The organism is Cytobacillus sp. T106 (assembly GCF_040492155.1).
Lineage (GTDB): Bacteria > Bacillota > Bacilli > Bacillales > Cytobacillaceae > Bacillus_AB > Bacillus_AB infantis.
The window spans coordinates 115,344-204,591 of sequence record NZ_JBEUMK010000008.1 but is presented as its reverse complement, the minus strand read 5'-3'; the positions used below and the strand labels follow the sequence as shown (position 1 = coordinate 204,591).

90 protein-coding genes, 2 tRNA genes and 1 pseudogene (1 of these 93 running past the window's edge) are annotated in these 89,248 nt (G+C 46.1%); 22 read left to right on the top strand and 71 right to left on the bottom strand.

What is annotated here, in order from left to right:
• Positions 1–661: 661 nt before the first annotated feature.
• From ABU165_RS15865 to ABU165_RS15845, 5 genes are all read right to left on the bottom strand, one after another.
• Positions 662–1,537, bottom strand: coding sequence for a carbohydrate ABC transporter permease (locus ABU165_RS15865; RefSeq protein WP_009794212.1), 876 nt, complete (start codon positions 1,535–1,537; stop codon positions 662–664).
• A complete protein-coding gene (locus ABU165_RS15860) occupies positions 1,534–2,514 on the bottom strand; it encodes a carbohydrate ABC transporter permease (RefSeq protein ID WP_022543631.1) in 981 nt (326 codons plus the stop codon). The genes ABU165_RS15865 and ABU165_RS15860 overlap by 4 nt, the downstream gene beginning before the upstream one ends.
• A gap of 74 nt (positions 2,515–2,588) precedes the next feature.
• The gene (locus tag ABU165_RS15855) at positions 2,589–3,881 is read right to left on the bottom strand and encodes an ABC transporter substrate-binding protein (RefSeq protein WP_009794210.1); all 1,293 of its coding nucleotides are present in this window, start codon (positions 3,879–3,881) and stop codon (positions 2,589–2,591) included.
• Positions 3,882–4,226: 345 nt separating this feature from the next.
• A complete protein-coding gene (locus ABU165_RS15850; protein ID WP_318060260.1) occupies positions 4,227–4,847 on the bottom strand; it encodes a hypothetical protein in 621 nt (206 codons plus the stop codon).
• Complete coding sequence (locus ABU165_RS15845; RefSeq protein WP_009794208.1) at positions 4,831–5,358, bottom strand: RNA polymerase sigma factor; 528 nt, start codon at positions 5,356–5,358, stop codon at positions 4,831–4,833. Before ABU165_RS15845 ends, ABU165_RS15850 begins: the two co-directional genes overlap by 17 nt.
• Before the next feature lie 667 nt (positions 5,359–6,025).
• On the opposite strand from ABU165_RS15845, the gene ABU165_RS15840 reads away from it, so the two are divergent.
• Positions 6,026–10,354 (top strand): S8 family serine peptidase, encoded by a 4,329-nt coding sequence (locus tag ABU165_RS15840; protein WP_318060258.1) that lies wholly within the window; start codon positions 6,026–6,028, stop codon positions 10,352–10,354.
• 59 nt (positions 10,355–10,413) lie between these two features.
• Here ABU165_RS15840 and ABU165_RS15835 read toward each other — a convergent pair whose 3' ends face one another.
• Positions 10,414–10,782, bottom strand: a complete 369-nt coding sequence (locus ABU165_RS15835; RefSeq protein WP_009794205.1) for a hypothetical protein — start codon at positions 10,780–10,782, stop codon at positions 10,414–10,416.
• Between the two features lie 121 nt (positions 10,783–10,903).
• Here ABU165_RS15835 and ABU165_RS15830 point away from each other — a divergent pair, with 121 nt between their 5' ends.
• Together ABU165_RS15830 and ABU165_RS15825 are read left to right on the top strand one after the other, a co-directional pair.
• Positions 10,904–11,551 (top strand): cobalamin B12-binding domain-containing protein, encoded by a 648-nt coding sequence (locus ABU165_RS15830; protein ID WP_009794204.1) that lies wholly within the window; start codon positions 10,904–10,906, stop codon positions 11,549–11,551.
• Between the two features lie 60 nt (positions 11,552–11,611).
• On the top strand, positions 11,612–12,217 hold the full coding sequence (locus ABU165_RS15825) for a hypothetical protein (protein ID WP_009794203.1): 606 nt from the start codon (positions 11,612–11,614) through the stop codon (positions 12,215–12,217).
• 10 nt (positions 12,218–12,227) lie between these two features.
• On the opposite strand, the gene ABU165_RS15820 is transcribed toward ABU165_RS15825, so the two are convergent.
• From ABU165_RS15820 to ABU165_RS15790, 7 genes and pseudogenes are all read right to left on the bottom strand, one after another.
• Entirely contained in the window at positions 12,228–15,719 is a 3,492-nt protein-coding gene (locus tag ABU165_RS15820) for a CheR family methyltransferase (RefSeq protein WP_318060257.1), read from the bottom strand.
• Positions 15,720–16,098: 379 nt separating this feature from the next.
• A complete protein-coding gene (locus tag ABU165_RS15815) occupies positions 16,099–16,299 on the bottom strand; it encodes a hypothetical protein (RefSeq protein WP_035402699.1) in 201 nt (66 codons plus the stop codon).
• Positions 16,300–16,437: 138 nt separating this feature from the next.
• A pseudogene (locus tag ABU165_RS15810) lies at positions 16,438–16,521 on the bottom strand (YjcZ family sporulation protein); the annotation flags it as partial.
• Between the two features lie 88 nt (positions 16,522–16,609).
• Positions 16,610–16,723, bottom strand: coding sequence for a YjcZ family sporulation protein (locus ABU165_RS15805; RefSeq protein WP_009794198.1), 114 nt, complete (start codon positions 16,721–16,723; stop codon positions 16,610–16,612).
• A gap of 219 nt (positions 16,724–16,942) precedes the next feature.
• Entirely contained in the window at positions 16,943–18,490 is a 1,548-nt protein-coding gene (locus ABU165_RS15800; protein ID WP_318060256.1) for a flotillin lipid rafts scaffold protein FloT, read from the bottom strand.
• 15 nt (positions 18,491–18,505) lie between these two features.
• Positions 18,506–19,030 carry an NfeD family membrane protein gene (locus ABU165_RS15795; RefSeq protein WP_101550811.1) on the bottom strand — a complete coding sequence of 175 codons (525 nt, stop codon included), beginning with the start codon at positions 19,028–19,030 and terminating at the stop codon, positions 18,506–18,508.
• 232 nt (positions 19,031–19,262) lie between these two features.
• A complete protein-coding gene (locus ABU165_RS15790; protein ID WP_022543629.1) occupies positions 19,263–19,634 on the bottom strand; it encodes a hypothetical protein in 372 nt (123 codons plus the stop codon).
• A 316-nt stretch (positions 19,635–19,950) separates the two neighbouring features.
• On the opposite strand from ABU165_RS15790, the gene ABU165_RS15785 reads away from it, so the two are divergent.
• Positions 19,951–20,244, top strand: a complete 294-nt coding sequence (locus tag ABU165_RS15785; RefSeq protein WP_009794193.1) for a hypothetical protein — start codon at positions 19,951–19,953, stop codon at positions 20,242–20,244.
• Positions 20,245–20,333: 89 nt separating this feature from the next.
• Positions 20,334–21,152 (top strand): glycerophosphodiester phosphodiesterase, encoded by an 819-nt coding sequence (locus ABU165_RS15780; protein WP_009794192.1) that lies wholly within the window; start codon positions 20,334–20,336, stop codon positions 21,150–21,152.
• A 42-nt stretch (positions 21,153–21,194) separates the two neighbouring features.
• Here the strand turns inward: ABU165_RS15780 and ABU165_RS15775 are convergent, their stop codons facing one another.
• The 8 genes from ABU165_RS15775 to ABU165_RS15740 form a co-directional block, all read right to left on the bottom strand.
• Positions 21,195–21,929 carry a protein-glutamine gamma-glutamyltransferase gene (locus ABU165_RS15775; RefSeq protein WP_318060255.1) on the bottom strand — a complete coding sequence of 245 codons (735 nt, stop codon included), beginning with the start codon at positions 21,927–21,929 and terminating at the stop codon, positions 21,195–21,197.
• Positions 21,930–22,056: 127 nt separating this feature from the next.
• Complete coding sequence (gene cphA, locus ABU165_RS15770) at positions 22,057–24,681, bottom strand: cyanophycin synthetase (protein WP_094768196.1); 2,625 nt, start codon at positions 24,679–24,681, stop codon at positions 22,057–22,059.
• Positions 24,678–25,598, bottom strand: coding sequence for a cyanophycinase (locus ABU165_RS15765; protein WP_009794188.1), 921 nt, complete (start codon positions 25,596–25,598; stop codon positions 24,678–24,680). Before ABU165_RS15765 ends, cphA begins: the two co-directional genes overlap by 4 nt.
• Positions 25,599–25,689: 91 nt before the next feature.
• Positions 25,690–26,688 carry a DUF3231 family protein gene (locus ABU165_RS15760; protein ID WP_009794187.1) on the bottom strand — a complete coding sequence of 333 codons (999 nt, stop codon included), beginning with the start codon at positions 26,686–26,688 and terminating at the stop codon, positions 25,690–25,692.
• A gap of 110 nt (positions 26,689–26,798) precedes the next feature.
• The gene (locus tag ABU165_RS15755) at positions 26,799–26,957 is read right to left on the bottom strand and encodes a hypothetical protein (protein ID WP_009794186.1); all 159 of its coding nucleotides are present in this window, start codon (positions 26,955–26,957) and stop codon (positions 26,799–26,801) included.
• Between the two features lie 189 nt (positions 26,958–27,146).
• On the bottom strand, positions 27,147–28,232 hold the full coding sequence (locus ABU165_RS15750) for a Ger(x)C family spore germination protein (RefSeq protein ID WP_009794185.1): 1,086 nt from the start codon (positions 28,230–28,232) through the stop codon (positions 27,147–27,149).
• Positions 28,229–29,329 (bottom strand): SLC5/6 family protein, encoded by a 1,101-nt coding sequence (locus ABU165_RS15745; protein ID WP_022543628.1) that lies wholly within the window; start codon positions 29,327–29,329, stop codon positions 28,229–28,231. Before ABU165_RS15745 ends, ABU165_RS15750 begins: the two co-directional genes overlap by 4 nt.
• Positions 29,330–29,345: 16 nt before the next feature.
• The gene (locus ABU165_RS15740; RefSeq protein WP_318060254.1) at positions 29,346–30,692 is read right to left on the bottom strand and encodes a spore germination protein; all 1,347 of its coding nucleotides are present in this window, start codon (positions 30,690–30,692) and stop codon (positions 29,346–29,348) included.
• Between the two features lie 143 nt (positions 30,693–30,835).
• On the opposite strand from ABU165_RS15740, the gene ABU165_RS15735 reads away from it, so the two are divergent.
• The 4 genes from ABU165_RS15735 to ABU165_RS15720 all read left to right on the top strand — a co-directional run bounded on the left by ABU165_RS15735 (position 30,836) and on the right by ABU165_RS15720 (position 31,929).
• Positions 30,836–30,909: transfer RNA gene (locus ABU165_RS15735), tRNA-Arg, on the top strand.
• Positions 30,910–31,110: 201 nt separating this feature from the next.
• Positions 31,111–31,230 carry a hypothetical protein gene (locus tag ABU165_RS15730; protein WP_022543627.1) on the top strand — a complete coding sequence of 40 codons (120 nt, stop codon included), beginning with the start codon at positions 31,111–31,113 and terminating at the stop codon, positions 31,228–31,230.
• A 23-nt stretch (positions 31,231–31,253) separates the two neighbouring features.
• Positions 31,254–31,514 (top strand): hypothetical protein, encoded by a 261-nt coding sequence (locus ABU165_RS15725; RefSeq protein ID WP_009794180.1) that lies wholly within the window; start codon positions 31,254–31,256, stop codon positions 31,512–31,514.
• Positions 31,507–31,929, top strand: a complete 423-nt coding sequence (locus ABU165_RS15720; protein ID WP_009794179.1) for a pyridoxamine 5'-phosphate oxidase family protein — start codon at positions 31,507–31,509, stop codon at positions 31,927–31,929. Before ABU165_RS15725 ends, ABU165_RS15720 begins: the two co-directional genes overlap by 8 nt.
• A gap of 46 nt (positions 31,930–31,975) precedes the next feature.
• On the opposite strand, the gene ABU165_RS15715 is transcribed toward ABU165_RS15720, so the two are convergent.
• From ABU165_RS15715 to ABU165_RS15645, 15 genes are all read right to left on the bottom strand, one after another.
• Positions 31,976–32,551 carry an HAD-IA family hydrolase gene (locus tag ABU165_RS15715; RefSeq protein ID WP_009794178.1) on the bottom strand — a complete coding sequence of 192 codons (576 nt, stop codon included), beginning with the start codon at positions 32,549–32,551 and terminating at the stop codon, positions 31,976–31,978.
• Positions 32,551–34,572, bottom strand: coding sequence for a putative bifunctional diguanylate cyclase/phosphodiesterase (locus ABU165_RS15710; protein WP_224950070.1), 2,022 nt, complete (start codon positions 34,570–34,572; stop codon positions 32,551–32,553). Before ABU165_RS15710 ends, ABU165_RS15715 begins: the two co-directional genes overlap by 1 nt.
• Before the next feature lie 158 nt (positions 34,573–34,730).
• Entirely contained in the window at positions 34,731–35,072 is a 342-nt protein-coding gene (locus ABU165_RS15705) for an Mpo1-like protein (protein ID WP_224950068.1), read from the bottom strand.
• A gap of 4 nt (positions 35,073–35,076) precedes the next feature.
• Positions 35,077–35,892, bottom strand: coding sequence for a serine hydrolase (locus ABU165_RS15700; RefSeq protein ID WP_129611868.1), 816 nt, complete (start codon positions 35,890–35,892; stop codon positions 35,077–35,079).
• A complete protein-coding gene (locus tag ABU165_RS15695) occupies positions 35,889–36,896 on the bottom strand; it encodes an ABC transporter ATP-binding protein (RefSeq protein WP_318060267.1) in 1,008 nt (335 codons plus the stop codon). Before ABU165_RS15695 ends, ABU165_RS15700 begins: the two co-directional genes overlap by 4 nt.
• A gap of 2 nt (positions 36,897–36,898) precedes the next feature.
• Positions 36,899–37,828: a C40 family peptidase gene (locus ABU165_RS15690; RefSeq protein ID WP_318060253.1), complete on the bottom strand. Its 930-nt coding sequence runs from the start codon at positions 37,826–37,828 to the stop codon at positions 36,899–36,901.
• On the bottom strand, positions 37,812–38,921 hold the full coding sequence (locus tag ABU165_RS15685) for a mandelate racemase/muconate lactonizing enzyme family protein (RefSeq protein ID WP_009794172.1): 1,110 nt from the start codon (positions 38,919–38,921) through the stop codon (positions 37,812–37,814). The genes ABU165_RS15690 and ABU165_RS15685 overlap by 17 nt, the downstream gene beginning before the upstream one ends.
• 12 nt (positions 38,922–38,933) lie before the next feature.
• Positions 38,934–39,854, bottom strand: coding sequence for a S66 peptidase family protein (locus tag ABU165_RS15680; RefSeq protein ID WP_009794171.1), 921 nt, complete (start codon positions 39,852–39,854; stop codon positions 38,934–38,936).
• Positions 39,855–39,930: 76 nt separating this feature from the next.
• Positions 39,931–41,562, bottom strand: coding sequence for a peptide ABC transporter substrate-binding protein (locus tag ABU165_RS15675; protein WP_318060252.1), 1,632 nt, complete (start codon positions 41,560–41,562; stop codon positions 39,931–39,933).
• 103 nt (positions 41,563–41,665) lie between these two features.
• Positions 41,666–42,664 carry an ABC transporter ATP-binding protein gene (locus ABU165_RS15670; RefSeq protein ID WP_035402756.1) on the bottom strand — a complete coding sequence of 333 codons (999 nt, stop codon included), beginning with the start codon at positions 42,662–42,664 and terminating at the stop codon, positions 41,666–41,668.
• A 7-nt stretch (positions 42,665–42,671) separates the two neighbouring features.
• Positions 42,672–43,625 carry an ABC transporter permease gene (locus ABU165_RS15665; protein ID WP_318060251.1) on the bottom strand — a complete coding sequence of 318 codons (954 nt, stop codon included), beginning with the start codon at positions 43,623–43,625 and terminating at the stop codon, positions 42,672–42,674.
• Complete coding sequence (locus ABU165_RS15660) at positions 43,625–44,557, bottom strand: ABC transporter permease (RefSeq protein ID WP_022543623.1); 933 nt, start codon at positions 44,555–44,557, stop codon at positions 43,625–43,627. Before ABU165_RS15660 ends, ABU165_RS15665 begins: the two co-directional genes overlap by 1 nt.
• A 12-nt stretch (positions 44,558–44,569) precedes the next feature.
• Positions 44,570–45,394 carry a M55 family metallopeptidase gene (locus ABU165_RS15655; RefSeq protein ID WP_009794166.1) on the bottom strand — a complete coding sequence of 275 codons (825 nt, stop codon included), beginning with the start codon at positions 45,392–45,394 and terminating at the stop codon, positions 44,570–44,572.
• Positions 45,395–45,558: 164 nt separating this feature from the next.
• The gene (locus ABU165_RS15650) at positions 45,559–45,888 is read right to left on the bottom strand and encodes a DUF3870 domain-containing protein (protein WP_022543622.1); all 330 of its coding nucleotides are present in this window, start codon (positions 45,886–45,888) and stop codon (positions 45,559–45,561) included.
• A gap of 191 nt (positions 45,889–46,079) precedes the next feature.
• A complete protein-coding gene (locus ABU165_RS15645) occupies positions 46,080–46,670 on the bottom strand; it encodes a molybdopterin-dependent oxidoreductase (RefSeq protein ID WP_022543621.1) in 591 nt (196 codons plus the stop codon).
• A 247-nt stretch (positions 46,671–46,917) separates the two neighbouring features.
• Between ABU165_RS15645 and ABU165_RS15640 the strand changes: the two genes are divergently transcribed.
• Positions 46,918–47,937: an LLM class flavin-dependent oxidoreductase gene (locus ABU165_RS15640; RefSeq protein WP_009794162.1), complete on the top strand. Its 1,020-nt coding sequence runs from the start codon at positions 46,918–46,920 to the stop codon at positions 47,935–47,937.
• Between the two features lie 103 nt (positions 47,938–48,040).
• Here ABU165_RS15640 and ABU165_RS15635 read toward each other — a convergent pair.
• From ABU165_RS15635 to ABU165_RS15625, 3 genes are all read right to left on the bottom strand, one after another.
• Positions 48,041–48,112: transfer RNA gene (locus ABU165_RS15635), tRNA-Val, on the bottom strand.
• 182 nt (positions 48,113–48,294) lie between these two features.
• Positions 48,295–48,996 carry a hypothetical protein gene (locus tag ABU165_RS15630; RefSeq protein WP_009794161.1) on the bottom strand — a complete coding sequence of 234 codons (702 nt, stop codon included), beginning with the start codon at positions 48,994–48,996 and terminating at the stop codon, positions 48,295–48,297.
• Positions 48,996–49,823, bottom strand: coding sequence for an ATP-binding cassette domain-containing protein (locus ABU165_RS15625; protein WP_009794160.1), 828 nt, complete (start codon positions 49,821–49,823; stop codon positions 48,996–48,998). The genes ABU165_RS15630 and ABU165_RS15625 overlap by 1 nt, the downstream gene beginning before the upstream one ends.
• A 172-nt stretch (positions 49,824–49,995) precedes the next feature.
• Here ABU165_RS15625 and ABU165_RS15620 point away from each other — a divergent pair, with 172 nt between their 5' ends.
• Positions 49,996–50,220, top strand: coding sequence for a hypothetical protein (locus tag ABU165_RS15620; RefSeq protein WP_009794159.1), 225 nt, complete (start codon positions 49,996–49,998; stop codon positions 50,218–50,220).
• A 171-nt stretch (positions 50,221–50,391) separates the two neighbouring features.
• Here the strand turns inward: ABU165_RS15620 and ABU165_RS15615 are convergent, their stop codons facing one another.
• From ABU165_RS15615 to ABU165_RS15605, 3 genes are all read right to left on the bottom strand, one after another.
• Positions 50,392–52,353, bottom strand: a complete 1,962-nt coding sequence (locus ABU165_RS15615) for a TRAP transporter permease (RefSeq protein ID WP_318060250.1) — start codon at positions 52,351–52,353, stop codon at positions 50,392–50,394.
• Positions 52,343–52,873, bottom strand: a complete 531-nt coding sequence (locus ABU165_RS15610; RefSeq protein WP_035402693.1) for a DUF1850 domain-containing protein — start codon at positions 52,871–52,873, stop codon at positions 52,343–52,345. The genes ABU165_RS15615 and ABU165_RS15610 overlap by 11 nt, the downstream gene beginning before the upstream one ends.
• Before the next feature lie 173 nt (positions 52,874–53,046).
• Positions 53,047–54,045 (bottom strand): TAXI family TRAP transporter solute-binding subunit, encoded by a 999-nt coding sequence (locus tag ABU165_RS15605; RefSeq protein ID WP_009794156.1) that lies wholly within the window; start codon positions 54,043–54,045, stop codon positions 53,047–53,049.
• A 314-nt stretch (positions 54,046–54,359) separates the two neighbouring features.
• Between ABU165_RS15605 and ABU165_RS15600 the strand changes: the two genes are divergently transcribed.
• The 4 genes from ABU165_RS15600 (at position 54,360) to ABU165_RS15585 (ending at position 57,078) form a co-directional block, all read left to right on the top strand.
• On the top strand, positions 54,360–55,082 hold the full coding sequence (locus tag ABU165_RS15600) for an alpha/beta hydrolase (RefSeq protein ID WP_094768213.1): 723 nt from the start codon (positions 54,360–54,362) through the stop codon (positions 55,080–55,082).
• A 253-nt stretch (positions 55,083–55,335) separates the two neighbouring features.
• Positions 55,336–55,854, top strand: coding sequence for a YjcG family protein (locus tag ABU165_RS15595; RefSeq protein WP_022543619.1), 519 nt, complete (start codon positions 55,336–55,338; stop codon positions 55,852–55,854).
• A 3-nt stretch (positions 55,855–55,857) separates the two neighbouring features.
• Entirely contained in the window at positions 55,858–56,283 is a 426-nt protein-coding gene (locus ABU165_RS15590) for a GNAT family N-acetyltransferase (RefSeq protein WP_009794153.1), read from the top strand.
• A 120-nt stretch (positions 56,284–56,403) separates the two neighbouring features.
• Positions 56,404–57,078 carry a DUF421 domain-containing protein gene (locus ABU165_RS15585; RefSeq protein ID WP_009794152.1) on the top strand — a complete coding sequence of 225 codons (675 nt, stop codon included), beginning with the start codon at positions 56,404–56,406 and terminating at the stop codon, positions 57,076–57,078.
• Between the two features lie 22 nt (positions 57,079–57,100).
• Here ABU165_RS15585 and ABU165_RS15580 read toward each other — a convergent pair whose 3' ends face one another.
• Entirely contained in the window at positions 57,101–57,382 is a 282-nt protein-coding gene (locus ABU165_RS15580) for a hypothetical protein (protein WP_022543618.1), read from the bottom strand.
• A gap of 248 nt (positions 57,383–57,630) precedes the next feature.
• On the opposite strand from ABU165_RS15580, the gene ABU165_RS15575 reads away from it, so the two are divergent.
• Positions 57,631–59,916, top strand: a complete 2,286-nt coding sequence (locus ABU165_RS15575; protein WP_318060249.1) for a UvrD-helicase domain-containing protein — start codon at positions 57,631–57,633, stop codon at positions 59,914–59,916.
• 55 nt (positions 59,917–59,971) lie between these two features.
• On the opposite strand, the gene spoVIF is transcribed toward ABU165_RS15575, so the two are convergent.
• From spoVIF to ABU165_RS15475, 20 genes are all read right to left on the bottom strand, one after another.
• Positions 59,972–60,226 carry a sporulation-specific transcription regulator SpoVIF gene (gene spoVIF, locus ABU165_RS15570; protein WP_009794149.1) on the bottom strand — a complete coding sequence of 85 codons (255 nt, stop codon included), beginning with the start codon at positions 60,224–60,226 and terminating at the stop codon, positions 59,972–59,974.
• Between the two features lie 105 nt (positions 60,227–60,331).
• The gene (locus tag ABU165_RS15565) at positions 60,332–61,303 is read right to left on the bottom strand and encodes a quinone oxidoreductase family protein (protein ID WP_318060248.1); all 972 of its coding nucleotides are present in this window, start codon (positions 61,301–61,303) and stop codon (positions 60,332–60,334) included.
• Between the two features lie 11 nt (positions 61,304–61,314).
• Positions 61,315–62,094: an enoyl-CoA hydratase/isomerase family protein gene (locus tag ABU165_RS15560; protein ID WP_318060247.1), complete on the bottom strand. Its 780-nt coding sequence runs from the start codon at positions 62,092–62,094 to the stop codon at positions 61,315–61,317.
• A gap of 103 nt (positions 62,095–62,197) precedes the next feature.
• Positions 62,198–63,946, bottom strand: coding sequence for an acyl-CoA dehydrogenase family protein (locus ABU165_RS15555; protein ID WP_318060266.1), 1,749 nt, complete (start codon positions 63,944–63,946; stop codon positions 62,198–62,200).
• 53 nt (positions 63,947–63,999) lie between these two features.
• Positions 64,000–64,743, bottom strand: a complete 744-nt coding sequence (locus ABU165_RS15550) for a 2-phosphosulfolactate phosphatase (protein ID WP_253616565.1) — start codon at positions 64,741–64,743, stop codon at positions 64,000–64,002.
• A 35-nt stretch (positions 64,744–64,778) separates the two neighbouring features.
• A complete protein-coding gene (locus ABU165_RS15545) occupies positions 64,779–65,846 on the bottom strand; it encodes a phosphotransferase family protein (protein WP_318060246.1) in 1,068 nt (355 codons plus the stop codon).
• Positions 65,847–65,863: 17 nt separating this feature from the next.
• Positions 65,864–66,280: an acyl-CoA thioesterase gene (locus ABU165_RS15540; protein ID WP_009794143.1), complete on the bottom strand. Its 417-nt coding sequence runs from the start codon at positions 66,278–66,280 to the stop codon at positions 65,864–65,866.
• Between the two features lie 13 nt (positions 66,281–66,293).
• A complete protein-coding gene (locus ABU165_RS15535) occupies positions 66,294–67,073 on the bottom strand; it encodes an enoyl-CoA hydratase (RefSeq protein WP_094768225.1) in 780 nt (259 codons plus the stop codon).
• Positions 67,073–67,960 carry a 3-hydroxyacyl-CoA dehydrogenase family protein gene (locus ABU165_RS15530; RefSeq protein WP_318060245.1) on the bottom strand — a complete coding sequence of 296 codons (888 nt, stop codon included), beginning with the start codon at positions 67,958–67,960 and terminating at the stop codon, positions 67,073–67,075. The genes ABU165_RS15535 and ABU165_RS15530 overlap by 1 nt, the downstream gene beginning before the upstream one ends.
• A gap of 70 nt (positions 67,961–68,030) precedes the next feature.
• The gene (locus tag ABU165_RS15525) at positions 68,031–68,594 is read right to left on the bottom strand and encodes a TetR/AcrR family transcriptional regulator (RefSeq protein ID WP_009794140.1); all 564 of its coding nucleotides are present in this window, start codon (positions 68,592–68,594) and stop codon (positions 68,031–68,033) included.
• Between the two features lie 122 nt (positions 68,595–68,716).
• Positions 68,717–70,333, bottom strand: coding sequence for a long-chain-fatty-acid--CoA ligase (locus ABU165_RS15520; RefSeq protein ID WP_318060244.1), 1,617 nt, complete (start codon positions 70,331–70,333; stop codon positions 68,717–68,719).
• A 101-nt stretch (positions 70,334–70,434) separates the two neighbouring features.
• Positions 70,435–71,208: an SDR family oxidoreductase gene (locus tag ABU165_RS15515; protein ID WP_009794138.1), complete on the bottom strand. Its 774-nt coding sequence runs from the start codon at positions 71,206–71,208 to the stop codon at positions 70,435–70,437.
• 18 nt (positions 71,209–71,226) lie between these two features.
• Positions 71,227–72,435 carry an acyl-CoA dehydrogenase family protein gene (locus ABU165_RS15510; RefSeq protein ID WP_318060243.1) on the bottom strand — a complete coding sequence of 403 codons (1,209 nt, stop codon included), beginning with the start codon at positions 72,433–72,435 and terminating at the stop codon, positions 71,227–71,229.
• Between the two features lie 150 nt (positions 72,436–72,585).
• Complete coding sequence (locus ABU165_RS15505; protein WP_009794135.1) at positions 72,586–72,717, bottom strand: YjcZ family sporulation protein; 132 nt, start codon at positions 72,715–72,717, stop codon at positions 72,586–72,588.
• 83 nt (positions 72,718–72,800) lie between these two features.
• Positions 72,801–73,508 (bottom strand): DUF421 domain-containing protein, encoded by a 708-nt coding sequence (locus ABU165_RS15500; RefSeq protein WP_318060242.1) that lies wholly within the window; start codon positions 73,506–73,508, stop codon positions 72,801–72,803.
• Between the two features lie 70 nt (positions 73,509–73,578).
• Positions 73,579–73,935, bottom strand: a complete 357-nt coding sequence (gene spoVAE, locus ABU165_RS15495; RefSeq protein ID WP_022543615.1) for a stage V sporulation protein AE — start codon at positions 73,933–73,935, stop codon at positions 73,579–73,581.
• 34 nt (positions 73,936–73,969) lie between these two features.
• The gene (gene spoVAD / locus ABU165_RS15490) at positions 73,970–74,986 is read right to left on the bottom strand and encodes a stage V sporulation protein AD (RefSeq protein ID WP_009794132.1); all 1,017 of its coding nucleotides are present in this window, start codon (positions 74,984–74,986) and stop codon (positions 73,970–73,972) included.
• Entirely contained in the window at positions 74,987–75,457 is a 471-nt protein-coding gene (gene spoVAC, locus ABU165_RS15485) for a stage V sporulation protein AC (protein WP_035402683.1), read from the bottom strand. It abuts the gene before it with no gap.
• Between the two features lie 12 nt (positions 75,458–75,469).
• Positions 75,470–75,955, bottom strand: coding sequence for a YhcN/YlaJ family sporulation lipoprotein (locus ABU165_RS15480; protein WP_022543614.1), 486 nt, complete (start codon positions 75,953–75,955; stop codon positions 75,470–75,472).
• Positions 75,956–76,348: 393 nt separating this feature from the next.
• Positions 76,349–76,684, bottom strand: a complete 336-nt coding sequence (locus ABU165_RS15475) for a DUF1360 domain-containing protein (RefSeq protein ID WP_022543613.1) — start codon at positions 76,682–76,684, stop codon at positions 76,349–76,351.
• 172 nt (positions 76,685–76,856) lie between these two features.
• Here ABU165_RS15475 and ABU165_RS15470 point away from each other — a divergent pair, with 172 nt between their 5' ends.
• Positions 76,857–77,354 carry a CotY/CotZ family spore coat protein gene (locus ABU165_RS15470; RefSeq protein ID WP_101550852.1) on the top strand — a complete coding sequence of 166 codons (498 nt, stop codon included), beginning with the start codon at positions 76,857–76,859 and terminating at the stop codon, positions 77,352–77,354.
• Between the two features lie 398 nt (positions 77,355–77,752).
• Here the strand turns inward: ABU165_RS15470 and ABU165_RS15465 are convergent, their stop codons facing one another.
• From ABU165_RS15465 to mgtE, 4 genes are all read right to left on the bottom strand, one after another.
• Positions 77,753–78,301, bottom strand: a complete 549-nt coding sequence (locus ABU165_RS15465; RefSeq protein ID WP_318060241.1) for a spore coat CotO family protein — start codon at positions 78,299–78,301, stop codon at positions 77,753–77,755.
• Between the two features lie 289 nt (positions 78,302–78,590).
• Entirely contained in the window at positions 78,591–79,364 is a 774-nt protein-coding gene (gene fabI / locus ABU165_RS15460) for an enoyl-ACP reductase FabI (RefSeq protein WP_009794124.1), read from the bottom strand.
• A gap of 136 nt (positions 79,365–79,500) precedes the next feature.
• Positions 79,501–81,360: a monovalent cation:proton antiporter family protein gene (locus ABU165_RS15455; RefSeq protein WP_148950154.1), complete on the bottom strand. Its 1,860-nt coding sequence runs from the start codon at positions 81,358–81,360 to the stop codon at positions 79,501–79,503.
• 18 nt (positions 81,361–81,378) lie between these two features.
• Positions 81,379–82,752, bottom strand: a complete 1,374-nt coding sequence (gene mgtE, locus ABU165_RS15450; RefSeq protein WP_009794122.1) for a magnesium transporter — start codon at positions 82,750–82,752, stop codon at positions 81,379–81,381.
• A 156-nt stretch (positions 82,753–82,908) separates the two neighbouring features.
• Here mgtE and prpE point away from each other — a divergent pair, with 156 nt between their 5' ends.
• Positions 82,909–83,646 (top strand): bis(5'-nucleosyl)-tetraphosphatase PrpE, encoded by a 738-nt coding sequence (gene prpE, locus ABU165_RS15445; protein WP_009794121.1) that lies wholly within the window; start codon positions 82,909–82,911, stop codon positions 83,644–83,646.
• Positions 83,647–83,693: 47 nt separating this feature from the next.
• Here the strand turns inward: prpE and ABU165_RS15440 are convergent, their stop codons facing one another.
• The 4 genes from ABU165_RS15440 to ABU165_RS15425 all read right to left on the bottom strand — a co-directional run bounded on the left by ABU165_RS15440 (position 83,694) and on the right by ABU165_RS15425 (position 86,557).
• A complete protein-coding gene (locus ABU165_RS15440; protein ID WP_318060240.1) occupies positions 83,694–84,581 on the bottom strand; it encodes an RluA family pseudouridine synthase in 888 nt (295 codons plus the stop codon).
• Between the two features lie 18 nt (positions 84,582–84,599).
• A complete protein-coding gene (locus tag ABU165_RS15435; protein ID WP_009794119.1) occupies positions 84,600–85,397 on the bottom strand; it encodes an NAD kinase in 798 nt (265 codons plus the stop codon).
• 72 nt (positions 85,398–85,469) lie between these two features.
• Positions 85,470–86,108, bottom strand: a complete 639-nt coding sequence (yjbM, locus tag ABU165_RS15430) for a GTP diphosphokinase (protein WP_009794118.1) — start codon at positions 86,106–86,108, stop codon at positions 85,470–85,472.
• Positions 86,109–86,194: 86 nt separating this feature from the next.
• On the bottom strand, positions 86,195–86,557 hold the full coding sequence (locus tag ABU165_RS15425) for a UPF0738 family protein (protein ID WP_022543612.1): 363 nt from the start codon (positions 86,555–86,557) through the stop codon (positions 86,195–86,197).
• A gap of 122 nt (positions 86,558–86,679) precedes the next feature.
• Between ABU165_RS15425 and ABU165_RS15420 the strand changes: the two genes are divergently transcribed.
• The 4 genes from ABU165_RS15420 to ABU165_RS15405 form a co-directional block, all read left to right on the top strand.
• Positions 86,680–87,276 (top strand): CYTH domain-containing protein, encoded by a 597-nt coding sequence (locus ABU165_RS15420; RefSeq protein WP_148950151.1) that lies wholly within the window; start codon positions 86,680–86,682, stop codon positions 87,274–87,276.
• A gap of 40 nt (positions 87,277–87,316) precedes the next feature.
• Positions 87,317–87,937 (top strand): lytic transglycosylase domain-containing protein, encoded by a 621-nt coding sequence (locus ABU165_RS15415; RefSeq protein WP_094768236.1) that lies wholly within the window; start codon positions 87,317–87,319, stop codon positions 87,935–87,937.
• Positions 87,938–88,211: 274 nt separating this feature from the next.
• On the top strand, positions 88,212–88,619 hold the full coding sequence (locus ABU165_RS15410; RefSeq protein ID WP_009794113.1) for a globin domain-containing protein: 408 nt from the start codon (positions 88,212–88,214) through the stop codon (positions 88,617–88,619).
• Positions 88,616–89,248, top strand: the 5' portion of a protein-coding gene (locus ABU165_RS15405) for a ClpXP adapter SpxH family protein (protein WP_009794112.1). It continues 246 nt past the right edge of the window; the window shows 633 of its 879 coding nt (coding positions 1–633); it begins with the start codon at positions 88,616–88,618; the stop codon falls past the right edge of the window. Before ABU165_RS15410 ends, ABU165_RS15405 begins: the two co-directional genes overlap by 4 nt.

The following is an 89,248-nucleotide window of genomic DNA, read 5'->3' as shown; positions in this document are numbered from 1 at the left end:
AAGCATTGCCTCTCAAATGGTTCCTTCAAGCATAGGCCTCCAAGCGAAGTGAAAACGGAGTGCGGAAGAAAAATAGTACGCCACTACCAGGCATAAAAGTGTCTACTTTATTGACAGAACTCCAAAAACTACCTGTTTTCACGTCCTTCAAGTCAAATAAGAGGAATTTATCCCTCTATTAAAGCTATTTTTAGTACTATATGCAAAATAAGGGGAATTTGTCCCTCTATAATTTTCAAATAGCATGGAACCTAGTTTCACTGTTTAAGCATGCAAAAGTATAACGGGAAATCCTCGGTTTTTCTACTATTCAGCGTTTGGTGCATAAATTAAATTAGAATAACATATTAAATAGAAAAAGCTTGGGATATCCCAAGCTTTTTCGGTTTGTTAATTCCCCTGTTATTTACGTTACGAAAACGTATCTTATTAGGCCTGTGATTTAAGATTTGTTCCACATTATCTGAACTGCTAATATCCACGGCATGGCTTCTTTCTTTTTGAGCATCTATTCGGCTATTTTACAGCCTGAGACATAGGATGCTGGTCATCCAGACCTTTCCACCGAACGTGGCGTTATTAGTCTGAGGACCTTTTGGGGGCAAACCGTTTCTGCTTTTCTATTTGTAGAGCTCATCCAGCTATAGAGCCTCTGCTTTTCTTACCCCTTACTCCCCGATGCTATATTTGAGCCTTCGATGAAGTGTTTTTGGAAGAAAAAGAACAGCAGGACGACCGGCAGAAGAACGGTTACTGACATGGCCATCAGGTAGTGCCACTGGGTGGATACTGTTCCTTTGAATGTCTGCAGTCCAATCTGCAGAGTATACAGGCTTTCATCATTTATATACAGCAGCGGGCCCAGCAGGTCATTCCATGCTCCATTAAAGGAGAACAGCGCGACTGTAATAAGTGCGGGTTTGGTAAGCGGGAGCATGATATTCCACCAGATCTGCAGATGGCTCGCACCGTCAAGAACCGCCGCTTCAATCAATTCATTCGGGATGCCCATCATGAACTGCCTTAACAGGAAGATGAAAAATGCACTTCCCAGGAAGGCAGGAACGATCAAGGGAAGATAAGTGTTGATCCATCCCAGCTTAGAAAACAGGATGTATTGCGGAACCATAGTGACAAAACCCGGTATCAGCATGGTAGATAATACGATGACGAAAAGAGCATTTCTGCCTTTGAAACGAATTTTTGCGAATGCATAGGCAACGAGAGAATTAACAAGCACGCTCCCAATCATGCCGGCAAGGGCAATAAATAAGGTGTTAAACGCCCATCTTGTAAATGGCGCTGTCTGCCATGCCTCCAGATAATTCGAGAAATGGAATTCGGTCGGAATGAAGGTTGGCGGGTATTGGGCGATTTCCTGCGGTGATTTCAGGGAAGTTGAAATCATCCACCACAGCGGCGATAGTATCAGTATGCTTCCAGCCAGAAGCAGGAAAGCAACAAAGAGATGCTTTGTCCGCTGCCTGAATTTTTTTGTCTCATAGAACCTCGGTGCTTCAGCAGCTGCCTGCTTCATTTGTTGTCTCCTCCTTCATAGTGAACCCATTTTTTTCCGAGTGTCAGATTGATGACTGTCAGTACCATGACAATCAGGAACAGCAGCCAAGCCATCGCTGAGGCGTAGCCCATATCAAAAATTTCAAACGCATTGTTCCACATATGAAGGTTGTAGAACAGCAGGGAATTCCCCGGACCTCCGTCTCCGTTCTCGGTCATCACATACGCTTCCTGGAAAATTTGAAAAGATCCAATAGTGCTTGTAATGACATCAAAGAAGATGATCGGTGAAATCATCGGCAGAGTGATATGGAAAAATTTCTGGAATGAACTTGCCCCATCCAGGTCTGCTGCTTCATACATCTGGGCCGAAACTCCCTGCAGGCTGGCAAGATACAGGAGCATGCCTCCGCCGACGCTCCACATCTTCATTAGCAGCAGGGCAGGCTTTGTCCATTCAGGATCAAACAGCCATGCCGGGCCTTCTATGTCAAACCAGGCAAGGAAAGTGTTGACAAGGCCTGTCGAAGGACTTAATAGCTGCATCCATAAAAAATAGACAGCGACACCAGAAAGAATGGCAGGCAGATAATAGACTGTCCTGAAAAATTTCATCCCTTTTACTCTCTGATTCAGCAGCACAGCCAGAAGGATAGCGCCAGCCGTGGTCAATGGTACGGAAAATAATACATAATAGATTGTATTCCAGAGCGATGTTTTGAAAAGATCATCAATCGTAAACATCCTTTTAAAATTATCCAGCCCGATGAAGTTCATTCTTGACGTTATATTATAATCTGTAAAACTTGCAAATAATGAAAATAAGAGCGGTCCGAGAGTCAGTCCCAGAAAGCCGATGATCCAGGGACTAATGAATAAATAGCCAAATAAATTATCTTTCGCTTTTCGCGAAAGCCGCTTCGGCTCAGACTTAGCCTTCTCTTTGCCCATGCTGTTCGCTTCGTTTTGAGCAATTGTAGAGTCATACGATTTCATACCCCTTCACCCTTTCCCAGAAATGATTGCATTCGAAGAAGAGAAGGAGATCCCTTCTCTTCTTCCAGAATGTATTATCTTTTTAGTTTTTCAACGTCTTTTTCCGCTTTCTCCAGTGCCTCTTCAGGCGACTGCTTCCCAAGCAGGGCATTGTCGATCTGTGGATTTACCCTGCTCAAATAATCAGGATATTCAACCGGGATTGGGAAAAGCTGAGTATCTTCAAGATTTTTTATGGTCGCTTCATAGACCTCTTTATCTTTTCCTTCAAGCTCTTCTGCTGCAGCGTCTGCACCTTCAATGCTGGCAACATTGTCAAAGTTCTCCATAGCCCAGTATTTCTGAGCTTCAGGTCCGGTCAGATACTTAATGAAGTCCATTGCTTCTTCCGGATTGCTGGAGCCTTTTGGCACCTCGGCAACAAAACCGCCTCCATCACTCCAGTTTTCAGCTCCTTCTTCATAAGCCGGGATTGGAGCTACTCCAAAATCCATATCCTGCCCATAGTCCCTGATCTGAGTATAAAAAGTTCCTACATCCACCCACATGGCCACTTTTCCGGCAATGAAAGGATTGGACTGTTCACTTCCAAATTCGGCCTTCAGCGCCTGAACATTTGACTCGCCAAGGCGGTCCTGCCATTTGAGAACCCATTCCAGTGCTTCTACTTTCTTAGGCGTATTGATTTTCAGCTCACCATTGTCGATGAAGTTCTTTCCTCCATCAGCACTGATCATCCAGCTGCCTGCCCCAATGCTTCCCCAAAGCGGATAGAATCCGACCCTGTCATAGGTTTTGCCGTTTTTCACATCAAGCTTTTCGGCATATTCTTCAAGCTCTGCCCATGTAGAAGGCGGCTTATTTGGATCAAGGCCAGCTTCTTTGAACGCTGTTTTGTTATAGAATAGAAGTCTGGTATCAGTATTGAATGGAACTGCATAAGGCTTGTCTTCATAAAGGACTGTGTCCCAAAGATGAGGATAAAACTGATCCTTGAAGCCTTCATCCATATATTTGCTTAAATCTTCAACCTGTTTGGCTTCCGCCCGCTGCCCGACTGTATTGATATCATTGATGATGACATCTGCCGGGTTCCCGGCAGCTACTGAAGCAAGGTTCTTTGTCCAAATATCTCCCCAAGGCAAATATGTATGCTTAACAAAAACCTTATCCTGTGACCCATTGTAATCGTCTATGATTTTTTCAATGATTGGCCTTCTTGTTTCTGATCCCCAGAATGTCCAGAAATCAATGACTACTTTTCCATCCTTCGTTTTTTCCGCCTGGGCAGACTCTCCGCCTGAGCATCCGGCCAGAACGCCAAGAAGCAGAAAGACAGAAATTAATAAGGCTATCCCCTTTTTCATATGTATCCCCCTAATATTTGTCTAATTTTTTTCTCCCTAAATAACACCCAGCTGCCTTTGCGCAAAGGATCCATAACGGTGCTGAACTCCGAGAAGGAATTTACTGTAAAACTACCCGCTTCTTCTGCTTCTAAACCTGCTTGTCAAAAAAATATCGAAAATTGTCTAAATATTTTTTTCTAAATTTGGATTCACGTACCAGTCCTGCTATTTTGCAGTATGAATATTCTGCATGCACAAACAAAAAAGGCGCATGGGCATTTCCCTCCCATGTGCCTTTTCCTATTGTTATTTAAAGCCTCTTTCTGCCGGCCTCTTCAATTCCCCATCTGTACTGCTTTTTCATCATCCGGCTTTCTTCCAGCTGAACCCTTCCTTTTTCAGGGTTTTGAAAATGCTTCTGGATAACTTTTCAGGCGCCTTAAAGAATTCTTTACTGCTCTCCTCCCGGAAGTAAATGATCTCATTGACATTCCAAAGTTTCAGCTGAAGCGTGTCGCCTCCTTTAAACCTTATAAGAGCGTCATATGAAGGCTTTTCTGCCGGAGTATAATTGGTTGGGGCCGATTCATGCAGCATGGACCTGATCATTGCTTTCATGAAAGGGTTTTCGGCATAGCTGGATTCATTAAGCTCTATATTGACGCCGTTGGTAATGTAGCTGTATTCTGAATCTGTTTCTGCTGTAATGACATCCGCTATCGGCAGCTCCTTCAGTTCAGCGAAAGTGCTGTCCTGATCCGGAATGCTGAATTGGGAGTAAAAATAGACAGCCGCAACAAAAAACGCTGCTGCAGTCAAAAGAGGTCCCTTCACCCAAGGGAACTGCCTGACCTGTTTTTTCCCAAGCCTCCCGGGTTCTGCAGCTTCCATAATCTTTTTGAAGGAACGGTCCTTTTGCATTTTGGAACGGGGAATATCATCAAGCTTTTCAAATGATATCGTATCTTCAAATAACTCCTTCAAGGGTATCCCCCCTTTTTTCCATCTCTTTTTTCAGGGCAGCCATTGCCCTGGATGTGGTTATTTTCACTTTGTTCTCATTCCATCCCAGGACCTGTGCTGTTTCCTTGATTGAAAACTCCTTGATTTTCCGGAGGATAAGGACTTCCTGGTAGCTCAGCTTCAGTGCATGGATGGCAGCATAGAGCCTGGCTGTTTTTTCCCCTTTTACCATAATTTCAACTGGTGTGTCATGACCTGAATCAAATTGATATTTTTCAATGGAAAAGAACTTGAAGCGGTTCCTCTTCCGGATATAATCAATGGCTACATTTCTTGAAATCCTCACAAGCCAGGTGAAGATATGGGACTCGCCATTGAATTGGTGGAAATGCTTATAAGCTTTTATAAACGTATCCTGAGTCAGATCTTCTGCTATTTCTTTATTGTTTACATACATGAAGATATATCCGTAGATTTTGTCGCTGTATTCGTAATAGATGTTCTCAAACGTCTCTGCAGAAACTTTATTCATTGTAGGCGCCCCCTCTTGCACATAGTTAGACGATTGACAGCAGAAAAGGAAACAGCTTCCATTCATATTTTTTATTTTTTATTTTTTATTGGAGGACAGGCCTTACCTGCATCTTTCCTCCTGCCCTGGACAGGAAAAGTAAAGACAAAGCATCATTTTCAAACTTTTTTATAAAATGATGCAATATGTCTGCAACTTTTTCAGATTCTGTATGGTTACGTAAAATGTCTCCAAGGCTGCAGGCAGCTTTTCTTATTTTTTCTACAATTTCTTCTATATTCCTCCCTTCCTCTTTTAAAATCCCGCAATCTATTTAGCTGGAGCTTCTTTCAATTTTTCTTGGCAAACCTGACTTATATAATCTTATTCTCTTATTTTTTCAGCATCAGCCTCTCTTTTTAGCAACATATGGATATAATTCCCTGCTTTTATACAGCAGAATGGATTGAAAAAGGCCTATGAATCGTCCATGCTCGTTTTAACTGCTGGGATGATTGAATGATTTCATGGAGAAGAGTACTTTTTCCATCATATTTCGACAACTTGATTCTTTTATTTCCGATACAGTAAGTGTCACAGCAGGAAATGCCATAACTGGAAAATTTATAGAAAGGAGGGCTGTAAGCTGCTGTAATGAAAAATGAATAGAAAAGAGGAGGAATAGTTCATGAAGAACAAGAAGCATTTTCGCTGGCTTTATCTCTTGCTCACGGCACTTTTGATCATTCCGCTGCTTAGTCCTTATCAAGCACAGGCGGATGCCGGCAAGTCTCCGCATGTTTCGATGAAGAAAGCTTCCCCCGGGTCTTCAAAAAACAAAATCTCGGGCAGGCTCCTTGATCAATTTGATGGAAAAGACAAGGTCACCTTCCTTATAAAAATGAAAGAGCAGGCGGACACAAAAAAAGCCGCTCAAGAAGCAGCTAAAAAAGCTTCAGCTGATAAAGCAACTTCCTCCAAGGCAAAATTCATGAAAAGATCTGCAGTAGTTTCCTCTTTAAGAGCCGTCGCAGCCGAAACACAGGCCGGAGTACTCAAATATATTGAGCAGCAGGAAAAAGCCGGCAAAGCGAAAGATAGCAAATCCTTCTATATTGTGAACAGCATTGCCGTCACAGCCACTAAAGATGTCATGGAAAAGCTTGCAAGCTTTCCAGAAGTAGACAAAATCCTTCCTAATGAGACCAGACAGCTTCATAAGCCTGTAAAAGAAGCCTCTAAGCCTTCCATCCAGATGGAACAAACAGCAGACAATAAAACCAGCTCCATTGAATGGAACATAGACAGGGTCGGTGCCCCAGCCGCCTGGGACATGGGCATAGACGGGTCCGGGACTGTTGTCGCCTCAATTGATACAGGCGTCCAGTGGAACCATCCCGCGCTCAAGGAAAAATACCGCGGCTATGATCCTTCAAACCCTGATCAGCCTTCACATACTTACAACTGGTTTGATGCAGTAGGAGGACAATCCTCCCCATATGACGACGATGGCCATGGCACTCACGTTACCGGCACCATGGTCGGTTCTGATCCTGGCGGTGCAAACCAGATTGGAGTTGCACCAGGAGCCAAATTTATTTCTGTAAAAGCTTTCAGTCCAAGCGGGGGCTCAGATGTCGACCTTCTGGAGGCTGGGGAATGGATCCTTGCTCCTAAAGATGCCAATGGCACTCCACACCCTGAACAGGCTCCGGATGTTGTAAATAACAGCTGGGGCGGCGGACCCGGACTTGATGAATGGTACCGTCCGATGGTCCAGTCATGGCGCGCAGCCGAAATCTTCCCGGAATTTTCAGCAGGAAATACAACTCTGACCAATCCAGGCGGACCTGGTTCAGTCGCCTCTCCAGGCAATTATCCAGAGTCTTATACTACCGGGGCAACAGACATCAATAACCGGCTGGGCTCTTTCTCTCTTCAAGGGCCTTCGCCATATGAAGAAATAAAGCCTGACATTGCAGCACCAGGGGTAAATATCCGTTCGTCAGTTCCGGGTTCAGGTTATGAAGGAGGCTGGAACGGAACTTCCATGGCTGGCCCTCACGTAGCTGCGGCTGCAGCTTTGCTGAGGCAGGCAGATTCAAGCCTGACAGTAGATGAAATTGAAGAAATCCTGTCAGCAACTGCTGTACCGCTTACAGACTCCACATTCCCGAATGTACCGAATAACGGCTATGGCCATGGACTTGTCAATGTGTTCGATGCCGTCTCTTCCGTCGTTTCCGGCCTGGGCAAATTAAAGGGCCAGGTTTCCAAAGAAGGAGATGACGAAGAAGCGCCATCCATTTCACATGACGCACAGACTGAAACATATGCCGGTATGGACCTTGCTGTTCAGGCTGATGTTTCAGATAATATAAGTGTTACAAATGCCGTGCTTGAATATGTGAAGCCTGACGGAAGTACGGCAGCAGTTAGAGCCGAAAGAGTATCCGGCAGCTATACTGATGGAACCTATGAGGCTGTCATCCCTGGGGAGGATATCCAGGAACCCTCTCTTTCCTATCAGTGGAAAGCCGTAGACTTCGGCGGAAACAGCGCCGAGTCTGCTACATTTGAAGTTAATGTCATCCCGGGGATCAGCACGGGATACAGCCAGGATTTTGAGTCCCAGCCTGCAGGCTGGACTTCATATGGAACAAATGACAGCTGGGAATGGGGAGCGCCGGCATCCGGCCCGGGAAATGCCGCATCAGGTGAGAAAGTCTATGCGACCGCTCTTGGAGGAAATTATGCCAACTCAGCTAATATGACGCTTCTCATGCCGCCCGTTGACCTGGGCGAAGGCAATGCCTATCTGCAATTCAAACAATGGCACGAGCTGGAGAACCGCTATGATTATGGCCATGTTTTTGTGTCAACAGATATGGAGAATTGGACCCAAAAGCTGAGGGTGAACGGCAATACAGCCGGATGGATTGACGGCGAAGTCGATCTGAGCGAATATGCCGGCCAGCGCATCTATATTGCCTTCAATGTTACAACTGACAGCTCAGTCCAAAAACAAGGCTGGTATTTGGACGATGTGTCCCTGTCAGATACACCTAACGCACCATCCAAGAAAGCCCAGCTTGGAAAAACCGGTCCAGCCGGGCCATCCGGGCCGGCAGTGTCTGCTAAAAAGCAAATCGACCCTGCCAAAATTGTTCCTGAAAAAGAGCAAGGGAAAAAAGAGCAGGAAAATGGTTCTGCCCCATCCCCTGCATTACTTCCTGTAAATGCGGAAGTCACCGTATTGGAGACAGGGCGTTCAGTCTTTACAAATCCGCAGGATGGCTCCTATGAAATGACCCACGCATCCGGCACTTATACGGTGCAGGCAGAGGCTTACGGGTTCCGGTCAGAATCACAAAGCGTCAATATCCCTGAAGACGGAGAGGCATCAGCAAACTTTGTACTGGAAGAAATTCCGGAAGGAACTGTTACAGGTTCGGTTACTAACGAATTGACCGGCGAGCCTGTACCGGGAGCCATGGTTATGCTTATGGAAGATGCAGCTGTTGAACCAGTCTACGCGGATGAGAATGGACAATATACGCTAACAGCCTATGAAGGGACATACACCTTAAAGGTTGTTGCTCCATCCTACTATAGCGAAGAAGCCGAAATAACAATCGAAGGCAGTTCAAGTGCCGAACAAAATATCCAGCTGAAGCCATTCATTGGCTATCCTGGTGAGATCGGCTATGACGACGGATCAGCAGAAAATGCAAGAGCATTTTATGATGCCGGTAACGGCTGGGCTGTGAAAATGTCACTTGAAAATGGCCAGAACAGCGCAATGGTCACCGGCGGAATATTCCGCTTCTGGGACACAGAATGGCCGGTGCCAGGAGGAACGGAATTCCAGGTTGCAGTCTTTGACGCAAGCGGTCCTGACGGTGCCCCGGGGAAAAAACTTGCCGGGCCATTTGAAGCATCTGCCTTAAGAAACGGCGAATGGACCCGTGTTGATTTAAGAGACAAAGGCATCATGGTCAATGGCGATTTTTACATGGTCTATATCCAATCAGCTCCAAATCCAAATACCCCGGGCCTTGCTACTGATGAAGACGGTCCAAATGCAGGGAGGAGCTGGCAGCTGGTCGGCGGTGCCTGGTCACCAGTTCCGGCAGAAGAAGGCAACTATATGATACGGGCTGCAGTGGACTACGAAGTGAATGCCCCAGTTATCACATCGCCTGCCGACGGGACCATCACAAAGCAAAAACAGACAGTGATTGAAGGAAATTCTGCCCCATCCACAGCGGTCCACCTGTACATTAACGGTGAAAAGGCTGCGGAAACAACAGCAGACGACTCCGGGAAATTTACTGTAGAAGCGGAATTGAACGAGGGAGAAAATATCCTGACTGCCAAAGCCGCCACTGACAGCGGGACAACTGACTCTTCCGCCCCTGTAAAAGTCATTGTGGATACGGAAAAACCGGAACTGACAATTACTTCCCCTGCTGACGGCTTAAAAACAAATAAGGAAACAGTTACTGTCGAAGGTACTGTTGCAGATGCGAACCTTGATTGGGTAAAAGTCAATGGAAAAAAAGCTTCAGTCCAGGACGGAGCCTATTCATTAAGGATCCTTTTAAACGAAGGTGAAAATATCATCACTGTCACTGCTCAGGACAAGGCAAAAAACAAGATAAACAAAAAAGTGACAGTGTTTGCTAAATACACCGCGCCTGTCATTGAGAACCTGCTGCCGGAAGAAAATAAAGATCTGAAATCCGGCGAAAGCGTCAAAATTGAATTTGACAGTGAACCAGGCCTGAAAGCTGTATTCTCCATCAGAATGCCGCTGACAAATACCGGCGGACAGCTGACAAATGCTCTGGAGCTTCCGATGATGGAAACGTCGGAGGGCCATTATGTGGGCTACTATACAGCAACGAAGAACGTCAAAGCCCCTGGCGCAGAAATTGAAGTCAAGGTGACGGACGATTATGGAAATGAAACAAGAGAGACAGCTGGAGGCAAGCTGAACATCAACGCTAAATAATCAGGCACAGAAGAAGCCCGCCGGGAAACCGGCGGGCTTTCTTGTTGTTCATTTTGCCTCTAGGCCTGGCTTCCCCCTGCTTCCAAAGCTTCAAGGACCTTTATGCCTTCTTCAAGAGCTTGAATGTAAAAGTTTTTCTCCTTAGCATCTGTCTCATTCATCTCTTCAATCAGCCATTTAAAATTCAGTACCAGATAAAAAGAATCGAGTCCCCTGGAAGTGAGTATATCCTGGAGCCACTTGCTGTAATCAGTGAAAATTTGGATGCTTTCCAGCTTATAGGCAGTTTCCAAATATTGAAAGTGATAATTTATATCTTCTTCTGTCCTCCTCTTTCCTGATTCCCCGAACTTCTCAAGGGATGGAAACTCTTCATAGAAGCGCTCAAAAAGCTTTTTGACGATTCTATCTTTATCATGTTTTTCCATCTTGGGCCCTCCTCTATAATTTTGCCATGAACGCGATTTCTATTCTCTTATATAGTATACTATTAATAAGAGATTGTTTTTGGGACATCGGTCACAATTATTTTATCAGGAGTTGATATCATTGTATTCAGCAGCAGCCAAGGAGCTTGCCAGTTACCTGTTGAAAGGCGATATTTACGGAAGCTGGGCCATTATCCAGGAATATGATTATAAAGACTATCAATCCTGCTATATATTTGAAAGTTTGCTGAGCGAGAGTATGCATTATATTGGAGAGCTATGGCAAAAGGACCTCATTACTGTGGCGGATGAACATCTTGCGACTGGAATATGTGATTACATTCTAACCAAGTACTCTTTTGAAAAAGGCCAGAAAGCAGCACAGGGAAGAAAAGCCCTCCTCTTTTGTCCGGAGGGCGAACAGCATTATCTCGGACTAAAGATGACAGCTTCCATATTCAAAGAAAATGGCTGGGAGGTAAAAAATCTAGGTGCCAGCCTGCCATTGGAATATGCCTTGAACAGTGCGGAAAAATGGAAGCCGGATGTTATCGGCATCTCATTGTCACTGACCCACCATCTTCCTTTATTGAAGAAATATATAGAAGAGCTTGAACAGCTGTCGTTCCGTCCAAAGATTCTGGTAGGCAGCAGACTGATCAACCGCTATGATTTTACACCCTTCTGCAGCAAAGAAACCGTTCTAATTAAGAAATTGGAAGATCTGGAGCCCTGGATTTTAAGCCAATCTAAAGAGATTGCTATATAATACAGTTATCAGCCTGCAGGTCCTGCAGGCTGTCATTTTACCAAAAAGGAGGCATTATACATGAAAACGGATTTAAACTTGCTGCCTATCCCTTTTTTCATATTGGATATTGACTTGAAAATTGTGTTCGCTTCTGAAGCAGCCGAGGACAGATTTCCCTATTGCATCAGCTTTATCCAGCTTGCTGACCAGGACAGCCTTGAAAAAGTATTCAGCATGCCTGAGAAAAAAAGCGGAGAAATGATTGAAATTAATCTGCGCACCTCTGGAAATGCAGTTGAACTTTTTAATATCTATTATTCACGCATCCCTGAAAAGAAGCTTATCTATGTATGCTGTGCCCCCATTTCTTCAAATCTTTTGGAGGTTCAGCATCATCTGGCCATGCTCCGAAACAGGCTTTCATCCCTGCAGCCGGCAGAATTGAAGCCGCGAGGCCTGCATAATCCCCTCCTTTTTGAAGTAAGCAGCAATGCGCATGAAAAACTAATGGCAATCGAACATAAAAAGAAGCTGAAAAGCATAAGCCATTCAGCTTCTGAATCAATCGATCTGATAAACATTCTTCAGCCCCTTGCCATTGAACATGGAAAAGCGGAGTATTTGGAGCGGATCCAGAAAAATCTATTGAATATGATGTCAGCGGCAGACTCTTTAATAGACTGAGAGCCTGCCTTTATTGAATGCAGGGAATACGGATTTCTGCTGTCGTCCCTTTCCCTTCAATACTTGCATAATTGAGAGTGCCTTTGTGGTTCTCAATGATCCTGAAGCTGACCATGACTCCCAGGCCTGTCCCTTTTTCTTTTGTAGTGTAAAACGGCTCTCCCATTTTATTAAGCTGCTTCTCGGGTATCCCTTTTCCCTGATCGGATATTTTGACGAGCAGATTTTTTCCTTCCATCCCCGTCTCAATCAGGATTGTCCCTCCGTTTTCCATTGCTTCAATCGCGTTTTTCACCATATTGATGAAAACTTGCTTCAGCTCTTTTTCATTTCCCCTGATCTTTGGCAGTGCATCCTGATGGACTGCTGTGATGCTTATATTCTGCATAATGGCCTGTGTATCAAGAAGGACACAAACATCCTGGATGACTTTGGAAACATTGACCAGGTCATAAACAGCTGCTTTAGGCTTTGCAAGGACAAGGAACTCGTCAATGATGGCTTCCAGCCTGCCGAATTCAGACATCATGACTTCAGTGTATTCCTTGTTATAGCTGCCAGTCTGCATCATCAGCTGCAGAAATCCTTTCAGGGAAGTCAGCGGATTGCGGATCTCATGGACAATTCCTGCAGCAAGCTGCCCTACTGCAGACAGCATTTCTGATTTCTGCAGCATAGCCTCGGATGCCTTATGGACTGTAATATCTTCTATGATGCCAAGATAGCTGCTGACATCTCCGGACTGGTCCTCGATTGGCAAAAAGCAGACGTTCTCCCACCTGGCGATTCCGCCATCAAGCGGATAGGACATGCTGCCTTTCCACACTTCCTTCGCAATGATGGCATTTTCAATTTCTTCAAAATCAGCTGTATCCATTTGATCTCTGTAAAGGTCTTTAATATTCCTTCCCACAAAGCTGTCAGGCTTTCCCTCATGCTCGGCAAATTCTCTATTATGGTATTCAATATTGCCAGATTTATCAATGATCAAGATCCTGGATGGACTCTGATCAAGGGCATTGGAGGTCAGTTTGAGCTTCTGGTTGAATCGTTTTATTTCGGTAATATCATTGAAGGTAAAGACAACCCCGTCCATCACATTCTCACTTGTACGATACGGAAATGCCTGCATCAGATACCATTTATGATCCTTGGACATGAGCTCTTTCTCAATTTTACTAAATGATTTGACGACTCTTTCAGCATCCTCCACAAGTGATGCCTGTTCGAAATTATGCGAGATGTGGAAAAACGGCCTGCCGACATCCATATCAATGACATTGATGACCTTTTTGGCTTCCGGTGTAAAAAGGCGGATATTCAGTTCAGCATCCAGAAATACCGCTGCTATATTTGTGCTGATGAGCAGATTATCCATATCATCGGCAAGGGCGGTCACTTCTTTGATCTTTTGTTCATACTCATTGTTTACATTCACAAGCTCTTCATTGATCGAATGCATCTCTTCATTGGCGCTCTGCATTTCTTCATTGGCTGCAATAAGCTCTTCATTTGCAGACTGTAGTTCTTCATTGGATGTCTCAAGCTCCTCAATGGTTGTCTGGAGTGTCTGCTGAGTATAGTACAGCTCCTGCTCCAGGTCTGCTATCCTCTCGGCCACCGTGCTGTGCGGATCGAAGTAAAGTGGCATCGTTTTCTTTTCCTTCGTATTCTGGTCTTCATCAAAAAGGATGATGACCAGCGATTCGTTGGCTGCAAATTTCTTTACGATCAGATCAAAATACCGGTTCTCGCCATCTACGTCAAAATGGACGTTTTTATATCGTACCTCACTCCGCTCACCATCTAACTTCTTCAGGGCAGTCCCAATCATGACAGACAGGTGGACAGGGACCATTTTGTAAATGCTTTTGCTCGCGGATTCATTCAGGAAATTCAGATACTTATTCGCCCGGCGGGACGTGAATATTACCTCATTGACTTCATTCAGGACGATGCACGGAAGCACATAATTATCCATAAGGGTTTGATGGATAGCCGCCCTCCTGCGTGCAGAGAGTGAATCTGCCGCAATGCTCCTATTTTCAACTTGATCTGCCGAAACCGGCATTTTCGAAACTCTCCCTTCTGACTGCACCACCCAGTTCTCAGAAATCGCATTTTTATAGATATTCCATTTGCTGTTGACAGGACGGAAGAAATGGGACATTTTCCCGGTTGTTTCGCTGTGGCCGAGAACAAGTGTGCCCTTTTCTGTTAAAGCAAAATTAAAGAGCGACAGCAGTTTTCGCTGCAGGTCCGGCTGAAAGTAAATCATGACGTTCCTGCAGCTGATTAAATCCATGTTGACAAAAGGAGAGTCTTTTATCAAATTATGTGGAGCAAAGACGACATGGCTGCGGATGCGCTTGATGATTTCCCAGCTGTCTCCTTTTTTCACAAAATAATTCTTCAGCAGTTCCTTTGGTATGCCTTCTGTCTGATGGCCGGGATAAATCCCCCGTCTGGCAAACTCTATTGCATCTTTATTTATATCTGTTGCAAAGACCCTAATGTTAAGGTCTAAGCCCATCCTGTGCACATAGCGGTCGAACAGAATTGCGTAGGAGTATGCTTCCTGACCTGTGGAACAGCCGGCAATCCAGATTCTGAGCTCTTCCTTTGCAGCCGCCTTCCGGTGGACGGCTTCCGGTACGATCACATCCTCAATGATCTTGAAAGCTTCCTCATCCCTGAAAAAGTGGGTAACGCCGATCAGCAGGTCTTTTTGAAGATGTTCAACCTCTCCGCTGTTTGCCTGCAGAAAATCCAGATATTGTTCAACGCTTTGATGCTTGGATTCAAGCTGCAGGATCCGCCGTTCAATTCTTCTTATAATGCTGTTTTTCTTATAGCATGCGAAGTCCAATCCAGTTTTCTTTTTTATCAGGCCAAAAATTTCTTCTAAGGTTTCCTGGCTGTAGCGGGGCAGGACACTTTCATTGAAGGAACTAAGAATAGAGGGCATGTTGGAAGGGGCCTCAATATAATCTGCATAGCCTGAAAGAATTGCACTTTCCGGCATATCATTGAATTTAGCTGACTGTCCATCCTGGACTATAACCGTTCCGCCATTATCTTTAATCGCTTTAACTCCAGCCGTTCCATCATTTCCTTTTCCTGAAAAGATTATGGAAACCGCCTTGTCCTTTTTGCTCGCAGCGAGGGATATCAGAAAGGCATCTATCGGAAAATGCAGCTGTTTGTCTTTTTCGTATCCGCTCACCTTGAATGTACCGTCTTCAATGGACGTATAGGAATCCGGGGGATTCAGATAGATGGTGTCAGGCTGGATCTGCATCCCTTCCTTGATTCGCAATATTTTCATTTTGGTCTTCTTTGCCAAAAGTTCCGGCATAAAGCTTTTATATTTGGAGGATAAATGCTGAACAACTATATACGCCATACCGGAATCGGCAGGTACTTTCGAAAAGAACTGTTCAATGGCATCCAGTCCCCCGGCAGACGCGCCAATTCCTACAATATAAAATTCTTTTCCCAAAGATTTTTTTCCGGCAGTGTTAATTGATTGTTTCATAGACATATATTTTTATTGATTCCTCCTGATTAATGCCGAAATGAGCCGGCCTCCACTGTGGCCGAACGCTGGATATTCAATAACGATGACAGGACTTCAAGGGAAAAAATGGATAATAGCAGAGTCCGTCAAAGCCTCTGAAACAGATAGGGGAATACGGGCATTGATTCCACTTATAGGAAATTCGTTTATACTCCGATTATAGAGGTTCTTTAACAGCCAATCAAGATTTGTCATTAAATCATTTGCATGTGGCATTTCCGCCAAGTTCCCTCCATTTCTGGCCCGGAAGGATTTCTTCTCTGTACATAGAAAAAAGCCTTCTCAAATGAAGGCTCCCCGCTCAATCTATCCGTTTATGCTTATTCAGCAGCTCTTTGAACATATTCAGTACAACGATCCTATCCTCTTTATCAAAAGAAGCAATCCACTTTGATACAATGCCGTTTTCCTTTGGGTTAAGCTCCCGCTGAAGCCCGCTTTCCAGAAGGCCGTGAATCTCATCGAGCGTGTATGCCCTGTCCTCAGTCTGATGCTCCATCATTCTCTCCTCCATTTACTGTTTTTGTTTACATTCCCTTTAGGCAGGGGGATAAAACACTTAAATGTATGTGGAGGGACTTGTACAGAACCCGGTATACAAAAGGAGAGACAGGATGCCCTGTCCCCCCCTTTCACTTTATTACCATTTAAAGCAGGCTGCACCAACGATGATCAGAAGGATGAATAGTACAACAATCAGCGCAAACCCGCCGCCGTAGCCGCCGCCTCCGTAGCCGCAGCCGCCATAGCCGCCGTATCCGTATCCGTATGCCATTGGAAGATCTCCTCCTTTTATTCTTTGTCAGTACCGTTTAGTAGCCGTAGCCGCCTCCGCCATAACCCCAAGAAGCACCGATGATAATCAATAAAATGAACAATACTACCAGCAGGGCAAAACCTCCGCCGTATCCGCATCCGTCTGACATTTGTAAAACCTCCTTTAGTTGATTCAATATATCCTATTCAGCAATGAGCTATTGTGCGAATAGACTAACGCACAATTTTTAGGTCATTTCCTCAGAGGCAAACAAACAGGGAGGCAGAAACAGCCAAATAAAAAAACTGGCGGCATTAGTCACCAAAGCCGGCAATTGAAAAAAATTAAAATGAAAGGCGCAGGAATCGCTCTTCCTGCGCCTGAAACCTTATGGTGTGCTGATGGTCCCTTTTTCCCCTTCTTTCTTCTGGGCCGCCTCCTTCAGCTCATATGTGAGTTCATCCAGGCTCTGGCGTACATTATGCTTGCCTGAGAGGTTTTCGAGCAGTTCTTTCACATCGATGCCTGAAGAAGCTTTCAGCGTTTCCTGCATGGTGCTCATTAGATTTGTTGCATAGCCAGCAACCCTGTTGGCCCCGCTGCTTTTGCCATCGCCGCCTGTATCGACGACCGTGATTTTATCAATATTGGATAACGGGCTCGCAACCTGTTTGGCATATTCAGGAAGCATTTTGAGGACCATATCGAGAACTGCAGCCTCTCCGAATTGCTCAAACGCCTCAGCAATTTTCCGCTTGGCCTCTCCTTCTGCAAGTCCTTTCAGGCGGATAATTTCGGCTTCAGATTCCCCTTGGGCCCTTAAGGCATCCGCCTTGGCAAGGCCGTCAACCCTGACCCGCTCGGCTTCTGCCTTTGCTTGCGATTCAATGCGGTACTGATTGGCATCAGCTGCTGTAATCTGTTTACGCTTCTCTGCTTCTGCAGCCTGCTCCACAGCATAACGGTCTGCATCTGCCTTCTTTTTAACCTCGGAATCGTATTGCTTTTCACGCCTCAGGATTTCTTTTTCCTCCAGCTCGATCTGTTTCTGCCTTTCAATGATCCTGATCTGCATTTCATGCTCAGTAACTTCCTGTTTGGCCCTGGCTGTTTCCAGATCATAAGCCTGGTCGGCACGTGCCTTGGCGATATCCTGATCCCTGCGGTAATCTGCCATTTTCATCTTATTTTCCTTTTCGGCCTCAGCTATCTCGGTTGCCCTCTCCAGCTCTGCCTTTTTGGCGTCTTTATCAGCTTCTGCCTTTTTGATCCTCGTTTCTTTATCGGCTTCGGCTGTTGCAATATCCGCATCCCTTTTGACCTGAGCAATTCTTGGCTTGCCCAAAGAATCCAGATAGCCGTTTTTGTCCCTTACATCTTTGATCGTCAACGAAACGATCACAAGGCCCATCTTAGCCAGATCCTGGGAGGCTACTCTTTGGACCTCCTGGGAGAATTTATCTCTGTTTTTGTAAATTTCTTCGACAGTCATTGAACCAAGGATGGAACGCAGGTGTCCTTCGAGCACTTCCTTTGCCTCGTTCTCCCTGTCTTCCTTTGATTTTCCAAGGAACTGTTCTGCTGCAGTGGCGATCTCGCTGATGGAGCCGCCTATTTTAATGATGGCAGTGCCATCGGCCATCACTGGAACACCTTGTTCGGTGTATACCTCTGGCGTTGATACCTCAAGCTTGCTTGAAAGCAGGCTCAATGGCTCTGCCTGCTGAAATACCGGAAGGACGAAGGTCCCTCCTCCCCTGATGATCTTAATTTTATTGCCGGACTCATCCACGTGGACCCGCTTGTTTCCAAGATAGCTGCCTGTCACGATCAGAGCCTCGTCAGGTCCTGCCGTCTTATACTTAGTAACAAATACACCGAGCAGAGCAATTAAAAGAAAAGCTGCAACACCAACTACCACCCAAATCATTTCCATTCTGTTCCCTCCTGTTTATAATCCTTCATGCCTGACAACCTGAAGGACATTTTCATTAACTTCTATAATGAGTACTTCCTGGCCTTCTTCAATTGGCCCTCCTTTAAAACTCTGGGCTGACTTGGCAATCCTCCCGCTGACACTTTCAATCAGCACTTCACCGAAACCGTCATCAGGTATCGGGATAATGACCTTCCCAACCCTGCCTCTTAAGGATTCATCTGTATAGACAAGTGATTCTTCCGCTTGGGATAAAGGGATCAGCACAAAAAGATATAAAACGGCATCCAAAACAAAAGCGATTGGCGCCGAGATGGCTATGATAAAGATGCTGTCCATCCCGGTTGTATATTCCATCAGGAAGCCGGCTGCCGAAAAAATCGTCATAAAAGCAAAAATCAGTATGGGGTCCAGGAAAGGGCTGATATCACCGGCTCCCTCCAAAACATCTCCGAACAAAATATATAAAACTATTATTCCGCCTGAAAAACACAAAATGTACAAGTATAGAGTCTGGATCGGCAACCCGAAGATCTCCATATCAATATCAAACCTCCCTCCCGCTTCTCGCACACAACATACAACGGCCTAAAAACTTAGCACAATTATAGATGATTTGCTTTTCCTCCCCCTCTGACTATCCAACTGGAAGCTTCTGTATTATTTACGAATGGGCATGGCAAAAGTTTCAATTTTCTCAAAATTACCCATAAAAAAAAGCATGGTTTCCCATGCTATCATGCAGCAAGCTCATAAGCTCCGTTGCCTTTAGTTAGCTGGCAGGACTATGCTGGCTGGTTTCTTTTATATTTTCAAATGAAAATTGATATATAACATTTTCTTCAACAGGAATTTCCAGCCATCTTCTGACCCCATATTTCGTCATCATTTCTTTGTATGATGGCCTGCAGTTTTCCAGGAGTGCCACTTTCAATGTTTCAAATCCATCTGAGTGCAGGACAGCCTCTTCAATCTGTCTTCTGATTTCAGCAGCAGTGGGTTCATCTGATTTTTTCAGCGGCAGTGTAACGACCAGAACATCATTCAGAACTTTTTCTTCCAGCGTCAGCTTAGAAGCAGAAAGCTTCTTGAAATACCTGCTCAGTTTCCATATATTAATTCCATCTACGGTTTCCCAAATCATAATTCTTCCTCCGGCTAATCTGATTGGATCCATTTAAAAATTATGTAATCCTGCTCCGTACCTACCATATCATACTATCAGCTAAAACAGAAATAGACTAATCTACCAAAATTGATTCCATTCCCTATAGCTGTGCCTGGTTCAAACTGAGGCAGAGTAGTCAATCCGGCCTAAGATCCCACATCAGGCGGCCGCCTGGCAGACAGCCTCTTTTTGTCATCGGCCCTGCCGCTGCTGCATACGCTAGTAAAGGCTTTACTTAGAATCAATTTACTCGCTTGGCAAGCATTATATTTTAGCGGAGGTTGCAGATACCATGAGATCAGACCGATATACCGGCAGGCGGACAATCAGATGGAAGATTCCTTTCCTCATCCTGTTGACGGCTGCAGCAGTTCTTCTGATTTTCTACTATTCTACCAGTCTTATTAAGATAGAATCACCGAAAAAAGATCTGGGTCAAAAGGTAGTCATTGAACTGCCTGCAGGCAAGAATATTTACACTTATGAAAAACTGCTGATCAAAGAAAATGGAAAGCTTTACTATAAAGGTGAACGAAACGAAATAGATTTGACTGGCGGCAGGATCATATATGAAGATTGGGATTAAGTTTTCATTTGCCGAAACAGGAGCAGTTCATTATGATAGATTGTCAGGGTAAAAGAAAACAGGAGGTTACAATTCCCCAGTAAAAGGAGATGAAAAGCTTGGGCAGCTACCGGAATGGATTAACACTGCTTTTAGCCAGGCTGAAAGTCCATCGAAAAGTACAGGAGGCGCATGGCAGCCTGCCAGCAAAGCTCAAAATCGGACACCGTGGAGCGGCAGGATCCAGGCCGGAAAATACCTTCTCATCATTTGACTATGCGCTTCAAATGGGAGCAGATTTTCTTGAATTTGATGTCCAGCGGACCAAGGACGGTAGACTTGCGGTTATTCATGATTCGACTGTCGACCGGACAACAGACGGCAAGGGAAAAGTTTCTTCCCTGACATGGAAAGAGCTGAGAAGCCTGGATGCGGGCAGCTGGCATTCAACGGAATATGCGGGGGAAATCATCCCGTCATTCACTGAAATGCTGGACAAATATGCCGGTAAAGCCGGGCTCCTGATTGAACTGAAGAAGCCGGCCCTTTACCCGGGTATAGAAGAACAGATTGCAGAAGAGCTAAAGAGCCGGGAGCTGGACAAGGGCCCTGGATCCCGCATTATCATCCAATCTTTTGACAGGAGCTCAATGAAAAAGATTCGTAGCCTGCTCCCTTCCATCCCGGTCGGGATTCTCCTGAATTACAAAACGAAAAGGATGACCGCAAGGGAGCTTGAACAGATTGCAAAGTATGCCTGCTATATAAATCCAAAGCATACTATCGCAAGCAGACAGCTTCTGGACCGGATACATCAAAAAGGGATGAAGGCCATTATCTGGACCATCAGAACAGAAAAAGAAGCAGGAAAAGCATTGAAGCTTCCTGCTGACGGCATCGTAACAGATTTTATCGAGCTCCTTGATTGACTGAAGTGCACTCGATGCCTGATTTTAAGGCAAACTCCCTGCCTAAAACCCCTGGATCCTTTTAGCAAATTGAAATAAATAACGGAAATTGATCCTGCTATGCTGGGAGATAAGGAATGCTGATCTGGTGGCATTTGGTTTCCTGAGTGTATTGAGGGCAGCAACCATTTCCTGCTCTGACTTGATGCCAATTCCATGCCCAAAATAAGCATCATTGCCCAGATAGACCGCATTCTCCCCCGTCCAGACCGGATGCCGGAAATCGGGATTATAAAAATAGACAATGTCGCCTGGAATAAAGTTTGATCCTATTTTTGTAACAATGCCCAGATCTCTGTCATAATTCCAATCCCATACGAGCAGATTTTGGAACAGCTGATTGAAGTAGCGGACAGAAATAGACTCAAGCACTGCCTTGTATAAGATAAGCACGATGGCCGTTGAACATTCAATAGCATATTTGCTGCCATTGGAAAAAACATCGTTGACCGCTTCAGAAGGGCGGACGTCCGGCCTTAAGGCATATCCCGCCCTTGTTTTTATCCAATATGCCGGATTGAAGAATGAGTCTTGAAAGGCGGCAAATACAGCGCCGCTTTCACTCAGCTTCCTCGAGTAGTACAGGATCTTTTCCCTCGTTTCCAGCTCAAACAATAGCTCACCGGCATTTGAATAATAAAATGTCTCCGGGCTTCTATCTAAAGCTTGCCATATAGCCCTTTGGGTTTCTGGCAGCATATCGGCGGACAGGCCTGGAAATACGGGCAGCTGTATCATAGAAAACTCCTTTCCAAGTACGGCTTCCCTATACCTTATGGCAGAGTGCTCTTTAAAATGCCCTGAGTTTTGGCCTCTTTCCGCAGAAAAGCCTGCCATCTTTAAGATGGCAGGCCACTCTGTCCTGTCAATCCCCCTGCAGGGCTTGTTCATGTTTCTTAAGATCTTCAATAAAAGAGGACGCCACCTCAAAGTCTTCATATAAAAACAGGAGTGTATCTCCCTCCTGGGACAATGACCAGGCTTTCTGGTAAGCTTCCAGTTCATCAGGGTGTACGAACACTGACTGGCTGTCAATAACCGTGGAAGCAGCTGCTTTCAAAAGAGAGGCAGTTTCAAGGGGCAGTCTTCCTCTCAGGTCTTTATCTTCCTTTATGATGATTAAATCTGAATATCCCGCTGAAATTTCTGCCATCCTGGCAATATCGGAATCCGACCGGTCTCCCGGGGCTGAAAGGATGGTAATCAGCCTTTTGTTTTTTGTATCTGCGGCCGTACCAAAAACAGCAGACAGCCCTGCAGCATTATGGGCATAATCAATGATGATTTCCCGCCCTTGAACAAGGAAAGCATTGAACCTTCCACGGGAATTCCTGGAGTCAGGTGTAAACGATAAAGCCTTTTCCTTGAGTGTTTCAAGACTTACTCCTTGCGCAGCCGCCGCAGCCAGTGCCTGAAGCAGATTGGCTATATTGTGCTTCGCCCTGCCATTGATTGTAACAGGTACATCAGCAGCAGGCAGGAATTCCGCTTTGATGCCTGCTTCCGCGTATACAATCTGTCCCATGCTGTCCAGATACCAAAGAGGCTCGCCCTTCTCCAGAGCCCTTTGGGAACCCTCGCTCTCTTCATTCAGTGATGTATAAATGACTTTCCCTTTCGTGTAAGACGCCATTTTTAAAGTCTCCGGATCATCGGCATTCAAGATGCAATAGCCCCCTTCAATGACTACTTCCGGTATAAGCCTCTTTAATTTTACCAGCTGGGCGAAATCCTCAATCCCATCAAGTCCGAGGTGATCTTCAGAAACATTGGTGACAATGCCTATATCACAATGGCGGAAGGCAAGCCCTTCTCTAAGGATTCCTCCCCTGGCAGACTCAAGCACCGCTATATCGACTTTAGGATGGCTTAATATCTTCCTTGCCGAAATCGGCCCTGAGCAGTCCCCTGTATCGATGCACTGTTCACCGACATAGACGCCATCTGAGCTGGTAAGGCCGACAGTCGTACCTTCCTTTTCGATGAAATGCTTGACGAGCCTTGAGGTTGTGGTTTTCCCGTTCGTTCCTGTTACAGCGATTACCGGGATCGCTGCTTCTTCCCTGCTGGAAAACAAATAGTCAACAATGTCAGCACCGGCGTTTCTGCTCTTTCCTTTTCCAGGGTAAAGATGCATCCGGATCCCAGGGGCAGCATTGACCTCCAGTACACAGGTATCACGCGGATCCAATGGCTTTGCGATATCCTGTGAAATGATATCGACTCCGGCGACATCAAGGCCAATCGAAGCTGCAGCCGCTTCAGCCATTTTCCTGACGGATGGATGTACTTCATCGGTAACATCGATCGCCTGTCCTCCGGTGGAAAGGTTTGCATTTCCTGCTACCGGCAGAACCCTTCCTTTTTCAAGTACATAGCTCTTATTCAAATCCATTTTTTCAAGGAAGCAGTCCAGCGCCTCAGCCATTGGAATTTTGGTCATAGGCTTTTCATGGCCGTTTCCTCTCAGCGGATTTTCATTCTCTTTATCGATCAGCTGCTGAATCGTATCTTTGCCGTTTCCGATGATAAAAGGAGGCACTCTTAAACTTGCAGCCCGCAATTGGTTGTCAACTACAAAGAGGCGGTAGTCGCTTCCTTCATAATGCCTTTCAACAATATACGGCTTGTCTTCCTCATTGAGGCATTTCTGCACAGCATTCAGCTCATCCCAGCTGCTGATGCCTGTTGCCACACCCTGCCCCTGCCTTCCATGAAGGGGCTTGATTACAAGCGGGAAGCCGACCCTCACTGCAGCTTCAGTTATCCCTTCCAATGTTTCGGCCACTTCCCCTTCTGGTACAGGAATGCCGGTTCCACGAAGCATTTCCTTGGTCATTTCCTTATCACAGGAGGCCTCGACAGCCAAATAAGAGGTCTGGCTCGTAATGGTTGCCTGTACATATTTTTGTTTAGAGCCTGTCCCAAGCCTTAGGAAGCTGTTTTTCCCCACACGTTCAACAGGAATTTTACGTGCTGCAGCGGCCAGATAAATCGACTCTGTGCTCGGGCCAAGCTTATTCTTGTAAAATAAGTCGGCGATCTTCTCAACATAGTGTTTTACCGAAAAGCCTTCCTCGCCCCTGAGGATTTTTTCAGCAATCTCTTTTGCTGACTGAAAGGCGTACAAACCTGATTCCGGCTCTTTGTATTCAAAGGCAATAAAATAGATGCCCTTTTTCCCGCTTGTGATTGTTTTTCCATACTTCACTTCGATGCCTGCCAGGGACTGAAGCTCAAGGGCTATATGCTCCAGTACATGGCCCATCCATGTCCCCTCGCGGAGGCGCTCTGCAAAAGCGCCTTTGTATCCCCTTGAGCAGGTATGCTCCCCGAGTGACGGAATGGCCTCCAGCAGAATGTCAGCGAAAAAGGGAAGCTTATTGGTGGGCTGGAACTCCAGCTCTTCCAGATCGATTTCCACCCACATCATCGGTTTATAGCTGAAATAATTAGGACCCTGCAAATATCGTATGCGCTTTACGTTCATCTTTGTCCCTCTTCCCCATTAAGAAGTAATTTTCTATTGCCCAAATCAAATCTGTATCCGCCGGTCAAAGTGTGCAGCTTAAAATCAGACAGCGTCAGTTCCTCGCTTCCGTTGCTTGAAACAGCGGAATTGACGAACTCCCCTTCCTTTCCATCAAAGACGAACACCTGATGCTCGCCGAAGACTTCAAACTGTCCATTTCTGACGAGGATGGCCGTATTTTCATCAATGCCTATCCCCATCAAATCTGTGTTTTCCGCAATGGCTCCCAAAAGCCTGCCAAACCGGGCCCTTTGGGAGAAGTGCTGATCGATGACCAGGTTTTGGAGAAAACCGAAGCCTTCTCCCAATTCTACCTGCAGGACATCATCTGCCGCTTTTGTCTGGGACGACACGATCATAACTTTCCCCATAATGGAGGCGCCTGCACTCGTCCCGGCAATGGGCATCCCCTTTTTCCAGCTGTTATGTAATGCTTCGTATACCTTTGAACCAAGAATCAGTTCTGCCAGCCTGCCCTGGTCGCCGCCAGTGATAAAAACAGCTGCAAGGCTCTCTATCCTCCGGGCAATTTCCTCCGAATCCGCGTCAGCCCGTGAAGAGATGTCAAGGCAGATCACTTCACCAGCTCCAAGCCTGTTCAGAACCTCTATATATTCACGGCTCACTTCATCAGGGATCCGGGATGCAGTAGGCAGGACCCCGATCGGGCCTGTCCTTGCAGCCGAAATCTCCACAAATTTCTTCAGAATCTCAACTTCATTGCACTTCTCTTCGTTGCCTCCAATGATCAATAAATCCCCAGTCTGCATTCTTTCACCTTTTCCCGTCATGTTTTTGAAGTGATAATGATTTTTAAGACCCTTCTTTGACCCCTGCCTGAACCTCACCCTTCCAGTTTTTTCATTAAATCCCAAGCTTCTATACCCCTGTACGAACCTATATGAAACCGTATCCATTAAAATTTTACAAAATAAAAAAACAGCCCTTTGCAGGGGCCGTTTTCATTCAGATCAATGTATTGCGGTCTTCCATCTGCGGCGGCTCCTCCATCCATCCATTCTTGGCCATGATTCTTCCTCCATCATGTCCATATGTATAGATATCCTTGGCCAGGGCTGCCATTTTCAAAGGCAGGTCATTTCGGAGACTAAAGGCAGTTCCTATCGCATTGCTTCCAAGTCCGAAGCTGCACAAAAGGCTGGTGCAATACAGCATGAGCTTATCAGTGAAAGGGCCTTCAGTCGAAGAGGTCGGATACCCTGCCGAAGTGGATGGGACCTGTATATCGCTATCTGTCAGCTTCTGCCCAAATTCAACAATGATTTTCTGGGAGAGGTCTTTTCCTTTATTGAAGTACTCCCTCACTTCCTGCTTCTTTGCAGTCTGTGCAAATCCAGTGATCATTTGCATCCCGGTCACATTGCTCTCAATGGCATGATATAGATGCGCGACTTCAACTGTGTTCAGGGATCTTTTGTTGCCAAAAAGGTCGTTTCCCTTCATATACCCAGTTCCCTCGGCCATTTCGACATCCTTGGGCATTGTAACGGAAGGCGGACGCGGCAGCAGACCCTTCTTGAGCAGGAACTGCGTAAAGTGCTGATAAAATTCCTGTGTAATCTGTGAAAGGTTTCTGTATAAGGTGATGATATCCTCTCTGTACGCCATGCTGAGATGGAGCGTATGCAGCCCCATGCTGATTTCCTTCATCAGCCTCAAAAAATGAATATCAAAATAAGGCTGATACAGAACCGGGGCATCGGGATTGACATCCTGAGAGGTAAAACCTTTAGGGACGACTGCACCATCTTCTTCAAAAAAACGCTCAATCCTTTCTTTATAAGGGGTTACCTGAACCAATAAAGACTGCAGCAGTTCCTTTCCTTCCGGATCCCCGGCATTTTTAATAAAATACGGCAGCATATGAATTATCATTGACTTTTGCTGATATGTCATCCATAAAGTACCTAATTCAGAAGATGAGATTGCCGGCTTGTTTCCCATGAGACCACTCCTTTTATATTGCCTGCATAATAGAATATCGTCTCCAAAAGTCTTTCATGGGATTCACCTTCAAAAAATAAAAGCTGCCTCCGCGGGGCAGCCTGTTTGCCTTATTCAGATTCTTCCTCAGTGCCTTCTTCGGTTTCTGTATCTGCATCTTCATTCTGCTCTGTGTCTGTATCAGTATCTTCATCTTCTGTACCGCTGCATCCTGTAACTGCCATTGATAGTGATAGAGCAGCAAACAGCATCAAAAACCATTTTTTCATCTTTTATTCCTCCTCTTTTTTAATGAACCGGTTACAAGCTTATCTTACAAAATTAAAAAAGAAATAAAATAGGATTTGCAGGTTTTTTACCTCTCTTAACCATTTCTTATCCTCGCCTTATAAAATTTACCAAATTTTTAAGAAAAGACTCCTGCCATAGCCCCTTTACTTGCGCCCGAACATGCCAAACTATTCAATGATCCCCGTACCCATGATTTTCGAATCTGCTTTTACTTTAATGTCGATATCAGGATAAATTTCATTCCATCTTTCCCACTCATCCTTCTCAACATGGCTGGCTCTGTAAGCAAGCCCAAACCCCATAGGATCTAGAGACTTCTCCTGAAACTTTTTCAGCAAGTCTTTCACTATCCGTTCAATCTCCTTCTCAAGAAGCTGATTATAAACCTCAAGCTCCTTCTCCGATAGATCGCTTCTTGACTCTTCGATCGTACCTTTAACTGAAATGCCTACTTCCACGGCAGCTTCATTTCCAGATTCAGCAATCTTTATATCAGATTTATAATTGTCGATGGAAACCACGAAAAATTTATCCTTCTCTTTAACAGTAATCTGCTGTTTTTCAAATTCGTGCTTGAGGGCATTAAAAGTTTTTGTCTCGTTCTTTGAAAGCCTTAGTACACGTTTATGATTCATAAATATATCAGCCTGGTTGATTTCAAGGAGGCCGTTTTTCACTTTGACCACCGGGAGCACCGGGCTGATCCCCTTGCTCTTGCTTTCCCTGTAAAACTGGAACAAATACTTGGAAATGGTATAAGGAGACTCAGAACCCTGCAGATCAAAGGAGAGAAAAAGTGTATTGGATGCCAGCCTTTCAGAAGGGGGCTTAATTTTCATCACCTCTTCAGCAGTCGGCTTGCCAATCGCTATCCAGGCTATTTTCTGAATGTCCCTTCTTCTGTAGAACCAATCCATTTCCCTTTTGATGCTGGCATCTGTCAATTGGTCACCAAGCAGGATCACCTTCAGATGCCCAAAGTCAAGTTCCTTATCGACTCTTGATTTGATGATTCTTATCGCCTCTGATATCGTTTCAGAAGTTTCTGTTACAACCACAAAGCGGCTGTCATCCGACCTTGTGTCTGCCGTGGGGATGGCAAGCTTCAATGATACTTTGATCAGATCCCCTCCTTCCTCGGACTTATCTATTCCCATTGTCACAACAAAAAACCGATTATCTATATCCTTGAATCCGCAGCCTCCAACAAACACTAAGAGAACGAAAACAGCCGGCAGCAGCCATTTCTTCATTTGTTTTTCCTCCTGGAGAGCAATATAAACAGGACAACCATAATGTACTCGCTCGGCATGCGGATGTTCATCCACCATATTGTAAAGACAGACATATTCTCTTCATTGACAAGAAAAACGCCAATAAAAAACAATGCAGCAAACAGCATCAGCGGAAAATTTGTTGAAAGTGCACCCAGTTTAGTTTTATTCTTATGCATTTTAAGCAGGAAGACACTTTTAACCAGTGCCTGGGCTACATGCCAGTGAACCACAACATTCATCAGCGAGATTCCTATGTAGATCAGGATGAAAATGTAGAATGCCCTTTCAACAAAGGCTAGCTCCATTCTGACTGCATCAGCACTCGACAGCCAGGGATATTCCAGATCGCCCACTCCTTCAAACCCAAAAGTGCCAATTGGAACGAAGTACGTGGTTGCTAGCACTGCTGCTCCTGCAGGCAGGGTCAGCAGAAAGAAGCGCGGCTTTACCTTCCCCTTCATGACTACATTGAAGATGACTAAATTTGCGTATCCGGAAAAGACATATGTTGCAGCAGATACTGACTTCCAGGTCGGCATTTGCCACAGGTGTGTCGCTCCCTCTTTAATGTCCAGCCAGCTCAGCGATCCGCTGAGATAAATTTTAACAAGAAGCAGCACAGCAAGCGGCCCGTTCAGAATGAGGATGATTTCCAGGAGGTACAGCACCTTTTCTGGCTTAGAAGAAGCCGCCCATACAACAAATAGCAGAAAGAAAAGCGCTATCTGCCATTTCTCCATGTCAGGATTGATAAATCTTTCTGTAATGTCCGTAAAAGCGTAAAGTGTGATCAGGCCAGATGCCAGCCAAATGACGGCCAGATATAGGATAAGCGGCTTCCCTGCCCAGCCGGGGATGAAAGAGTTCTTTAGAATCTGCGGCAGACTTTTTCCTTCAAATCTGCCCATTGCCCTTGAAAAGAAATAAGCTCCGATCACGCCAAGAGGCAAAGCAACCGCCATGGACATCACCGCTCCGCCAGTACGTTCCTCAATCAGCATCTTTGGAACAAAAACGATGATATTGGCAAGCATATTTAACAAAATCAGATAATAAAAATAACGGCTAGTCATTCGGACCTCCTCGCTTCTACTGTTTGCTGCCTTCGCCAAAAAACATTTTCAGATACGGCTTTCCGAAGCTGTCCAATCGTACGAGGAATAGAAGCAGGCCCATCAGGCCAATCACCAGGCCAATCATGCCGGTCATGGCAGCCAAAAGAAGGATGACATATTTCATGACCCTCATCGAGAAGCTCATTTCATTGATTGGAATCACAAAATTGGAAATGGCCACAGCTGAGACGATGATAATCATGATGTTGGACACCAGCCCTGCCTCCGTTGCAGCCTGTCCCAGAATCAATCCTCCAACCGTCGTTGCTGTCGAGCCGATCGATTTAGGGAGCCTGATGGATGCTTCTGTCAGCAGCTCCATCATAATCAGCATGAACAGCACCTCCAGATAGGAGGGATAAGGGACTGATGACCGGCTCCCCGCAATTCCCAGTGCAAGCTGGACCTGGAAGACTTCAGGGTTATAAGAAGTAATGGCCACGTAAAGTCCAGGGAGCAGCAGACTTATAAACAGGCCCAGATACCGCAGGGTGATCAGAAATCTAGAAACCCAATAAGGCTGATACAGGTCTTCCATAGAGCTCATAAAGTCGAAAAAAACGGCCGGCAGAATCAGGCCGAAAGGAGATCCTTCAATAAGGATGACTATCTTTCCCTGTGCAAGATTAAGGGCTATGCGATCAGTCCTCTCAGTGATCATGAACACAGGAAAGAGCGTTTTTTCCCGCGGCGTCAGCATTCTATGGATTTCCCCTGCTGACTGGACGATTTTCTGTGAAGCTTTGATGCTTTCTATTTTATCTTTTACCCCCTGCAGGATGTCTGCCTCAATCTTTTCCTTGTCATAGAGAAGCAGAAGGCCCAGCCCGGAAACAGAACCTATTTCATTTTCTTCCACCGTCAGGCTTGTCTTATGATAGCGGTGGCGGATGATATTTAGATTTGTACCCAGGTCTTCGCTCAATGCAGTCTGTGGTCCCTGGATGGTTGTTTCGACTGTTGCATCCTTGACTCCCTGGCTTATATATTTCTTTAGCTGCAGAACATAAAAAGTTTCCCTGAATAAGAGGATCGCCGAGCCCCTCATCAAACCCTTCAGAGCCTGCCCTCTGTCCTCAAGCTCACTGATACCGGACAGTGAACAAATATATTTTTTATATCCTGTTTCATCCTGCAGCTGGAAAAAAGGCTTTACAAGCTGCTCCTGGATTTTGTCAGTATCGCATATACTTTTTATATAAAATAAATAGACAGAAAAACTCGCCCCTTTTAGCTCCTGAACGGCTGTATCTGATGCATGGCCAGCCTTCTCCTTTAAAAAACGGAGGAGCTCTTCCCTTTTATTGCCGCCCTTGAACATCTCTTCACCAACCTACTTAAGAAATATCCACTATTGTCCCACTGCAAGGAAAATTCATGCAGAAAAAGCCTTTCAAAAAAAACAGGATTTTTTTTCGATCATTATTGACCAACAGAGAAAAAGGTTATATAATAAATAACGTTGTCCCAGTAGCTCAGCAGGATAGAGCAACAGTTTCCTAAACTGTAGGTCGGGAGTTCGAATCTCTTCTGGGACGTATATAGTGAAAATGCCCGCTGCATATGCAGCGGGCATTTTTTATTGCTACTGAAAAAAAATCAGCCTGTTCGTTCTGAGGAAATATATCATTTTGCACCCCTCCCCCTTCCGTCAGCTGCACATTGAAATTCTCCTCCCGGTTTTTCACTTCTGAAAAAGGGTAATGTACTATTACACAATCATCAAGGAGGTTATATTCATGGCTGAAACAAATAAACACCAGGACAATGACTCAATTGAACAGGAAAAGAAGAAAGAACACAACAAAGATATCGAACCGCAAAGAGAAGGCTCCAAAACAGAAAAGAACCAAAAATAATCTCGTATAAGAGGTGATTTCGCATGGCAGGCGAAAAAGACGGAAAATACGAACAGCAGGATATGGACAACCCTGAACAATTTAAAACCGACAAAGAAAGCATCTACGATAAATTCAAGGAAGAGCAGAATGTTGATACCATTCCTCTTGAGGACTTAAAGCAGGAGCAGCACGAGGAGAAGATGGGGAGGAACACGAAAGATAATTCCTCCAGTGAAGAAAAGTATAATGCAGACTTCGAAACGATTGATAAAGATAAAATAGGAGGGGATTCTTATGACTAATAATGATGTGAAAGAAAAAGTGCTTAAAATCTTGGAAGATAATAAAATAGGAACGCTTGCGACTGTAAAAAGCAATAAGCCGCATACACGCTATATGACATTTTTCAATGATGAGCTGAAGCTTTATACTGCAACAAGCAAAGAGACCGATAAAACGGAAGAAATTGAAGAAAATCCGAATGTGCATATACTTATCGGATATGATGGCGAAGGGCTGGGAGATGCTTATCTCGAGATCGAAGGAAGGGCCTCTGTAAATGCTTCTGAAGAGCTCAAGGAAAAGGTCTGGAATGATCATTTAAAGCCATGGTTCGACGGTCCGAATGACCCGAATTATATCGTCCTTGAAATACAGCCGACAGACGTCAGGGTAATGAACAGCAAAGACAGCTCTTTTGAAGCTCTAGAATTATAATCTAATGAAATAGAAAGCAGGCAGCTATGCTGCCTGCTTTCTGTTTTCATTTAAATGCTTCCCATCCAATAACAGTCTCAAAATCTTCATAACGCGGCAAATAATAATCCGCGCCAGGTGTAGTATTCTGGAAAAGGCAGGTCCTGATGCCCAGCTCCTTCGCCGGAAGAATATCGAGTTCCCTGTCACCGATGGCAAGATCAATGCTGTTTTTGCCATGCAGATATTCATAAGAAGCTTTATGCGGCTTCCTGGGATATCCATCATCTCCGGCGACAAGATCGGCAAATAAAGAGGACATATTGTGATGCTCCAGGATGGCCAGCACATCCTCCCTCTCTTTATGTGTCATGATGACATTGCACCCGGCCCTTTTCAGCACATCCTTCACTCCTGGAAATGGCTGAAGATCCTGCGGCTTCAGACTTCTTGCCATCTTTCTTATATAGGAAATCTGCTCTTCCTTCAGGTTGTAATGGGTAAAGGCATGGGTAAAAGAAATCTTTAATTGAGACAGGATCTCTTCATGTTCTGCCTCTTCTCCCAGCACATCCTTCAGAATCCGTGTATAAGCGGGATATGTATCAAAAAGTGTACCGTCAAAGTCCCATAGAATATTCATTACTGCTCCTTTCCGGCTATTGCTTTGCTGCCGGCATTGATTGTATTCATAATCTGCTCAATCGGCTTTGGCCTGGAGAAGTAGAAGCCCTGCGCCTCATCACATCCGATTTCCATCAGGAATGACAGCTGCTCCGGGGTTTCAACGCCCTCGGCAGTGATTTGCATGCCAAGATGCTTGCCCATCGATACAATGGAAGCGACCAAAGCTTTATTATGTTCATCACTTTCCATCTGCTGAATAAAGGTTTTGTCTATTTTAAGCCGCTGGATCTGCAGCTCCTGGAGGTTGCTCAGCGAATTATATCCTGTCCCGAAATCATCGACGCTCAGCATCAGCCCAAGGTCAAGCAGCTGCATAAAAGCATCCCCTGCCGAATAGGCATCATTCATGGCCACCCTTTCTGTTATTTCAAGCTCAAGAAACTTCGGATCCAGGCCGGTTTCGTTTAAGATGCCCGAGACAGTTTCCACAATATCTTTTTGCAGGAGCTGCTTGATCGAGAAATTCACAGAAATGATATATTGCCTGCCATATTTTTCGTTAATAGCGGAAATTTCTCTGCACGCCTGCCGCAGGACCCAGCTCCCTATCTCGGATATGGAGCCTGATTCCTCAGCTATCGGGATAAATTCAGCCGGGGGAATAAAGCCGATTGAAGGATGCTTCCATCTCAGAAGCGCTTCAAATCCATTCACTGATTGATCGGATACTCTGATCTTCGGCTGAAAGTGTACCTCCAATTCATCCCGCACCAGTGCATGCTTTAAATCTTCTTTTAACGTCATCTTGCGGATGATGCTCTCATCCAGCTCAAGCGTAAAGATAAAATATGTATTTCTCCCTTTATCTTTGGAATTGTACATAGCTATATCCGCCTTTTTCATGATGTCATTAACATCTTTCCCATGCGTTGGATATAAGGCTATCCCGATGCTTGTTGTAATCACGATCTCGTGTTCAAGAATCTGGACAGGCTCTACAACCTTTTCAATCAGATCTGCTGAAAAATCATCCAGCTGCAGATTTTCCTTAACTGGCTTCAAAATGATGAACTCATCACCGCCAAGCCTGCCCACAATATCCTCGCTGCCACAATTCTCTTTCAGCCTGGATGCAATTTTTTTGAGCAGATCATCACCGATATTATGGCCGAGAAGATCATTGACATGCTTGAAATGATCCAGATCGATAAAAACAACCGCAAACTGGATATCCTCTGCCATCCACTCCTCAATCGACTGCATGACCTTTCTCCTGTTCGGAAGCCCCGTCAATGTATCGTGGTAGGCAAGGTGATTAAGGTGTTTATTGCTTTCAACCAATTCCTGTTCTTTCCGGTTATACTGCTTCTCCCCGTAAACTGTCGTCACACCGAGGAGCAGCAGGATGGAGAGCACTTCTGTAAAAAATAAGCTGTTATCCCCGCTGCTGTTCAAACTCCTGATAATCTCAATGGTGCTCCCTACAAATGTATAAGCTAGCAGCAGCGCCCCAAAGGAGAGAAACCAGAAAGGCACTTTTTGCTTATTGAATACTTTATCAATATAAATCTGCTGCACAAACCGGAAGCATAGGAACAATGAAATAATGAAGAATAAGCTGGCAATGAGAATATGCTCAGTGCTGACAACTAATGAAGGATTTATTTTTCTGACAAAATAAACATCTATGCCAATTGTCAATCCAACAAAGAAAACACACAGCACCAGATTCTTGAGCGACATTTCCCGGTCATCTTTAACTCCAGCAAATTGAAAAAGAACCATATAAACAGCGAACTGGCACAGAAAAATCGCCAGGCTATTCAGTGTGAATGCATCTGCAGGTTCGATAAATCCGTAAATGCTTAATAAGGTCATCAGTTGCAGCCATACATAAAAGGAGCTGGATAGCGGAAGAAGCAATGTTTGGGAGTACTTTTGTTTTTGATAGATATATCTGCTTCCCAGGAAAACGGAAGAAAAAAAGATAAAAGCCAGCAGCACCATGGCGGCCGCAGAAATAATGTAGCTATTCACAATGATGTCCACCTGTCCTAGTCTATTATTATCAGGAAAAAATTACTATATACCTATGATTATATTACTATCCCTCCCCTTATAGTGTCAAAAACCAGTATGCGGAGTACTGAGAATGAAAGAAGCATCCCAGCGGCTGAGGATGCTTTTCTGACAGTCTATTTTTCTGCTGAATATTGTTCAGGCAGATTGTCGATTTCCCTTGAAAGACGTCCAGTTAAAATATAGAAATACATTTGGAAGTCAGCCCGAAGCGACCAGAGTGGATGTCCAAAAGTTGCCGGCTTATTTCCTTCAATAAAGAAATGGGAGAACCAGGAAAACCCATAAGCAATGACCGGCGCCAGAATGATAAACCAGACATTTAAATAAATGATGGCAAGAGCAATACAGATATATACAAAAGTAGTGCCGATGAAATGCCATGTCCTAGTGGATTTTTTGCTGTGCTGCGAAAGGTAAAAAGGCCAGAACTCATTATAATTCTTAAACTCTTTCATAAATTCACCTCATTTCTGTTTCCGGAAGGCAAAGAAACTCAGATAACCGGCTCCCAATCAGCCTGATTGCATGGTTTCCTTCTTCCGGGCTTGAGAGACCTTCGATCAGGACGGCAGCATATAAAACATCCCGGCCTGAAGCAAAGATGGCGCAATCATGCTCTATTCCAGGAAGCTCCCCGGTTTTATTGGCAATCTTCAGCTCCTTGCATGCAAGGGCCGGCAGCTTTTCTCTGAATTGCTGCGCTTCCATTATATCTAGCATCTTGCTGCGGTTCTTTTCGGAAAATAATTCACCATCTTTTATTGCTCTCAGGCATTTAACCATATCCGCGGCAGTGGTAAAATTGTCAATACCTTTTGCTGCGGCTTCAAAGTCCATCATTTTTCTGCCCAGTACAGTTGTTTGAAGACCCAGTCCATGCATTCTATCATTAATATTTTTCTTGCCCAGCAATTTTATCAGCAGATTGGCAGCTGTATTGTCTGAGACTATAATCATCAAGGTTATACAGTCCAGAATGCTTAGGGAAGCTGTTACTGAAAGAGATTGAATGATACCGGCCCCTCCGGCCTTTTCAATCCCGCCAATACGCACCTGCTCACTGAGATCCAGGACGCCCTCCTCTGCCTGAAAGAAAGCTTCCATCATGATCGGGATTTTGATGAGGCTGGCTGCAGGATATTTCCGCCCGCTGTTCATATAGATTGCCCTCTCACCGTACTCTACTGCCAGACTGGCATTACCCGGACATTGTCTGAGGATATCAGCCAGCCTCTTTTCAAGTTGATTGATATTTTCAGAGAGCAGCCCGGTCATTTAGATGCTGCTGCCTGAGAGCTGTCATGATTTCCGGTCAGATTGGGATCGTATAAATGGCAGGCAACAAATCTTGATTTCTCCGCTTCCTGCCAGACAGGCGTCTTTTCTGCACAAATATCCATGCTGTGAGGGCATCTGGTCCGGAACACACAGCCGCTTGGAGGGTCGATCGGGCTTGGCAGCTCGCCTTGGAGGATGATTCTTTCCCTTTGATCCTCAACATCCGGGTCAGGGATCGGAATGGCTGAAAGCAAAGCCCGTGTATATGGATGAAGCGGATTACGGTACAATTCCTTACTGGTTGTGAGCTCCATCATATGCCCCAGGTACATGACGCCGATCCGGTCGCTTATCTGCTTGACCATTGACAGGTCATGGGCGATGAATAAGTATGTCAGCCCTTTTTCCTTCTGAAGCTTTTTGAGCAGGTTCACCACCTGGGCCTGGACCGAAACGTCCAGTGCTGATATCGGTTCATCAGCTATAATGAATTCAGACTCCAGGGCGAGGGCCCTCGCAATGCCGATCCTCTGTCTCTGTCCCCCGCTGAATTCATGCGGATACCGCCCGGCATGCTCTCTATTAAGTCCGACATCCTCCAGAAGCTGATAGATTTTTTCCATCCGCTCCTGTTTATTCCGGAATAAGCCATGGACTTCCATCGGCTCGGCAATGATTTCACTTACTGTTGATCTGGGATTGAGTGAAGCATAGGGATCCTGGAAAATCATCTGCATCTGCTTGTGGAAAGAGAAGCGCTCCCTGTTTGTCATGCTGTGGACATTTTTTCCATTGAAGATGACTTCCCCATCTGTACTATCGTAAAGCCCGATAATCGTCCTGCCGGCAGTCGATTTTCCGCATCCTGATTCACCGACAATTCCGAGGGTTTCTCCCTTTTTTATATCAAAGGAAATGCCGTCAACTGCTTTTAACACCTCTCCTTTTCCAAGCGTAAAATGTTTTTTGAGATTCTTTACCTCAAGTATGCTGTCCGGCATCGTCAATCTTCCCCCTCCTGCCAATAACGGCGTGCTGCGCATAGTTCCTTTTCATAGATGGTGTCTTTAAGCGGGATAATTTCGATCGTTTTGCCTGTATTCGGCGAATGGAGCAATTTTCCGTTTCCATAGAAGATTCCCACATGATGGATGCTGCCCCTGCCTTCCTGGTAAGCAAAAAACAGCAGGTCGCCCGGCTGGATCTCAGCAAGGTCCACTTTCTTGCCACTTTGTGCCTGATCATGGGCATCCCTTGGGATGATATAGCCGTTTGACCTGCACATATTATAGCTGAATCCAGAGCAGTCATAACCCCAGCTGCTCATCCCTCCCCAAAGGTAAGGCAAGCCAAGGAAGCGCTCACCTTCGGAAACGATTCCCGCTCCATTCCCCTTCCTCCTTGCTTCCAAAGAAGGATGAAGGAAAACATCCTCCTGCCGAAGAAGTCCGTACCCCTCAGGGATTCTAACTTTAAGCCACTCATCAGATTTCTCAACAGCAGGAAGGACAGTTTCAAAGCTAAGTTCCATTAAAGGCTTCTCTTCCTCTGAATACAAAACAGCTTTTTTCGAACTGATAGATGCAACAGGGCCTTTTTTGATATTCCATTCATTCAGTTTCATCAGCTGGCTTTTTGGCATCCAGCCAGGATAGCCTCTTTCATTTTTTTCTGAAGGCTGGCTAAGGATTATGACGCTCGCCCAAGGTCCCTCTTCTTCCAGCAGGATAACCTCCTGGCCAAACAGTGCCTGGGTCTGGATTCTGTTTTCATTGCAAAGCGCGAGGCTAGTTTCATATGTCAGGCCAGCCAGCCATCCCTCTATATCCGGCCAGCTGGAAATTGCTTTTCCATCTATTTCCCTGGCAGATTCAGGTGAGGTCCAAACTGTCGCCACCGGTACATTTACCAGCCATTTATGCTGAATTCCCACTTGAAATTCCTCCTTCTGAATACACTTGCCTGATGCCAAGCCCTGCCGCATCAGGGAAAGTGATTTTCCTTCCGCTGTAGCTGATGCCGCCTTCTACCATATCTTTGGCCAGCATAAGGGGGGCATCAAAATCAAACCGTGTGATATTTTTTTTGCTTGCAGCAAAATGGGCAGCGGCACTGATGCCTATTTTTGTTTCAATCATGCTTCCCACCATGCATTCGACACCGCAGGTTTCAGCCAGCTGGTTGATGGCCTGCGCCTGGAAAATTCCCCCTGCCTTCATTAATTTGATATTGATCAGATCAGCACTCCTTGTACATAGCACCTGGAGCGCCTGCTTCGGGCTGAACACACTTTCATCTGCCATGATGAGAGTTTCAACGGAATCGGTCACTTGTTTAAGCCCTTCGATATCGTCTGCGGGAACCGGCTGTTCGACCAGCTCAATGTCGAGTAGGCTGTCTTCCATTTTCCTGATGGCCCTGACTGCATCCTTTGCCTGCCATCCCTGATTCGCATCAAGCCTGATTTTCACCTTGTTGCCGACACGCCTTCTGATTTCCTTTATTCGGCTGATGTCTGTCATGATATCATCTTTTCCGACCTTAACCTTCAGTACATTGAATCCCTGATCTATATAGGAAGCAGCATCATCGCCCATTTCTTCGGGATTATTCACACTCACTGTATAGTCAGTCTCGATTTCATTTTTCGCACCGCCAAGGAATTGATACAGCGGCAGCCTGCAATGCTTGGAAAGGCAGTCATATAGAGCCATATCCACCGCAGCTTTTGCACTTGAATTCCCGACCATCAATGTCTTTATTGCCTGGAAAATAGTTTCATAGTTCAGAAGGCTTTTACCGACAAGATATGGCTTGAACACATGGTGGATGGCCGATTCGATGCTCATGAGGCTGTCCCCGGTGATGACGACTGTAGGAGGAGCTTCTCCCCAGCCTTCAATGCCGTTGTCGCATGTGATTTTAATGACCACAGATTCCGCTGTAGTCACAGTCCTTAAGGCAGTCTTAAACGGCTTGATCAATGGGATGGCAACCCTGAAGGTCTCAATTCGCTCAATATTCATCCTTGCACCTCTTTAGCGTACGCCGCTTTCGACATACAATTGTTTTTCCGCTGTATCCAGCACCGCATCCGCTCCGAGCGGAACAGAGAAGTGAGGCGAGCAATGTCCGATCTTAAATCCTTTCATGGCCGGCCTGCCCGCTTTAATCAGATAGTAATCAATAACTTCATCAAGAGATAAGCTGAGCTCGCGCTGCGGTTCACATTTGTTAAAGTCCCCCACGACAATGCCTGCTGCTTCAGATAATTTGCCTGCCATCAGCAGCTGATTCAGCATCCGGTCGACTGAGCGCGGTTCTTCATTGATATCCTCGATCAGCAGCAGCTTCCCTTTCATATCAATCTCAAAAGAAGTTCCAAGCGTACTTGCGATCAAGCATAGATTGCCTCCAGTCAGGGGACCTTCTGCTCTTCCTTCCACTACTGCTGTCAAAGGTGAAATCTCTTCAGTGTATAAGGAATCTGCAGGCTTGAAAAGCTGGCTGAAATATTGTTTGGACAATGGGTGGACGTCCTCCTTCCCGATATCGGAAGCAAGCATCGGACCGTGAAAGGTAATAAGCCCGGTTTTCTGCCTTACGCTCGTGTGAAGGAAGGTGATATCACTGTAGCCCCAGAATATTTTGGGATTTGCCTTAATAAGGCCATAATCCAGGTCACCTGCAATTCTGGCAGTTCCATATCCCCCGCCTGCACAAAAGACCGCTTTAATCTCTTTGTCTTCGAACATATCATGCAGATCCTCGAGCCTCTCTTTGTCTGTGCCAGCCAGGTAGCCATTTAGTTTCCTGACAGATTTCCCTTCTCTGACTTCCAATCCCAGCTCTTTAAGAAAATTAATGCCCCTATCAAGGCTTTTGAGGTCAGGCGGGCTGGCCGGTGAAACTACACCGACAGCATCCCCTTTTTTCAAATGTCCCGGCTTTATTTTCATATCATATGCCCCTTTCCATATGCGCTGCCGTTTGCCAGTTAAAAAGGGATGTTCAGCAGAACACCCCTTTTCAATGCTATTCTTTGTCAGCCCATTTTAATTCCAGATATCCGACTGGGTGGCGGACGATACCTGATACAGCTTCATTTTGGAGATATACCTGGTTATAGAAATGCAGTGAGAAAATAGGCGACTCATTATAAAGGATTTTTTCTGCTTCGTACATCATGTCATAGCGTTTCGCTTCATCAGCTTCATTTTTTGCGGATTGAATCAGCTTATCGAAATCGGCATTGCTCCAGCCGGTCCGGTTCATCGAGTGGCCGGTCTGGAAGTTCTCAAGGAAGTTGATCGGGTCAGCATAATCAGCCAGGAAAGAGCTTCTGGAAAGCTGCAGGTTCAGCGCCTTCTGTTCAGTCGCGAACACGTTTGCTTCCATATTTGCAAGCTTTACATCGACCCCAAGATTTTCTTTAAGCATCTGCTGTAGGGCTTCTGCAATTTTTTTATGCACATCATTCGTGCTGTATGTCAGAGTCACTTCAGGAAGCTCGCTGTAGCCTTCCTCTTCCATTCCCTTCTTCAGCAGCTCTTTTGCCTGTGCGGCATCAGTTTTGACCAGGTCCCCGTTCACTTCGCGGAAATCATTCCCGGACGGATCCTTAAAGCCTGGAGGAACAAATCCATAAGCAGGCTGCTCCTGATTCTTGGTTACAAATTCAACGATTTGCTCCTGATCCACCGCCATTGCAAAAGCTTTTCTGATGTTCACATTCTGGAATGGCTCCTTATTCACATTAAAGCGGTAGAAATATTGGCCGGCCTGATCTTCAACCTGGACCTTGCCTTCTTCAAAGAGCTGCTCGCTAAGGTCTGCCGGTACATCTGAAGTGTCCAGCTCCCCTTTTTGATACATCTGGTATTCGGTATTCGTGTCATTCACCATCGCCCAGTGCACTTTATCCAGTTTGACATTTTCCGCATCCCAATACTCTTCATTTTTCTCCATGACCATATTTGTGTCATGCTCCCATTCTGTCAGCTTGAACGGGCCATTTCCTACAAAGGTGTCAGCTTCTGCAAACCATTCCGGATTTTCAGTCGCTGTTTTTTCGTTGACCGGGAAAAATGCCGGATTGGCGATGATGCTTAAAAAGTAAGCCTGCGGGCTAGTCAAAGTCACTTCGAATGTTTTATCATCGACAGCTTTTACGTTCACTTCATCAGCCGATCCTTCACCAGTATTATAGGCTTCGCCGCCTTCAATGAAATAGCCGAGGAAAGCTGCCGGCGAACCTGTATTCGGATCAAGCAGGCGTTTCCAGGCAAAAACAAAATCCCCTGCTGTGACATCATCCCCGTTAGACCATTTTGCATTATCACGTATATGGAATGTGTATGTCTTGCCATCTTCAGAAACATCCCACTTCTCTGCCGCGGCAGGTTCTGCTTCATGCTCCTTGCCGAGCCTTGTCAGGCCTTCCATGATATTATTCAGCGAGTTCCAGGAAACGGCATCAAAACCAATTGGAGGGTCAAAGGATGTTGGTTCTACACCATTATTTAAGTAAAGCACCTTTTCACTTCCGCTATCCCCACTATCTTTGCCCTCATCTGAAGGTTCGCTTCCTGTATCCGAATTGGCTGTACAGGCTGCCATGACGAATACAAGCGACATTGCCAGAAACAACATGAAAAATTTTTTCATTTTTCTCCCCCTCATTCTATTTTCATCTATCAATGCAGTTTCTTGAAAACCTGCATCTGGATAATTCCGCCGGCGTTCCGGGCAAGCCGGAACGCCGGCGGTGCTATCTTACACGGACCAGCATTTTTTTAGCGCGCTCATCCTGCAGCCAGCAGTCCACATGATGCTCACTGCTTAAACGGCTTTCAAACGGATAGACTTTTTCACAAACTTCCATTGCATAATCACATCTTGCTGCAAAAGGACAGCCCTGCGGCGGTGCGAACAAATCAGGGGGGGATCCAGGTATCGGCACAAGCTCCCCTTCTTCAGAATCAAGGCGCGGCACCGAGTTCAGCAGCCCTACTGTATAAGGATGCTGAGGACTATAGAAAATCTCCCTTCTTGTGCCTGCCTCAACGATCTTCCCGGCATACATAACTGCGACACGGTCAGCTACCTGCGCAACCACGCCAAGGTCATGGGTGATCAATATAATGGATACACCTGTCTTTTGCTGGATTTCCTTGAACAAATCAAGTATCTGTGCCTGAATGGTTACATCCAGGGCGGTCGTCGGCTCATCCGCAATCAATATTTCCGGCTCGCAGACAAGGGCCATCGCAATGACTATTCTCTGCCTCATGCCGCCGCTGAATTGGTGCGGGTATTGCCTGAGCCTTGACTCAGGACTGGGTATCCCCACCAGTTTAAGCATCTCCAAAGCCTTTTTCTTAGCCTGGTCTTTGGAAACGGACTGATGCTGCCGGATTCCTTCTATAATCTGTTCCCCAACTGTAATGGTCGGATTAAGAGCTGTCATGGGATCCTGAAAGATCATGGATATGTCCGCCCCCCGGATCTTGCGCATCTCTGACTCTTTCAGCCGGGTCAGGTCCCGGCCATTGAACAGGATCGACCCCTCTGCGATTCTTCCGGGCGGGGAAGGTATCAGCTTCATGATGCTCTGGGAAGTGACGCTTTTGCCGCTTCCGGATTCGCCGACTATAGCCAGGGTTTCCCCTTTGTATAAATCAAATTCCACCCCGCGGACTGCTTTTACCTCTCCGCCATAGGTGGAAAAGGACACATGCAAATTTTTGATTTCCAATACTTTTTCCATCATGGCTCTACCTCCTCAGCTTTGGATCCAGTGCATCCTGCAGGCCGTCCCCGAGAACATTAAAAGCAAACATCGTCATGGAGATGAAAAAGGCAGGAAAGAACAGCCTCCACCAATGGCCGGAAAGGATAGTTGACAGCCCGTCATTGGCCATTACTCCCCAGCTGGCAAACGGTGCCTGGATTCCCAGGCCAAGAAAGCTCAGGAAAGCTTCTGCAAATATGGCCGACGGCACGGTCAGCGTGAGCTGGACGATGATCGGGCCCATTGTATTAGGCAGGAGATTCTTTCTGATGATCCTCGATGTCTTTGTTCCAAAGGTTTTGGATGCCAGTATAAATTCATAATTTTTGATTTGCATGACCTGTCCCCTGACAATCCGGGCCATTCCAATCCAGCCTGTAACTGACAAGGCGACAATGATGGTCGTCAGGCCAGGGCCCATTACGACTGCAAGAAGAATAACAACCAGCAGATATGGCAGGCCGTACAGGACTTCAATGATCCGCATCATCAGGTTGTCTGCCATGCCTCCTTTATAGCCGGCAATGCCTCCATAGATGACTCCGATAATAAAATCCAGCAGGGCCGCAATCACCGCTACGAACAGTGAGACCCTGGCGCCATACCAGGTTCTTGTGAACACATCCCGCCCCAATTCATCTGTGCCGAACCAGTGGCTGGAGGATGGAGGGAGATTCTGTTCGGTCAGCTTAGAGCTTTCGACCGAATGGGGTGAAATGACCGGTCCAAAAATAGCCATAAAGAGCAGAAAGATGAGAAATACGAGTCCGGCCATTGCCAGCTTGTTGCGCGACAGCCGCCTCCACGAATCCTGCCAGTAGGAAAGGCTTGGCCTCACTACTGCCTCAGCTTCCCCCTCTTCTTTCGAACGGGGCGTAAACCACTCATCAGGAATTTCCGGGGAAACGCTGCGCTCCTGCTGTTTTCGCAATTCCATTATCGTCCCTCCCTTTTACTCAGCTTAATGCGGGGATCGAGTACGCCATAGGCGAAATCCACCAGAAACAGCATGAAGATAAGTACGGCGCTATAAAAAACGGTTGTTCCCATGATGACGGGATAGTCCCGGTTTCCGATGCTTTCAATAAAATACTTGCCCATCCCCGGTATGGCAAAGATCTTCTCGATGACAAAGGTGCCGGTCAAAATGCTAGCCGCCATGGTGCCAAGCACCGTGACAACAGGAAGCAATGCGTTTCTCAGTGCATGTTTGAATACGATTTTTACCGGTGTAAGTCCCTTTGCCTTGGCCGTCCTGATATAATCCTGGGTCAGCACTTCGAGCATGCTTGCCCTTGTCAGCCTTGCAATGATTGCCATCGGGCCGGTTGCGAGAGCCAGTGTCGGGAGAATCATATGCCTCCAGCTGGTCCATGTAGCTGCGGGAAGCAGGTCCCAATTGACAGCAACCTGCTGGATCAGCAGCGTTGCCAGAACAAAGTTGGGAACTGATATGCCAAGCACAGCGATGGTCATCGCCAGATAGTCAATGAATCCGTTATGCCTGAGTGCTGCGATGATGCCAAGCACGATCCCCGAAAAGACTGCCAGGAGCAAAGTCCACATCCCAAGTTCAAATGACACCGGAAAGCCCCTGCTCAGCATGTCATTGACTGTCTGTGACGACTTTTTGATAGAAGGTCCGAAATCCAGCGTTATAAGCGACTTCAGGTAAGTTGCATATTGGACAGGAAGCGGTTCATCCAGATGATAATAGGCCTCCAGGTTCTTCTGGACAGCTTCGCTCGTCGCCCTTTCTTCGTTGAAAGGAGAACCAGGGATGCTGTGCATCAGGAAAAAGGTAAGCGTGATGATCAGCCATAGTGTAACAAGCATCGATAAAAGTCTTTTGAGTATATAACTATTCATCCCGGCCACTTCCTAACAAAATGCCGTTCTCATGGCCAGCTCGGTCATGACCAGCATAGCCTGGTATGCTTCCAGAATATTTTTTGCCTGGAACCGGACAGTTGTCGTTCCTTTTTCTATTTCCGTACCAGGCATAAGCCCTGCCCATTCTGCCTGGCCGTAGTTTGCAAATTCAATCCTCAGGAGAGGGGCATCCGGCGGGACAAGCGGTTTAACCTTTTCCCTGTTTTCGATAGCAGCGGCGGTTTTTTCTTTCAAAAGCATTCCGGCCTTAGCCGGTGTGAGGGTTTTTACAGCCGAACGGGAAATGGTCTGTTTTACAACGGCTGTCGTTACATTCGGAATAAGCTCTTCGGCTTCTTTGGCCGCCCTGTCATCGCCTGCAACCATGATCACCGGTACTCCAAAATGGCCTGCCACATATGCGTTGAATCCCAGCTCCCCGACTGCTGTGTCATTTATGTATATATTCCGGACACCGAATATCATGGTGTGAGACATTACACCTTCCATGGATGCCCGTGCATGATAGCCAGCGAATATAGCACCTGAGAATTCAGAATTCAAACCCTGGACCATGCTGAAAGGCTTAACATCCCCTGTGATCAGCTGGGTTTCCGGGTGCATCCTCTCAACAAGAAGATTATTCATTTTGGAATGGCTGTCATTCACCAGCACCTCAGTAGCACCGCGGTCAAAAGCTTCTGAAACAATAAAATTTGCTTCGTCTGTCATAATGATGCGGCTTCTTTCGTAATTATGCCTGGAAGAATCAACATGGGTATAATCAGACAGCCCGGTTATGCCTTCCATATCAACCGATAGATATATTTTCATAGACTCTCCACACTTTCAAATATTTTGAATTTTCTTACTATTATAGCGGATAAATTACTATATTTCAATAGCGTTATGAATAGAACTTAGGCTATTAAAAAAATCCAGCTGCCAGAGAGAGTCTCTAACAGCTGGATTTTATCTGGGTTCAGCAGAAAAAGCAGCTATACATTTAAATTTATTCCGGCTATTTGCTTGTACTTTATGCTGGCATTCTTAAAAGCAACCATCAGCGCTTTCTGGGAAGAACCAAAATACCGCGCTTCTATTTCAGAAAGGATGCCTTCTTCCTCCAGCATGGATTTCCCTGCAAACAATGACTTAACAAACAGGGAAGTCAGCCCAATTGTTGAAGAGCATTCTGCATCTTCAATCTTATGTGTGTCCCTGTCAATGACGAGTGCAATGAAAAAACCATTGTATTTCTGCATGATCGGATTATTGGAGGATGTCTTGCTGTCTCCAATAATATACACTGTGCTGTCCTGATACATATTGCCCTCCTGCGGCGCGGGGATATTATATGAGGCATTTATGCGGGAACATAAATATTCATTATAATGCACACGCCCTTATGGAAATTGTAATATAACAGAGACTGCTTTGACAATTATTTTTATGGATTTTTCTAAATTTTTTATCTATTCAAGCTTCAATAGTTATTAGAAAGGACCAAAAAGTCCCTTCATCTGTATCTTTCCTCCTTAAACGGATCGGCGGTCATGGAGTAGCCAAGCTCCTCCCAGAAGCCTTCTTCATCGTCTTTCATAAAACGGATGCCGGATACCCATTTTGAGCCTTTCCACAAATAGAAAGAGGCTGGAGGTATGAATCTCAGCGGGTAGCCATGCTTAGGGGATATTTCCTGCCATTCATGGTTTTCATCCTTCCATCTGTATACAAACAGGGCGTCATTGCCTAGAAGGTCCCCCAGAGGCAGGTTTGCAGAGTAGCCAAAACGGTCCCCGTTATAATACCCGTATATCTTTATATATTTGACATCTTCCTTGATATTGACCAGCTGCAGCAGTTCCCTTAAAGCGATGCCTTCAAACCTGGTCCCAAACTTGGACCAGGTAGTCACACAATGCATATCAATGCTGGACACCGTTTTTGGCAGCATCATCATTTCAGCATATGACAGGGAAACCTCCTCTTCTACCTCTCCAAAGAGCCTGAAATCCCAAGAAGCTTCATCAAATTCATAAACATCGCCCTGGTGGAGAACAGGCCATTTTTCAGTTTCAAATTGCCCTGGCGGCAGCACCCGCTTCACTGTCATCATCCTTTACAATTATATTTTCATTAAGAATAACCTTTGCAGCTTCCTCCCGCAAGAAATCCCCTTTACCAATCACTTTTTCAGGCAGTCCTCCCCGCAAATACCCAATGGGATATAAGCCTGGCCAGCGGGATTTTTCCGGTTTAAATCATAATATTTTGAGAGACTAATTACTGCTGATAAAATAGACATGAGCTGATGAACTGCAGCAGCCGCCATTCCAGAAGAAAGAAGTGACAATATGTCTGAGAATAAAAAGTTAAGCGATATTAAATATTCTGTACTTGATCTTTCACCTATCAATGAAGGCAGTACAGCAGCGGTTTCATTGAAGAATACTCTGGACCTCGCACAGCATGCCGAAAAATGGGGCTATACGCGCTATTGGCTTGCAGAGCATCATAATATGGCAGGGATCGCCAGCTCTGCTACTTCTGTTGTGATCGGACATGTCGCCGGGGGAACCTCTAGCATCAGGGTTGGTTCCGGCGGAATTATGCTTCCGAACCATGCACCGCTTGTCATAGCAGAGCAGTTCGGTACATTGGAATCTCTTTATCCGGGCAGAATTGACCTTGGTCTCGGGCGTGCGCCGGGCACTGACCAGCTAACAGCACATGCATTGCGCAGGGACCGCGGAAACGATGGACAGGATTTCCCTGAACAGCTTGAAGAACTCCGGGAGTATTTTGAAGCAGAGTCGCCGGCTGAAAGGAAAAGAGTAAGAGCCATTCCAGGCGAAGGCTTGAATATACCGATCTGGCTTTTGGGCTCAAGCGGCTTCAGCGCCAGGCTCTCTGCCCAGCTGGGACTGCCTTTTGCGTTTGCCAGCCACTTCTCTCCTGATAATACCCTGCCTGCCCTTCAGCTTTACCGAAGCCATTTTACGCCATCAGATGAACTATCTGAGCCTTATGCAATGGTAGGGGTCAATGTGATTGCCGCTGATACACAGGAAGAAGCTGAAAGGCTCGCCACTAGCATGCAGCAGCAGTTCCTTAATTTGATCCGCAATACACCAGGTGCCCTGAAGCCGCCTGTCGACAACATGGATGAACTATGGAGTGAATACGAAAAGGCTCTGCTGCAGCAGCAGCTTGGCTCATCCATTATTGGCGATGCAGAAACGGTGCAGAAGAAGCTGCAGGAATTCCTGGACAAAACTCAGGCTAATGAATTCATGGTCAACGCCCAAATTTATGATCACAAAGCCCGCTTGCGGTCATTTGAAATTGTTAGTGAGATCATGAAAAAACAGTAAACAAAAAGGGCTGCCGATAAATCTCGGCAGCCCTTTTTTGCTTCTATACTAAATATCATCAAAAAAAGATGCGTGGCATTATACTGCCACGCATCCTTCAGTATGATCTGAGAGGGATTCGAACCCCCGACCCCTTCCCTGTCAAGGAAGTATTCTCCCGCTGAACTATCAGATCGTGTCTTAACTACATATTTAATTATATTCATTTTCGGGGCAAAGTCAATACTATTTCAGATATTTTTTCGTTTTAATATATTTTTTATTTTGCGGTTTGGAGAACGTCTCCATTGCCTAAAGAAGCATGTGACAGTTCCCCTTAACCAATTTGTTAAATATGAATCCTCACCCGATGTCCATTCACGCTTCCTTTTTTAAAAATAAACGAACCCCCGCAGCAGCTGCTGCCAAACAGTAAGCCACTATAATCAGACTGTCTTTAAGCAATGGTGCCAGTTTAGCCGCAATGTCCCCCTGGCTTAGATAACTCAGCGCCCTCATGACAGGGGGCAGCAGCCACAGGAACCAGGAAGCTCCCTTCCACTCATCTGCAGCTGATTCTGCTGCTAATGAAGCTGTAAGTATGAGAACAGCGGCCAGCCAGGCATACCTTTTATCCGCGTTCAGTCCGCCAGAGAAAAGCATTGATACAAGCAGGCCCAGAATCGCCAGCATAATATGGGCATAGAAAGCCAGCAGGTAAAAAGAAATCTCCATTTCCAATCTAAAGCTTCCTGTGATCACAGGAAAGTAGATAGCAAATATCATGAGCGGCAGGGAGGAGACAAACACAGCAGCCGCCTTGCCAGCAAGGTATTTCTTTTTGCTGCCCAGGTGTGACATAAGGATAAACTTTTCCTGTTCCTGATCCAAGGAAAAGAAAAGCATGCCCAGCCAGGCTGTACACAAATATAAAGCAATCGATGAGACCGCGTAGCTGCTAAGGACGGGTGCCCCTTCGTAGGTGTACAATACGAAAATCCAGACCAGGTAAACAGTATACGGAGGCAGGAATCTGTAAGATCTGATTACACTTCTGAGCTGATACTGAAGGAAAGCCATCAAAGCGCTCCCCCCCTTTCTATCACTTCAACAATTGAACAGCCAGAATCAAGAAGGCTTTTTAGAAGGACGTCTGATGCCGAAGCTGCTTCTTTAATAATAAACAGGTTATGGTCCAATTGGCTATACTGAACAGCTGGCAACTCTTTTAGGATAGAAATATGCGGGACTAGGGCTTTTATGTATTTTACGGCTTCTGCAACATTATTAACATCAGATACAACAGAACCATTTTCCAATTCAATCACCCTGTCCGCCGCCTCTCTGACAAGGAAGTTTTCATGAGCAGTAAAAGCAATGGCCATTTTTCCTTTAAGGCCTGGAAGGTACCTGAGGAATGCCTGCTGGGCTTCCTCGTCCAGACCGGTCAATGGCTCATCCAGGAGGAGAACATCCGGCTGCAGCAGAAGGGCCTGGATAATCCCAGCCTTCTGCATCGTTCCCTTAGAACAATTCTTCAAGGGAGTTTCCAGAAACCCTTCTGCATTGAATAACTCAGCATAATATTCAATCTCTTCCTCAAGCTCTGACTTCGTTCGGCCTCCCATTCTTCCTGCAGACAAAAGAAACTCTCTCATCCTGAACCGATTTTGATCAGGGAAATGTTCAGGAACAAACCCGATCTTCTTGGTCCTCCTTTTTACGCTTCCGGCAGTAGGTTCAAAAAATCCTGCCATCAGTTTCAATAAGGTGCTTTTCCCGGAGCCATTGTGCCCGATTATAGCTGCCCGTTCACCCTCATCCAGCTTTAAATTAATATTAGTGAGAATCATCTTCCCTTTTATGTTTTTCTCTGCCTCAATTAATTCAATCATATGCTTATTCATAGTAATCCCCTAGTCGATTTTCTTTAAAGCAAGCACCGATATATCAAGTGACTCTAAAATGTAAAAAAATGAAAAAAAGTTAAGCCTTATACTTGAAAAAGAACATTTGTTCGCATATAATAAAAATACAAGAAATAAAAGCCCTTAGAAGGCTTAATGGGAGGAAAACTAAATGAAAGGCATTTTATACAGATCAATGGAAAAAAATATGGCTATACAGGTAATCTATCTTTCCGCCAAGAACAAGCTGACACAAAGGAAGATTTTAGTAAAGGATATAAATGGGACTACCGTTCTTGCCTATTGCTTCACAAGAAGGCAAATGAGAATCTTCAAGCTCGAAAACATTCTTTCGCTCATGCCGGAAAAAGAGCAGACATACCGTAAAATCAGCTAATTTCAATATTTGTATTGGGATTAGCTCTTCTGCTTTGGCCACCTATATTTCGCCTCCGCCCCACTCGATTTGCAATCAAGCTATGTTAATATTCAAAAATCTTCCTCCACATCCATATTATCACAATTTTAATCATTCAAAAAAGGAGCCCGATTGGACTCCCTTTGTAATTCAGCCTGCAGTCTGCTGCTTTAGTGAATCATCCCTTTTAATAACGAACTGAAGGATGATAAGAGCTGCAAATGAAACAAGGCCGATTATATCTGTTAAAGTTTCTGGATAGATGAGGCATAAACCACCAACAATGCCGATTATGCGTTCAAACCACCACAGCCTTCTGAACCAGTAGCCGATAACACCTGACCCGATAGCCATCATTCCCGCAAGAGCAGTAAAGACTACCCAGACCAGATAATACCATGTTGTATCAATCATTAACAATTCAGGCGAAAGAACGAACATATACGGAATGATAAAGGCCGCGATCGCCAGCTTCGCCGAATTGACCCCGGTCTTGATCGGCTCCCCTCCGGATACACCAGCGGCTGCGAAGGCTGCAAGTGCAACTGGCGGTGTAATATCGGCAATGATTCCAAAATAAAAGACAAACAGGTGGGCTGATAAATCAGGCACACCAAGCAAAATGATGGCAGGTGCCGCGATGGTTGATGTAATGACGTAGTTTGCTGTCGTCGGTGAACCCATCCCGAGGACGATGGCAGCCAGCATCGTGAGCATAAGCGTCGGTATTAAAGCACCGCCGGCCAGATCAAGCAGTCCATTTGCCAGCTTTAGCCCCAGCCCTGTCTTGGTTACCACCCCGACGATAATGCCGGCAGCTGCGGTTGCAGCGGCTACACCAAGGGCAGTTCTTGCACCGTCAACGAGCGCGTCAATAGCATCTTTAAAATTAATCCTGGTTTCTTTTTTGATAGCGCTGACTGCTATTGTAATGAGGATAGACCAGAGAGCGGCCCTAATTACACTCATACCGCTCATAAGCAGGACGACCACTGCCAGGATAGGCAGCAGCAGATAGATTTTGCTCAGCACTTCTTTGCGGTTTGGCATTTCTTCTTTCTTCAGGCCCCTGAGCCCTATTCTTTTCGCTTCAAAGTGGGTCATGATCCATATCCCCGTGAAATAAAGAAGGGCAGGAATCGCTGCTGCTTTGGCAATATCCCAGTAGGTGATGCCTCCGCCAATGAATTCGACCATCAGGAAGGCCGCAGCCCCCATGATTGGCGGCATCAGCTGTCCGCCTGTAGAAGCTGCTGCCTCAACCGCTCCGGCAAATTCCTTCTTGTATCCAAGCTTTTTCATCATCGGGATTGTAAAAGAACCTGAAGTTACCACATTGGCAACTGAGCTCCCGCTGATCGTACCCTGAAGTGCACTGGAGAAGATCGCTACCTTCGCAGGCCCGCCTGTCCTTTTTCCGGCAATGCTGACAGCCAGATCATTGAAATATTGCCCCACACCCGTTTTTACCAGGAACGACCCGAACAGCAGGAACAGGAAAATGAAGGTGGCAGAAACTCCGAGGGGCGTACCCAATATCCCTTCGGTTGTAAAGAACATCGTCTGCACCAGCCTTTGGAGATCCAAGCCTCTGTGCGCAAGGAATCCGGGCATATAAGGACCGTATAAGGCATACGCAAGAAAAAGGGCAGCAATGATGGTTATAGGAAGCCCGACTGCCCTCCTGGTTGCCTCAAGGACAAGGATGATTGCTGTAAGTCCAATATAAAAATCAAGATCAGTCAAACGGCCGACCCTCATAACGATTTCATCAATCATAAGCGGCCAGTATGCCCCTACTGCAACCGCAGCAATGGCAAGGATCAAATCATACCAAGCTACCTTATGCTTTTTCCCCCTGTCCTTTTTCCTCGCCGGGAAAAGAAGAAAAATAAGCGCAAGTGCAAATCCCAAGTGGATGGAACGCTGTAGCTGCGCTGTCAATACACCGAATATTCCAGTGTAAAGCTGAAATAGGGAGAAGGACAGCAAGCCTAAAAAGACAATCCATCCCAGCACTCCCTTCAGCTTTCGCGTCCCCGCTTCGGGATCATATTTTTCGAGCAGCTCCTGCTGCTGTTCCTGAGTCAGTGTTTCTCCTTTATTGCTCAAGGATATTCACTCCTTCCAACTGCTGGTAAATGTTTATTTTATCAATTGTAAATCTTACCCATGTTCCCGGCTCGATAAAACCTGCCATAGGATACTCGGTTCCGTTATATATAATTCTATGATTTGCCCTGACCTTGCCTGTCCGCATATCAAAATGAGGGAATACTCTATTCATATTCCGGATATAGTATTTCCCGTCCTTTTGTTCAAATACCTCACCTGCGGAAGCGTTGTCAGGCATGCCGATCGCAAAATCTTCATACATAAGCTCGTATTGCCGGATCTTTAAATCCTTTGTTGGTTTATAGCTCTCTACCACATCTGAAAGATGGATTGAATGGGTATATTTTATTTTAAAAATTTCTTCCTCGGTGAAAGGGATATAGGCAAGCACTTTGCCTGTATTTTGGTATTGAATTACAAGTGCTTTTTTGTAAGGGATAAAGATAATAATTGCAATGGCAGCAATTAAGAGGGGAAGCAGCAATAATGCTCTCTTCAATCTAGTTCGTTTTTTCATCAGGACCCCCTGTTAGAAAATGGGATGAAGGCCAACACCTTCACCTGGCCCATCTCTCATTGGGCTAAGGCTGACTTAAACTTCAGGTCCTCTTAAAGAGAATTGACCGGCGCGGTAACCTGTTCAGGTTTGCGGCGCCGGCCAGGGTGAAGCCATTTAGAAAAATCAGCAGACTATTCGGCTTTTACGCCTTTTTCGTCAAAATACTTCTGAGCTCCCGGGTGCACATCGATGCCTACCCCATTAAGAGCACTTTCAGCTGTAATCAATTTGCCTTTTGCGTGTGTGATCTTGTCTGTGTTTTCAAAGATAGCCTTAGTAATGTCGTAAACCGTATCTTCAGACAGGTCATTTGCCACGACAAGCATCGCCTGTACAGCAACAGTTGCTACTGCATCAGAGAGTCCGTAAGTTCCAGATGGGACTTCATCCTGGATATAATAAGGGTACTTCTCAATCAGAGCATCAATTTTGTCTTGTTCGATAGGAACAATGACAACTTCTTCAGTTGCTGAAAGACCTTCAACAGCACCAGTAGGAGTTCCGGCAGTTACGAAAGCTGCATCGATAGTTCCATCCTGGATACCTGCAGTAGACTCGTCAAAAGAAAGATCCTGCTTGTCGATGTCATCAAATGTCATCCCATGCACTTCAAGGATCTGTTCTGCATTCGGGTTCGTGCCTGAACCTGGAGCACCGACAGAAACCTTCTTGCCTTTCAAATCCTCAACAGATTTGATGCCGGATTTAGCTGTAGTGACGATTTGAATCGTTTCAGGATAAAGCGTTCCGATAGCGCTGACATTGTCAACAGCAGAACCTTCAAACATCAGCTTTCCATCTTTTGCATATGAGGCAATATCAGTTTGTGAAAAAGCAATTTCAGCATTTCCATCCTTAAGCGTATTCATGTTCTCGGCAGAAGCGCCTGATGTTTCAGCATTGGCCTGGATGCCGGTTTCATCGGAAATGATATCCGCAAATGCGCCTCCAAGCGGGAAGTATGTACCGCCGGTTCCACCGGTAACGATGCTGAGGAATTTAGGCTTTTCTGATCCGCCTTCCCCTCCATTGTCTGAACCGCCTTCATCTGAATTGCCGCCGCAGGCAGCAAGAATCATAGAAAGCGCCAGCAGCAATGCTGCTGAAAGTAGAAAACTTTTTCTTTTCATAGAATTTCCCCCTCTGTTTTTATTTAGAATTTCTCAAGTTTATTTTAACATAAACTTTTGCACAATTGTCAATTACCATCCCCTGGTCGGTCCTAAAACCAATAGCGGGGCGGTTATGCCGGCAAGGAAAACTGTCTTTGCCTTCAATGTTGAAGAGTTATTAATATTCATGGATTAAAATTGGATTTATTATCCAATAATAACATATTACTGCAATAGGCTGAACCAATAAGGTGCACAGATTGGGCAATTCTTAAATTCTTATGTTAGAATTCCTTTTAAAAGGCTTACAAAGCTGTTAATGGAGGTCTGGAATGGAAATTCAAAAAGGAACGATAAAAGAAATCTCTTTTCAGAGCAGGGAGCTGGGAGAAGAGCTGGATATACTTATCTATCTTCCTCCCTCTTATTCTCCTCTTTATAAATATTCCCTTCTCATTGCCCAGGATGGAAAGGATTATTTCCAAATGGGACGGGCAGGACGGGCAGCGGACGAGCTCCTTCACAAAAGAGAAATAGAAAACGTTATCATTGTGGGCATCCCTTATAAAAATGTGCATGACCGCAGAAGCAAATATCATCCGGAGGGAGATAAACACAGGGCGTACATACGATTCCTGGCACATGAGCTCGTGCCTTACCTTGATGCAGAATTCCCTACTTATCAAATGGGGCAGGGCCGCATTTTGGCCGGAGACTCACTTGGCGCTTCAGTCTCGCTCCTGGCTTCGCTGGAATATCCGCATACATTCGGGAAAACAATCCTTCAATCTCCTTATGTGGACGAAAGCATCCTTAAAGCTGCCCGGAGCTTTCCAACCCCCGGCCTGCTGAATATCTATCATGTAATCGGCACGCAAGAGACAGAAGTAAAAACGACTAAAGGAGAAATAGAAGACTTCCTTACACCAAATAGAAGTCTCTCATCCATATTATCTGAGAGAGGTTTTCAATACTTCTACGACGAATTCGAAGGCAATCATACCTGGAAATACTGGCAGCCGGACTTTAAAAGAGCTTTGAAGCACATGCTTTAAGAAAAGCGGAGGCGACTGTTCTATCGAGGAACGTGGACTAAGTACGCCGCGTCCTGCGGCAACGCCCTCAAGCACAAGACGCATTAGCAAAAAAGGCGTCCTCAGCCTTCAATCCTAAGACATTTTATTGATTTTCAAAAACAATCGGCCTTAAAAAAGCACCTGTTATATCATTGAAGTCGGAAAATTTGTTATAATAGATAAACAAATCTTATATATGTGCTTATCATTTTTATCAATGGAGGTATTCAGGATGAAATATGGAATAGTTATATTTCCTGCAAAGAAACTTCAAGATCTGGCCAATTCCTATCGGAAGCGCTATGATCCGCATTATGCTCTCATTCCCCCGCACTTGACACTGAAAGGTGCTTTTGAGGCAACTGATGAGCAGGCTGAATCGCTTTCCGAAAAGCTTCATAAAGCAGCTGAGAATGCTAGGCCTTTTAATATGAAGGTCAATAAGTTCAGCTCTTTTCAACCTGTCAACAACGTGATTTACCTTAAGGTTGAACCAGATGATTACCTGGATGCACTCCACACGGAAATCAATCAAATATTTCCCGGGGGCGAAAATCAGGAATATGCATTTGTTCCCCATATTACAGTCGGGCAAAAGCTCTCGGATGACGAGCATTCCGATGTCTTCGGCTCACTCCGCATGGAGCGTGTCAACTATGAGGAAACAATCGACCGCTTCCATCTGCTCTATCAGCTGGAAAACGGTTCTTGGACAGTATATGAAACATTTCGTTTTGGAAAGGAATTTTAAATCGTGATCGTAAAAAAAGCAGTTGAACAGCAAGAGATTGAAGATGTATATAATATCAGGCGAATCGTCTTTATAGACGAACAGCAGGTCCCAGAAGAAGAAGAGTATGATGAGTTCGAAAAGGAAGCCGTCCATATCATTCTCTACGATGACAGCCACCTCCCGGCAGCAGCCGGAAGGTACAGAGTCGTAGATGGGGTCGGGAAGGCTGAAAGGATTTGCGTCCTCAAAGATTCCCGCAAAATTGGGGCTGGCAAGGCTGTCATGGATAAAATCGAAGAGCTTGCCAGAGAGCAGGAACTTCCTGCTGTTAAGCTGAATGCCCAGACACAGGCCATCCCTTTTTACAGCAAACTGGGCTATGAAGTGGTCTCTGAGGAATTTATGGATGCTGGCATCCCTCACCGCACAATGAAAAAGTACTTATAAAAACCCGGGCGCCCTTATTTCAGGGCGCCTTTCCTATTGAAAAATACTCTTCCCAGTCAATAATTTCCTCCATGTCCGTACATACTATGAAAATAATAAGGACGAAAAGGAGTTATAGCCATGGAATATCTGCATATTTTCGCAGAGCTGGTTGTGGGTTTTGCCGCCCTTTTTTTAATCACTAAGTTCCTGGGCAAAACACAGATCACCCAAATCACAACCTTTGACTTTGTTTCAGCCCTTGTTTTGGGAGAACTGGTGGGAAATGCATTATTTGATAAGGAAATCGGCCTGGGGCAAATCCTGTTTGCCGTCTTCTTATGGGGAGTATTGATTTATTTCACTGAGTATTTGACACAGAGATATAAAAGAATGCGCCGTTTTTTAGAGGGAGAACCATCGATCGTCATTAAAAAGGGGAAGATTGTATACGACTCTTTAAAGAAGAATCACCTTGACATCAATCAGCTGCAGCATCTATTGAGGTCCAAGGATATTTTTTCAATACGCGAATGCGAGTATGCGATACTTGAAACAGATGGGACAGTAAGCGTGCTTAAGAAACCGGAATACAGCTCCCCTGCAGCCAAGGATTTCAAAATCCAGCTGCAGCCGGAAGAGCTTCCAGTCACCCTGGTGCTTGACGGTGAAATTGTCACCGATAATCTGCATATGATCCATTGGGATGAAAGCAGGCTTCAAACCGAACTGAAGGGATGGGGAGCTAAAACGGTCAAAGATGTGCTTTACGCTGAATGGAAAAAGGGAGAGCCCCTGCATGTGCAGACCTTCTAGGCTCTCCCTTTCTTTACGTCCCTTAAATTGATTCGCTGAATAGTGTCCCTTTACCTGTCATGTCCCCGTAAACTCTTTCAACAGTACGTTCATTTACCTTCCTCGCCGGCTTTTCCTCCGAGTATCGGGTCTCAGCAGGACGCGAAAATTGAAACAGCTGCTCCGGCTGGAACCATTGTGTGTCATTTTCCACTCTGTTCACCCTTGAAACTGGATAAAGCCGGAACGGATCCTGCTTTTTATCCAAGTCCCTCACAGCATACTGATTGTATTGATAATGATTGAAAGGCACGATATACCCCATTGTCCATTCCTCCATTTCAAGGTCTTTTCCAGACTTTGCCGAAAATGTATATTTTCCTTCCTATACCCCTTGGCCCGCGTGATAAACTGAGGAAACTCCTTTTTTTAAATCACTTGTTTTGTTATGATAGACTTCGCCGGCTTCGGCATGTTTTTGGGTATAAAATATTTATTTTTTCCAGGTGGAAACCCAGGTTTATGGGTATTCAATACATAATAGATGAACTAGAAAAACGGGGATGACTTTTCATGAAAACTGCTGTTTACCGGCAACAGACTATTAATATAGATAACTACAGCCGCGAAGAATTCCAAAAAATCTATGATGAAGGAAAGAAGGGCAATCTTTTCTGTCCTGCCTGCGGAGAGCGGGTGAGGATGTACTTGGGGATACAGGCTTCCCCCCACTTCTACCATCTTCACTCCAATGCTGAATGCCAGGATGCAGAGGAGACATTGAACGAGGTGAAAAAAGAGCCGGTTGAAGCGGAAATCTCCGCCGGCGGGTTCAGGCTGCCTAAATCGAGGACGATCACTGCTGAGACAATGCCTCCTCCTGTGTTCCAGGAAGCTTCATTTGTAAAAACAGGTGCCCCTTTCCAGTCTATGCCTCTTAAAAACAAAGCTGCCAGCGGATACCTGAAGGATCTCGCAGACAATGGATTCCAACTGGATGCTGCACAATCTGCTGCTGTATCTCATATCGACGGACCCCTGCTTGTTCTGGCCGGGGCAGGCAGCGGAAAGACGAGGGTTTTAACCACCCGTACTGCTTATATGCTCCAAGAGCTGAGAATAGACCCAAAATCCATCATGCTGGTTACTTTCACAGCTAAAGCTGCTGCTGAAATGAAAAGAAGGCTGATTGACTATCCAGGCATAAAGTCTGCCCAGGCACAGCAGCTCCTTGCCGGCACCTTCCACAGTATTTTTTACCGCATCCTCTCCTTTCATGACAGAGAAGGATGGAACTCTCAAAAGCTGCTAAAAAAAGAATGGCAGCGGGAGCAGATTTTAAAAGGGGCTGCAAAAGAGCTGAAAATCGATGAAAAGGACTTTGCTTTCGATCTGGCTCTGCAGAAAATCGGTTTCTGGAAGAACTCTCTTATTCTTCCACAGGACACAAAACCTGCAACTGATTGGGACAAAACGGTTACAGAATTATACAGGCTCTATGAAGAATATAAAGAGATTCACAGGCTCTTCGATTTTGATGATATGCTTCTTGGCTGTTACCGTCTTTTCCAGGAGCATCCCCATATTCTGGAGTCTTATCAAAACCGCTTTCACTATTTCCTTATTGATGAATTCCAGGATATCAATAAAGTCCAGTATGAGCTGATTAAGATGCTTTCCGCAAAAAGTAATAATGTTTGTGCAGTCGGAGATGATGATCAGTCTATTTATGCGTTCCGGGGAAGCGACCCTCGGTATCTGCTCGAATTTGATAAAGACTTCCCGGCTGCCAGCATCGTTGTGCTTGATCAGAACTACCGTTCCGCACATGAAATCGTGTCTGCGGCCAACAGCATCATTGTCAAAAACAAGCAGCGGCGCGACAAAAAGATGAAAGCCCAGTATTCAAAAGCAAGGAAGCCTCTCCTCTTTTTCCCGCTTGATGAGGAAGAAGAAGCGACGATGATCGTGACCGATATCCAGGAGAAGATTTCCCAGGGCGGAAGTCCAGGGGAATTTGCGGTATTATTCAGGACCCACGCAGGGATGAGGGCCATTTTTGAAAGGCTGGCCAATTCCAGCCTGCCATTCAGGATTGACCAGGATGCTGAATCATTTTACGATCGTTATTTAGTGAGGACCCTCCTGGCTTTCTTAAAATTGGCTCTTGATGAGGATAGCCAGGAATCCATCAAAAATATCCTCCCTGCGCTCTTCCTGAGGCAATCTGTACTGCAGGACTTGAAAGCAGAAAGCATACTGACCGACAGGACTCTTCTCGAGTGCCTTGCTGATGTGAAAACAGGATTTGCTTTTCAGGAGAAAAAGCTGGCAAGGGCTGTCCCATCGATTCGTTCCATCAAGTCGAAGCGTCCTGCAGCTGCCATTGATATGATAGAAAAAGAACTCGGATTCAATGACTTTCTTAAAAAACGCGGGCTGGAAGGCTCCAGTATGGAAAAAGGCTCAGATGATATTCGCGATTTAAAGGTTGCTGCCAACAATTTTGAGAGCATAGCAGAATTTCTTGAGCATGCCGAGCATATGCGCGCCATGAATAAAGAAATGAAAAAGCCCGGCAATATAAGGGACAATAGCATAACACTCAGTACGATTCACCGCTCAAAAGGCCTTGAATATAAGACTGTTTATATTATCGGGGCTGTTGACGGGAGCATCCCCCATGACTTCGCCCTTGAAGCTTACAGGAATGGGGACCCTGACCCGATGGAAGAGGAAAGAAGGCTATTATATGTAGCGGTTACACGGGCACAGGAGGAGCTGTTCATATCTGTCCCGCAGAAAAGGCGGGGCAAAAAGGCGAGGCCTTCCAGGTTTCTTGCACCGGTAAGGAGCTAAAATGGCATAAGAAGGCAAAGAAGGACTTGGCTCGCTCCAAGTCCTTTTCTGCAGATTATTTTTTATTGATCATCTGGCTGATTGTATTGAAATCCAGCTGTTTGCCGTCCGCGACGATGGATTGTACAATTTTATCTTCTGTTGCTTTTGGAACCGGCTTGTTGGCAATTTGGGATACCCTGCGGATTACGCTGCGGACAGTTTTTTCATCCTTGAAATTTGCATTCTGCAAAGAATTCGCCAGCTCCAGAATATCTTTCATATTAACGCCTGTTTTCTTCTCGATATTTTTAAAGAATCCATTATCCATGCTGAATTCAAGCCTCCTTCTTAAACTACTTTATATAGTATGAAGGAGGGCTGAAAAGGTGAAATGAATAAAAAGAAAAGCCTAAAAATTTGCCTTCAGCAGGTTTTAAGGCGTTAAAATCAGTTTGCCGCTCGTTTTCCTCCCCTGCATCTGTTCATGAACAAATGGAGCTTCCTCCAGGGGATAAATTCCGCCGACCGTCAGCTTCAATTTACCTTCTGCCAGGTAGCCGAGCAGTTCCTTCATGCTTGTATGAAGAAGCTCCGGCATTTTCATGATTTGCGGGAGGAAGAATCCAATCACAGACTGGTTCCGTGCCATCAGTGAGGATGGGTACATTCTGTATTGCTCTCCGCTTGCCACGCCATAGACGACAACCCTTCCAAACGGTGCGAGACACTTCATGGTTTTAGCGAAAACCTCTCCCCCGGCCATTTCAAGTGCCAGATTGGCCCCCTTGCCCTCTGTTGCTTCCCTTACTTTCTCCTCCCATCCGCTTTCTGTATAGTCCACCAGAACGTCAGCCCCCATATCCCCGGCCAGTCTGAGTTTTTGCTCTGAGCTGGCTGTCGCGATAATCTTTCCAGCGCCAAATATCCTGGCAAGCTGGACTGCCAGTGTTCCCACACCTCCAGCAGCTGCATGGACAAGAACATTTTCTCCTTTTTGAAGCCTCCCCATTGTCTTTAAAATGTGATAGGCGCTCAGTCCCTGGAGGGGCAGTGCCGCTGCCTCATGGAAGTCAAGTCCTTCCGGAATGGGAATAAGCCCCCTGCTGTCGGCAATGGCAAATTCCGAATATCCGCCGGATTCTATCAGTGCCACTACCCTGGTGCCCGGCACAATATCCGCCTTTTCTCCAACTGCCTTGACCACTCCAGCCACTTCCGCACCAGGAATGAAGGGGAGGGGGGTTTTTACTACATACTGGCCCTCTCTCCTTGCTGTATCGGCATAGTTAACGCCAATCGAGCGGATTTGAATCAGCACCTCATGTCCTCTTGGCTCTGGAACGTCCAATTCAACAAGCTTCAGGACATCAGGTCCTCCATATTCCTTTAACTGAATTGCCTTCATATAAGTTCCCCTCACTTTCCCTGGAATTGCGGCTTCCGTTTTTCTTTAAATGCTGCAATTCCCTCTAAATGATCTTCTGTTCCGGCCATCATCGTCTGGATAAGGCGTTCTTGTTCCAATACCCCCTCAAGTGTAGAGGCATGGGCGCCATCAATCAGCTTCTTCATCATCCCATATGCTTTGACAGGTCCTGATGACAGCTTTTCTGCCACAGCCAACGCTTCTTCTCTCAGCTCCGTGCCAGGTACAATTCTGCTGACAATCCCCATCTGCAGCAGCCTGTCCGCAGGTATCGCTTCAGCCGTAAAGAAAAACTCCTTTGCAAGATGAGGCCCGATCAGCCGCGGCAGGAAAAATGATCCCCCTCCATCTGAAATAAGCCCCACTTGTGAAAAACTCATCGCAAAGCGGCTGTCATCTGCAGCAATGATCAAATCACATGCGAGTGCGAGATTGAAGCCAGCTCCTGCTGCGAATCCATGAACAGCAGCAATGACAGGCTTGCTGGCGGCTTTTATGCTTAAAATGCACTCATTGAGTTTCCCGATATGTTCATAGATTTCTGCCGGACCTGCCTGCCCCATTGTTTTTACGTCTCCGCCTGCAGAGAAAGATCTGCCTGCGCCGGATAAGACAATTGCTTTAATATCCTCATCCTGATCAGCCTGGCGGAATGCTTTAGTCAGGCCGGTAATCATTTCACTGCTGAAAGCATTCAGGCTGTCCGGTCTGTTCAGCGTTAAAAGCAGAACACTGGCTTTTTTTTCAGAAAGCAGGTGCTGATTATCCATATTCTCTCCCCCAATCGGTTATATAAGGTTTGGACATGAGAAAACCTCAATCGGCATGCACAGCCGGTCCCCATTGCAAAGCTCCTCAAGTTTTCTGCTGCTTCTAGCATACATAGCGGGTTGCTTGATAAATTCTTTCAGCAATTCTCCGGTTCCGGCTGAAGCCTCCCCCATTCAGCTCTATTCTTCTGAATCCTTTTTCAACAGCGGAGGCCAGTTTTTTTACATCTTCCCGTAATGCCAGTTCCGAAGAAAGGGTCCTGAAGGCTTTCTCACATTCCCACAATGCCTCTTCCAGATAAGATCTGGCCAGGTCAATTTTTTGTAAGGATGCTTCTTCCCCGGCTTTATTGATGCTTTTATATGTCCTGTAGACTGCCGACTCGGCCGCATATAAGGATATCGCCATATCAGAAAGCTTCATCAGCGTTTCCTGTTCCTCCGAAATCTGCTGGCCGTGAACCTGCAGGGCCAGGCCTGCTGCAAGCAGAAACGCATGTCTCATCAGGGAGACTGCCTCCCGCTCCATAGCCAGGACTCCATTAAGAGATGCAGGCTGCAGGATGGCGGATGCCGCTTCTTCGGTCAGCTCCCTGAAATCCACTTCTCCCTTTGCAGCTTTCTTAAACAAGCCTGCCGGAATGAGCAGCCGGTTGATTTCATTTGTGCCTTCAAAGATCCGGTTAATTCTGGAGTCCCTGTATATTTGTTCGATGCCATATTCTTTTATGAATCCGGCGCCCCCATAAAGCTGCAATGTTTCGTCTGCTGCATAATCAAGGGTTTCCGATCCAAATACCTTACAGACAGCACATTCTGAGGCATACTCGCTCATCCTCTTCCCTGCAAGGCGGGAATCAGGGCTGTCCCATACATCGCCCAGCGCCTCTTCAAGCAGTCCTGCTGTCCTGTATTGCATAGATTCAGAGGCATAGATCCTCGCTGCCATTTTTCCCACTTTTTCTTTTGTCGCATGGAAGTCAGCGATCTTTCGTCCAAACTGCCCCCGCTCCTGTGTATATTGTGCTGCTTTCTTCAGACTGTATTTGGCAGCTCCCATGCAGGCCGACCCTAGATTGAAGCGGCCCAAATTGAGGACGTTCAGGGCGATTACATGGCCTTTCCCCTGCTCCCCGAGCATATTTTCAGCAGGCACCTCGCAATCTTCCAAGATGACAGCCCTGGTTGATGAACCTTTGATGCCCATTTTGTTTTCTTCAGGCCCCAGAACCAGGCCCGGAAAATCCTTTTCTAAGATAAAGGCAGTAAAATCCTTTCCATCAACCTTTGCATAAACGATGAAGGTATCTGAAAAAGCCGCATTAGTGATATAAAGCTTCGTCCCGTTCAGAATATAATGCGTCCCCGCTTCATTGAGGCGCGCCACAGTCTGGGAGGAAAGGGCGTCAGATCCTGCATTCGGCTCTGTCAGGCAATAGGCGCCGATATATTCTCCGGACGCCATCTTAGGCAGATATTTATTTTTTTGCTCTTCGGTTCCAAAATAGGTGATCGGCAGGGTGGCAATGCAAGTATGATTGGAATGGGCCACACCATAGCCGCTTGAGGCTCCGATATTTTCACCTACAATACCTTTAGTGATCTTATCCAATCCAAGCCCGCCGTACTGTTCAGGAATGCTGTGTGCCAGCAGTCCGAGATCCCCGGCTTTCTTCAGCAGCTCCTTCACCAGCCCGAAATCCTGGCTCTCGATTTCTTCCTTTAAAGGGGCCACTTCCTGCTCAATGAACTGCCTTGCTGAAGTGCCGATCATTTTGTGTTCTTCAGTAAAATCTTCTGGTGTAAACAATTGGCCTTCATCTATCTCCGATAACAGAAACCCGGAGCCCATGTTTTTTGTTTTTGCCAAGCTGTTCACTCCTCCTTTTTTTTTAAAATGCCTTCCTATTTGCACACCTTTGCTGCCGAGATGAGTCCATTCTTATAAACTGGGACAATATGAATACTGTCTAAGCCGGCTGCAAAGGTAAGTTCATCACTGAGGCCATGGCGGGCCAGAAGGCCGCCGACATATGAATTTCCCAAGACTTCCTCGGCATTGTCCCGCTTTGTCTGAAAGAAGAGCAATGCCGCCAGAGCTGCATCCGTCAGCTCATAAGACTTCCTGCCTGTTTTTTGGAGGCAGTCAATCAAATGTCCTGCTCCATAGAAATCCTCAAGGCTGAATTCCCCTGAATTTCCTGCACAGATGATGACAATGGTGGGATCCCCATCTTCTTCACTGATCGCTTCCGCCACTGCAAAGTTATTTAATAGAGACGAAGCATATACCTTTTTTGCTGCATCTGCCTTTGCAAGGGCAACTGTCCCGTTGGTAGTTGCAAGGATCAGCGTCTTTCCGCTCACCTGCCGCCTAAGAACCTTCGGACTTGGATAAACAAAGCCTGCGACAGGTTGTGCGTCAGATTCCCCGGCAAGAAGCATCCCGCCGGAATCATCCTCGTCAAATCGGACTTTCGCTATTTCACAGCTTTCTGCCGGGATGACATGGGCCGCTCCGTCCTTTAATGCCGAAGTGATGCTTGTGGTTGCAAGCAGGATATCCAGCACAACAGCTATTTTGCTGCCTTCCCGCAGTTTCTGTTCATTGATTTCTTCTTTTTTCAGCAGAAGATGAATCTTGCCCATAGTGCCTCCCGGTAAAATACTGACTTGCATTTCTGTTATGCCTTTTCATAGGCAATACTTGAGCTGTGCTGGATAAGGCTTCTGACAAACCTGTCAAACTGGGAAAATCGCTTATCGGCTGTCTGCCCTTTTTTATAGCGGTAATAGATTTGCTGGCAGATGACAGCAAGCTTAAAGTAAGCGAAGGTCAGGTAGAAGTTCAAGCCGCTTATATCCCTTCCGCTTCGCTTTGCATACGCTTCCATAAATTCCTTCCTGGAATAAAAGCCCTTCAAGGCAGTTACTGGCGGTTTGCCCAGGCCATATTTCAGCAGATCTGGGTCGTCCTCCTGAATCCAATAGCTCATGGCAGCCCCCAGGTCCGCAAGCGGGTCCCCAACCGTAGACATTTCCCAGTCGAACAGTCCTGTCATAGCTTCCAGTTTATGATCAAACATGCTGTTGTTCAGCTTATAGTCATAATGGATGATGCTATGGCCGCTCTCGGAAGGGATGTTTGCCGACAGCCATTTGATGAGCGCCGCTGCCTCTTTGATTTCCTCGGTCTTCGCTTTCTCGAAACGGCTGATCCATCCGTGGACCTGTCTCTCCATGAACCCTTCAGGACGGCAGATTTTTTCAAGGCCTGTATCCCGGTAAGGAAGAGAATGCAGCTCGGACAGCTTTTCGACCATGGTTTTTGACAGATGCTGGCAAAGCTCCACGGAAGGGGTGATATGCCCGGGAAACTCTGTATCCAATACAATCCCATTCTTTCTTTCCATCAGGAAGAATGGACTTCCGATGATGCTGTCGTCCCCCGTATAGATGAGTGGCTTGGGTGCTGGAGAGAACATGCTGTTCAATTCCTTCAGTATGATGAATTCACGTTCCATATCATGGGCTTTGGCAGCCACAGGGCCAAGGGGCGGACGTCTCAGGACTGCTTCCCAATCCCCCGACCTCAGCTGGTAGGTTAAATTGGAATGGCCGGCTGAAAATTGAAGGACTTCAAGAGGCCCGCCCGGGAATAAGTCCACATTGCTCTCCAGGAATCTGACAAGGCTGTCCAAATCCAGCTCTTCTCCTTTTCTTACCATTATTGTGTCTTTGCCGGCAGGCATGTACAGCGCCTCCTTTTTTAAATTTTCAAATTATTCTTCTCGTGTAAATATCCTTTGAGCCCTTCCCTCAGGTCCTCCGGCAAGGAGCTGCTCTGCTGTGCTTCAAAGTCAAAATATACGATGACAGCATTTCCTTTGGCTATAGGCTCTTTTGTTTTCGCACAAAGGATTTCATGCTCCAGCTGAAAGCTCTTATTCCCTATTTTAGAAACATAAGTTGTGATGGCCAGTTTTTGATTGAAATAGCCCTGATTCAGAAAATCGCATTTAGTGGAAGCAAGGATGAAGCTCCACTTCCTGGTATCCATGCTGTAGCCAAGCGATTCGAAGAACTCTATCCTGGCTTCCTCCAAGTAAACGAAGTAACTTGTGTTATTCACATGGCCAAGGGCATCAGTTTCACAAAAACGGACTTTGACCTGCGTTTCCTGCATGGGGCATCCTCCCTTAGCGGTGCTTGAACTCCGCTTTTCTTTTTTCGATGAAAGCCTTGACTCCTTCTTTTATATCCTCCGTGCGGAACACCTCTTCAAACAGGCGGGCTTCAAGCTTTACGCCTTCTTCTAAAGTCCTGTCGAGACCTCCATCCACTGCCTGCTTGATTCTGGAAAGCGCCTGCAGTGAATGGCCGGCTATCTTGGCTGCAAGCTCTCTTGCACTTTGCATGCCCTCCCCCGAAGCTGCGACCTTATTGACAAGGCCGATCCTTGCAGCCTCTTCCGCTGAAACAGGCTCACCAGTATACATCAGTTCTTTGGCCTTTGCTTCACCAATCAGCCGGGGCAGCCTCTGGGTTCCTCCGCCGCCGGGAAAAAGGCCCAGCTTTATTTCCGGAAGGCCGATTTGAGCATGCTCCTCCGCGATCCTGATATCACATGCAAGGGCTAGCTCGCATCCTCCGCCGAACGTAAGGCCATTCAGGACAGCGATGACAGGCTTCGGGAATTGATCTATGCTGTTCAGCACTTCATGCGTAGACATTACCTCATCAATCATGCGGGGATTGCTCATCATCTCCGGAAATTCTTTAATGTCAGCACCTGCAACAAATGCTTTGTCTCCAGATCCAGTGAGAAGGACAGCCACCACCCCGTCATTGGTTCTAAGAGATTCAAAGGCTTCGCCCAGCTCCTGAAATACCTTTTTGCTCAGCACATTAAGCGGCGGATTCATGATTGTCAGTACAGCAGTTTTATTTTCAAAATGAATATGCACATAATTTCCCATCAGCGCACCGCTCCCTCTTTCCCATACTCATACCAGCCTTTTCCTGTCTTTCTGCCCAGGTGGCCTTCCTTTACTTTTGCTTCAATACAGGCAGCAGGCTTATCCAGCGGATCACCCGTTTCTGCATACCGCTGCTCCATCACATAATAGCCGACATCAATTCCTGACAAGTCCATCAGCTCAAAGGGGCCGATCGGATGGTTAAGCGCCTTTCTGCAGATGATGTCAATATCCTTGTAGTCTGCAATGCCCTGTTCATATAATTGGACCGCTTCACGCTGCAGGGCCCCAAGAATACGGTTGGCGACAAACCCGGAAATCTCTTTTTTCAGGAGGACAGCAGTACGGTTGATTGCGTTGCAGACTTCCATCGCTGTCTCAGCCGTTTCTTCAGAAGTCCGGCTGCTCATGACAACCTCTACGCAATCCATAACCAGCGGCGGAAAGAAGAAATGCATATTGACTGTCTTTTCCGGCCTGTCTGCCGCATTGGCCAGCAGGCTGTTGACAATGGTTGAGCTGTTCGTCCCAAATATGGCATGCGGCGGCGCCATTTCCTCAAGCATTGAAAATACTTCTCTCTTGACCTCGAGCTTTTCAACGACCGCCTCAATGATAAAATCGGCAGACTTTACAGCTTCCCCAAAATCAGATGTGCAGCGGAGCCTGCTGAATGCAGCCTCTATCTGTCCTGATGGCAGTTTCCCTTTGGCTGCCCATTTATCCATAATTCCGCGGAGCTTTTCCTGAGCCTGATCCAATGCTTTTTCCTGCATGTCATGCAGGGTGGTTTCAAATCCTCCCAATGCACAGAGCATGGCGATTTGGTGGCCCATCTGTCCTGCACCAACCACGGTAATATTTTTCACTGTCAAAGCCATCAGCATTTCCCCCTTTTAATATCACTATCAGGTATACCATCCAGCTAGCAGGAAAGAGTCAGTTTCCTTTCCTGATTTAATTGGTGATTCCGTTCAAAACCATATCCGTGAATATGCGCGCCACTTCATAATCCGGGACGCTTCCGTTCGGGCTGAACCACTGGTAGCTCCAGTTAGCGGCACCCAGAATGCCGAATGTAATGATTGAGGCATTAAGATCCTCCCTGAACTCCCCGTTCCTGATGCCTTCTGATATCAGCGCTTCAATATTGGTCCTGAACCGGTCCCTCTTCGGGATAATCTGGCCCAGCCTCTCTTCACTCAGATTCCTGATTTCCCTGAAAAACACTTTGGCGCTTGCCCCCTGATTTTCGATGCTTCCGATCAGCATGGCGACAACATCATACAATTTACCTTTACAATCGGCATTGCTGTTTTTGAGGATTTTTTCCTGCTGTGACAGAAGATCATCTATATAACGGAGGTGTATATCCATCAGCAGTTCTTCCTTGCTTGAAAAATAATAATAGAAGGTTCCTTTGGTCACTCCGATTGAATCGACTATATCCTGGATTGATGTCTCGCTGAACCCTTTTTTGTCAAATAAGCGGATGCTTTGTTCTGTTATTTTTTCCTTCATAATGATGTCCTCTCAATCTTTGAATATCGCCAGGAATTATACCATGAATTGGATGTCTCTTTCTAAGAATGCCCATCGGAAAGCCTTTTTTCAGCATAGGAGTGCCATGTAAACAACCTGTCTTAACGCCGGCCTGTTCCCGCTTCCTCCCGCAATGCTCTGCGGAGTATTTTTCCAACACTTGTTTTCGGGAGTGCATCCCTGAATTCAATGATGCCCGGCACCTTATACGCAGCCATATTGGCGCGGCAAAATTCCATGATTTCCTTTTCGTCCGCCAGTTTACCCGATTTTAGGACGATGACTGCTTTCACATCTTCTCCCCTGTACGCGTCAGGAACGCCGATCACCACCGCCTCCTGGACGGCAGGGTGCTCATAGAGCACTTCTTCTATATCGCGCGGATAGATGTTATAGCCGCTCGCGATGATCATATCTTTTTTCCTGTCGACGATGTATAGGTATCCTTCTTCATCAACCCTTGCAATGTCCCCTGTATAAAGCCAGCCGTCCCGCAGCGCATGTGCCGTCTCCTCAGGCATATTCCAATAGCCCTTCATCACCTGCGGCCCCTTTATGATCACTTCTCCAAGCTCACCGGCAGGGACTTCCTGGCTTCCTGACGCCAAATCCACTATTTTATAGTCAGTTGAAGGAAAACCGATCCCTACACTCCCCGCTTTGCGGGCTGCAAATACCGGGTTGCAGTGTGTGGTAGGAGAGGCTTCAGAAAGCCCGTAGCCCTCCAGGATGACAGCACCCGTCTTTCTTTCAAACTCCTTCAGCACCTCGACAGGCATCGGGGCGCTGCCGCTGTTGCAGACCTCAATGCTGTCGATGCCGTATTCCTCTGCCCTGGGGTGATTTGTAATAGCTCCGTACATCGTCGGAACACCCGGGAAGACTGTCGGCTGCTCATTTTTTATCGTTTCCAGCACCTCATCGAGTTCGAACCTTGGCAGCATGATGGATTCTGAAGCAGTATAAATCGAAAGATTCATGCAGGAGGTCATGCCAAACACGTGGAACAGCGGGATGACAGTCAGATAGCGTTCTTCACCGATATCAATAGTCTGCTTGAAAAACTCGTAAGACTGCACCACATTGGCGATAATATTTCTGTGGGTCAGCATGGCTCCTTTGGAACGGCCAGTCGTCCCCCCTGTATACTGAAGTACGGCTGTATCATGCTCCGGCTCCATCATAACCGGTGCAAAGTTTCCTTTGCCCCGCTGCAGGAAGCTCTCAAAGGTGCTGTCTTCGCCAAAATCCACGGCGGACGGCTGGAGGCTTACTGCTATGATTTCTTTAAGTGGCGTATTGCTGCGTACACTGCTGACCTTCGGATAAAATGCATCAAGGGCAATCATTCTTTCTGCACCCGAATCATTTAAAATATATTCGATTTCCCTTTCCACACTCATCGGGTTCACTTGGGTGACGATCCCGCCGGCGGCAAGGATGCCGTAATAGGAGATGACATATTGCGGACAGTTCGGGAGCATGACAGCGACCCTTCCTCCTTTCTCAAAACCGCCCGCCTGCAGGGAAGCCGCGAACAGTCTGACATGCTGCCGAAGTTCCCGGTAGGTGATCTTCTTTCCGTAAAAAGATAATGCGATATGCTCCGGATATTGTTCTGCCGTATCATCAAGCATTGTCGGGAGGGTTATGTCAGGAACCTCCACTTCTCTTGAAGCTGAATCGGGATAATGGGCAAGCCAGTTCTTTGTGCTCATCTTTATACCTCCTGTATATAAAGCATAGTTTAATAGCGAAATACCAAAGAATAATGAAAAGGCTTACAATGCTTTTCACAGTCAGCAGACACGTCTATCTGCTACATGGCGTGAGTGCCTCCATCTACCACCAGGACATTGCCTGTTACAAAGCTTGATGCTTCCGATGCAAGGAAAAGTGCTGCCCCCTTCAGATCCTGGTCAGTACCGAAGCGCTTGAGGGGTGTTGCATCAAGGATAGGATCTTTTCCATGTTCAATAATGGCCTGTGACATTTTTGTAGGAAAAAAACCAGGGGCAATGCTGTTTACATTAATATTGTATTTTCCCCATTTAACTGCCAAATCTTTTGTCATGGTAATGACTGCACCTTTGCTCGTGTTATAGCCCAGCGTATCCATGACACGCGGGTCTGTCCCTCCCAGGCCTGCAACTGAAGCAATATTGATGATTTTGCCGCTCTTCTGCTCTATCATCACCCTCCCTGCCGCCTGGCTCATCAGGAAGGTCCCGGTTACATTGACATCGATCACTTTCTTCCATGCTTCCAGAGGCATTTCTGCAGCAGGCGCCCCCCAGGTTGCACCAGAATTATTGACAAGGATATCAATCGTGCCAAACTCCTCCACTGTTCTGTCCACTATCTGCTGAACCTCGTCCGGATTGGAGATATCACACTGCAGCGCCAGGGTTCTAACACCAAGGCTTTCGAGATGGGCAGCGGTTTCCCTGCAGGCCTCAAGCTTACGCGAACAGATGACGATATTGGCGCCTGCTTCTGCCAGCCCTTCAGCAATCTGGGCCCCAAGGCCTCTTCCCCCGCCTGTGACAATCGCCGTTTTCCCTTTAAGATCAAAAAGTCCCATCACATTCATATAAAAACCTCCATTTAGTTATTGATGCTTCCGCAATTCCAATTTTGCGATCTGTGCCCTGTGCACTTCATCAGGACCGTCAGCCAGCCTCAGTGTCCTGGCATTTGCCCACTGTGCAGCCAGCGGGTAATCATCGGAAACGCCCGCTCCTCCCATAGCCTGGATGCTTCTGTCCAAAACCCGGAGTGCCATAGAGGGAGCAGTGACTTTTATCATGGCAATTTCTGCTTTTGCTTCTTTGTTACCGACTGTATCCATCATATAAGCCGCTTTAAGCGTCAGCAGCCTGGCCTGCTCAATCTCAATCCGGGAGTCTGCAATCCATTCGCCTATCACTCCCTGGCTTGACAGCGGCTTTCCGAATGCAGTCCTTGTCTGGACCCTCCTGCACATAATTTCAAGTGCTCGCTCAGCCGCCCCGATCAGCCTCATGCAATGATGGATCCTTCCCGGGCCGAGTCTGCCCTGGGCAATCGCAAAACCTTTCCCTTCCCCCCAGATGATATTTTCCTTTGGGACTCTGACGTTTTTGTATGTAATCTCTGCATGCCCGTGCGGTGCATGGTCATAGCCGAATACAGGGAGCATGCGTTCAATCGAGACTCCCGGTGCATCAAGGGGCACAAGTATCATAGACTGCTGCTCATGCCGTGCTGCCCTTTTATCTGTCTTTCCCATCACAATAGCCACACGGCACCTTGGATCTCCTGTACCGGAAGACCACCACTTTCTGCCGTTTATGACATATCCATCTCCATCCCGCTCGATGCTTGCCTCAATATTTGTTGCATCCGATGAAGCAGTCCCGGGTTCGGTCATGGAAAAGCAAGACCTGATCTCGCCTGCCAAAAGAGGATCAAGCCACCGTTTTTTTTGTTCATCGCTCCCATATCGGACCAGCACCTCCATATTCCCTGTATCAGGGGCGCTGCAGTTAAAAACCTCCGGACCAATCAGGGATCTGCCCATGATTTCGCACAGCGGGGCATATTCCAGATTTGACAGGCCAGCTCCATATTCACTGTCAGGCAGGAACAGATTCCACAGACCCTCCGCCTTCGCCTTCTCCTTCAGCTCTTCCATAATTTGCGGAACCCCGCTCCAGCGGGAATCCTGCCCATTAAGCTGCTTTTCATACAAATATTCAGCAGGATATACATGCCTTTCCATGAATTCTGTAAGCTTATCCTGCAAATCCTTCACTCTGCCTGAATAAGAAAAATCCATTCTTAAAAAGCTCCTTCCTTAACTTACTAACCGGTCGGTATGTAAAATAGTATACTCTTTTCAGAAAATTATTCAACTATTGTTCTAAAAATTCTGTCTTTATAGATACAAAAAAAAGAACTGCCCTTAGGCAGCTCTTCTTCCTCACTTTTAGTTATAGAAGCTAGCTCCAACAACAATCAACAAAATGAACAATACAACGATTAGTACGAAAGTTGATCCTCCGTAATAGCCGCCGCCACCGCCGCCGCCGTAGCCGCATCCGCCATATCCGTAGCCCATCAAAGTCACCTCACTTTGTCTTTACTCACTTATAACATATGAGAATTGACAAAAGTTGTGTGGGCAAGCTCCCAGTATTGCTCTCAATTTTCTTTTTGGACTTTCAAAACTGGCTGAATCTGTTTGCGGAAAGTTTCAATCTCTGCAGAAAACTGTCTGCAGGCTTCAGAGAATTGGGGTGCTTCTGCAGACAACTGCTCAAACTGTTCCTGCCACTTTGCCATGCAAGCCAGTATGTTTGCAGCAGACACTTCCTGTCCGGCATTACCAGTTGCCTTCGGCTCATCCACAGCGGGCCGAAAGCATTCCAAATCTTCATAGACGACAGGCTGTTTGACTTTTTTTAAAAGAACACTGATCTGCCCATTTGTTTCAAGCTGGGCAAACTCGACATCTTCAGGCTCGAAAATACTTTTCAGCCTCAGCTGCTCCAGAAGTTCATCCATCGTATACTTTTCCTTTTTCACCTTTTCCTTCAGCAATCTGCCATTTTCAATGAATACGGTTGCTTTTCCTTCCACAGCAGCCCGGAATTTAGGAAAACGCAGGGATAAAAGGGATACAATCAAGGGGGTTGCGGACCAAATCAGGAGCGACGGGAGGCTGGATGCCAGGTGGAGCCTTGGATCCATCGAGATGCTCCCAGCAATATCGCCGATTGTTATGCCCACAATATACTCATAAAAAGATAAAGAAGAGAGCTGTTTTTTTCCGAGCACTTTAGTGATAAAAAATAGCGCGATGATGATTAAAACCGATCTTATGATTGCTGCTCCAAAGTCCGGCACCATGCCAGCCTCCTCTTATTAACCCTAATGGTGATCCATAGCACCATGCTATCCAATATCCCCGAATTCCGGCTTATCCTTTAGGCTTAAACAGCAAAGCGCCGATAAACCCAAATACAATAGCAGCAGATATACCAGAGCTTGTCACTTCAAACATTCCCGTCAGGACACCCACAAGGCCGTGCTGCTCTGCTTCCTGAAGGGCGCCGTGGACCAGTGAGTTGCCAAAGCTGGTAATAGGAATGGTTGCGCCTGCCCCGGCAAAATCAGCAAAAGGCTCATAAAGCCCAAGCCCGTCCAATACCGCGCCAATAACGACAAACAAACTTAATGTATGGCCCGGAGTCAGCTTGCCTATATCCAGGAAAAGCTGTCCGATCACACAAATGACCCCTCCTACAACAAAAGCCCAAAAAAACATTGCTAGCATCCACAAATCTCCTTTCTGAACTCCGGTTCCTTATTTACTGAGTCATTTCAATCGCTACGGCATGGGCAATGCAGGGAATGCTTTCCTTCTGCTGGAAGGTCAGCGGGGACAAGAGAGCGCCTGTTGCCACCACAAGGATCCTTTTCAATTCCCCCTGCTTCATCCTGTTCAGCAGATGACCGTAAAGCACGGAAGCTGAACAGCCCGCCCCGCTTCCTCCTGACTGTACTGGCTGATCATCTTTGTAGATTAAAAGGCCGCAGTCCGCAAACCTGTTCTCATCAATGTTAAGCCCGTCATTCTGCAATAGCTCAAGGACTGTCTCCCTCCCAATCTTTCCAAGGTCTCCTGTGACGATCAAGTCGTAATAGGAAGGATCAATTTCCATATCCCTGAAGTGGGCTGAAATCGTGTCAGCAGCTGCAGGTGCCATGGCCCCTCCCATATTAAAAGGATCGGACAGTCCCATATCGATGACCTTTCCAATTGTGGCAGAAACAGCAGCCGGCATATCTTTTTGCCCTGTATTTTCTCCCACAAGAGCAGCGCCACCGCCCGTCACGGTCCATTGGGCAGTAGGAGGCTTCTGCCCCCCATATTCGGTTGGATAGCGGAACTGCTTTTCTACGGCAGAGTTATGGCTTGAAGCGCCGGTAATGATCTTCTTTGCTCCTCCGTAATTGATGATAAAAGCAGATAATGCCAGACCTTCCATTGAAGTCGAGCATGCTCCGAATACTCCAAAATACGGAAGCTGGATCGTTCTTGCTGCAAGGCTGCTGGGCGTAATCTGGTTAATCAGGTCCCCGGCAATAAAAAACTGTACATCATCTTTCTCTACAGAACCCTTTTGCATGGCTGTCTTTGCTGCCTCTTCCATCAGGACTCTGTGCGCCTTTTCGTAGGAGTCTTCCCCCATCCAGAGGTCATCGTGAAGGATATCAAAGTCCCTGGCAAGGTTGCCCTTTGCTTCAAAAGGCCCCCCAGAGACGCCAGTGGAAAGAATGACAGGCCGGTTCTGAAAAATCCAGGATTGTTTACCTTTCAGCATTCACAGCACCCCCCACATGACTAATAGTGTTTTAACCAAAGCTACTACAAAAGCGGAAAAAACCCCAAATAAGATAACTGACCCGGCGAGCTTAAACATATTTCCTCCCACCCCAAGCACAAACCCTTCAGTCCGGTGCTCTATGGCAGCAGAAATAACTGCATTTCCAAAGCCTGTAACCGGTACAGCGGAACCTGCTCCGGCATATTGGCCGATATGGTCGTATACTCCAAAGCCTGTCAGCAGCATGGATATGAAAATCATAGTGGCGACTGTAGGGTTTCCTGCTGTCTGCTCTGTAAAATCAAAGAAATATATATAAAAATAAGTAATGGCCTGGCCAATCACACAGATTACCCCGCCCACCCAAAACGCCTTCAGGCAGTTCTTCAGGACCGGGCGCTTTGTTTCATGCTTTTGTTCAAGCTGTTCATATTTCTTCTGCTCGGGTGTCTTGCTCTTTGCCACTATTTTCGCCCCTTTCTATGTGAGCTCTTTTTTCATATTGATGATTTTTTCAAGCTTATCCTTGGCCTTTTTGCGCGGGAAAGCCGGGTCCTCCATCTGTTCCTTCAATTCCACAGCCTCAAGGAAGATTTTATAGTCGCTGGATACAATGAAGTCTTCTTTAGGAAACTTTTCTTCCAGTCGCTTATTGATCGTCTTTTCAATTTTTTTCATGCGGAAGCGCTTAAGATGCTTCACCTTATAAGCCACAAGAACTTCCTCTTCGCCTACAACCACCGCAACATCATAAACCTCTTCGATTGCTTCGATTTCCTTTTTAACCCTTGGCGCCAAATCCTTCCGCTCCTCTTTCTTTTCATCAAGAAGCAAAGGCTGCGGGTTCGTCGTTTTTATTAGTGCCAGACGGCTTTCCGCGGTCTTTTGCTCGTTGCTGCAGCCGCTCACATACAGAATGGCGGCCAGGATGACCATTGACCTTCTAAACATCTGTTTTCTGTTCATATGCAATCCTTCCTATGTAAAGTGGATTTATTCGCTCTTATATTTTCCTCGCGGCAACAGCAATTTATGAATAAAACCAACTTGTAAAAAATGACAATGAGAAAAACAAATGAGGCTGGACAGTAATCAAAGTTGAAAAAAAATTAAAAAGCCGCTAATGCGGCTTTTGAATAGGCACCTTATTGCCTTCTTATTCAGCTGTTCCCCTTCTTTTTGCCGCAATTGCAGCCCTTCTTCTTTTTTTTCTTTTTGACAGGCCGGGACACTGTCCCCTGAACCGGTTTATCAGCATTTAACATAAGGATGCCTCCATTATTTAAATTTCAGTACACAGTGCCAGTTTATGCATGCAAACCAGCGCCTGTGCCGGCACAGTGCCATAGTTCAAAGATATCAGATAAGCCGCTGAATGACCGATTCAATAACTGCAGCAGCACCGGCGATGGCAAGGATAAAGATGACAGGGGCCGCTGCCATGGGGAAATAAAGATAGGAGAGGTAAAGCAATGCAGAGGCCCATACGCCTGTGCACCAATAACAGCTGATAAGCTCGCCGATAAAGCCTCTGATCAATCCCGGCCTCGTCACATAATACATTTCTCCTTTTTCCACAACCTCTTCCAAAAAAATCTGCCTGAAGAATTCGGTAATCGAATCAAATACAATCAGCCTTGTCAGCCGGAAGGCGGCAAAGGCCAGCACAGTGAATTCCCATAGTGATATGAACATCATGTACCCCTCTTCTGAGTTTTTTCCTACAGCTGATGCAGTACTATACTTTATGCACAGCAGAAAAAAAACTGCCTAATTTTCAGAAACAAGGCGTTTGTCCGTAACCCATAAGCCCTTCCGGCAATATGTTATTAGTGTAGTATCACAAGAAATAAAGGAGGAAAAGATAATGGGTTGTGGAAAAAAAGACGATGTTTATAGCTCAAAAAGCTGTGTCTGCGAAGTGGTTCGTGCGATAAAAGATATTCAAGATAATGCCGAAGATGTATGCGAGTGCCCGACAAATTGTTTCCTGGAGCCGCTTGGGACACTGGTTTCTCCGTCAAAAAGGCAAAATGCCGATACACGCGTTTTTGTCCTGAAAACAGCTGACGGGTCACCATTCCATGCTTTCTTCAGAGGCAGCGATTGCTCTTGCGTATCTATCTTCTTCCGTGTAGAAGATGTTTTTGATAACTGCTGCGCAGTGCTCCGCGTCCTAGAACCGCAAAAAAGAACACATGATGGCTATGATACAGTAGATCTCACAGAAGACTGCTGCATCGACCTCAAAAAGGTCTGCCAGGTAGACCGCTTTGTCAAGACGAATGACTGCATCACAGTCGACCTGAAATGCTTCTGTGCTGTGCAGTGCATCGCCGATGTCAACCTAGACATCTGTGACTAGCACCTTGGCCATTCTGAATGGCCCATCTGAGTTAGAACCTTCTTTGCATAAGTCAGGCAAGTCAAACACTTGGCGTTCGCCGGCTTTGACCGGCGGACCGCTTTGTTTTTGTATTGAAATGCGGAGGCGGCTTGCCCATTAAGGAGCGCAGACTAAGAACGCCACGTCCTGTGGCAACGTCTGCATGACCCACATCCTGTGGGCCTCAAGCATAAGACGCGGTAGAATAAAAGGCGTTCTTTGCCTTTAATTCTACCTTGGCTTATGACTAGAGGCTCCAGCCGCTGCAGCTGGACAAATTGAAATGCGGAAGGCGCTTGCTCAGCCCCGAGAATCATAATCATATGATTCCTATTCATTAAAAAGCCAGCCCGAAGGCTGGCTTTTTTGCGTGCTTATTACTTTGTGAAGCCAATCATCTTGATTTCTTTTATAGACTTTACAGAGATCGTTTCTAAGGATTGATCCATAAGTTTTATTTCTACCCTATCTTCTGAAGGCATGCTCTGCACAATCCCTCTGTATGTCTTTTCTTCCGTTAAAATCAGGCAGGGAACCGGCGGCAGCTGCTTGGGAAAATGGATCAGATAATCGAGCCTTTCTTCGACATTCATTTCTTTGAATGGCTTTACTCTCTGAAAAGAAAAGAACCCCTGCTTCCGTGATTCTTCTTCCTTCTTTTCAAGCTGAGCATCCTGATAATCTCTGATTGCAGACTGGACATCATCATTACTTTCAGGCAAATCAGCTTCATGACTGGCTGGACCGAAAATCGACTCTTCCCTTTGTACGGCCGGCTTGCTTTTTTTGTGATTATCGCTTGCCTGACGAGCAGCAGCCTGTTTTTTAGCATTTTTTGCAGAATAAACCTCCTGCATTTTGATTTCGGGCATTTTAAAGTGTGGCTGATGAATATAAAGCATAGGTTCTTTTGTTTTTTTCTCCACCCTGTGCACCTCCGCATTGTTTCTCCTTCATATATGTATGCAAAATGGGCAAATTCGTTTACATGGCGACCAAGTATCTTAGACTCGCAGATATCGCGGCAGAGAAATAAAATCATCAGTTGAGCAGCTTTACAAAGGATTAACACGGGGGGAATATATGGTTCACAATCATGTGCTATTGTTGGAATATACGGAACCTTAGTGCGGGATTGCAACCTGCGCTTCAGGTTTTACCCCCCATTTACATATAGAAAAGGCAGGCCAAGGAAATGGCCTGCCAATTTTTTTATTAGCCCATGATATGGAAACCGGAGTCAACATGGATGTTTTCCCCAGTGATTCCTCTGGACATATCGCTGAATAAGAACACCGCAGTATCTCCGACTTCTTCTTGTGTGGTGATGCGGCGCAGAGGTGCCTTTTCTTCAATTTCCCTCAAGATTGAATTGAAGTCGCTGACACCTTTTGCAGACAAGGTACGGATCGGGCCAGCAGAAATAGAATTAACCCGTATACCTGATTTGCCAAGATCTGATGCAAGATATCTCACGCTTGCATCGAGCGACGCCTTGGCAACTCCCATAACATTGTAATTCTGCATAACACGCTCTCCGCCCAGATAGGTCAGTGTGACAATGCTTCCTCCATCGGTCATCAATTCTTTTGCTTCCTTTGCCACTGCTGTCAAAGAATAAGAGCTGATATTATGGGCAAGCAGGAATCCGTCCCTGGTCGTGTTCATGAAATCCCCCTGCAGCTCTTCTTTATTGGCAAAGGCGATGCAATGGGCGACGCCATGGATGGTTCCTGCCTGGGCTTTAATTTCTGCGAAGCATTTGGCAACTTCTTCGTCATTTGTCACATCACACGGGATGACAAGGCTATCTGCATTTTCCAGTGAGCCTGCCAGCTCTTTTACGCTCTTTTCAAGGCGTTCTCCTGCATATGTAAAAATCAGGCGCGCTCCTGCTTCATGCAACGAACGGGCAATTCCCCATGCTATGCTGCGTTTATTGGCCACTCCCATTACAACATATGTTTTTCCTGCTAAAGACAGAGTCATAGTCGGTGCCTCCTATATTAATACATGTTATTAGTACCTAGTACTAATATTACTACATAATCAGCTAAAAGGAAAGTGCTGTTAAAGAATATAAGAAAGCCGGCCATCTTAAACGGCCGGCTTTCTATGATGCTGATTAACACCATTCGCAGAACTCAAGCTCACGCTTCAATTCATCCACATACTCTTTAGAACCTGTAACGATCAGCCTGTCATTCATCTGAAGCTCAGTATCCCCATGCGGGACAATTGAATCCATTCCGCGGAAAATGCGGACAAAAATAACATCCCCGGTAAATGGAAATCTCCTTAAGGTCATGCCGTCAAACTGGCTGTTCAGCAGCTTGATCTCATACAGGGATGTTTCCTGATTGGTCAGGATATTCATCACGCTAGGAGATTCGATTAGAGCACGCAAAAGCGCCTTTGTCGATAAAAGCACTGAGAAGACTTCCACTTCCTGCTCACGAAGGGATTCTTCCAGGTCAGGGCTTTCGATGCGGCAGATGACCCGCTCTACTCCCCGTTCCTTGAAAGCGACGGATAATGTGGCATTAGCTTCTTCATCACCTGTAGAAATCACAACAATATCCGAATTGAAAACATCTGTACCCTCTAGGACACCCACTGTGAAATCATCAACCTCTTCTATCTCGAAAAGGGAATCGGCAATCTGCTTATCAGACTTCTCTTGCTTTTTATGGTACAGCTTTGGTTCATACAGCGAGGATTTCAGTTCACTGTAAACCGGAAGTGTAAGCTGGTTGGCGCCAATAAAGGCGACCTTGAGCATTTTTTCCTCTGCAGCTTCTTTCGGGAAAAGCTTTTTGAAGACAATCGGAGTCAGCACACAGGTAATGATTGCAACCAGGATCAGCGTTCCGCTCATCTCTGCTGTGATGATCTCCATCCTTTCTCCGATGGTTGCTGCCGCAATGACAAGAGACAGCGTGGATGTCAGCAGGAACCCTGATGCTATCACAGTTTTTGCGTCATACCATTTCTTGAGAATAAGAACTGGGACAAGCTTGGAAGCAAGCAGGGCAATCAGCAGAAGCGGAATAAGCATAAGCATCTTCTGATCGCTGAATAACGTCCACACATTAAGGTCAACACCGACCATTACAAAGAAAATAGGAATCAGGAAGCCATAGCCGAATGAATCCAGTTTATGAATCATTTCCTGATTTGGTGCAAGCAGGGACACAAGCACACCTGCCAGGAATGCACCGAGTATATTCTCCGCGCCAACCGTTTCAGAAAGGCCAACCAAGAGCAGAATGAGTGTAAAAACTGCTCTCGTGCCAATTTGAACTGTACCGGTTGACATCGCCTCAATGAAATTGCGTTTCTGGAACTTCTTTCCGACAAAAAACAGGATGACTCCGGCTCCGAATAATACGAGCAGAAGCCAGGTATTGCCTTCACCGCCATCATTAAGCGACACAAAGACAGCCAGGAGGATCATTGTCGCCAAGTCGGCAATGACTGCGATCAGCAGGATGATCTGCCCGATCCCCGTTTTCATCAGATGGGCTTCTTTCAATGTAGGCACTACCACCCCAAGGGAAATGGTCGAAATGATCAGGGTCATCAGGAAAGCATTATCAATGAATCCTGCCAGGACAAACAAATAGGAAAGCAGCAGCGATACAGCGAAAATCCCGACAAACACAATGGACGCAACAAGAAACGTGTTTGGCTCAGGCTTTCCATTTGGCAGGACTGCTTTTTTCTTGCTCTTTTTGAAAGCCGAAAAGTCAATTTCAAGCCCGCTTAAAAACATCAGGAAAATAAAGCCGAGGGTCGAGAGGGTTTCCAGCCACATGTCTTCATGAACCAGGTCAAACCCGCTTTTTCCTATGATCAGGCCGACAATGATTTCCGCCACGACGACAGGGATAAAGTTTAACTTCAATCGATGCAGCACAATAGGTGTGATAAACGCTGCAAGAATGACTATAACAAGAGAAGCAACAGATGCTCCATGCTCCATATCTATTCCTCCTCCGATTTAAATCAGATAGCTCATGAACAATGTGGCCATCCCAAAATAAATTAAAATACTGATAATATCATTTATTGTCGTAATAAAAGGTCCTGAAGCAACTGCCGGGTCGATCTTCATACGGTGCATGATCAACGGTACGAGCGCCCCTGCGAGTGTTGCAACAATCAATGTAGAGAAAATGGAAATGCCGACAAGCAGGCCAAGATAGATATCGCCATGCCAGAGCCATACAGCGAGACTGACCAATATCCCGCAGATCGTCCCTGTAATGACCCCTGTCCCTGCTTCCCTGAAAATAAGCTTCGATTTGTTCTCCCTTTCAAGGTCGCCTGTTGCAATCCCGCGTACAGCAACTGCCAGGGCCTGTGTGCCCGTATTACCAGCCATGCCGGCGATAAGCGGTATGAACACAGCCAGTATGGACACCTTGCTCAGCGTTTCTTCAAACCGTCCAATCAGACTGGCAGTCATCATCCCCAGAAACAGCAGGATAATAAGCCATGGCAGCCTCTTTCTGGCAGCAGCAAATGGACTTCGATCAAGAGTATCCATGTCAGAAACCGCTGCTAGCTTGGAATAATCGTCTGATGCCTCTTCTTCCATGACATCCATTACATCATCAACTGTTATGATTCCCAATAAATGATTCTGAAAATCCACTACCGGCAAGGCCAGGAAATTATAATCCTTAATTTTTCGGGCAACATCCTCCTGATCTTCGCCCACCGACACTGAGACGACCCGGTCATTGGTGATTTCCGCGATCATCGTATCGTCATCGTTCACAATCAGATCACGGAGGGAAATGACCCCTGCCAGCTTTTTGTCTTCATCCACTACGTATACATAATAGATTGTTTCGGCCCGGGGGGCTTCATTTTTCAGGATATACATAGCAGAACGGACCGTCTGATTGGCGGAGATCGAAATGAATTCGGTCGTCATGATGCTTCCTGCCGTATATTCTTCATAATGCAGCAGGTCTTTGATTTCCTGTGCCGCATCACTGTCCATTATGGTCAGATAGCTTGCAGCCTGGTCTTTGTCCAATTCATTCAGGACATCGACCGCATCATCAGCATACATATTTGACAGCATATCTGCTGCATAGCTTGGATTCATTTCAGCCAGTACATCTTTGTATTCTTCCTCATCCACTTCCAGATTTTCAAAGAGACCTGCCATTTCTTCCGGGGACAGGAATTGATAGATGACTGAACGGGCTTCTTCCTCCAGCTCCTTAAAAAATGAAGCTTGATCATAAGGGTGCAGATCAAGGAACTCCTCCCTGAAAACATCTAAATCTTCATTTTGTAAAGACTGGAGCAGCAGCTCGCGGTTATATTGCTCCGAGGGTCTTTCTTGCATATCGGGCATGATTTACCCCTCCTTCCGGGTATACTAAAACAGTCTTTACTATACTAGCAAATGTTTGTTTTTTTGTCGTCATTAAAATCTTCCCACAGGAATATTTTGAGGATTTCAAATATACTGAGTAAGACCTGCTTAAATGATAGGCGGAGGAGGAACAGAATGAAAATTGATATCATTGGGGATATACATGGATGCTTTGCTGAATTCAAAACACTCACTATGAAGACGGGCTATTCCTGGGAAACCGGCATCCCCATCCATCCTGATGGGAGAAAGCTTGCTTTTGTCGGTGACCTGACTGACCGGGGCCCCGAGTCGCTGAAAACGGTTGAGATTGTCTGGGAGCTTGCCAGGCGGCAGGAAGCCTATTATTCACCGGGCAACCATTGCAATAAGCTTTACCGCTTTTTCCGGGGCAACAAAGTCCAGATTACCCACGGCCTTGAAACCACTGCTGCTGAATATGAAGCCCTTCCCCATAAGGAAAAAAAAGAAATAAGAAGAAAATTTATGGAACTGTACGAAAAGGCTCCCCTCTATCAGGTGCTTGACGGGGGAAAGCTCGTCATTGCCCATGCGGGGATCAAGGAAGAATATATCGGGAAAAATAATGCAAAGGTGAAAACTTTTGTATTATACGGAGACATTACCGGGAAGAACAATGCAGATGGCACTCCTGAAAGAAGGGACTGGGCAAAGGCGTATAAAGGAGAGAGGGTCATTGTGTATGGACACACGCCCGTGAAGGAACCGCGAACCGTCAATTCAACCTTTAATATTGATACAGGTGCCGTTTTTGGCAACAAGCTTACAGCCTTGAGATACCCGGAAATGGAATTGGTTTCTGTCGGCTCCTCCATGCCTTTCAATGCAGAAAAGTTCCGGGACATCCTTTAAACATCTGCCGGCATAGTAAAACGGCCGCCTAAAAAGGCGGCTGTCTTCTATTCCAGCAGTGCCTTCATATCATCAGGCAGCCCGGCTGAGAAGCAAAGCTCCCTCTCCAGGAACGGATGAAAAAAACGGAGCTCCCGGCAATGAAGGGCTTGGCGGCTGATTTGATTTTTATTCCCGCCATACAGCCCGTCTCCAAGCAGGGGATGGCCGAGATGGGAAAGATGGACCCGAATCTGGTGAGTTCTCCCTGTTTCAAGCACCAGCTCCACATAAGTGAACTCTCCGGTTCCTTTTACTTTATAATGTGTGCAGGCATACTGCCCTTCAAGGAAATTGACTTCCCTTTCAATGATGCTGTCCTTTTTGCGCGCAATCGGTGCCTCAATGGACCCTTCTACCGGGAATAGCTTTCCTTCTGCAAAGGCTTCATAGGTTCTCTTAACCCTGCCTTCCCTCTGCAGTGTGCTCATTAAGTGATGGACATGGCGGTGCTTGGCAACCAGGACCAGCCCTGAAGTGTCACGGTCAAGCCTTGTCACAATATGGACCGTCGATGCCAGATTGATTTTCCTGTAATAGCCGATAAGTGCATTCGCAAGGCTTCCGCGTGGATGCTCTCTTGAGGGGATCGTGCTCATAGCGGCTGGCTTGTTGACAACCAGTACATAAGGATCTTCATACACGATAGCCAGGGGAATGTCTTCTGCTTCCATCCCTGGACTCGGCATTTCAGAAGGAAACCTGACGGAAAGGCAGTCCCCCTCATTTAGCGTATAGCGCACATTTTCCTCATTGCCGTTCACTTCGATTTTCCCGCCGCTGAACTTTATATCAGTCAGGGCAGCTTTGGAAATTTCACGCTGCTTCAGATAATCTTTAATGGACTGTCCGCTGTCCTGCTTATCGATTCTCCAATTTAATGTGAACGAATCCATGGACGGGCCCTTCCCTTCTTAGTTGTCGGTAATAAATGAATCATGCACCCTTTTCCAGAATGGGAATGGACGGAAACGGGCAAACCTGATCTTCTCATCCGCCACCCTGAATTGGATCGACTTTACATCCTTGTGCAGGAGCGTCAGATGGTCAATTGTAATCTGGAAGTCCGGTACATTTACCGGCTTCAGCATGCACGTATGATGGGCCGGCAGGACAAGCGGTGAACCCAGCGTCCTGAATACCCTGTTATTGATTGAAGCCATTTCCGCAAACTGGATGGCAGGCAGCGAAGGATGGAGAATGGCCCCTCCAAGCGCTTTATTATAAGCCGTACTTCCTGATGGAGTGGACAGGCAGAGCCCGTCTCCCCTGAAGCGCTCGAAATGCTGTCCCCTGATTTCCACGTCCATTACCAATGTGCCCTCGATGCTCTTGACTGTCGACTCATTCAGGGCCAGATATCTCGTTTCCCTTCCTCCATGCTGGTAGCGGATAATCACTTCAAGAAGCGGATATTCAATCACCTGGTACGGCGTTTTGGCAATGGCAATCACCAGCTTTTCGATTTCTTCCGGCACCCAATCAGCATAAAAGCCAAGATGTCCTGTATGTATGCCGACGAAAGCCGTTTTTTCCAGCCTGCTGCTGTACCGGTGGAAAGCATAGAGAAGCGTGCCATCCCCGCCTATGGATACAACAATATCCGGCTGATCCTCATCATATATTAAATCGAAATCCAGTAAATACGTTTTCATTTTATGCATAAGTGTATTTGATTTGGAGTCGCCTTTAGACGTAATGGCAAATTTCATTGTGCTTTTTCTCTCCTTTTCAAAATCCCAGTTTGACCTTTGCCCTTGTAGTGGACAGAAGCCTTGCCGCCGTCAGCTTCCGCCTTCCTTCTGATGCTCTTTCTTCCGGGTGAAGAACGCCTGTGCATCCTGGATTTCTCCTCTGATCAGGGACATTTCTTCGTCCAGGCGGAAGGCAGCCTCAGCAGCCCTTTTCAGCCTCATCTGTATATCCTTTGGAAATTGGCCGCGGTATTTATAATTCAATGAGTGTTCTATAGTCGCCCAAAAGTTCATGGCCAGCGTCCTGATCTGGATTTCAACAAGGATTTTTTTCTCGCCATTGATCGTTTGGACAGGATATCTTATGACGACATGATAGGAACGGTAGCCGCTTGCCTTTTTGTGGGAAATATAATCCCTTTCCTCTATCAGCTCGAAATCGTTCCTGCGGCGGAGCATTTCAACAACCAGTTTTATGTCATCTACAAACTGGCACATCATCCTCAAGCCCGCAATATCCTGCATCTCGGTTTCCAATTTATCAAGAGGTATCCCCTTTTGATTGGCTTTATCCAATATGCTCGCAATCGGCTTTACCCTGCCTGTCACAAATTCAATCGGGGAACTTGAGGAATCAAGTTCAAACTGGCCCCTCATCCCTTTCAGTTTTACCTTCAATTCCTCGACAGCCTGCTTATAAGGTGCTAAAAATTGATCCCAATGCTTCATGCGCATCTTCACCTCATCCCATTTTCTCTATTTTCCGGAGGAAGGCCGGGTTGCACCAGCCTTTCTGCCGGGGGCTATTGCGCTTTTCAGAAGGCGGCTTCCACCTTTGCCACCATTTCATCTCCATAATTGCTGTTGCCTTTAATATTCTCGATCAGATAGCCGAGTTCCTCCCTGAATTGAGGAAGATGCAGCCTGCCAGGGCCGTTTGCCAGATAGGCATCCGCCCCTGCTGCGAGGGCCTGGCTCATGGCGGCCCATATGCCTTCTGATAGGACTATGTATGTATATTCATCATTGCTTTCCGCAATATAAACAAAAGCCAGGTTATCTGAATCGACCAGCATCTGTCCATTCGCCTTAAGCCCATTAATATCCTGTTCTGTCTCCAGCAGCAGCTCATTCGTTTCTGTCAGTGCCGCATTGGTTATGTCTATTTTTTTATTCATGAATTCCAACCTCCCATACTCTCCCCTATTTTATCACAGGTTGTTTCTATATCCTAAGGATTGAAGTCTGTCTGAAAGAAAGAGATAATAAAACTGACTATACTCAGGGGAGCACACATAATATGAGCCATTCACAGCACATTGAAATAGAATACAAGAACATGCTGGAGCAGCATGAATTTGAGAAGGCGGCAGCCTTTCTGCAGGTTAAACCGGCAGATTTTTTTTCGCAGGAAAACCATTATTTTGATACACCGGACTTTAAGCTCAAGGACAAAATGAGCGCGTTAAGAATCCGTTTTAAAAACGGGACATATGAAATGACGCTCAAGCAGCCGGCAGACGAAGGGCTTCTCGAGACAAATATAGAGCTTTCGCAAATGGAAGCGGATGCCTGCATGCAAACAGGAAGCATCCCGGACGGCCTCATAAAAGAGGCGCTTGAAATCATGAAAATTCCTGCTGCTGAACTTGAATACTTTGGATCCCTTTCTACCAGACGGGCCGAAAAAGCTTATAATGGCGGCCTGATGGTTCTCGACCATAGTTCCTATTTAAATTGCGAGGATTATGAATTAGAATATGAGGTAAGTGACAGCGAAAAAGGAAAGAAGGAATTTATCCTTTTCCTGAAACTCCTAAACATTCCCGAAAGAAAGACCGAAAATAAAATTAAGAGGTTTTACCGTCAAAAATTAAACATGAACACTGCTGAATGATTGATTAAAAGCTTTGGCAGTTATATAAAAGGAGACAGCAATGAACATTGACCAACTGAAAGTGATGCTTGAACTCCAGGCCCTCCAGAATTTCGGCGGCAACAGTACTCCTTCAGACTCCGGCTTGGGCAGTGTCTTTACCAGCATCATGAATGAAATGATGGCATCGGATGAGGCACCCGGCGGACAGGAGTCTGCAGAAACCGGACGAGAAACATTCTTGTCTGGAAAGATGGCTGCGGCACTTCCTCCAGTAAGCTTTACAAAGCTTTCCGGCGGAAATGGGGAACCTTTTTCAGATATCATCAATGAGGCAGCAGAGCTGTACAAGCTTCCTGCCAAGCTCATCCACTCTGTCATCAAACAGGAATCCAACTTCAATCCCGGTGCTGTCAGTGCTGCCGGGGCTTCCGGGCTGATGCAGCTCATGCCGGAAACAGCCAAAGGCCTTGGCGTCAAAAATATATTTGATCCCCGCGACAATATATTTGGCGGCAGCAAATATTTGCGTGAAATGATGGACAGATATGGGGGCAACATTGAAAAGGCGCTTGCAGCATACAATGCAGGCCCGGGAAATGTCGATAAATACGGAGGCATCCCTCCTTTTAAAGAAACTTTGAACTATGTAAAAAAAGTGACCGGCAGCTTCTTAGCATAAGAACCTTGCGAGAAAGCCTTCTGCAGCCCAGGCTATGCGGAAGGCTTTTTTTTTGCGGGAAAAACCTTCATATTGAGCTGACAATGGTTCACGCTGGAAAAATTCCGTGATATTGGTTAAAGTAATGAATGCCGCCACTTTGTGCTGCTTGTCCTCAAGCTATTTGTTTGAGATATAAAAAGGGCGTTGTTAAAATAAAGAAAGCACAGGAATATTAAAAGATAATGTTTCTGCTATAACTAAAACTCATTAAACTCGAAAAGGAGTTTTTATAATGGCCGAGAAAATGACTGTACCGTTCGATGCTATTGGCGAAGAAAAACTTCACCGGCTTGTTGATGTTTTTTACAGCCTGGTTGGACAGCACCCTGATCTCGCTCCTATCTTCCCTGATGACCTGACTGAAACGGCCAGAAAGCAAAAACAGTTCCTGACACAATATCTTGGAGGACCTGCTTTATATACATCCGAACATGGGCACCCTATGCTAAGAGCCCGCCACCTCCCCTTCGAAATTACGGAAACAAGGGCAAAGGCATGGCTGTCATGCATGGAACAGGCTATGGATGCAACAGGATTGGAAGGCGACTTCAGGCAGCATTTCTTCTCCAGGCTCGCATTAACGGCACAGCATATGATCAATACACCAGAAAAAGATATGATGAAAGGTGAGAGCAAGTGAGGGAAAAAGAAACTTCTCAATTCATCCATGCATCTCCTCATTGCCAGGGCATCGAGAAAAAGCGGATTGAGATTTACATGTTCGTCGATCCTCTCTGTCCCGAGTGCTGGGCGCTGGAACCGATTATTAAGAAACTGATGATAGAGTATGGAAGCTACTTTTCCTTTAAGCATGTCCTTAGCGGCAGGCTTGCCTCCCTCAACATGGGAAGGAAGCAGAGGCTGGAAAGCCTCGCGGACTATTGGGAAAAAACCGCAAGCCGTTCAGGGATGTCATGTGATGGCAATGTCTGGTTTGAAAACCCTGTCTCGTCCCCGCATCTGGCTTCCATCGCGATAAAGGCAGCCGAGCTGCAGGGAAGAAAAGCAGGGATCCGATTTCTGCGGAAGCTGCAGGAGGTGCTTTTCCTTGAAAAGCAGAACATTTCAAACTTCGATGTCCTCAAATCCTGTGCACAGAATGTCGGGCTTGACGTTGTCGAATTTGTTGCCGATATCCACTCAGACAGCGCTGCTAAAGCTTTTCAATGTGACCTGAAAATCACTTCAGAAATGGATGTACAGGAAATACCTACTCTTGTATTTTTCAATGAAAATATTGAAGAAGAAGGAATTAAAGTCACAGGCTAT

What these genes read in the sequence shown, in the direction of transcription:
- ABU165_RS15865 (WP_009794212.1), bottom strand. Translation starts at nt 1,537, where the DNA reads ATGAAGCAGGCAGCTGCTGAAGCACCGAGGTTCTATGAGACAAAAAAA.
- ABU165_RS15860 (WP_022543631.1), bottom strand. Translation starts at nt 2,514, where the DNA reads ATGAAATCGTATGACTCTACAATTGCTCAAAACGAAGCGAACAGCATG.
- ABU165_RS15855 (WP_009794210.1), bottom strand. Translation starts at nt 3,881, where the DNA reads ATGAAAAAGGGGATAGCCTTATTAATTTCTGTCTTTCTGCTTCTTGGC.
- ABU165_RS15845 (WP_009794208.1), bottom strand. Translation starts at nt 5,358, where the DNA reads ATGAATAAAGTTTCTGCAGAGACGTTTGAGAACATCTATTACGAATAC.
- ABU165_RS15840 (WP_318060258.1), top strand. Translation starts at nt 6,026, where the DNA reads ATGAAGAACAAGAAGCATTTTCGCTGGCTTTATCTCTTGCTCACGGCA.
- ABU165_RS15835 (WP_009794205.1), bottom strand. Translation starts at nt 10,782, where the DNA reads ATGGAAAAACATGATAAAGATAGAATCGTCAAAAAGCTTTTTGAGCGC.
- ABU165_RS15825 (WP_009794203.1), top strand. Translation starts at nt 11,612, where the DNA reads ATGAAAACGGATTTAAACTTGCTGCCTATCCCTTTTTTCATATTGGAT.
- ABU165_RS15815 (WP_035402699.1), bottom strand. Translation starts at nt 16,299, where the DNA reads ATGATGGAGCATCAGACTGAGGACAGGGCATACACGCTCGATGAGATT.
- ABU165_RS15805 (WP_009794198.1), bottom strand. Translation starts at nt 16,723, where the DNA reads ATGTCAGACGGATGCGGATACGGCGGAGGTTTTGCCCTGCTGGTAGTA.
- ABU165_RS15800 (WP_318060256.1), bottom strand. Translation starts at nt 18,490, where the DNA reads ATGGAAATGATTTGGGTGGTAGTTGGTGTTGCAGCTTTTCTTTTAATT.
- ABU165_RS15795 (WP_101550811.1), bottom strand. Translation starts at nt 19,030, where the DNA reads ATGGAGATCTTCGGGTTGCCGATCCAGACTCTATACTTGTACATTTTG.
- ABU165_RS15790 (WP_022543629.1), bottom strand. Translation starts at nt 19,634, where the DNA reads ATGATTTGGGAAACCGTAGATGGAATTAATATATGGAAACTGAGCAGG.
- ABU165_RS15785 (WP_009794193.1), top strand. Translation starts at nt 19,951, where the DNA reads ATGAGATCAGACCGATATACCGGCAGGCGGACAATCAGATGGAAGATT.
- ABU165_RS15780 (WP_009794192.1), top strand. Translation starts at nt 20,334, where the DNA reads ATGAAAAGCTTGGGCAGCTACCGGAATGGATTAACACTGCTTTTAGCC.
- ABU165_RS15775 (WP_318060255.1), bottom strand. Translation starts at nt 21,929, where the DNA reads ATGATACAGCTGCCCGTATTTCCAGGCCTGTCCGCCGATATGCTGCCA.
- cphA (WP_094768196.1), bottom strand. Translation starts at nt 24,681, where the DNA reads ATGAACGTAAAGCGCATACGATATTTGCAGGGTCCTAATTATTTCAGC.
- ABU165_RS15760 (WP_009794187.1), bottom strand. Translation starts at nt 26,688, where the DNA reads ATGGGAAACAAGCCGGCAATCTCATCTTCTGAATTAGGTACTTTATGG.
- ABU165_RS15755 (WP_009794186.1), bottom strand. Translation starts at nt 26,957, where the DNA reads ATGAAAAAATGGTTTTTGATGCTGTTTGCTGCTCTATCACTATCAATG.
- ABU165_RS15750 (WP_009794185.1), bottom strand. Translation starts at nt 28,232, where the DNA reads ATGAAGAAATGGCTGCTGCCGGCTGTTTTCGTTCTCTTAGTGTTTGTT.
- ABU165_RS15745 (WP_022543628.1), bottom strand. Translation starts at nt 29,329, where the DNA reads ATGACTAGCCGTTATTTTTATTATCTGATTTTGTTAAATATGCTTGCC.
- ABU165_RS15740 (WP_318060254.1), bottom strand. Translation starts at nt 30,692, where the DNA reads ATGTTCAAGGGCGGCAATAAAAGGGAAGAGCTCCTCCGTTTTTTAAAG.
- ABU165_RS15730 (WP_022543627.1), top strand. Translation starts at nt 31,111, where the DNA reads ATGGCTGAAACAAATAAACACCAGGACAATGACTCAATTGAACAGGAA.
- ABU165_RS15725 (WP_009794180.1), top strand. Translation starts at nt 31,254, where the DNA reads ATGGCAGGCGAAAAAGACGGAAAATACGAACAGCAGGATATGGACAAC.
- ABU165_RS15720 (WP_009794179.1), top strand. Translation starts at nt 31,507, where the DNA reads ATGACTAATAATGATGTGAAAGAAAAAGTGCTTAAAATCTTGGAAGAT.
- ABU165_RS15715 (WP_009794178.1), bottom strand. Translation starts at nt 32,551, where the DNA reads ATGAATATTCTATGGGACTTTGACGGTACACTTTTTGATACATATCCC.
- ABU165_RS15705 (WP_224950068.1), bottom strand. Translation starts at nt 35,072, where the DNA reads ATGAAAGAGTTTAAGAATTATAATGAGTTCTGGCCTTTTTACCTTTCG.
- ABU165_RS15700 (WP_129611868.1), bottom strand. Translation starts at nt 35,892, where the DNA reads ATGACCGGGCTGCTCTCTGAAAATATCAATCAACTTGAAAAGAGGCTG.
- ABU165_RS15695 (WP_318060267.1), bottom strand. Translation starts at nt 36,896, where the DNA reads ATGCCGGACAGCATACTTGAGGTAAAGAATCTCAAAAAACATTTTACG.
- ABU165_RS15685 (WP_009794172.1), bottom strand. Translation starts at nt 38,921, where the DNA reads ATGAATATTGAGCGAATTGAGACCTTCAGGGTTGCCATCCCATTGATC.
- ABU165_RS15680 (WP_009794171.1), bottom strand. Translation starts at nt 39,854, where the DNA reads ATGAAAATAAAGCCGGGACATTTGAAAAAAGGGGATGCTGTCGGTGTA.
- ABU165_RS15675 (WP_318060252.1), bottom strand. Translation starts at nt 41,562, where the DNA reads ATGAAAAAATTTTTCATGTTGTTTCTGGCAATGTCGCTTGTATTCGTC.
- ABU165_RS15670 (WP_035402756.1), bottom strand. Translation starts at nt 42,664, where the DNA reads ATGGAAAAAGTATTGGAAATCAAAAATTTGCATGTGTCCTTTTCCACC.
- ABU165_RS15665 (WP_318060251.1), bottom strand. Translation starts at nt 43,625, where the DNA reads ATGGAATTGCGAAAACAGCAGGAGCGCAGCGTTTCCCCGGAAATTCCT.
- ABU165_RS15660 (WP_022543623.1), bottom strand. Translation starts at nt 44,557, where the DNA reads ATGAATAGTTATATACTCAAAAGACTTTTATCGATGCTTGTTACACTA.
- ABU165_RS15655 (WP_009794166.1), bottom strand. Translation starts at nt 45,394, where the DNA reads ATGAAAATATATCTATCGGTTGATATGGAAGGCATAACCGGGCTGTCT.
- ABU165_RS15650 (WP_022543622.1), bottom strand. Translation starts at nt 45,888, where the DNA reads ATGTATCAGGACAGCACAGTGTATATTATTGGAGACAGCAAGACATCC.
- ABU165_RS15640 (WP_009794162.1), top strand. Translation starts at nt 46,918, where the DNA reads ATGTCTGAGAATAAAAAGTTAAGCGATATTAAATATTCTGTACTTGAT.
- ABU165_RS15630 (WP_009794161.1), bottom strand. Translation starts at nt 48,996, where the DNA reads ATGGCTTTCCTTCAGTATCAGCTCAGAAGTGTAATCAGATCTTACAGA.
- ABU165_RS15625 (WP_009794160.1), bottom strand. Translation starts at nt 49,823, where the DNA reads ATGAATAAGCATATGATTGAATTAATTGAGGCAGAGAAAAACATAAAA.
- ABU165_RS15620 (WP_009794159.1), top strand. Translation starts at nt 49,996, where the DNA reads ATGAAAGGCATTTTATACAGATCAATGGAAAAAAATATGGCTATACAG.
- ABU165_RS15610 (WP_035402693.1), bottom strand. Translation starts at nt 52,873, where the DNA reads ATGAAAAAACGAACTAGATTGAAGAGAGCATTATTGCTGCTTCCCCTC.
- ABU165_RS15605 (WP_009794156.1), bottom strand. Translation starts at nt 54,045, where the DNA reads ATGAAAAGAAAAAGTTTTCTACTTTCAGCAGCATTGCTGCTGGCGCTT.
- ABU165_RS15600 (WP_094768213.1), top strand. Translation starts at nt 54,360, where the DNA reads ATGGAAATTCAAAAAGGAACGATAAAAGAAATCTCTTTTCAGAGCAGG.
- ABU165_RS15595 (WP_022543619.1), top strand. Translation starts at nt 55,336, where the DNA reads ATGAAATATGGAATAGTTATATTTCCTGCAAAGAAACTTCAAGATCTG.
- ABU165_RS15585 (WP_009794152.1), top strand. Translation starts at nt 56,404, where the DNA reads ATGGAATATCTGCATATTTTCGCAGAGCTGGTTGTGGGTTTTGCCGCC.
- ABU165_RS15580 (WP_022543618.1), bottom strand. Translation starts at nt 57,382, where the DNA reads ATGGGGTATATCGTGCCTTTCAATCATTATCAATACAATCAGTATGCT.
- ABU165_RS15575 (WP_318060249.1), top strand. Translation starts at nt 57,631, where the DNA reads ATGAAAACTGCTGTTTACCGGCAACAGACTATTAATATAGATAACTAC.
- spoVIF (WP_009794149.1), bottom strand. Translation starts at nt 60,226, where the DNA reads ATGGATAATGGATTCTTTAAAAATATCGAGAAGAAAACAGGCGTTAAT.
- ABU165_RS15565 (WP_318060248.1), bottom strand. Translation starts at nt 61,303, where the DNA reads ATGAAGGCAATTCAGTTAAAGGAATATGGAGGACCTGATGTCCTGAAG.
- ABU165_RS15560 (WP_318060247.1), bottom strand. Translation starts at nt 62,094, where the DNA reads ATGGATAATCAGCACCTGCTTTCTGAAAAAAAAGCCAGTGTTCTGCTT.
- ABU165_RS15555 (WP_318060266.1), bottom strand. Translation starts at nt 63,946, where the DNA reads ATGGGCTCCGGGTTTCTGTTATCGGAGATAGATGAAGGCCAATTGTTT.
- ABU165_RS15550 (WP_253616565.1), bottom strand. Translation starts at nt 64,743, where the DNA reads ATGGGCAAGATTCATCTTCTGCTGAAAAAAGAAGAAATCAATGAACAG.
- ABU165_RS15545 (WP_318060246.1), bottom strand. Translation starts at nt 65,846, where the DNA reads ATGCCTGCCGGCAAAGACACAATAATGGTAAGAAAAGGAGAAGAGCTG.
- ABU165_RS15540 (WP_009794143.1), bottom strand. Translation starts at nt 66,280, where the DNA reads ATGCAGGAAACGCAGGTCAAAGTCCGTTTTTGTGAAACTGATGCCCTT.
- ABU165_RS15535 (WP_094768225.1), bottom strand. Translation starts at nt 67,073, where the DNA reads ATGGGAAATTATGTGCATATTCATTTTGAAAATAAAACTGCTGTACTG.
- ABU165_RS15530 (WP_318060245.1), bottom strand. Translation starts at nt 67,960, where the DNA reads ATGCTGATGGCTTTGACAGTGAAAAATATTACCGTGGTTGGTGCAGGA.
- ABU165_RS15525 (WP_009794140.1), bottom strand. Translation starts at nt 68,594, where the DNA reads ATGAAGGAAAAAATAACAGAACAAAGCATCCGCTTATTTGACAAAAAA.
- ABU165_RS15520 (WP_318060244.1), bottom strand. Translation starts at nt 70,333, where the DNA reads ATGAGCACAAAGAACTGGCTTGCCCATTATCCCGATTCAGCTTCAAGA.
- ABU165_RS15515 (WP_009794138.1), bottom strand. Translation starts at nt 71,208, where the DNA reads ATGAATGTGATGGGACTTTTTGATCTTAAAGGGAAAACGGCGATTGTC.
- ABU165_RS15510 (WP_318060243.1), bottom strand. Translation starts at nt 72,435, where the DNA reads ATGGATTTTTCTTATTCAGGCAGAGTGAAGGATTTGCAGGATAAGCTT.
- ABU165_RS15505 (WP_009794135.1), bottom strand. Translation starts at nt 72,717, where the DNA reads ATGGGCTACGGATATGGCGGATGCGGCTACGGCGGCGGCGGTGGCGGC.
- ABU165_RS15500 (WP_318060242.1), bottom strand. Translation starts at nt 73,508, where the DNA reads ATGGTGCCGGACTTTGGAGCAGCAATCATAAGATCGGTTTTAATCATC.
- spoVAE (WP_022543615.1), bottom strand. Translation starts at nt 73,935, where the DNA reads ATGCTAGCAATGTTTTTTTGGGCTTTTGTTGTAGGAGGGGTCATTTGT.
- spoVAD (WP_009794132.1), bottom strand. Translation starts at nt 74,986, where the DNA reads ATGCTGAAAGGTAAACAATCCTGGATTTTTCAGAACCGGCCTGTCATT.
- ABU165_RS15480 (WP_022543614.1), bottom strand. Translation starts at nt 75,955, where the DNA reads ATGAACAGAAAACAGATGTTTAGAAGGTCAATGGTCATCCTGGCCGCC.
- ABU165_RS15475 (WP_022543613.1), bottom strand. Translation starts at nt 76,684, where the DNA reads ATGTTCATATCACTATGGGAATTCACTGTGCTGGCCTTTGCCGCCTTC.
- ABU165_RS15470 (WP_101550852.1), top strand. Translation starts at nt 76,857, where the DNA reads ATGGGTTGTGGAAAAAAAGACGATGTTTATAGCTCAAAAAGCTGTGTC.
- fabI (WP_009794124.1), bottom strand. Translation starts at nt 79,364, where the DNA reads ATGACTCTGTCTTTAGCAGGAAAAACATATGTTGTAATGGGAGTGGCC.
- ABU165_RS15455 (WP_148950154.1), bottom strand. Translation starts at nt 81,360, where the DNA reads ATGGAGCATGGAGCATCTGTTGCTTCTCTTGTTATAGTCATTCTTGCA.
- mgtE (WP_009794122.1), bottom strand. Translation starts at nt 82,752, where the DNA reads ATGCCCGATATGCAAGAAAGACCCTCGGAGCAATATAACCGCGAGCTG.
- prpE (WP_009794121.1), top strand. Translation starts at nt 82,909, where the DNA reads ATGAAAATTGATATCATTGGGGATATACATGGATGCTTTGCTGAATTC.
- ABU165_RS15440 (WP_318060240.1), bottom strand. Translation starts at nt 84,581, where the DNA reads ATGGATTCGTTCACATTAAATTGGAGAATCGATAAGCAGGACAGCGGA.
- ABU165_RS15435 (WP_009794119.1), bottom strand. Translation starts at nt 85,397, where the DNA reads ATGAAATTTGCCATTACGTCTAAAGGCGACTCCAAATCAAATACACTT.
- yjbM (WP_009794118.1), bottom strand. Translation starts at nt 86,108, where the DNA reads ATGAAGCATTGGGATCAATTTTTAGCACCTTATAAGCAGGCTGTCGAG.
- ABU165_RS15425 (WP_022543612.1), bottom strand. Translation starts at nt 86,557, where the DNA reads ATGAATAAAAAAATAGACATAACCAATGCGGCACTGACAGAAACGAAT.
- ABU165_RS15420 (WP_148950151.1), top strand. Translation starts at nt 86,680, where the DNA reads ATGAGCCATTCACAGCACATTGAAATAGAATACAAGAACATGCTGGAG.
- ABU165_RS15415 (WP_094768236.1), top strand. Translation starts at nt 87,317, where the DNA reads ATGAACATTGACCAACTGAAAGTGATGCTTGAACTCCAGGCCCTCCAG.
- ABU165_RS15410 (WP_009794113.1), top strand. Translation starts at nt 88,212, where the DNA reads ATGGCCGAGAAAATGACTGTACCGTTCGATGCTATTGGCGAAGAAAAA.